At 72.3% G+C, this 112211-nt stretch carries 106 protein-coding genes and 4 pseudogenes (1 of these 110 running past the window's edge); 46 read left to right on the top strand and 64 right to left on the bottom strand.

Annotation, left to right across the window (positions count from 1 at the left end):
* Window positions 1-1877: the 5' portion of an N-6 DNA methylase gene (locus tag ABGA99_RS17980; protein WP_347582990.1), read on the bottom strand. Its footprint begins 430 nt before the window's first position; only the first 1877 of its 2307 coding nucleotides appear in the window; its start codon is at window positions 1875-1877; its stop codon lies beyond the left edge, outside the window.
* A gap of 558 nt (window positions 1878-2435) precedes the next feature.
* On the opposite strand from ABGA99_RS17980, the gene ABGA99_RS17975 reads away from it, so the two are divergent.
* Together ABGA99_RS17975 and ABGA99_RS17970 are read left to right on the top strand one after the other, a co-directional pair.
* Window positions 2436-3860 carry a DUF234 domain-containing protein gene (locus tag ABGA99_RS17975; RefSeq protein WP_347582989.1) on the top strand — a complete coding sequence of 475 codons (1425 nt, stop codon included), beginning with the start codon at window positions 2436-2438 and terminating at the stop codon, window positions 3858-3860.
* 336 nt (window positions 3861-4196) lie between these two features.
* On the top strand, window positions 4197-5972 hold the full coding sequence (locus ABGA99_RS17970; protein ID WP_347582988.1) for a serine/threonine-protein kinase: 1776 nt from the start codon (window positions 4197-4199) through the stop codon (window positions 5970-5972).
* A gap of 313 nt (window positions 5973-6285) precedes the next feature.
* Here the strand turns inward: ABGA99_RS17970 and ABGA99_RS17965 are convergent, their stop codons facing one another.
* The 13 genes from ABGA99_RS17965 to ABGA99_RS17905 all read right to left on the bottom strand — a co-directional run bounded on the left by ABGA99_RS17965 (window position 6286) and on the right by ABGA99_RS17905 (window position 21780).
* Entirely contained in the window at window positions 6286-6582 is a 297-nt protein-coding gene (locus tag ABGA99_RS17965; RefSeq protein WP_347578180.1) for an Imm53 family immunity protein, read from the bottom strand.
* On the bottom strand, window positions 6569-10993 hold the full coding sequence (locus ABGA99_RS17960) for a DUF6531 domain-containing protein (RefSeq protein WP_347578179.1): 4425 nt from the start codon (window positions 10991-10993) through the stop codon (window positions 6569-6571). Before ABGA99_RS17960 ends, ABGA99_RS17965 begins: the two co-directional genes overlap by 14 nt.
* A 200-nt stretch (window positions 10994-11193) precedes the next feature.
* The gene (locus tag ABGA99_RS17955) at window positions 11194-11613 is read right to left on the bottom strand and encodes a TIGR03668 family PPOX class F420-dependent oxidoreductase (protein ID WP_347578178.1); all 420 of its coding nucleotides are present in this window, start codon (window positions 11611-11613) and stop codon (window positions 11194-11196) included.
* Window positions 11614-11884: 271 nt separating this feature from the next.
* Window positions 11885-12394, bottom strand: coding sequence for a hypothetical protein (locus ABGA99_RS17950; protein ID WP_347578177.1), 510 nt, complete (start codon window positions 12392-12394; stop codon window positions 11885-11887).
* A gap of 94 nt (window positions 12395-12488) precedes the next feature.
* The gene (locus ABGA99_RS17945; RefSeq protein ID WP_347578176.1) at window positions 12489-13148 is read right to left on the bottom strand and encodes a dirigent protein; all 660 of its coding nucleotides are present in this window, start codon (window positions 13146-13148) and stop codon (window positions 12489-12491) included.
* A gap of 367 nt (window positions 13149-13515) precedes the next feature.
* Window positions 13516-15975, bottom strand: a complete 2460-nt coding sequence (locus ABGA99_RS17940) for a SpoIIE family protein phosphatase (protein WP_347578175.1) — start codon at window positions 15973-15975, stop codon at window positions 13516-13518.
* 210 nt (window positions 15976-16185) lie between these two features.
* Window positions 16186-16548, bottom strand: coding sequence for a hypothetical protein (locus tag ABGA99_RS17935; RefSeq protein WP_347578174.1), 363 nt, complete (start codon window positions 16546-16548; stop codon window positions 16186-16188).
* 62 nt (window positions 16549-16610) lie between these two features.
* Complete coding sequence (locus tag ABGA99_RS17930) at window positions 16611-17444, bottom strand: DUF1206 domain-containing protein (RefSeq protein WP_347578173.1); 834 nt, start codon at window positions 17442-17444, stop codon at window positions 16611-16613.
* 240 nt (window positions 17445-17684) lie between these two features.
* The gene (locus ABGA99_RS17925) at window positions 17685-18029 is read right to left on the bottom strand and encodes a hypothetical protein (protein WP_347578172.1); all 345 of its coding nucleotides are present in this window, start codon (window positions 18027-18029) and stop codon (window positions 17685-17687) included.
* A complete protein-coding gene (locus ABGA99_RS17920) occupies window positions 18026-18604 on the bottom strand; it encodes a hypothetical protein (protein WP_347578171.1) in 579 nt (192 codons plus the stop codon). Before ABGA99_RS17920 ends, ABGA99_RS17925 begins: the two co-directional genes overlap by 4 nt.
* A 44-nt stretch (window positions 18605-18648) precedes the next feature.
* Complete coding sequence (locus ABGA99_RS17915) at window positions 18649-19302, bottom strand: DUF1707 domain-containing protein (protein WP_347578170.1); 654 nt, start codon at window positions 19300-19302, stop codon at window positions 18649-18651.
* A gap of 112 nt (window positions 19303-19414) precedes the next feature.
* Complete coding sequence (locus ABGA99_RS17910) at window positions 19415-20437, bottom strand: hemolysin family protein (protein ID WP_347578169.1); 1023 nt, start codon at window positions 20435-20437, stop codon at window positions 19415-19417.
* Window positions 20434-21780 carry a hemolysin family protein gene (locus ABGA99_RS17905; RefSeq protein WP_347578168.1) on the bottom strand — a complete coding sequence of 449 codons (1347 nt, stop codon included), beginning with the start codon at window positions 21778-21780 and terminating at the stop codon, window positions 20434-20436. Before ABGA99_RS17905 ends, ABGA99_RS17910 begins: the two co-directional genes overlap by 4 nt.
* A 317-nt stretch (window positions 21781-22097) precedes the next feature.
* Here ABGA99_RS17905 and ABGA99_RS17900 point away from each other — a divergent pair, with 317 nt between their 5' ends.
* Window positions 22098-23057, top strand: a complete 960-nt coding sequence (locus ABGA99_RS17900; RefSeq protein ID WP_347578167.1) for a sporulation protein — start codon at window positions 22098-22100, stop codon at window positions 23055-23057.
* A 233-nt stretch (window positions 23058-23290) separates the two neighbouring features.
* On the opposite strand, the gene ABGA99_RS17895 is transcribed toward ABGA99_RS17900, so the two are convergent.
* The 3 genes from ABGA99_RS17895 to ABGA99_RS17885 are packed head-to-tail and all read right to left on the bottom strand — an operon-like array spanning window position 23291 to window position 25514.
* Window positions 23291-23698, bottom strand: a complete 408-nt coding sequence (locus tag ABGA99_RS17895) for a hypothetical protein (RefSeq protein ID WP_347578166.1) — start codon at window positions 23696-23698, stop codon at window positions 23291-23293.
* Window positions 23695-24372 carry a response regulator transcription factor gene (locus ABGA99_RS17890; protein WP_347578165.1) on the bottom strand — a complete coding sequence of 226 codons (678 nt, stop codon included), beginning with the start codon at window positions 24370-24372 and terminating at the stop codon, window positions 23695-23697. Before ABGA99_RS17890 ends, ABGA99_RS17895 begins: the two co-directional genes overlap by 4 nt.
* On the bottom strand, window positions 24363-25514 hold the full coding sequence (locus ABGA99_RS17885) for a histidine kinase (RefSeq protein ID WP_347582987.1): 1152 nt from the start codon (window positions 25512-25514) through the stop codon (window positions 24363-24365). The genes ABGA99_RS17890 and ABGA99_RS17885 overlap by 10 nt, the downstream gene beginning before the upstream one ends.
* A 240-nt stretch (window positions 25515-25754) precedes the next feature.
* On the opposite strand from ABGA99_RS17885, the gene ABGA99_RS17880 reads away from it, so the two are divergent.
* A complete protein-coding gene (locus tag ABGA99_RS17880; RefSeq protein WP_347582986.1) occupies window positions 25755-26996 on the top strand; it encodes a serine hydrolase domain-containing protein in 1242 nt (413 codons plus the stop codon).
* 56 nt (window positions 26997-27052) lie between these two features.
* Here ABGA99_RS17880 and ABGA99_RS17875 read toward each other — a convergent pair whose 3' ends face one another.
* Window positions 27053-27637 (bottom strand): TerD family protein, encoded by a 585-nt coding sequence (locus tag ABGA99_RS17875; protein WP_347578162.1) that lies wholly within the window; start codon window positions 27635-27637, stop codon window positions 27053-27055.
* Between the two features lie 289 nt (window positions 27638-27926).
* On the bottom strand, window positions 27927-28622 hold the full coding sequence (locus ABGA99_RS17870; protein ID WP_347582985.1) for a BTAD domain-containing putative transcriptional regulator: 696 nt from the start codon (window positions 28620-28622) through the stop codon (window positions 27927-27929).
* Between the two features lie 96 nt (window positions 28623-28718).
* Between ABGA99_RS17870 and ABGA99_RS17865 the strand changes: the two genes are divergently transcribed.
* Window positions 28719-29246, top strand: a complete 528-nt coding sequence (locus ABGA99_RS17865; protein WP_347582984.1) for a hypothetical protein — start codon at window positions 28719-28721, stop codon at window positions 29244-29246.
* 300 nt (window positions 29247-29546) lie between these two features.
* Here the strand turns inward: ABGA99_RS17865 and ABGA99_RS17860 are convergent, their stop codons facing one another.
* Both ABGA99_RS17860 and ABGA99_RS17855 read right to left on the bottom strand, forming a co-directional pair.
* Window positions 29547-30089, bottom strand: a complete 543-nt coding sequence (locus ABGA99_RS17860; RefSeq protein WP_347582983.1) for a GNAT family N-acetyltransferase — start codon at window positions 30087-30089, stop codon at window positions 29547-29549.
* On the bottom strand, window positions 30086-31054 hold the full coding sequence (locus tag ABGA99_RS17855) for a hypothetical protein (protein WP_347582982.1): 969 nt from the start codon (window positions 31052-31054) through the stop codon (window positions 30086-30088). The genes ABGA99_RS17860 and ABGA99_RS17855 overlap by 4 nt, the downstream gene beginning before the upstream one ends.
* A 498-nt stretch (window positions 31055-31552) precedes the next feature.
* Between ABGA99_RS17855 and ABGA99_RS17850 the strand changes: the two genes are divergently transcribed.
* A complete protein-coding gene (locus ABGA99_RS17850; RefSeq protein WP_347582981.1) occupies window positions 31553-31981 on the top strand; it encodes an ATP-binding protein in 429 nt (142 codons plus the stop codon).
* Window positions 31982-32012: 31 nt separating this feature from the next.
* Here the strand turns inward: ABGA99_RS17850 and ABGA99_RS17845 are convergent, their stop codons facing one another.
* The 10 genes from ABGA99_RS17845 to ABGA99_RS17800 form a co-directional block, all read right to left on the bottom strand.
* Window positions 32013-33035, bottom strand: coding sequence for an oligopeptide/dipeptide ABC transporter ATP-binding protein (locus ABGA99_RS17845; protein WP_347582980.1), 1023 nt, complete (start codon window positions 33033-33035; stop codon window positions 32013-32015).
* A complete protein-coding gene (locus tag ABGA99_RS17840; RefSeq protein ID WP_347578158.1) occupies window positions 33032-34045 on the bottom strand; it encodes an ABC transporter ATP-binding protein in 1014 nt (337 codons plus the stop codon). Before ABGA99_RS17840 ends, ABGA99_RS17845 begins: the two co-directional genes overlap by 4 nt.
* 17 nt (window positions 34046-34062) lie before the next feature.
* Window positions 34063-34974 carry an ABC transporter permease gene (locus ABGA99_RS17835; protein ID WP_347578157.1) on the bottom strand — a complete coding sequence of 304 codons (912 nt, stop codon included), beginning with the start codon at window positions 34972-34974 and terminating at the stop codon, window positions 34063-34065.
* Window positions 34971-35900: an ABC transporter permease gene (locus ABGA99_RS17830; protein WP_347578156.1), complete on the bottom strand. Its 930-nt coding sequence runs from the start codon at window positions 35898-35900 to the stop codon at window positions 34971-34973. The genes ABGA99_RS17835 and ABGA99_RS17830 overlap by 4 nt, the downstream gene beginning before the upstream one ends.
* Window positions 35897-36985, bottom strand: a complete 1089-nt coding sequence (locus tag ABGA99_RS17825) for a LacI family DNA-binding transcriptional regulator (RefSeq protein WP_347582979.1) — start codon at window positions 36983-36985, stop codon at window positions 35897-35899. Before ABGA99_RS17825 ends, ABGA99_RS17830 begins: the two co-directional genes overlap by 4 nt.
* 19 nt (window positions 36986-37004) lie before the next feature.
* A complete protein-coding gene (locus ABGA99_RS17820) occupies window positions 37005-38537 on the bottom strand; it encodes an ABC transporter substrate-binding protein (RefSeq protein WP_347578154.1) in 1533 nt (510 codons plus the stop codon).
* 15 nt (window positions 38538-38552) lie between these two features.
* On the bottom strand, window positions 38553-38936 hold the full coding sequence (locus tag ABGA99_RS17815) for a hypothetical protein (RefSeq protein ID WP_347578153.1): 384 nt from the start codon (window positions 38934-38936) through the stop codon (window positions 38553-38555).
* A gap of 7 nt (window positions 38937-38943) precedes the next feature.
* Entirely contained in the window at window positions 38944-39879 is a 936-nt protein-coding gene (locus tag ABGA99_RS17810) for a DUF6772 family protein (protein WP_347578152.1), read from the bottom strand.
* On the bottom strand, window positions 39876-40964 hold the full coding sequence (locus ABGA99_RS17805; protein WP_347582978.1) for a hypothetical protein: 1089 nt from the start codon (window positions 40962-40964) through the stop codon (window positions 39876-39878). The genes ABGA99_RS17810 and ABGA99_RS17805 overlap by 4 nt, the downstream gene beginning before the upstream one ends.
* 216 nt (window positions 40965-41180) lie before the next feature.
* The gene (locus ABGA99_RS17800; protein WP_347582977.1) at window positions 41181-42137 is read right to left on the bottom strand and encodes a pyridoxal-phosphate dependent enzyme; all 957 of its coding nucleotides are present in this window, start codon (window positions 42135-42137) and stop codon (window positions 41181-41183) included.
* Window positions 42138-42161: 24 nt separating this feature from the next.
* On the opposite strand from ABGA99_RS17800, the gene ABGA99_RS17795 reads away from it, so the two are divergent.
* From ABGA99_RS17795 to ABGA99_RS17785, 3 genes are all read left to right on the top strand, one after another.
* Window positions 42162-42689, top strand: coding sequence for a peptide deformylase (locus ABGA99_RS17795; protein WP_347578149.1), 528 nt, complete (start codon window positions 42162-42164; stop codon window positions 42687-42689).
* Window positions 42686-43357, top strand: a complete 672-nt coding sequence (locus tag ABGA99_RS17790) for a GntR family transcriptional regulator (protein WP_347582976.1) — start codon at window positions 42686-42688, stop codon at window positions 43355-43357. The genes ABGA99_RS17795 and ABGA99_RS17790 overlap by 4 nt, the downstream gene beginning before the upstream one ends.
* A gap of 100 nt (window positions 43358-43457) precedes the next feature.
* Complete coding sequence (locus ABGA99_RS17785; RefSeq protein ID WP_347582975.1) at window positions 43458-44939, top strand: sulfatase-like hydrolase/transferase; 1482 nt, start codon at window positions 43458-43460, stop codon at window positions 44937-44939.
* A gap of 37 nt (window positions 44940-44976) precedes the next feature.
* On the opposite strand, the gene ABGA99_RS17780 is transcribed toward ABGA99_RS17785, so the two are convergent.
* The 3 genes from ABGA99_RS17780 to ABGA99_RS17770 all read right to left on the bottom strand — a co-directional run bounded on the left by ABGA99_RS17780 (window position 44977) and on the right by ABGA99_RS17770 (window position 47067).
* A complete protein-coding gene (locus ABGA99_RS17780) occupies window positions 44977-45174 on the bottom strand; it encodes a hypothetical protein (protein WP_347582974.1) in 198 nt (65 codons plus the stop codon).
* 178 nt (window positions 45175-45352) lie between these two features.
* A complete protein-coding gene (locus ABGA99_RS17775) occupies window positions 45353-46525 on the bottom strand; it encodes a hypothetical protein (RefSeq protein ID WP_347582973.1) in 1173 nt (390 codons plus the stop codon).
* A complete protein-coding gene (locus ABGA99_RS17770; protein ID WP_347582972.1) occupies window positions 46522-47067 on the bottom strand; it encodes a SigE family RNA polymerase sigma factor in 546 nt (181 codons plus the stop codon). Before ABGA99_RS17770 ends, ABGA99_RS17775 begins: the two co-directional genes overlap by 4 nt.
* A gap of 342 nt (window positions 47068-47409) precedes the next feature.
* Between ABGA99_RS17770 and ABGA99_RS17765 the strand changes: the two genes are divergently transcribed.
* Entirely contained in the window at window positions 47410-48153 is a 744-nt protein-coding gene (locus ABGA99_RS17765) for a class I SAM-dependent methyltransferase (protein WP_347582971.1), read from the top strand.
* Here the strand turns inward: ABGA99_RS17765 and ABGA99_RS17760 are convergent.
* Window positions 48102-48561, bottom strand: a pseudogene (locus tag ABGA99_RS17760) (hypothetical protein); the annotation flags it as partial. The gene ABGA99_RS17765 and the pseudogene ABGA99_RS17760 sit on opposite strands and share 52 nt — an antisense overlap.
* 77 nt (window positions 48562-48638) lie before the next feature.
* Entirely contained in the window at window positions 48639-49361 is a 723-nt protein-coding gene (locus ABGA99_RS17755) for an alpha/beta hydrolase (RefSeq protein WP_347578142.1), read from the bottom strand.
* 250 nt (window positions 49362-49611) lie between these two features.
* Between ABGA99_RS17755 and ABGA99_RS17750 the strand changes: the two genes are divergently transcribed.
* Together ABGA99_RS17750 and ABGA99_RS17745 are read left to right on the top strand one after the other, a co-directional pair.
* Window positions 49612-50355 carry a hypothetical protein gene (locus ABGA99_RS17750; protein ID WP_347578141.1) on the top strand — a complete coding sequence of 248 codons (744 nt, stop codon included), beginning with the start codon at window positions 49612-49614 and terminating at the stop codon, window positions 50353-50355.
* Window positions 50356-50787: 432 nt separating this feature from the next.
* The gene (locus ABGA99_RS17745) at window positions 50788-51534 is read left to right on the top strand and encodes a hypothetical protein (RefSeq protein WP_347582970.1); all 747 of its coding nucleotides are present in this window, start codon (window positions 50788-50790) and stop codon (window positions 51532-51534) included.
* 55 nt (window positions 51535-51589) lie between these two features.
* Here the strand turns inward: ABGA99_RS17745 and ABGA99_RS17740 are convergent, their stop codons facing one another.
* Window positions 51590-52012, bottom strand: a complete 423-nt coding sequence (locus tag ABGA99_RS17740) for a hypothetical protein (RefSeq protein ID WP_347582969.1) — start codon at window positions 52010-52012, stop codon at window positions 51590-51592.
* Window positions 52009-52242, bottom strand: coding sequence for a hypothetical protein (locus ABGA99_RS17735; protein ID WP_347582968.1), 234 nt, complete (start codon window positions 52240-52242; stop codon window positions 52009-52011). The genes ABGA99_RS17740 and ABGA99_RS17735 overlap by 4 nt, the downstream gene beginning before the upstream one ends.
* 145 nt (window positions 52243-52387) lie before the next feature.
* On the opposite strand from ABGA99_RS17735, the gene ABGA99_RS17730 reads away from it, so the two are divergent.
* The 3 genes from ABGA99_RS17730 to ABGA99_RS17720 all read left to right on the top strand — a co-directional run bounded on the left by ABGA99_RS17730 (window position 52388) and on the right by ABGA99_RS17720 (window position 54419).
* The gene (locus ABGA99_RS17730; RefSeq protein WP_347582967.1) at window positions 52388-53218 is read left to right on the top strand and encodes a helix-turn-helix transcriptional regulator; all 831 of its coding nucleotides are present in this window, start codon (window positions 52388-52390) and stop codon (window positions 53216-53218) included.
* Window positions 53215-53409 (top strand): DUF397 domain-containing protein, encoded by a 195-nt coding sequence (locus ABGA99_RS17725; protein WP_347578134.1) that lies wholly within the window; start codon window positions 53215-53217, stop codon window positions 53407-53409. The genes ABGA99_RS17730 and ABGA99_RS17725 overlap by 4 nt, the downstream gene beginning before the upstream one ends.
* Window positions 53410-53516: 107 nt before the next feature.
* Window positions 53517-54419 (top strand): TIGR03619 family F420-dependent LLM class oxidoreductase, encoded by a 903-nt coding sequence (locus ABGA99_RS17720; RefSeq protein ID WP_347582966.1) that lies wholly within the window; start codon window positions 53517-53519, stop codon window positions 54417-54419.
* A gap of 17 nt (window positions 54420-54436) precedes the next feature.
* On the opposite strand, the gene ABGA99_RS17715 is transcribed toward ABGA99_RS17720, so the two are convergent.
* Together ABGA99_RS17715 and ABGA99_RS17710 are read right to left on the bottom strand one after the other, a co-directional pair.
* Complete coding sequence (locus ABGA99_RS17715; RefSeq protein WP_347578132.1) at window positions 54437-55102, bottom strand: ribonuclease H; 666 nt, start codon at window positions 55100-55102, stop codon at window positions 54437-54439.
* A 395-nt stretch (window positions 55103-55497) separates the two neighbouring features.
* Window positions 55498-56970, bottom strand: a complete 1473-nt coding sequence (locus tag ABGA99_RS17710) for a serine hydrolase domain-containing protein (protein ID WP_347582965.1) — start codon at window positions 56968-56970, stop codon at window positions 55498-55500.
* 87 nt (window positions 56971-57057) lie between these two features.
* Here ABGA99_RS17710 and ABGA99_RS17705 point away from each other — a divergent pair, with 87 nt between their 5' ends.
* Complete coding sequence (locus ABGA99_RS17705; protein WP_347578130.1) at window positions 57058-57702, top strand: TetR/AcrR family transcriptional regulator; 645 nt, start codon at window positions 57058-57060, stop codon at window positions 57700-57702.
* A 79-nt stretch (window positions 57703-57781) separates the two neighbouring features.
* Here ABGA99_RS17705 and ABGA99_RS17700 read toward each other — a convergent pair whose 3' ends face one another.
* Window positions 57782-58243: a hypothetical protein gene (locus ABGA99_RS17700; RefSeq protein ID WP_347582964.1), complete on the bottom strand. Its 462-nt coding sequence runs from the start codon at window positions 58241-58243 to the stop codon at window positions 57782-57784.
* Between the two features lie 356 nt (window positions 58244-58599).
* Between ABGA99_RS17700 and ABGA99_RS17695 the strand changes: the two genes are divergently transcribed.
* From ABGA99_RS17695 to ABGA99_RS17660, 8 genes and pseudogenes are all read left to right on the top strand, one after another.
* On the top strand, window positions 58600-59724 hold the full coding sequence (locus ABGA99_RS17695) for a polyprenyl synthetase family protein (protein WP_347578128.1): 1125 nt from the start codon (window positions 58600-58602) through the stop codon (window positions 59722-59724).
* Window positions 59725-59759: 35 nt separating this feature from the next.
* Window positions 59760-60518: a class I SAM-dependent methyltransferase gene (locus ABGA99_RS17690; protein ID WP_347578127.1), complete on the top strand. Its 759-nt coding sequence runs from the start codon at window positions 59760-59762 to the stop codon at window positions 60516-60518.
* A gap of 11 nt (window positions 60519-60529) precedes the next feature.
* On the top strand, window positions 60530-61114 hold the full coding sequence (locus ABGA99_RS17685; RefSeq protein ID WP_347578126.1) for a hypothetical protein: 585 nt from the start codon (window positions 60530-60532) through the stop codon (window positions 61112-61114).
* Window positions 61111-62373 (top strand): FAD-dependent monooxygenase, encoded by a 1263-nt coding sequence (locus tag ABGA99_RS17680; protein WP_347582963.1) that lies wholly within the window; start codon window positions 61111-61113, stop codon window positions 62371-62373. Before ABGA99_RS17685 ends, ABGA99_RS17680 begins: the two co-directional genes overlap by 4 nt.
* A complete protein-coding gene (locus ABGA99_RS17675; RefSeq protein WP_347582962.1) occupies window positions 62370-63281 on the top strand; it encodes a UbiA family prenyltransferase in 912 nt (303 codons plus the stop codon). Before ABGA99_RS17680 ends, ABGA99_RS17675 begins: the two co-directional genes overlap by 4 nt.
* Window positions 63282-63337: 56 nt before the next feature.
* Window positions 63338-63673: a metalloregulator ArsR/SmtB family transcription factor gene (locus ABGA99_RS17670; protein ID WP_347578123.1), complete on the top strand. Its 336-nt coding sequence runs from the start codon at window positions 63338-63340 to the stop codon at window positions 63671-63673.
* Between the two features lie 2 nt (window positions 63674-63675).
* Window positions 63676-63825 (top strand): annotated as a pseudogene (locus ABGA99_RS17665) (cation transporter); the annotation flags it as partial.
* Between the two features lie 193 nt (window positions 63826-64018).
* Window positions 64019-64195, top strand: coding sequence for a hypothetical protein (locus ABGA99_RS17660; protein ID WP_347582961.1), 177 nt, complete (start codon window positions 64019-64021; stop codon window positions 64193-64195).
* 12 nt (window positions 64196-64207) lie between these two features.
* Here the strand turns inward: ABGA99_RS17660 and ABGA99_RS17655 are convergent, their stop codons facing one another.
* From ABGA99_RS17655 to ABGA99_RS17640, 4 genes are all read right to left on the bottom strand, one after another.
* Window positions 64208-65236 (bottom strand): NlpC/P60 family protein, encoded by a 1029-nt coding sequence (locus ABGA99_RS17655; RefSeq protein ID WP_347582960.1) that lies wholly within the window; start codon window positions 65234-65236, stop codon window positions 64208-64210.
* 104 nt (window positions 65237-65340) lie between these two features.
* Window positions 65341-66276: a M56 family metallopeptidase gene (locus ABGA99_RS17650; RefSeq protein ID WP_347582959.1), complete on the bottom strand. Its 936-nt coding sequence runs from the start codon at window positions 66274-66276 to the stop codon at window positions 65341-65343.
* Entirely contained in the window at window positions 66273-66659 is a 387-nt protein-coding gene (locus ABGA99_RS17645) for a BlaI/MecI/CopY family transcriptional regulator (protein ID WP_347578120.1), read from the bottom strand. The genes ABGA99_RS17650 and ABGA99_RS17645 overlap by 4 nt, the downstream gene beginning before the upstream one ends.
* A gap of 127 nt (window positions 66660-66786) precedes the next feature.
* Complete coding sequence (locus tag ABGA99_RS17640) at window positions 66787-67497, bottom strand: RICIN domain-containing protein (protein WP_347582958.1); 711 nt, start codon at window positions 67495-67497, stop codon at window positions 66787-66789.
* A 385-nt stretch (window positions 67498-67882) separates the two neighbouring features.
* Between ABGA99_RS17640 and ABGA99_RS17635 the strand changes: the two are divergent.
* A pseudogene (locus ABGA99_RS17635) lies at window positions 67883-68056 on the top strand (thioredoxin domain-containing protein); the annotation flags it as partial.
* A 116-nt stretch (window positions 68057-68172) separates the two neighbouring features.
* Here the strand turns inward: ABGA99_RS17635 and ABGA99_RS17630 are convergent.
* From ABGA99_RS17630 to ABGA99_RS17620, 3 genes are all read right to left on the bottom strand, one after another.
* Window positions 68173-68835: a DUF305 domain-containing protein gene (locus ABGA99_RS17630; protein WP_347578118.1), complete on the bottom strand. Its 663-nt coding sequence runs from the start codon at window positions 68833-68835 to the stop codon at window positions 68173-68175.
* Complete coding sequence (locus ABGA99_RS17625) at window positions 68811-69440, bottom strand: DUF3105 domain-containing protein (protein WP_347582957.1); 630 nt, start codon at window positions 69438-69440, stop codon at window positions 68811-68813. Before ABGA99_RS17625 ends, ABGA99_RS17630 begins: the two co-directional genes overlap by 25 nt.
* Before the next feature lie 169 nt (window positions 69441-69609).
* Window positions 69610-70188 carry a hypothetical protein gene (locus ABGA99_RS17620; protein WP_347578116.1) on the bottom strand — a complete coding sequence of 193 codons (579 nt, stop codon included), beginning with the start codon at window positions 70186-70188 and terminating at the stop codon, window positions 69610-69612.
* 382 nt (window positions 70189-70570) lie between these two features.
* On the opposite strand from ABGA99_RS17620, the gene ABGA99_RS17615 reads away from it, so the two are divergent.
* The 3 genes from ABGA99_RS17615 to ABGA99_RS17605 all read left to right on the top strand — a co-directional run bounded on the left by ABGA99_RS17615 (window position 70571) and on the right by ABGA99_RS17605 (window position 73358).
* Window positions 70571-71527, top strand: a complete 957-nt coding sequence (locus ABGA99_RS17615; protein WP_347583021.1) for a bile acid:sodium symporter — start codon at window positions 70571-70573, stop codon at window positions 71525-71527.
* Window positions 71528-71679: 152 nt separating this feature from the next.
* The gene (locus ABGA99_RS17610; RefSeq protein WP_326797202.1) at window positions 71680-72117 is read left to right on the top strand and encodes an NfeD family protein; all 438 of its coding nucleotides are present in this window, start codon (window positions 71680-71682) and stop codon (window positions 72115-72117) included.
* A 104-nt stretch (window positions 72118-72221) separates the two neighbouring features.
* Window positions 72222-73358: an SPFH domain-containing protein gene (locus tag ABGA99_RS17605; RefSeq protein WP_347582956.1), complete on the top strand. Its 1137-nt coding sequence runs from the start codon at window positions 72222-72224 to the stop codon at window positions 73356-73358.
* A 19-nt stretch (window positions 73359-73377) separates the two neighbouring features.
* On the opposite strand, the gene ABGA99_RS17600 is transcribed toward ABGA99_RS17605, so the two are convergent.
* From ABGA99_RS17600 to ABGA99_RS17585, 4 genes are read right to left on the bottom strand one after another with little or no spacing between them, the layout of a single operon-like run.
* Window positions 73378-74451 carry an ABC transporter ATP-binding protein gene (locus ABGA99_RS17600; protein ID WP_347578228.1) on the bottom strand — a complete coding sequence of 358 codons (1074 nt, stop codon included), beginning with the start codon at window positions 74449-74451 and terminating at the stop codon, window positions 73378-73380.
* Window positions 74452-74510: 59 nt separating this feature from the next.
* On the bottom strand, window positions 74511-75413 hold the full coding sequence (locus ABGA99_RS17595; RefSeq protein ID WP_347578114.1) for an ABC transporter permease: 903 nt from the start codon (window positions 75411-75413) through the stop codon (window positions 74511-74513).
* Window positions 75410-76222, bottom strand: a complete 813-nt coding sequence (gene modA, locus ABGA99_RS17590) for a molybdate ABC transporter substrate-binding protein (protein WP_347582955.1) — start codon at window positions 76220-76222, stop codon at window positions 75410-75412. The genes ABGA99_RS17595 and modA overlap by 4 nt, the downstream gene beginning before the upstream one ends.
* Window positions 76223-76243: 21 nt before the next feature.
* The gene (locus tag ABGA99_RS17585; protein ID WP_347578112.1) at window positions 76244-76630 is read right to left on the bottom strand and encodes a helix-turn-helix transcriptional regulator; all 387 of its coding nucleotides are present in this window, start codon (window positions 76628-76630) and stop codon (window positions 76244-76246) included.
* Window positions 76631-76927: 297 nt separating this feature from the next.
* Between ABGA99_RS17585 and ABGA99_RS17580 the strand changes: the two genes are divergently transcribed.
* Entirely contained in the window at window positions 76928-80704 is a 3777-nt protein-coding gene (locus ABGA99_RS17580; protein WP_347582954.1) for an AAA domain-containing protein, read from the top strand.
* Between the two features lie 39 nt (window positions 80705-80743).
* Here ABGA99_RS17580 and ABGA99_RS17575 read toward each other — a convergent pair whose 3' ends face one another.
* Together ABGA99_RS17575 and ABGA99_RS17570 are read right to left on the bottom strand one after the other, a co-directional pair.
* Complete coding sequence (locus tag ABGA99_RS17575; RefSeq protein WP_347578110.1) at window positions 80744-81463, bottom strand: SDR family oxidoreductase; 720 nt, start codon at window positions 81461-81463, stop codon at window positions 80744-80746.
* 10 nt (window positions 81464-81473) lie between these two features.
* The gene (locus ABGA99_RS17570) at window positions 81474-82280 is read right to left on the bottom strand and encodes a helix-turn-helix domain-containing protein (protein ID WP_347582953.1); all 807 of its coding nucleotides are present in this window, start codon (window positions 82278-82280) and stop codon (window positions 81474-81476) included.
* Between the two features lie 260 nt (window positions 82281-82540).
* Between ABGA99_RS17570 and ABGA99_RS17565 the strand changes: the two genes are divergently transcribed.
* Window positions 82541-84490: a serine/threonine-protein kinase gene (locus ABGA99_RS17565; RefSeq protein WP_347578108.1), complete on the top strand. Its 1950-nt coding sequence runs from the start codon at window positions 82541-82543 to the stop codon at window positions 84488-84490.
* Window positions 84491-84670: 180 nt separating this feature from the next.
* Here ABGA99_RS17565 and ABGA99_RS17560 read toward each other — a convergent pair whose 3' ends face one another.
* Both ABGA99_RS17560 and ABGA99_RS17555 read right to left on the bottom strand, forming a co-directional pair.
* Window positions 84671-85123 carry a hypothetical protein gene (locus ABGA99_RS17560; RefSeq protein WP_347578107.1) on the bottom strand — a complete coding sequence of 151 codons (453 nt, stop codon included), beginning with the start codon at window positions 85121-85123 and terminating at the stop codon, window positions 84671-84673.
* Between the two features lie 133 nt (window positions 85124-85256).
* A complete protein-coding gene (locus ABGA99_RS17555; protein WP_347578106.1) occupies window positions 85257-85673 on the bottom strand; it encodes an ATP-binding protein in 417 nt (138 codons plus the stop codon).
* 188 nt (window positions 85674-85861) lie between these two features.
* Between ABGA99_RS17555 and ABGA99_RS17550 the strand changes: the two genes are divergently transcribed.
* The 8 genes from ABGA99_RS17550 (at window position 85862) to ABGA99_RS17515 (ending at window position 96206) form a co-directional block, all read left to right on the top strand.
* Window positions 85862-88384: a discoidin domain-containing protein gene (locus tag ABGA99_RS17550; protein ID WP_347582952.1), complete on the top strand. Its 2523-nt coding sequence runs from the start codon at window positions 85862-85864 to the stop codon at window positions 88382-88384.
* A gap of 88 nt (window positions 88385-88472) precedes the next feature.
* On the top strand, window positions 88473-89075 hold the full coding sequence (locus ABGA99_RS17545) for a hypothetical protein (RefSeq protein ID WP_347578104.1): 603 nt from the start codon (window positions 88473-88475) through the stop codon (window positions 89073-89075).
* A 56-nt stretch (window positions 89076-89131) separates the two neighbouring features.
* A complete protein-coding gene (locus tag ABGA99_RS17540; protein WP_347578103.1) occupies window positions 89132-89575 on the top strand; it encodes a GNAT family N-acetyltransferase in 444 nt (147 codons plus the stop codon).
* Window positions 89576-90136: 561 nt separating this feature from the next.
* Window positions 90137-91726, top strand: coding sequence for an ABC transporter substrate-binding protein (locus tag ABGA99_RS17535; RefSeq protein WP_347582951.1), 1590 nt, complete (start codon window positions 90137-90139; stop codon window positions 91724-91726).
* Entirely contained in the window at window positions 91723-92667 is a 945-nt protein-coding gene (locus ABGA99_RS17530) for an ABC transporter permease (RefSeq protein WP_347578101.1), read from the top strand. The genes ABGA99_RS17535 and ABGA99_RS17530 overlap by 4 nt, the downstream gene beginning before the upstream one ends.
* Before the next feature lies 1 nt (window position 92668).
* The gene (locus ABGA99_RS17525) at window positions 92669-93562 is read left to right on the top strand and encodes an ABC transporter permease (RefSeq protein WP_347578100.1); all 894 of its coding nucleotides are present in this window, start codon (window positions 92669-92671) and stop codon (window positions 93560-93562) included.
* Between the two features lie 62 nt (window positions 93563-93624).
* Complete coding sequence (locus ABGA99_RS17520; protein ID WP_347578099.1) at window positions 93625-94458, top strand: creatininase family protein; 834 nt, start codon at window positions 93625-93627, stop codon at window positions 94456-94458.
* Complete coding sequence (locus ABGA99_RS17515) at window positions 94455-96206, top strand: ABC transporter ATP-binding protein (RefSeq protein WP_347582950.1); 1752 nt, start codon at window positions 94455-94457, stop codon at window positions 96204-96206. The genes ABGA99_RS17520 and ABGA99_RS17515 overlap by 4 nt, the downstream gene beginning before the upstream one ends.
* Before the next feature lie 23 nt (window positions 96207-96229).
* Here the strand turns inward: ABGA99_RS17515 and ABGA99_RS17510 are convergent, their stop codons facing one another.
* Window positions 96230-96907: a GntR family transcriptional regulator gene (locus ABGA99_RS17510; RefSeq protein ID WP_347578097.1), complete on the bottom strand. Its 678-nt coding sequence runs from the start codon at window positions 96905-96907 to the stop codon at window positions 96230-96232.
* Window positions 96908-96967: 60 nt separating this feature from the next.
* Here ABGA99_RS17510 and ABGA99_RS17505 point away from each other — a divergent pair, with 60 nt between their 5' ends.
* The 3 genes from ABGA99_RS17505 (at window position 96968) to ABGA99_RS17495 (ending at window position 100213) form a co-directional block, all read left to right on the top strand.
* Window positions 96968-97720 (top strand): aldolase/citrate lyase family protein, encoded by a 753-nt coding sequence (locus tag ABGA99_RS17505; protein WP_347578096.1) that lies wholly within the window; start codon window positions 96968-96970, stop codon window positions 97718-97720.
* A 185-nt stretch (window positions 97721-97905) separates the two neighbouring features.
* Window positions 97906-98697: a carbon-nitrogen hydrolase family protein gene (locus ABGA99_RS17500; RefSeq protein WP_347582949.1), complete on the top strand. Its 792-nt coding sequence runs from the start codon at window positions 97906-97908 to the stop codon at window positions 98695-98697.
* Between the two features lie 325 nt (window positions 98698-99022).
* The gene (locus tag ABGA99_RS17495; RefSeq protein WP_347578094.1) at window positions 99023-100213 is read left to right on the top strand and encodes an acyl-CoA dehydrogenase family protein; all 1191 of its coding nucleotides are present in this window, start codon (window positions 99023-99025) and stop codon (window positions 100211-100213) included.
* A 62-nt stretch (window positions 100214-100275) separates the two neighbouring features.
* On the opposite strand, the gene ABGA99_RS17490 is transcribed toward ABGA99_RS17495, so the two are convergent.
* The 6 genes from ABGA99_RS17490 to ABGA99_RS17465 all read right to left on the bottom strand — a co-directional run bounded on the left by ABGA99_RS17490 (window position 100276) and on the right by ABGA99_RS17465 (window position 106322).
* Window positions 100276-100893 (bottom strand): GAF domain-containing protein, encoded by a 618-nt coding sequence (locus tag ABGA99_RS17490; RefSeq protein ID WP_347578093.1) that lies wholly within the window; start codon window positions 100891-100893, stop codon window positions 100276-100278.
* Window positions 100890-101567: an ATP/GTP-binding protein gene (locus ABGA99_RS17485; protein WP_347578092.1), complete on the bottom strand. Its 678-nt coding sequence runs from the start codon at window positions 101565-101567 to the stop codon at window positions 100890-100892. Before ABGA99_RS17485 ends, ABGA99_RS17490 begins: the two co-directional genes overlap by 4 nt.
* Window positions 101545-101913: a DUF742 domain-containing protein gene (locus ABGA99_RS17480; protein WP_347578091.1), complete on the bottom strand. Its 369-nt coding sequence runs from the start codon at window positions 101911-101913 to the stop codon at window positions 101545-101547. Before ABGA99_RS17480 ends, ABGA99_RS17485 begins: the two co-directional genes overlap by 23 nt.
* A gap of 1 nt (window position 101914) precedes the next feature.
* The gene (locus ABGA99_RS17475; protein ID WP_347578090.1) at window positions 101915-102319 is read right to left on the bottom strand and encodes a roadblock/LC7 domain-containing protein; all 405 of its coding nucleotides are present in this window, start codon (window positions 102317-102319) and stop codon (window positions 101915-101917) included.
* A complete protein-coding gene (locus tag ABGA99_RS17470; protein ID WP_347582948.1) occupies window positions 102316-104334 on the bottom strand; it encodes an ATP-binding protein in 2019 nt (672 codons plus the stop codon). The genes ABGA99_RS17475 and ABGA99_RS17470 overlap by 4 nt, the downstream gene beginning before the upstream one ends.
* A gap of 239 nt (window positions 104335-104573) precedes the next feature.
* Window positions 104574-106322, bottom strand: coding sequence for a hypothetical protein (locus tag ABGA99_RS17465; protein ID WP_347582947.1), 1749 nt, complete (start codon window positions 106320-106322; stop codon window positions 104574-104576).
* Window positions 106323-106529: 207 nt separating this feature from the next.
* Between ABGA99_RS17465 and ABGA99_RS17460 the strand changes: the two are divergent.
* Both ABGA99_RS17460 and ABGA99_RS17455 read left to right on the top strand, forming a co-directional pair.
* Window positions 106530-106772, top strand: a pseudogene (locus ABGA99_RS17460) (helix-turn-helix domain-containing protein); the annotation flags it as partial.
* A gap of 855 nt (window positions 106773-107627) precedes the next feature.
* The gene (locus ABGA99_RS17455) at window positions 107628-109076 is read left to right on the top strand and encodes a tetratricopeptide repeat protein (RefSeq protein WP_347578227.1); all 1449 of its coding nucleotides are present in this window, start codon (window positions 107628-107630) and stop codon (window positions 109074-109076) included.
* 9 nt (window positions 109077-109085) lie between these two features.
* Here the strand turns inward: ABGA99_RS17455 and ABGA99_RS17450 are convergent, their stop codons facing one another.
* Window positions 109086-110255, bottom strand: a complete 1170-nt coding sequence (locus ABGA99_RS17450) for an FAD-dependent oxidoreductase (RefSeq protein WP_347578087.1) — start codon at window positions 110253-110255, stop codon at window positions 109086-109088.
* 213 nt (window positions 110256-110468) lie between these two features.
* On the opposite strand from ABGA99_RS17450, the gene ABGA99_RS17445 reads away from it, so the two are divergent.
* From ABGA99_RS17445 to ABGA99_RS17435, 3 genes are all read left to right on the top strand, one after another.
* Window positions 110469-110858, top strand: coding sequence for a RidA family protein (locus tag ABGA99_RS17445; RefSeq protein ID WP_347578086.1), 390 nt, complete (start codon window positions 110469-110471; stop codon window positions 110856-110858).
* Window positions 110859-110941: 83 nt separating this feature from the next.
* Complete coding sequence (locus tag ABGA99_RS17440; protein ID WP_347578085.1) at window positions 110942-111463, top strand: sigma-70 family RNA polymerase sigma factor; 522 nt, start codon at window positions 110942-110944, stop codon at window positions 111461-111463.
* Between the two features lies 1 nt (window position 111464).
* On the top strand, window positions 111465-112181 hold the full coding sequence (locus tag ABGA99_RS17435) for a hypothetical protein (RefSeq protein ID WP_347582946.1): 717 nt from the start codon (window positions 111465-111467) through the stop codon (window positions 112179-112181).
* Window positions 112182-112211 lie beyond the last annotated feature (30 nt).

Here is a 112211-nt window from a genome sequence, read left to right as displayed (position 1 = left end):
GCCGTCTCCCACGGCACGCGGTTCCGGGGATCGTCCACGATCTTCCCTGCGCCGAGATCCCGCGGGAAGACAAGCGGAACACCGGCGTCTGCCGTGCGTGTCTCTGCCGGCAGGCGGGTGTACGACGGACCGGGTTGGATCTCACACAGGTCATCGAGCACTGCCTCGTTCCAGCCGCCGGGCCCCGAACCCGTGCGGTAGCTGTACCCCGTTTCCCTCGCCCGCTGCTCCAGCAGGCGGAGCACGTCCGTCTGCTCCGCCGCCGCCGCGGCGGCTTCGTGCAACTGGGCCTGCACCGGAGCAGTGCCGTACTTCCCGCTCCCCAGGTGGTCAGCGGGGCGGAGTGAACACCCCTCGCCGGCAACAACTGCGCGGGCCACAACGACAGCCGAGAAGCCTCGCTCGGCCGCACGCGCCGCGTACTCGCCGTCCGGGTACCGCTCTCCGTCGAGCCACGGGCGGACCACAGCCGTGATCGCGTCGCGATCCGTGTCGTGCAGTACGCGCCGGCGCCGGACCTTTGTCCCCAACTCCTGGGCGTCGACAAACAGGATGCCTTCCCTCACCGGATGCTCTGCTCGTCGCAGCACCCACAGGGAAACCGGCACGGGCGTCGCGGAGAACAGATGGGATGGCACCGTGATGACGCACTCCACAGCCCCTCCACGGACAAGGGCGCCGCGGATCTCGCTCTCGGCGGTGTTTACCGAGTTGCCCGCCTTGACCGGCATGACCACCACTGCGCGACCGCCGGGTACCAGCGCGCCAAGGGCGTACTGCACCCAGGCGAAATTGTCATTGCCCTGCGGCGGTGCTCCGTAGGGCCAGTTTCCCGTCCGGCGCCCGGGGCCGGGCGCGTCGCTCATGTTGAACGGAGGGTTCGTCAGCACCACGTCCACTCCGTGCTCGTGACTCGGTGGCCATCGGTCGGACCGGGTGCTGGTCAGCTTCGGCCGTACGCCGAGGTGGAGAAGGTACAGACTCGCGACCGCTTGCAGCCGGCCGTCGAGGGTCTCCCCGTACACGGTCGCGTCTCCGGTGTGCCGGTACGCAGCCGCCAGCATCTCTCCGCCTCTCATGTAGGGGTCGAGCACCGTGGTCTTCTGCCCCGGGGTCAGAACGAGTGCCGCGGACAACGAGGCCAGGCCCACCGGGCTGCAGAACTCCGAGCTCTGCAGCCCTTCCCGGGCGCTGAACGACTCCCACACGAGCTGGAACGCGCCAACGCCTGTGCCTGCCACCGTCCGTACGGCCGAGGTGAGGTCGTCCCAGCTCCTCGGTTCCAGTTGCAGCAAGCTGCTGCGCATGTCGGTGCGGTCGCCGTTCCGGCGCAGCGTGTCCTGGGCCATGCCGCCGAGGGAACGGAGCAGCGACTGCACATCCCGGGCCCCTTGACCTGCCGACATGCAGTCCTCGATGCGGCGCCACCGCTCCGGTTCCGCATGTCGTACGTACATCACGATGAGACAGAGATTCACGAAGTCCGCCATCGTCGCCGGGCCTCGGACCCGGTCTGCGAGTCGGCCCATCAGCTGATCGACGGCGTTCCTGTCCTGGATCCCGATGCGTTGAGCGTGGCTCCCCGCGGCTTTCGGCTCCGCGGACGGCCGGTCAGCGCTGGTCCGGCGGAATCGGTCGGCATAGGTGGTTCCCGCCTGCTCCCCGTCGCGCAGCTGCGATTGCGGAATGATGCGGTTCATCAGCCACCGCGCGATCTCGGCCTCGTGGAAGAGCTCCGTGTCACCGGAGCGCACAGGTGTGGGAAAGTCCTTGTGCCGCCGGGCCCAGTTCGACACGGCCGGGCGCCTCACGCCCGCGCGCTGCGCGATCTGGGTTCGGGTGACAAGACCGGCTTGTTCATCGTGCGTCAACTGCATGGCGACTCCTCCGGGTTGGGCCTGTCGAGCTTCCGATGCGAGGACCGTATGAGGAAGCAGGCACACAAGCCAAACGCGCATTCGCAGTGCTCACTCTGCCTGCCGTGGCGGAGTGGTAGGCAACCCATCCCGCCACGACCATGGCGGAGACACAAGGGGCCTGAAAACAAGGCCCAGCAGCGTTCCCGCGACCGGACCATCCACCCAGGTTCGCCGATACATGGGTTAACAGAGTTCCGGGGCCGGCGTCCTCGCATGTCGGTTGCGTGCAGGTGCCGACCGCTCGACAGGATTGCGGTTCGCAACAGGAGTTGCCCGCTCCTCCTCCGCCGTGCCCCATCCGCGCCCTTCGGAGCGGATGACGTCCATCAAGACAGCTTCCAGAGACTTCGCGCCCACCTTCACCTCGTCGGTCCTCGCCACCCCGACACTCGGGGGGGCATACCGCGGGCCGACTCACAGACCTCAAGCGTCACGTTCTGTCGTTGCCTGTTACTTCTATTCATGAGACTATCTTGAATAGAAGTAACAAGGGCTGCATCGTGGAGGCGGACTCCCATGAACGGATTCATCGGACGCCGCACCGAACTCAGCCTTCTGGACGACCTGTTGCGTCCCGTGAAGACCGGCGGGCGCAGCGGGCGTCCGGGGCGTGCCGTGCTGATCCGGGGACGCCGCCGGGTAGGCAAGTCCCGCTTGGTGGAGGAGTTCCTGGAGCAGGCCCGGCTGCCGCATGTGTTCTTCACCGCTGTCGGAGGCTCTCGCGAGGAGGATCTGGCAGGCTTCGCCGCCGAGGTGACGGCCTCCCGGCTTCCTGACGCGCCGCGGTCCGGTGATTTCGCCGCCCCGCTGACCTGGGACGCTGCGCTGACGATGCTCGCATCCGCGCTGCCCACCGGCTCTCCCAGCGTGGTGGTCCTCGACGAGATGCCCTACCTCGTACGCGAGGACCCGACCTTCGAGGGCGCACTGCAGAAAGCGTTCGACCGGACGTTGTCGAAGCTGCCCGTCCTGCTCATCCTCATCGGCTCCGACATCACCATGATGGAACAGCTCAACACCTACAGGCGACCCTTCTACCAGCGGGGCACCGAGATGGTCGTGCCGCCGTTGAATCCGGCAGAGGTCGCCTCCATGCTCGATCTCCCGCCCGCCGACGCTTTCGACGCCTACCTGGTCTCCGGCGGGCTCCCGCTCATCCTGGAGGAATGGCCGCACGGCGCCGGGCTGTGGCAGTACCTCGAACTGGCCCTGCGCAGACCGACGTCCGCCCTGCTCGTCAGCGGCGAACGCACCCTGGCTGCCGAGTTCCCCACCGAGGCGCAGGCTCGCACAGTCCTGGGCGCCATCGGCCACGGCGAACGCACCTTCACCCTGATCGGCAGAGCCGCCGGCGGCCTCAACCCCAGTTCGGTATCCCGCTCACTGGAACTCCTCACCTCCCGCCGCATGGTCGCCGCCGAACTCCCCCTCTCCACCAAACCCAGCCGCGAGACCCGCTATCGCCTCGCCGACCCGTATCTGCGCTTCTGGCTCTCCTTCATCGGCCCCGGCATCGCGGCGGTCGAACGCGGCCGTGGTGACCGCGTCCTCGACACCATCCGCGCCAGCTGGACGTCCTGGCGGGGCAGGGCCATCGAGCCCGTCATCCGCGAAGCCTTGTGGCGGCTGGGCGCCGACGAAGGACAGCTACCCGCTGGCACCCATGCGATCGGCGGTTACTGGACCCGCACCAACGACCCGGAGATCGACATCGTCGGCGCCGAACGCTCCCCCATCGCCAAGAAGATCACCCTCGTAGGTTCAATCAAGTGGCTGGAGAACAAGCCCTTCAACGACCGCGACCTCGCCCAGCTCCTCACCCACCGCTCCCAGCTTCCCGGCGCCGACGACACCACCCCCTTGCTCGCCGTCACCCGCAGCGGCTGCACAGCCGACGTCCCCACCCTCACGCCCGAGGACCTCCATGACGCCTGGGCCTGAATCTGCGACCGGCCGTGCCACTACGTGCCAGTCGGAGCGGTAACCAACAGTCAGCAGAGGCGCCCAACGGAGGCCCGGAAGATTCAGTGCAGGGCCATGCTTTCGCCAGGTCAAACCGAGTATCTGACCCCGAGGGCTGGGGGATTCCCAAGCTCAGAGCGCGGGTTCGATTCCCGTCGCCCGCTCCAGAAGGAAGCCCCAGGTCAGCAGCCTGGGTTTCCGTGTTGTCTAGACCTCTTACCCCTGCGTGCCCGTTGCGTGCCCTATGGATCCTCGTCGTGCCCCTGCCGAGCTTCTGCTCTCCCTCGTGCACGCCGCTCTGCAAGAGTGGTGGGCGTGGAGAACTTGAGGAGCCAGGATCCCAGGCGTCTGGGCGAGTTCAGGCTGCTGGCCAGGGTGGGTAGCGGCGGCATGGGGCGGGTGTATCTGGGACGGTCGCCGGGTGGGATGAAGGTGGCGATCAAGGTGATCCGCGAGGATTTCGCGGAGGATGCCGATGTCCTGGTCCGGTTCCGGCGTGAGGTGGCGACGGTGCGGGCGGTGCGCAGCCCGTACACCGCTCGTCTCGTCGGCGCTTCCCTGGACGTGCCGCCGTATTGGCTGGCGACGGAGTTCGTGCCGGGCCCGACGCTGCTGGAGGCATCACGCGGTACGTCCCTCGAACCCGCCCTGTGCACGGGGCTGTTCGCGGCGCTGGCGGAGGCGCTGGCGGAGGTGCACGGCCATGGGGTGGTGCATCGGGACGTGAAGCCGCACAACGTCATCCTGGCCCCGGGAGGGCCGCAGTTGATCGACTTCGGTATCGCCCGGGCGGCGGAGCACACGCAGCTCACCCGCACGGGGCAGACGCCGGGTACCCCTGGTTATACCGCGCCCGAGGTGCTGCTGGGCGGCGAGACGGGTCCGGCGGCGGATGTGTTCGCGCTTGGCGCGACGATGGCCGCCGCCGCGACCGGCCGGCCGCCGTACGGCGGCGGGGAGTGGCCGGCCGTGAGCTACCGAGTGGTGCACGGCGAGATCGATGTCGGCGGGGTGGAAGCCGGGCTGGCCGAGCTCATCCGGCAGTGCGTCGCCCGGGACCCGGCGCGGCGGCCTGACCCGCTGGATATCGTCCGGCGGTGCGGCGTGACGTACGCGCTGGCGGAGTTACCGGCGTACCGGCGGCTGGTCGGGGCGGCGCCGCCGGCGCTCCCGGCGCCGCCGCGACGCCGGGGCTCGTTGAGGGCCGCTGCCGCCCTGGCCGTCGGAACGCTCGCGGTGGCGACGACGGTCTGGCTGCTGCCGTCGGGCGGTGACGGCGCGACAGCGGGCGACTCGCCGACCGAGTGTGCCACTGACTCCTCCCCGGCCGGGTCCGGCTCCGGTGGCGGTAGGGGGCGGAAGAGTCTGACGATCGGCATCATGCCCGACCAGTCGACCATGAGCTACTGCGGCCGGGACGGGGAGTACGCCGGATTCGAGGTCGACGTCGCCAGGTACCTTGCCGGCGAACTCGGCGTCGAGGTCGAGGACATCACGTGGCGGGAAGTCTCCGCCGCCGAACGTACGGACGTCCTTGTGCGCGGCGAGGTCGACTTCGTCGTCGCCCGCTATCAGATCACCGACGCAGGAAGGGAAGAGGTCGACTTCGCCGGCCCTTACCTCTCCGCCCGTCAGGACCTGCTGATGCGCGCCGACGACCGGGTCCGGGATGTGACGGACCTCAACGGCATGAAGCTGTGCTCGGTCACCGGCTCCACCTCCGCGCAGGTCGTGAAGGAGTCAGGGGCGCCGGGCGCAGACCTCACGGAGCGCGTCTCCTACACGGATTGCCTCACCGCCCTGGACAGAGAAGAGGTCGATGCCCTGACCACCGACGACTCCCTCCTCGCCGGATACGCCTCCTGGGGTGGGAATTCCAGTGACTACCGGCTGGCCGGACTGGAACTCAGCGCCGAGCACTTCTACGGCGTCGGGGTACCCGAGGGCGAGACGGAGTTGCGCGACGGCATCGACAAGGCGGTCGAACAGATGATCGCGGACGGCTCGTGGGCGATGTCCGCCGCAAGATTCCTTGAGGGCGTGGCCAACTACGACGCCGAGCCGCCCGAGCAGGCCGCGACGACCGGCTGACGCGGCACGAAGAGGCTCCAGAACAGGCGTTCATCTCATTCTCTTGCCCCGCCGGGCAGAGGCCGACGTCCGCGAAAAAGGGACAACAGAAACGCGTCCCCGCAACTCGGAGGCGAACGACGCCGCACGCACGTCGCCGTCGGGGATCCCGCTGCCGATGTGACCTCGGTCCGCCAGGCTCGTCAGGCCCACGGCTTCCGCCGCCCTCGCCCATGACCTGGGGCAGATATCGCGTGACCGACTGGCGTACCCACGGGTGAAGACGGCTGACACAGGAGGGATGAAACCCTGGCAACGCGCGAGGCCGTGGCGCTCAGGCCGTGAGGAACTCCAGTGCCGCGCGAACGGCTCTTTCCAGGTCCGTGGGGCCGCATGCGACCCGCAGGATGCGGCCGTCCGCGGATCTGTGCAGCCACGATCCGTCGGTGTCCTCCTCCAATTCAGGGGCGAGGGTGACGCCGTCCTTGCTCGTGCCGGGCAGATCGACCTGGATGAGCCATCCGGGGTTGTCCAAGGTCTCGATCTTCACCCCGAACTCGTGCTCCCAGTCGCCGTCGCACTGGTCTGCATACCAGGCGCCCAGTGCGCGGAGCAGATCACGGGTTTCCACCGGGGGTTATCTCCCAGGGTTCGGCCGGCCGGGCAGAGCCGTTCGGCAGGTTGATGTGAGGCGTGGGGATGACCTGCCCCGTCGTCTTGTCGAAGTGCGGCTGGCCCTGCATATCGGCACGTTTCACCATCTCCCACGGGGCCGGGTTCTTGGGATTGGACTGGGGGGCCCACTCTGCGTAGTGAACCACGCGCCCGGTTGAGGCGTCGCGTCGGAACGTCGTGTGTGGTCCGGTCGCGTTGGGGTCCGGTCGCAGTCCCTTCTTCCGGCCCTTCCCTCCATTGCCGGCCGGCGGGCTGTGCGCTGCGAGACCCAGTGGGTCGGTCCAGGTGGTCGGGTTGTGGGGATAGGTGTACGGGTTGGGGGCGGGGGTCAGGCCCAGCGGGTCAAGGGTGGCGTAGCGGCCGGTGGCCGGGTCGTAGTGGCGGAGCACGTTGTAGTGCCAGCCGGTTTCGGCGTCCGCGTACTGGCCGGGGAAGCGCAGGGGCATCTCGCAGGTGTCCTCGCTCGTCACGAGGGGCAGTCCCCAGAGCGTGGACCTCTGCCGCCACGCCGTCGCGCCGTCCTCGTCGACGAGTTCGGTGGGTGTGCCGACGAGGTCGGTGACGATGGCGTAGAACTCGCGGTCGATCTCGTCCTGGCCCGGAGTGTGCCGGGTCTGGGTGAGCGGCTGCAGTGCGCGGTGGTTCCAGGTCAGGGTGACCGGATCCGCGGACTCGCCGACCCTGGTGGCCTGTTCGACGAGCGTGGATCCGTCCCAGGTGAAGTCGGTGCGTTCCGCTGCCGCACCGGTGGTGTCGAGGCGCTCCTTGGCCACGCGGCGGCCGAAGCCGTCGTAGCGGTAGCGCCAGGTGGTGCCGTCGGGGGTGACGACGTGGGTGAGGCGGCTGTCGGCGTCCCAGGTGTAGTGCCACGTCTCGGGCTTCTTCGACAGCCGGCGGCGCTGCCGCAGCACGATGCGGCCGGCGGCGTCGTACTCGTAGCGGACGCGTCCGGCGCGGGTGAGGAGGGTGCCCTGGAATTCGCGGTCGCCCGCGGCGTCCGCCCCGGGCGGGTCGCCGGCTGCCGGCCAGTGGGCTTCGGTCTGGTTGCCGGTGGCGTCGTAGGTGTAGATCTCCTGGCCAGTGGCACCGACGGTATCGGTGGCGGCCAGCACCCGGCCCAGGGCGTCGAGATCGTACGTCCGGACGCCGGCGAGGCTGTCGTCGAGCGCGGTGAGGTGGCCGTCGGCGCGGTAGCGATAGTGACGTACGGCGGCCGCCGGGGCCATGGGCCCGTCGACCGTCTGGCGGGTGAGGCGGCCTGCCGGGTCCCACTGCTGGGTGTAGGTCAGCCGGTCTCCGACCCTGCGCGCGGTCTCGCGTCCGAGGGGGTCGTGGTCGAAGGTGAGGGTGCGCCCGTCGGTGGTGAGTGTGGCTGTGAGGCCGTCGGGAGTGTAGGTCCACTCGCTGTGATGCCCGGAGGGTGTGGTGCGGGTCAGCTGTCGGTCGGCGGCATCGTAGGTGAAAGTGAGCGTGCGGCCGTTGGTGGTCTCGGTGAGGAGGTTGCCCAGCGGGTCGTAGGTGCGGGCGAGATCGACGCCGGGGGTGATGGCGCGGGTCACCCGGCCCAGCGCGTCGTGCTCGTAGCGGCTGATGCCCTGCTCCGAGGTTGTTGCCGTCAACCGTCCCATGAGGTCGTAGTCATGGGAAAGCCGCTGCCCCACGGCGTTGGTGCGGGTGCTTATCTGGTCGGCGGCGTCGTAGGTGTAGCGGGTGACGCGGCCGTCGAAGTCGGATTCCGACACCAGACGGCCCGCTTCGTCGTAGTCGTAATCCCAGGTGCGGCCGGCCGGATCGGTGACCCGGAGGAGGTTGAGCTCGGTGTCACGGGTGTAGCGGTAGGTGGCGCCGTCCGGGTAGGTGGTGGAGGTCATCTGGTCGAAGGCGCCGTACGTGTACGCGGTGGTGGCCCCGCCGGCTTCGCGCCGGGCGAGGAGGTTGCCCTCCGGGTCCCACTCGAACGTCTCCGCACCGCCGAGCGGATCGGTGCGCTCCTGCAGGCGTCCCTCCACCGACCACCGGCTGCGGGTACATGCGCCGAGCGGATCGGTCAGGGTGACCGGTCGGCCGAAGGCGTCCCGCGTGAGGGTGGTCGTCTCCCCGACGGGGTCGGTGACGGCGATCGGCAGGCCGGCAGCGTCGCACCGGACCCGGGTCTGCCCGCCGGCGGCGTCGGTGACCGAGGTCAGCCCTCCGCGCTCGTCGTAGCCGAACCGGCTGCGACGGCCCGCGGGATCGAGGCTGGTGACACGATTGCCGCGGGCATCGTAGGCGAACTCCCAGCGGGAGCCGTCCGCTTCCACCAGCTCCACCGGCAGGCGCAGCTCGTTGTAGACGGCCTGCTTGCGGCTGCCGTCCGGGAGCACCAGGGTGGCCAGGTCTCCTGTGGCGTCGTACGCGTAGCGTGTGGGGCGGCCGAGGGGGTCGATGTAGGCGCTGAGCCGCTCGTCGAGGTCGTACTCGTGCCGGATGGTACGGCCGTGGGCGTCGGTCTGCGCGACGAGCTGGAAGCGGTCGTTGAACTCGAAGACGGTGCTGTGGCCGCGGGAGTCGGTCGCCGTGGTGCGCAGGTGCTCCGGTTCGTAGCGGTAGGAGTACTCCAGGGCCCGGTCCGTTCCCGTGGAGAACACACAGCGGCCGGCCTCGTCGTACTCGTAGCGGTACGAGGTCCCGTTGCGATCCTCCCAGCGGGTCAGCCTCGCCTCCTCGTCGTAGGAGAAGAGCAGGGGCAGTCCGGAGGAGTTGAAGACCTTCTCCACCAGGCCGTTGTCGTCGTAGTCGCAGGCGAGCAACACCGGTTTCGCAGGGTCGGACAGCAGCCTCAGGGAGGTCACGCGCCCCTCGTAGACGGCGACACCGATGCGGTAGCCGCCGGAGTGCGCGAGCTCTCGGAGCTCGCCGTCGTCGCGGTAGCGGAAGTCGACGCGGTTGCCGTTGCGGTCGACGATGGCGGATATCGGCAGCTCGGCCCCTGACCGGCCTGGCACCGGGGCGAAGAGGAGCGCCCGCCCGCTCTCGGGCTGTTCGACGACGAGCGGGGTGCCCGGCCGACCGTCCCACGTCAGTCCCCAGCGCGGACCTGCGACGGGGAAGACGGCGGTCTCCCCGTCCGCGAGAGGTGTCGGGTAGACGAGGGCCATGCCGTCGGTGGTGACGAGGTGCACCGCATCGTCGGTGAGAGTGAGCCGCTGATCCAGCGTGGATGCCCACGAGCTGCCGAAAGAGCGACCGCCGGTGTACGTGGTGATGTGGTGGCGCTCGACGACCAGCGGCAGCACCCCGGGCAGCTCGATGTCGGTGGCCGACAGGGTCATTTCACCGGTGGCGACATCCACCGGGTCGCCGCAGCCGTTGCGCTTGAACATCTGCACGGCCTGCTTGCGGAACGTCTTGCCCAGGCCCTTCACGCCCGCCGACATGGCCTTCAGGCCACCCTTGGCGAGCGCCTTGAGGCCGCCGGCCATCTTGCCGAGCTTGGCGAGGGAGGTGATGCCCTTCATGCCTGGAATGCACTCCAGCGCGGCAAAGGCGACATCCCACAAGGAGGCTTGGCCGTTCATGTACTTCACGAGGGTGTCGGCCAGGACGACGAGAGCGGCCGCGAGAACCACCCAGGCCAGCGGTCCGCCGATGATCAGGACGACGATGCCGAGGACCGCGACGATGACCTTGCAGACGCTGACGATGGTGTCCCAGTTGTCCTTGACCCAGTCGACCGCCTTCTGCCACCACTTCCGGTTCTGGATACCCGCATCGGAGGCGTCTTCCAGCGTGTCCTTCGCCTCGGACGCCGCGTCCTCGCGCATCTTCTTCGCGTCCGCCGCCATCTTCTTCGCCGCTTCGAGCCCGGATTCGGCGTTGTCGACCGCCGTCTGCGCTGAGGTCTGGGCGGACTTGGCGTCGGTGGCGTGACGGGTGGCGGCACGGACCTCGGACTCGTCGGGCTTCTCCTTGCCCTCCTTCTCGTCGTACTCCTCCGTCTTCTTCGTCGCCCGGTCGACCCACGAATTCGCCGAATCGAGGCGCCCGTTGGCAGCGGTCAGCTCGCTCTGGGCCTCCCGCCCCTTGGCCAGCGCCTTGTCGGCCAGCGACTGGGCCCGCTCCAGCTTCGGCCAGTACGCGGCCAGCGCGTCACCCGCCAGGTCGTACGACCGCTGGAGCTTCTTCAGATTCTTCGGAACCTCGTCGAACTCGTCCTGGAACGCCTTCGCCGTCTTCCCCGCCCAGCGAAGGAGCGCGTCCTCACCGGCCATGCCCTTGATCTGCCGCAACGCATCCGCCACATCATCGGCGAAATCGTGCAACTCCCGCGCCAGTTGCTTGACCCGCTCCGGATCCCCCGGCGTCGGGTCGTCATCCAGATCCAGCACATGCCAGTCCGTCGGCCGATTCCCCACCACTCCCAGCCCCCCGATACCACCAGATCAGCGGTTGTACGAGCACCGGACCAGGCTACCTTCGCCACCTTTCACACGGCAGCCGGCCGTCGCCCCTGGCCTCCGTGCCACTCGCGTGCCATACCCGGCGGGGAACACGAGACAACAGGGGTCGCTGACAGCCAACTGGCCGCTCAGCCGGTGAACGCCCATCCGGTCCAGGTCACGACGTGGATAGCGACCACCACACCCTGCGGGGGTGCTTCCTCGTACTGACGGTACTTCTGTTGCAGCAGCTCGACGGCTGACAGGCGACTGCCCTCGTCTTCCCGGATTTCAGCTCGCCCGTCAGCGCGGGCCCACCACAAGGACGCCCAGTCGTCGGCATAGTGATCAGCGATGACCGACACGGCAGGGTTCTCCGCGATGTTGCGCAGCCGGCGCAGCCCGGTCGTGCGCTTCGGCTTGCGATCGACGGCGAAGACGATCACATCCCCGTCAACGGCGAAGGTGATGGGCACCACGTGCGGCACACCCGCCCCGTCGGCTGTAGCCAGCCGCGCAACAGGGGAGCCGGCGAAGCGATCACGCGCCTCAACCGCAGAGAGGTTCATGAGCCGAAGGTACCCACCGTGCCGGAGCCGTCCAGGCAGGCAGGCTGTTGCAGCAGCCCACTTGCCCTACGCTCAGCGATCACCTGGTGGGGGGAGACCATGCGGTGCGTCGTGGTGGAGTGGCAGGACCGGGGGGTCGTGTGGCACGACCCGAGCGCGTATCTGGCGGCTCTGCCGCACATCGTCGAGGACCTTCCTGCCGGCGCGCGAGCTTTCGCCTCCGATCCTGATCACTACGACTTCTCCGCCGAGCGGTGCGAAGTTCCTCCGCTCAGCCGGGGATGATCTGCCCGTTCTCGATCTGGAAGTTCTGGGGCGGTGAGCAGCCGATCGAGGGCGTGATCAGCAGGCTGACGGCAACCGGCGCGGGCTCCGTGCTGGCGGTGGAGAACTCGCACACCGCGTGGTGGCCCGTCAGCGGGAACCAGAACCAGGCGTCCACCTCGCCGACCAGAGCGCGGTCCGATTCTCTCCAGACGCCGTCCCTGAAGGTGAAGACCTGGAGGCGCACGGATGCCGCGAGCGGATCGGTCTGCGATCTCAGTGCGGTGAGTGTGAACTTGAAGTCCCTGTCCAGGACCGACGTGGCGATCCGTCGGCGCTCCGTCGCCTGAGGCTCAGTCGGCGGTTCCTTCCCCTGACCGGTCGTCGGGCCGGTTTGCCGGTCGGCCGGCGGCGGGGTCGGCGGGCCACCGGTGGTTGCACCGGCCGTGAGGGTGGCGGCCGCGGCGGTGGCCAGGGCGACGCCCCAGCTTGTGAGTGTGCGGGAGTTCTTGATCACGACATCTCCATGGGGGGTGAGGGGTACGGGTCGCGTAGGTGCTTCTGCGCTCTCGCCACTGCGTCCCGGACGGCGTCGATACCGCCCGGCGCAGCTACTTGCCGGGGAGGGGCGGAGGCATGGGCACCGGCACCTCGGACGTGCTGTGACCGCCGCCGGGCCGAGGGTGCTGAACGTCGAAGACTTCGAAGGTGAGTTTCCAGGTCGACGGCGTCAGCAACCGCTGCGTCATCTGTCCACGGGCCGTACGGAATTCCCCGGTGCCTCCGGTGATCGCGTTGACGGCCGGGCTCGGTGCCGGAATTCCGTCTTGCTCGCCCTGGACGGTGATCTGGCCTTCCGGCAGCACTGCGGTTGACGAGCACTGTCCCGCGTTGCGTTCGAGGTCGGTGATGACGCAGAACCCGCCGAAGCGTCCGACCGGGCGTTCTCCCGGCGCCTCGGTCGACACCAGATCCCCGCTGAAGATGAACTGGTCGCCGACGCTGCGGCCCGTTGCCCCCAGATCCAGCTCTTCACCGACTTGCAGCCGGGCTTCCACGCGGATGGTGCGGCTTCTCGCCGAGGAGCCGTCATCGGGGTGCGCTGCCGCGGCCACGGCCGTCTTCTGCGGTATCGCGTCGGCCGACGCGGATCCGATGGGAGCGAACCCGGCAGAGCCGCCGAGAACCCCAACGACGAGAATGGTGAAGGGCCGACAAGCGAAGCGCATGGTTGCCTCCGTGCTGGTGGGAATGAACAGAGTCGGGGCCACCCAGGCTTCGTTCGGACGGCGACGCGTGGGGTCGGGCTCACAAAGGCAAGGAAGCCGAGCGGATGTGGGACCGCAGGCGTACGGGAAGGCCCGCGACATTATCGGGAGAGTTCGCCATGTCACTCAGGTGGTGACGAATTTGCTCCGCATTCATTCATGACGGACCCTCCGTCTAGCGGAAACGCTAATCGAGGTGACGGCGACGTGCTCCTCGGAAGGCCGAGCTTGGGGCCATTGGGGTGCATGCGTGCCATGCCGATGGGGCGGGAACAAAGGGGAACGTGAGTCCCGCGAGACCAGGCCCCGGTGGTCGGCGCAGATGAGCTGTCTTCGTCGTCGAGAGATCCGCGCGACTACCGGATCGTCGTCAGCCGGAAGGGCTCGCAGCGCCACGGGGGAGGAGTTGTTCGGCCCAGATGGTCTTGCCGTCCGCCGTGTAGCGGGTTCCCCAGCCCTGGGCGAACTGGGCCACCAGGAAGAGCCCGCGTCCGCCTTCGTCGTCGACTTGGGCCTGGCGCATGCGGGGGGAGGTGTTGCTGCCGTCGGAGACTTCGAGTATCAGGTTCACGTCGCGGATGAGGCGCAGGTCGACCGGGCCGGAGGCGTGGCGGATGGCGTTGGTCACCAACTCGCTGACGATCAGTCCGGCGGTGAAGGCGAGGTCTTCCAGATGCCAGGCCGCCAGTTGCTCCGTGGTGAGGGACCGGGCCTGGCCGACCGCGGTGAGTTCGCAGGGCAGGTGCCAGGTCACGACGTTCTCTTCCTTGATGGACCGTGGGCGTGCGACGAGGAAGGCGACGTCGTCACGGGGACGGTCCGGGAGCAGCAGGCGCTCCATGACCTCGCAGATCTCTTCCAGCGGGCGGTCGGGGTACGCCAGCGCGAAGGCCAGCCGTGTGAAGCCGAGATCGATGTCGCGGTCGGCGGAGGAGGTGATGAGGCCGTCCGTGTAGAAGGCGAGGACGCTCTCGTCCGGGATCTTGAGGTGCGTGCATTCGAAGGGCAGGCCGCCCAGTCCGAGTGGGGGTCCTGCCGGGATGTCCAGGAATTCGACGGCCTTGTCGGGGTGGGCGATGGCAGGTGGGGGATGTCCCGCGCGGGTGATGTCCGCGGTCCGGGAGACGGGGTCGTACACGCAGTAGAGGCACGTGGCCCCGATCACGCCGGGGATGTGGCGGTCCGCGGTCTCCGCATCGTCGAGGTGGGCGACCAGGTCGTCGAGGTGGGAGACCAGTTCGTCGGGCGGCATGTCGAGTGCGGCGAGGGTCTGGACGGCGGTGCGCAGGCGTCCCATGGTGGCTGCCGCGTTCATTCCATGGCCGACGACATCGCCCACGACCAGCCCGATGCGTGCACCGGAAAGGGGCAGCACGTCGAACCAGTCCCCGCCGACGCCCGCGTGGGTGTCGGCCGGCAGGTAGCGGTAGGCGACTTCCACGCCGGTGGGGGCGGGCAGGTCCTTGGGGAGGAGGTGGCGCTGGAGGGACAGGGCGGCGCGGTGTTCGCGGCCGAAGCGCCGGGCGTTGTCGATGCAGACGGCCGCGTGGGCGGCGAGTTCCTCGACGAGGAGCAGGTCGTCGGCGTCGAAGGCTTCGGGGTTCTTCCAGCGCACCAGGGTGGCCACCCCCATGGTGACGCCGCGGGCGCGCAGGGGCACCACCAGGTGGGAGTGGATGCCGACTTCCCGCAGTTTGTCCGAACGCGCCGCGTCCTGGGACAGCCACGGGGTCGACAGATCCACGGTGGGATCCAGCACGGGACGGCCCGTGGCGACGCAACGGTGCTGGGGCGAGGTCTCGGAGTAGGTGACCTGTGTCCCCAGCGGCGACACGGATTCCGGAAGGTCCGCGCGGATGGACTGCTGAGCGCGTCGGATCAGTTCGGCGGAACCGGTGGTCAGGACCGGATCAGGCTCCTGGCCGTGGATGATGGCGGCAGAGAGGTCGACGGCGACGAAGTCGGCGACCTGCGGCACCAGCACCTCGGCGAGTTCTTGGGCGGTACGTTCGAGATCCAGCGTGCTGCCGATGCGGATACCGGCCTCGCTCAGCAAGGTGAGGTGCCGTCGTACCTGGTAGTAACTGGTGACATCGAGTACCGCTTGGCCCATCCCCAGGGTGTGGCCGGCGAGGTCCTGAAGCCTGAAGGACGAGCGGGAGCGGACGTGCGGCAGATGGGTGGAGGAAGCGGCCGGGGGCTCGGCATGGGAGACGGCGACCTGCGGCTCACCCGTCTCCAGTACCTCCTTCGCGCGGGCTTCCGTCACCGGACCTGCCTCTTCGGGAACGGTGTCGCCAAGGGCGCGGCCAAGCTGTTGCCGTGCGGGAACACCCTCCATGCGTTCCAGGGCGGGGTTGACCATGACGAGCCTCAGTTGCGGGTCCACCACGGCCAGCCCGAACGGAGACTCGGTGAACAGTCCGCGCAGGATCGCGTGCTCGCGCTCCCGCGCCTGTGCGGTGGCGAGGTCCGTGGCCACGATGAGCCAGCTCGCCCGGCGGTGGACCCCCAGCGGGCAGACCTGCGCCCTCGTCTGAAGGCGGCTGCCGTCGTGGCGGTACGCCGTGAAGGTGCCCGTCCATCCTCTTCCGGCCCGGTTCCGTTCGGCGATCTCCCAGCGCGCGTCCCACGGGATCGCCAGGAACTCCGTGACAGGCTGTGCGACGGCGTCCGGCGTAGCGTAGCCGAGCAGCGCCTCGGCGCCCTCGTTCCAGTGCTGAACCAGGCCCTCCGGGCCCACCACGATCGCGGCATCGGTGATGTCGAACCGATAGCCTTCGGTCTCCCCGCCAGACGCTCGCGGCCTGTCGGCTTGCGGTGATCCCACACCTCAATGGTGCATCCGTTCGGCAGAGCGCACCACGTCGGCGGCAACGCGTCCGGCGTAGGGGACGGACGGTTACCGGACCGGTGGCAAGGTGTCGCCGGGGACGGGTGCCGCTCTCTGAGCCGGGGAAGCACGGGTGATCACGCCTCGGTGGACCGTATCCGGCCGCCTGGCACGGGGAAGACGGCCGGCCGCAGGCTCGGCCGCCTGTCACAGGCGCGGCTGGGTCAGGGACCAGCCGGAGACCGCGGACATCGGGCCGCGCCACAGGGACGTTTGCGCGCTTTCCGTGCCGTGGTGGTAGGTGACGTCACGGAGGTGGAGATAGGGCTCCCTCGTCGGATCGGGGTCGTCGGCGTCGGTGGGCACCACGGCCAGCGCGGTGTTGAGGAACGCGGCGACCGCGGGGTCGGACCCGTGGATCTGGTCCAGCCACGCCTCACGCCAGGCGCGGTGACTGATCATGTGCCCGTGCAGGACGCCACCGCCCAGGTGCAGGGTCACCGCGATGCTTGCCTGGGGGTCGTCCGACTCGTCGAGCAGGGAGTTGAGTGCCTGAAGGTATACGTCCATCGCCGGCATCCTTGCTGTCGTCTCCTGGTCGGTACGTTGCACGGTCGTCCTCACGGTCCACCTCAGACCCGGCGCCAGCGGGCACAGGCGAAGGAGAAGAGGGCGAAGAGCACCAGGCCCGCGGCAACGACGACCAGCAGCGACGGCCCCGCCGTGGTGTCCGCGAAGGACTTCAACGCCGCGTCGATGCCCTTGGCCTCCTTCGGGTCGAACTGCAGCGCGGCCCGGGTGATGAACACGCCGATGGCGCCCACGACCAGGCCGCGTGCCATGCCGCCCGTGACTCCGGCCACGTCGACGAGGCGCCCGGTGGTCCGGGACATCTGGGACGTGCGAAGGTGCTTGCGGTACGAGCGCAGCGCGGCGCGCGCCGCAAGCACCGCGCCCGCCACCGCGATACCCACGCCCGCGACGCCCGCCATCCACTCGCCACCGGGCTGTTCGAGCGCCCGGGCGGTGATGTCCCGGCTCTGGCGATCGCTCGACGTGTTGTCCTTCTCACCGGCCGCGAAGGCGAGCACGGAGTAGGCGACGAAGCCGTAGAAGACCGACCGCGCACCGGACAGCGCGCGTTTCGACGCCTTGTGCCCGCCGGGCCCGGCAGCCCCGAACACGGCCTCGGACAGCCGCCACACCGCCATGCCCACCAAGGCCGCGCCCAGCGTGTACAGCAGGAGCCCGCCGAGCGGCTGCGCCGCGATCTCACCGACGGCGCCGCTGCGGTCGGCCTCCCTCTTCCCCTCGCCGAAAGCCACTCGGACGGCGAGGACACCGATCAGCAGGTAGAGCACGCCGCGGCCGATGAGCCCGGCCCGTGCGCCCCACTCCACCGCCTGACTTCCCGCCGCCCTGCGCATCGTCCTGCGGGTCCGCGCTGTCGGGCTTGCCGCCTGCATCGTCGACCTCCTCCTCGGTCCGCCTGCGACTGCCCGGGAACGACCGGAGGAAACGCAGGCCGCAGACGCCCCGGTCCCCGTTGCGGGCACCGGCGGTCGCAGGCCAGAGGCGTCACGACCGGTTCGGCCAGTGGATTCACCCACGTCATCGGTACCCGGTGACGCCGACCCCCTGGGCCGCCTGCCTCCCCATGGGTGCGTAGGCGGAGCACGGCCTCATCCCCCGCGGCCTCGGCGGGGTCAGGAGGTGCACAGTGCCGTCGTTCGTACGTGGCCGCCGAGGTTCTCGTCGTCCGTGCCCAGGAAGGCGTCCGGGGAGCCGGGGAGGCATTCGACGGCCTCGATCTTGTAGCCCGGGAACGTTCCCCGCACGGTCGGGAGTGCCGCGAGGATGAGGCGGACGCGGCCGGTCGACGTGATCGTCACGCGGCCCGCGTTGCTCACCGCGGAGCCGAAGGGGCCGTCGTCGCCGTCGTCTGCCGCCGAACTCGCGAGGATGCGACCCGAATCGGTGACCGAGATGTCGGAGATATGGCGGGTGCCGTCGTCGGTCGGGTACGTCGCGCGATAGTCCCGGCGGGTCACCGTGCCGAACTGCGGCTGTCCCCAGGAGGCGAGGTCAGGGGCGCCGCGTGGACCGTGGCGGGGCGGTCAGGACCGGCTCCGCGGTCTGCCCGGAGGGCGGCGAGGTGGCCGTTCCGGGTGACGAGCGCGAAGCTCTCGTAGTCGTCGCCCTCGCCGATGGCCGGCAACGGGGCGTAGTCGACGACCGTCGCCGTGGAGTCGGTGACCTTCAGGCGGTAGACGATGCCGCGGCCGGCGAGTGCCAGGTACTCCCCCGGCACGCGGGGAATGGCCTCGATGGCCTCCAGGTCGACGGGCTCCGGTCCGTCCCAGGTGAGCGGGGTGACGTCGGCGGATGCCTCGCCGTGGGTGATCCGGGACAGACGCTGCCGGCCGGACCGCTTGTTGTCGTGCACGACCAGCACGCGCACCCCGGCTTCGGTACGGCCCTCGTACGCGGCGCCGCTGACGCCGCTGTGGGCGTCGGCGCCGACCTTCCGCCAGGCGTCGTCCGCGCCGGCCGGGGCGGTGCCGGTCGCCGTCAGGAGCGCGGCCGCCGCGGTGAGCCAGGCCAGACACTGCATCGGGAGTTTCACCGGAGGGCTCGCTTTCGGAGCGCAACACCCGGCTCACGGAAGCACTACCTGCGCAGCAGCCACTGCCCGAACGTCCGCCGCCGCGGCCGTACCACGACGCGGCCGTGGGCCTTCTGCCCGAACAGCTCCACCCGCAGCGTCACCGGCACCCCGGGATCCGCCGGCGGCTGGCGGAAGACGACCTTGCTGTGCACCAACTGCAGGCCGTCGGTGTCGACCACGACGCCCGGCCCGGTGACCAGCGTCAGGTTCTTGCCCATCATGGCCACGTCGATCCGCAGGGTGTCCTGCGTGATCACCGCGTCGGTGAAGTCGAGCGTCACCTCGCAGTACGTCACCGCGAGTTCCAGCCTGCGCGGTACCACCCAGCGGCCCACGCGCTCGATCGCGCCGCTGTGGATCTGCTCGATCCGGACCACGTCCTTCACCTCTGCCCCCGCCGTCCCGGCCGTGGCCGAGACGGGCGGCAGATCGGCGGTGAGCGCGGCCAGTTCGCTGCGGGTACGCGCCGAGAGTGCGGCCTCGACGCGCTGGTCCAGCTCGTCCGCGGTCAGCAGGCCGTCCCCGGCCGCGATCCGCAGCACGTCCACCACCCGGTCCCGGTCGGCGTGCGAGGCGCGCAGCTCGGGCGGCGACCCCGGCGAACCGGGCGAGCCGGGGGCGGAGTGCTTCCCGGTGGGCGAGATCTCTCCCGACATGTTTCCGTCCTGGTCCGTCCTGGTCCCGTCGAACGTGCGCGCGCGACGCGGGCATCGGCGCGACCACCAGACTAGCGCTATATCGCGACACACATCCGGCCCGGCCCCGCACTCACGCCGGTTGCGCGAGGAGGAGGCGGGCGAGGATGTCGTCGAGGGTGAGCAGGCCGGTCAGGTCGCCGGTGTCGTCGCGGACGAGGGCGAGGGGCGCGCGGTGGCGGCGCATGCGGGTCAGCGCGGTGGCGACGGTGTCGGAGACGGCGAGTTCGGGTACGGGGCGGGCCAGCTCCGCCGCGGTGACGGCGCGGTCCTCGTCCCGGGCGACGAGGGCGGTGCGGGCGTGGACGACGCCCAGGACGCCGCCGGCGGCGTCGCGGACGAGCAGGCGGGTGCGGCCGGCGGAGTTCGCCGTCGCCAGGATGGCCCCGGGGTCGGCGCCGGCGTCGACGTGGACGATCCGGGCGGCCGGTGTCTGGAGGTCCCCGACCGGGGTGTCCGGCTCGGTCAGCGAGCGGGTGAGGAGCCGGGAGTCGGCGGAGTCGATGAGGCCGAGACGCTCGGACTCGGCGACCAGGTGGGTGAGTTGCTCACGGTTGTGGACGGAGGTCAGCTCCTCGCGCGGCGTGACGCGGCAGAGCCGCACCAGCCCGTTGCTGACCTTGTTGAGCACCCAGAGGGGCGGCCGTACGACCATGACCACGCCGCGGAACGCCGGGGCGAGCAGCATCGCGGAGGTCTCGGGGTGGGCGATGGCCCAGGACTTGGGGGCCATCTCGCCGACGACCATGTGCAGGAACACCACGATGATCATCGCGAGGGCGAAGGCGATGCCGTAGCTCAGGCCGCCGGGCAGGCCCAGGTCCTCCAGCAGCGGGTCGACGGCGTGGGAGATCGCGGGCTTGGAGATCGAGCCGAGGCCGAGGGTGCAGACGGTGATGCCGAGCTGGGCCCCGGCCAGCATCAGCGACAGCTCGCGCATCCCGGCGAGCGCGGACCCGGCCCCACGCCGCCCGTCGGCGACGGCCTGCTCCACCCGGTGCCGCTTGGCGGCCACGAGCGCGAACTCGGCGGCGACGAAGAATCCGCTGCCGATCAGCAGCAGCACGGTCACGAGAAGGGCGACGGGCAGGCTCATGCGTCCGCCCCCCGCGCCCCGTCGGCGGCGGGTTCCGCCGGCCGGTGTTCCAGTCGTACGCGCTCGGGCACATGCCGTTTCAGAGCCAGCACCTCCCACTCGGCCCGGCCCCCGTCCGGCAGGTCCACGGTGACGCGGTCGCCGACGTCGGGGAAGCGCCCGAGGCGGTCGACGATCAGGCCCGCGGCCGTGTCGTAGTCCGCCTCCCCGGGCAGGGCGACACCCGTGGCCTGCTCGATCTCGTCCAGCCGGCGGCCCGCCTCGACGAACCAGCCGGTGCCGTCCGCGACGGCCACGGGGGTCCGGTCGTCGGACTCGTCCACGATCTCCCCCACGAGTTCCTCCGCGATGTCCTCGAAGGTGGCGATCCCGGCCAGACCGCCGTGCTCGTCCAGCACCACGGCGAACTCCTCGTGCCGCTCCTGCATACGGGCCACCGCGTCCGGCAGCGGCAGGGTCTCCGGCAGCAGCAGCGCGCGCCGGGCCGCCTGCCCGGCCGTCGTCCGGTCGAGGCGGTCGGCCGGCAGCGCCATCAGCTCGTCGACGCCGAGGACGCCGACGACGTCGTCGCGGTGGTCTCCGATGACGGGGTACGCGGAGTGGCCGCGGGTGGCGATCAGCCGGACCGCCTCGCGCGCCGGCGAGTGGGCCGTCACGTACGCCACGTCGGCCGCGGGCACCATGGCCGCCGCCAGCGTGCGCTCCGAGAAGCCCAGCGCGTGGTCCAGCAGCTCGGCGTGCTCGCGCGGCAGGTGCCCGTGCTCGTGGGACTCGCCGATCAGATGGCTCAGCTCCTCCAGGGACGCGCCGTGGTGCAACTCCTCGACGGGCTCGATGCCGACCCGGCGCAGCAGCCGGTTCGCCGCGCCGTCGAAGATCCGTACGATCGGCTGCGCCACCTTCAGATACGCCAGCGTGGAGGCGCCCAGCGCCTTGGCGAGCCGGTTGGGGACGGCGAGCGCCAGGTTCTTCGGGGCCAGCTCGCCGATGACCATCTGGAGCACGGTGGCCAGGACGAACGCCAGGGCCACGGAGATCCCCGGCACGGCACCGTCCGGCACGCCGAGGCCGCTCAGCACCGGATCCAGCAGCTCGGACATGGCCGGTTCGGCGAGAAAGCCGACGACCAGGCCGGTGACGGTGATGCCCAGTTGAGCCCCGGACAGCATGAACGACAGCCGCCCCAGCACCGCGACCGCCCGGACGGCGCGCTTGTCGCCGGCCTCCGCCTCCCGGGTCAGCGCCAGCCGGTCGGCGGCGACGTAGGCGAACTCCTGGGCCACGAAGTAGCCCGTGCCGACGGTGAGGACGACCACCGCGGCAAGGGCGAACCAGGCGCTCACCGGGCACCGCCCGGGGCGGTCCGGTCGGTGGACGACGTGCTTCTCAGCGGTCGCTTCCCGGGGACGTGCGGGTGGGACGGGAAGCCGCCGGAGGGGCCGGAATCGGGAGGTTCGCCCATTGCGGGACCGCTGCTCCTTCGTGGTCGTCGCCGGTCGTCGTGCGCCGTACGTCGTCGCCGGTTGTCGCGTGTCGTCGAATCGAGTGGATCTGGCCGAATGCCGGTGTCGCGGACACCAGAGTAAAGGGATAGTAAATCCGAGCGGCGATCCCCTCGCCGCCACCCCATCCGGACAGACGACGAAGGAGACGACACCGCATGGTGTTCAAGCGACTGCTCGGCGCGATCGGCGTGGGCGCGCCCGGCGTGGACACGGTCCTGGAGAGCGGCCCGGTGCTGCCCGGCGGCACCCTGGGCGGCCGGGTGCTGCTGCGCGGCGGCAGCGCCGCGGCCGACATCGAGCAGATCACTCTGGAGCTCGTCGCCCGCGTCGAGGCCGAGGGCGAGCACGGCGAGCACGAGGGAACCGTGTCCTTCGGCCGCTTCCCCGTCGGCGGTTCCTTCCGCCTCGGCGAGGAGGAGGAACACGAAGTCCCGTTCTCCCTCGTCCTGCCGTGGGAGACCCCGATCACCGAGTTGCACGGCCAGTCCCTCGGCCTGCCCCTGGGCGTGCGTACGGAACTGGCCGTCGCCGGCGCCAGGGACGCCGGCGACCTCGACCCGCTGGCGGTCCGCCCGCTGGCGGTCCAGGAAGCGGTCCTGGAGGCTTTCGGACAACTCGGCTTCGCCTTCACCTCCGCCGACCTCGAACTCGGCCACATCCCCGGCACCGGCCAGCAGCTCCCCTTCTACCAGGAGATCGAGCTGGCTCCCGGCCCGCAGTTCGCGCACGCCATGCGGGAGGTGGAGGTCACCTTCCTGGCCTCGCCCGGCGGCATGGAGGTCGTCCTCGAAGCGGACAAGCGCGGCGGGATGTTCTCCCCGGGCCAGGACGCGCTCGCCCTTTTCCGGGTCAGCCACCACGACGCCGGGCACGTCGACTGGACCGCCGAGGTGGACTCCTGGGTCAAGCAGCTGGCGGAGCGCCGCGGGTCCCTGCCGGGCTCGTACGGCCACGGGGGACATCACCACGAAGAGGACCACGGCCGCCGCGGCCCGGGGATGGGCACGGTCGCCGTCGCGGCGGCCGGCGGCCTCGCGGCCGGCGTCGTGGGCGGGATGGTCGCCGCGGAGGTCGTCGACGAGATCGGCGACGCCTTCGAGGACGAAGAGGAGTGAACGGGCCCCCGCCGCCGTGACCCGGCGGCGGGGAGGCAACCCCCGGGCCGCCGGCCCGGGGGTCGTCGGTGCGTCAGGCCGTCAGTTGCCGCTGGAGGGTTTCGCCGTCGTGGACGGCCGACATGTGCAGGAACTTTCCGTCGCGGATCCGGTAGATGCCGTATTCGACGATCTCGACCGGCTTGCCGGTGGGGGCGGCTCCCAGCCATTCCTTGGTGGGGTACCGGTGTTGATCAGCCGTTGGCGGCGCCCGGCCAGTTGCTCAGCGCGAGGTCGGCGACGTCCTGCAGTTCGGCGCGGGTGGCGCCGCCGGCGGCCTGGACGGCGATGCCGTTGCCGACGGTCATGAGGGAGCGGGCCAGCCGCTCCACGTCCGTATCCGGCGGGAGGTCGCCTTCGGCCACGGCCCGCCGGAACCGGTCGCGCGGCCGGGCGCGGCCCTCCTCCCGCCGGGCGAGCAGGGCGTCGTGGGCCGGCCGCCCGCCGGCGCCGGTGGCCAGTGCGCCCATGGCGCCTTCCAGGTCGGCCAGGCTGGAACCCTCGTAGCCGTGCTCCCAGAAGTACAGCATCGCCCGTTCCAGCGCCTCGTCGGCGTCGAAGCCCCGGAGCCGGCCGGCGGGGGACTTCTTCTGCTGAGTCACGTTTCGAGCGTAGCCCGCTCCCCTTCCAGCGCCCTCTGGCGGCGCAGGTGGGCCAGGACGGCGCGGACGCGGCGGTGGCCGCTGTCGCCGGGGGACAGGCCGAGTTTGAGGAAGACGTTGCCGATGTGCTTGTGCACGGCGTTGTCGGTGATGACGAGCCGCCGGGCGATGGTCGCGTTGTCGTGCCCCTCGGCCATCAGCGCGAGAACCTCGCGCTCTCGTGCCGTGAGGGCGTCGACGGGGTCGCCGCGCGCGGCGAGGAGCTGGGCGATGACCTCGGGGTCCATGGCGGTGCCGCCGCCGGCCACCCGGCGCAGCGCGTCGGTGAACTCCGCGACGCGGCTGACCCGGTCCTTGAGGAGGTACCCGATGCCGCCCCGGGTGTCGGCGAGGAGGCGGCCCGCGTAGTCCTGCTCGACGTATTGCGACAGGACCAGGACGGGCAGCGCGGGGTGGTCGCGGCGGGCCCGTACCGCCGCCCGGATGCCCTCGTCGCGGAAGGCCGGGGGCAGCCGTACGTCCACGATGGTGACGTCCGGGCGGTGGGTTTCGACGGCGGCGAGGAAGCCGCGGGCGTCGGCCGCGGTCGCGACGACCTCGAAGCCCTGGGAGTTGAGCAGGAGTTCCAGTCCCGACGCCAGCAGGACGTTGTCCTCGGCGATCACTACGCGCACGGCAGCTCCACGGTGACGACGGTCGGTCCGCCCGGCGGGCTGCTGATCCCCAGGGAGCCGTCCAGGGCGGCGGCACGGCGGCGCATGCCGTCCAGTCCCGACCCCCGGGCGGCGTCCGCTCCGCCGGTCCCGTCGTCGGCGATCTCCGTACGCAGCAGCGCGCCGTCGCGGGTGACGCGCACCGACGCGCGGGCGGCGCCGCTGTGCCGGGCGACGTTCGCCAGCGCCTCGGTGACGGCGAAGTAGGCGACCGCCTCGACCGCCGCCGGGACCTCGCCGAGCGGTCCGACGTCGACGCGGGTCGGCACCCCGGCCCTGGTGGCCAGGGTCCTGAGCGCGCCGGGAAGCCCCTGGTCGGCCAGCACGGGCGGGTAGACGGTGCGGATGACGGAGCGCAGTTCGGTCATCGCGTCCTCGGTCTCGGCGTGGGCCTGCCGCACCAGGACGGCGGCCCCGGCGGGGTCGGCGGCGAAGCGCTCCCCCGCCACGGCGAGCCGCATCGCGATGGCGACGAGCCGCGCCTGGGTGCCGTCGTGCAGGTCCCGTTCGATCCGGCGGAGTTCCGCGCCGTGCGCCTGGAGTACGTCCGTACGGGTCCGGGTGAGCTCGGTGACGCGCTCGACCAGGTGCTCCGCGGGCGAGGGTGCCAGGACCGCGAGGCAGCAGCGGGCGTGCGCACGGGCGAGCGGCGGGAGGGCGACGGCGGCCAGGGCCGCCAGGCAGACGAGGTTCACCGTGCCGCGCGGCAACGCGGTGCCCCAGTCGGTGAGGTGCACGCTCATCACGGGCAGCCACGGCGGTGAGGGAAAGGCCCACCACAGCACGGTGATCACGGGGGTGAGGAACAGGCCGCCGAGGAGGAGCAGGGCGAGGCCACCCGCCGGCAGGCCCGTGCCCACCTGGATCACGAGCCCTCCGAGGTTGCGGACGGCGGTGCGGGCGTACGGCTCGACCGGCTGCCCCAGCAGCGCCCCGGCGCGGCGGCGATGCCGCTCGGCCCAGCGCTGTGCGGGCGACGGAACGCAGAGCAGCGGGGCCGCGGCGAGGGTCGCCGCCGCGGTGACGAGGGTGGCGAGCAGGTAGCGGCCGGCGCGCCATGCGGCGGTGCACCGCGCGCGGGCGGCGCGGAGGACGGCGGTCACGCTGAACGCGCCGGGCGCGGCAGGTGCGCCGGGCCCTGCGGGCGCGCCGGGCCCTGCGGGCGCGCCGGGCCCTGCGGGCGCGTGTGTCGCTTGCCCGATGTCGTACGGGGAAACCGTGGGAGACCGCACGCGAATCACCGTAGGTACCGGGCGGCCCCGCAAGCACTACAGGTAGCCGTACCTTTCCTCCGGCAGTCCGGGGTAGCGACCCGCGACCCGCCGCCCTCCTAGCGTGCGGACATGGAATCCACACACCCCACGGCACCACCGCACCACCCGCCGACCCGGCCGCGCCGCCGCATCGGCAGACGATGGCCGGCGGCCGCCGCGGCCGTCCTCGTCACCGCCTGCGCGGCCGTCGCCGTCCACCTGCCCGCCGACGCACACGAAACGGCCGAGCCCGGCTACGGGCGCGACGATCTGCGCCGGGACACCGACGCCCTCCGGGCGCTGGGAGTCACCGGCGTCCAGGCCCGGGTGACCGCGGGACCCGGCCGGGATCTGGTCGCCACCAGCGGCGTCGCCGACGTGGAGACGCACCGTCCGGTGCCCCGTAACGGCTACTTCCGGATGGCCAGCACCGGCAAGGCGCTCGTCGCCACCGTGGTCCTGCAACTGGTCGACGAGGGCAGGCTGGCGCTCGACGACACGGTGGCCTCCCGGCTGCCCGGCCTGGTGTCCGGCAACGGCAACGACGGCCGCCTGATCACCGTCCGCCACCTCCTCCAGCACACCGGCGGCCTCCACGACGACCTCCCCGGCTTCGCCACCCCGCAGGAGTACGACGAGCACCGGTACGACACCTACACCCCGCGGGAGGTCGTCGCGCGCGCGATGAAGCACCGCCCGGACTTCGCGCCCGGCACCGGGTGGGGCTACTCCAACACCGGCTACGTGCTGCTCGACCTGATCATCGAGAAGGTCACGGGCCGCCCGTGGCACGAGGAGGTCGAGGCCCGGGTCCTGGAACCGCTCGGCATGGACCGCACCTACCTCCCGGGCGCCACACCCACCCCGCGCAAGCCGCACGCCCGCGCCTACCAGGTCTTCCCCTCCGGCGAACGTGTCGACGTCACGCAGGTGCTCGTCCCCGACCCCGGCGGCTACGTGTCCACCACCGCGGACGTCAACCGCTTCTTCCGGGGCCTGCTCGGGGGCGAGTTGCTGCCGCGGGCACGCCTGGCCGAGATGCGGGAGACCGTCCCGGTCAGCGAGGAGATGCAGGAGTTCTGGCCGGGCGGACGCTACGGCCTCGGCCTGGTCGGCAGGCCCCTGTCCTGCGGCGGCAGCTACTGGGGCCACGGGGGCGGCGAAGCCGGGTACATCACCGTGAACGGCGCCACCGACGAGGGCGGCCGGGCCGTCACCGTCTCCATGTCCACCGCGCTGGGCGGCTCACCCGACACCATGCTCCGTCAGGAGCGGGTCGCGGGCGAACTCGTCGACCGTGCGCTGTGCGGCACGGGTGGCGGGGGGAAGTAGCGTCCGCCCAGGGGGGCGGCGTCCCGGGCGAACGCTTCTTCGCTGCCTGTCTCTTGTTACCTGCCTGCGGCGAAGCGCATCAGCGAGTGCTCGTTGCCCTGCTTGATCTTGCCCGTCTCGTTGATCACCTGAAGCCGCCAGGAGGCGCCGGCGCGGGAGGCCTTGGCCACGGCGCAGCCGTTGTCCGTGGTGAGCAGGCTGGGCCAGATGTCGGCGACCTGCTGCGAACTGCCGCCCGAGGCGTCGTACACCTTGAAGCTGATGTTCCGGGCCTTCTGGAAGCTGCTGCCCTTCTTGTAGGCGGCGGCGATGAAGACGATGGCGGTGATCTGGTCCGGCATCTTGGAGAACTCGACGGTGACCACCTCGTCGTCGCCGTCGCCCTTGCCGGTCTGGTTGTCGCCGCTGTGCACGACCGCGCCGTTGCCCATCGGGTCCAGCGAATCGAGGCCGGCCAGCCGGACCGGGTCGGATCCCGCCATGGCGATGGCGATCAGGTCGAGGTCGGTGCCCTTGGTCTGGCGCAGCTTGCCCATGATGCCGCCGCTGCTCCCGACCGTGGGGTCCCAGGAGACCCCTATCGACAGGTGGGTAACCCCGGCCAGGTCTGCCGGTTCGTCATCCTTTGTAAGCGTGATCATTCCCGATCCCTTGGTGGTGAGACGGTGCAATCCGGCGCGGCTCCGGCGTGCCACGTGGGCCTCCGGTGACAGCCGCTCCGTATGGGAACATACCGTGCCGGGCCGGACGTCAGGGAGGTACGGCGCCCCGTTCGATCACACAGGGCTGCGCTGCCGGCCGTTGGTCTCCCACGCGCCGGGGCAGCCTCGTGACCTTGAGAACCCCACCGTGTCCACCCTGTCCCCCGGGACGGCCCACCCTCCCGCCGCCGGAACGACGGAAGGTCCGGCCCCGCCGGTGGTGGGGGTTTCAGGCGAGGCAGCCTGTGGTTTCGCGGGTGGTGCGGTAGACGTCGAGGGCTTCGGCCTGGCGGCCGGCGCGGTAGAGGGCGGTCATCAGGGCCGCGACGAGCCGTTCACGCAGGGGGTAGCGGGCGACGAGGGGCCGGAGTTCGGCGGCGAGCGAGCCGCCGGCGTCGCGGCGCCCGTCGAGGCCGGTGTGCAGCCGGTCCTCGGCGCGCTGCTCCAGGGCGCCGAGCCGGAGTTCGGCCAGCTCCCCGCCGAGCCGGGCGCGGAGTTCGGAGTCCGCGAGCCCGTCGAGGAGTTCCCCGCGCCACAGGCGCAGCGCCTCCTCCGTACGGCGCAGCCGCTCCTCGGGGTCGCGCAACGCGGCGGCGGCCCGGGCCCGTTCGGCGAAGTCGGCGGCGTCGGTCCGCCACCCGCCCGGCTCGGCGGCGTACCCGTCGCCGCGGGTCACGATCCGCACCCCGTACGGCCGGAGCGCCACCCGCAGCCGGCTGACGTAGGTATGCAGCGTGCCCCGCCCCCGGCCCTCGTCCCCGCCGCCGTCCCACAGCAGCTCCGCCAACCGCCCGGCGCCCACCGCCCGCCCCGGCGCGAGCAGCAGCACCGCGAGCAGCAGCCGCTCCTGGCGCCGCCGGCTCAGCGAGACGGGGGCGCCGTCGCGTACCGCCTCGAAGGGCCCGAGCAGGCGGAACTCCGACACGGGTGCAGCGTACGCCGGTTGTGGTGAGCCGATGGTCAGCGGACCGGACCAGGCTCGGAGGACGAGCACGCGCCCGATCCGAAGGAGCCGGTACCCATGCGCCGTTACGCAGCAACCACCGCCGCAGCTCTCTGCCTGACCGCCACCCTCGCCGCCCCCGCGGCGTCGGCCACCGGCGACGGCGGGGACGACGGCGGCTGGCGCCCGGTCGACTACCCCCCGGTGAACTACCCCGCGGGCGAGCGTTGCGACTTCCCCTTCCGCACGGAACCCCTCCTCGACGAGACCATGGTCAAAACCGTCGCCACCTACCCCGACGGCTCCCCGAAGACGGAGCTGTACAAGGGCGCCCTCGTCGTCCGCGTCACCAACCTCACCACCGGCGCCACCTACGACGCGGACGCGGGCGGCCGCTCGATCGTCCGGTACGCCCCGGACGGCGGCCACACCTACTACGCCAGCGGCCCGTTCCTCGTGGGCTTCTTGGAGGACCAGGGGAACCTGCCGCGCGGCGAGTACCTGATCGACGGCGTGTACACCTTCGAGTTCGACGCGGCCGGCCAGCGGACGGTGACGTGGGTGGGCGAGAAGAAACTGACCGACGTCTGCGACCAGATCGACTGACGGGACTGCTCGACGGGCCCGGCCAACCGCCGCCGGGTCATGCCTGAGTGGCGTCGTCGAGGATCTCTGGCGAGGCCTTCCAGAGTGACGGAGGGCTCGCGACCCTCGGCCATGGAGGCTGCGGCCAGTTGGGAGAGCCAGGCGTCCTCGGCGCGCTCCTCAAGAGGTTTGAGACGTTGGTACCCGTCCACGTCGAGAATCACGGTCGGCTCGCTCATGCAGCCAATGTGCCAGATGTACGTCTCAACAACGGCGAACTGAGGAAGCAGGCCCTCCAGCTCGTCCGTTGAGCTTCTGGTCTCAGCGCAGTCGGAGGACCATGACGTCGTAGCGCGGTGAGTCCGGGAACGGCTGCGACTGTCCGACCTTCTGGTACCCCCAGCGCTCGTAGAGCGAACGCACCTTCGGGTGGGCGGTCTCCACGGTGAGCGAGGCGCGGTCTTCCGGGCGCTGGTACATCAGCTCGTCGTGAATGCTGCGGGCAACCTGGGTTCCACGCCAAGGGGTACGCACCATGATCTCGCAGAGGCCGAAGACGGCGCGGCGGCCGTAGTCGTGGACATCGAGGCTGACCGGATCGATCACCGCCTCCCACTCCTCAGGGCTGTCCGGTCGGCCGTACGCGTAGCCGACGGCGTCGCCGTCGACCTCTCCGACGACGCAGGCCCAGCCGGGCGTGGACGTGTGGCGGTTGAGGCGGCGTTCGAATCTGTCGACGGAGAAGAAGGGGTCCGCGGCGGCCTCGGCGGCGTAGACCTCGGCATACACCTCGATCAGCGTGCCGCGAATCTCGGGCAGTTGGCCACGGTTGTAGGTACTCAGGGTGAGCACCTCGTCTGTCATGCTTTGACCTGTCGGTAGCGTTCCCTGAACTCGGCGGTCATGGGGCAAGACCTTCCCTGGCTGAGGGTTCGGCCGAACTGGTGCAGGTGGGCGGTCCAGCGAGGGCTGCGCACCCTGGGAAGCAGATCGAGGGCCCGGTGCCCGGCAGCCAGCGCCTCCTCAGGTTCGCCGGCAGCCAGGGCATTGCGCGCCAGGCTCACGTGTGTGGCGAACGCGTTGCGCCGGAACTCGCCGGCCCCCATAAGCGTCTGCGCCTCGCGGTCGGCCTGCAGCGCGTCGGTGAAGTCGCCTAGGTTGTAATGGCACAGGGCGGCCTGACCGGTCAGCTCTGCGGGCCCGCAGAAGGCCAGCCACGGCGGCGGTTGCGGCGAAGCGCGGTCGAGTTCCTGCTCTGCGCGGTGGAGCGACTGCCCGCAACGTCCGCGCTGGCCGACGATGGAGTGCCCCAGGGCGACCCGGGTGTGGAGCAGGGCGGACAGCCGGGGCTCGCGGCGGCCTCTGGTGGTGTCCAGCGCCACGCGGGCGATGGCCACAGCCTCAGAGCCGTGCCCGAGGTCGACGGCCTGCCGGGACATGCAGGACCAGACACGGGCCTCCAGATCGGAGGACTTGGCCAGACGCGCGTACTGCAGGGCGCCGCGCCAGTGGCGGCGGGCCCGCTCGTGCTGCTGGGAGTCATAAGCGAGCCAGCCAGCCTGAGCGCACATCTCCCCGAGCGCCTGATGCAGCGCCGTCTGCACACGGCTGCCGTAGCTGCAATGCCGCATGGCGTGCTCGATGTGCTCGACGTAGCGGCCCGCTACTCCGGCCAGCTCCGCGCTGCCGTGGCGGTCGTCCAGTTGCACCAACCGGCCCTCGGCGCCGCGGATGCGCGCGACGTCGCTCATGTCGATGCGGCCGGCCCCGGGCAGAACGGGGAGCGCCACGAGGGTCCCGGCGCTGAGAACGAATCTGCGGCGACGCACTGGCAGTTCCTCGTCAACGGGTGCTGGTGGTCGCAGAGTACGCCCGCGTGGTGCCGATTGGGGAGGCTGGCGGAAGCCAAGTTCCGCCGCGTGCCGGCCGAGGACTGCTTCCAGCGGTAGCCGTGTGGGATCGCGGGGCCACGCGACCTCGCCGGTCAGCAGGCGGCGCACCTGGCGATCACTGCATCTGCCCGGTGAGCCTTATAGCTTCTCGTGTGCCTCGTTCACGGCTTCTGCCAGGTCATCTTGGGTGTAGCCACTCTTTTCGATGGCCTGCTGAAGAGCCTGGTTCGGGTGTAAAGGCATCAGCATCAACTCCTGCGACCCGCGCCACAGTAGTCGTCCGATTACTGAATGTGGAGAGAATCGTCCGCCTGGGGTGAAGTAACCGGCCCGGAATCGTCCTTCGCGTCGACGACCCCGGCGCGGGACCGTATTCACATGGCGTGCTGCAAGTCCCGGTCCGCACGCACCGCGAGGCGATAGTTGGTGTCGTGCATGACGACCGATCAGAACAGAATGGCGCACCCTTCGGTCACGAAGTGGCAGTGGCGGCGGCATCCCCGATGTGTGGGGCTGGCACGGGCCCAATTGCGAAAAGCGTTGGCCACGTGGGGGCTGACCGCGATCGAAGAGCCGGCTTCGCTGGTGGTCTCGGAGCTGATGACAAACGCCGTTGTGCACGCCCGTATGCCGCCGGGACGGGAGATCCTGACGCGCTTCGTCCGGCAGGACGGCGGAGTGCTTATCGAGGTACACGATGCCTCCGACCTGTGGCCGGAGCAGAGGGTACCCGATGAGTGCGGCGGCTACGGGTTGCACCTGGTCGAGAAGCTGGCGGCCCGGTGGGGAGTCACCGAGCGCAACGGGATCGGCAAGAAGGTGTGGGCCGTGGTGGTCGACACCAGCACCGCCCCATCGGAGTGAGGCCATCGAGAAAGCGGCGGCCCGTGCGCCCTCACCGCGCTGCCGCCTCCTCTCCCGCGAACTCCCCGGCGAAGTGACACGCCGCCGGGTGGTCGCCTCCCTCACGTACGCGGAGTTCCGGGGGGTCCGACGCGCAGATGTCCGACGCCAGGGGGCAGCGGGTGCGGAAGCGGCAGCCCGTGGGGGGCGAGGAGGGGGACGGGACCTCGCCGGTGAGGGGGAGGGTCGTGGTGGTGCCCGGGCGGTCGTGGACCGAAGGGGCCGCGGCGAGGAGGGCCTGGGTGTAGGGGTGCTGGGGGGTCTCGAAGACCTGGGCGGCGGTGCCGCGTTCGACGATCGTGCCCAGGTACATCACCGCCACCTCGTCCGCGATGTGCCGGACCACGTCGAGGTCGTGGGAGATGAAGAGGTACGCGATCCCCAGCTTCCGCTGAAGATCCGCCAGCAGGTTGAGGATCTGGGCGCGTACGGAGACGTCCAGGGCGGAGACCGCCTCGTCGCAGACGATGAGCTTCGGCCGCAGTGCCAGCGCGCGCGCGATGCTCACCCGCTGGCACTGGCCCCCCGACAGCTCGTGCAGGCGGCGCGACGCGTAGGACTCGTCCAGTCCCACCTGGGTCAGCAGCTGCGCGACCTCCGTCGCGTGGTCGGCGGGCGGCACCACGTCCTTGTGGATGTGCCAGCCCTCCGCGACGATCTCCGCCACCCGCATCCGCGGGTTCAGCGAGGTGTACGGGTCCTGGAAGACCATCTGCAGGTCGTTCGCCACCCGCCGGCGCTCCCGGCGCCCGGCCGTCGCCAGGTCCAGGCCCGCGAAGGAGACCGAGCCGGCGAACGGCTCCAGCAGGCCCACCACCGAGCGGGCCAGCGTCGACTTGCCGCAGCCGGACTCGCCCACGATGCAGACCGTCCGGCCGGGCCGTACCGTCAGGTCGACGCCCGCGACCGCGTCGACGCGGCGGCGGCCGAGGCCGGCGCGGCCCGGGACCGTGTAGCCGGCGTGCAGGCCCTGGATGTCGAGCAGTGCGTCCGGGGTCGGCTGGCTGGTGCTCATGACGCGGCCTCCACGTCCGTTGCCTGGGCTTGGACCTTGTCGCTGTGGTGGCACGCCGCACGGTGCCCGGTCCCCACGGCCGTGAGGTGCGGGTCCTCCGTGGCGCACACCTTCGTCGCGTACGGGCAGCGCGGGGCGAAGGCGCAGCCGCCCGGGAGGGTTCCGGGTGCCGGCGGCTGGCCCTCGATCGGCACCAGCCGGCCCGGCCGCGCCGGGTCCGGGACCGCGTCCAGCAGGCCGCGGGTGTACGGGTGTGCCGGCGCCGTGTAGACGTCGTCGAGCGCGCCCGTCTCGACGATCCGGCCCGCGTACATCACCGCCACGTCCTGCGCGACGCGGGCCACCACGCCCAGGTCGTGCGAGACGAGCAACATCGCCATCCCCGCATCCGTCTGCCGGGCGGCGAGCAGCCGCAGGATCTGGGCCTGCACGGTGACGTCGAGCGCCGTCGTGGGCTCGTCCGCGAGCAGCACCGCCGGGTCCAGGGTGAGGGCCATGGCGATGACCGCCCGCTGCCGCATCCCGCCCGAGAACTCGTGCGGGTACGCGCCGTACTTGGCCTCCGCGTCGGGGATGCCGACGGTCCGCATCAGCTCCACCGCCCGCTCGCGGGCCGCGCGGCGTGACGTGCCGCGGCGGCGCAGCGTCTCGGCGATCTGCCAGCCCACGGTGAACGACGGGTTCAGCGCCGCCATCGGGTCCTGGAAGACCATCGCGACCTTCGCGCCCCGCAGTTGCCGCCACTGCGCGTCGGTGAACCCGGCGGTGTCCCGGCCCTCGATCTCGACCGTCCCCGCGCTCACCCGCGCGCCCGGCGGCAGCAGGCCCATCAGGGCCAGCGACGTCAGCGACTTGCCGCTGCCCGACTCCCCGACCAGGGCGGTGACCCGGCCGGGTACGAGGTCGAGGTCGACCCCGCGGACGACCGGCCGCGCACCGTCGCGGCCGAACCCTATGTGGACGTCCCGCAGCCGTGCGGCCGGGGCCGTATCGACGGCCGTAGCAGACACCTTGCGCTCCTCTCTGCTCATATCTGGGACCGCGGATCCGACACGTCGCGGAAGCCGTCGCCGATCACGCCCACCGCCGTGACGACCAGCGCCAGCGCCGCCGCCGGCATCGTGGAGATCCACCACGCCGAGCCCAGGTAGTCGCGCCCCACGGAGACGGTGGCGCCCCACGACGAGGTGTCGACCGGTACGCCGAGGCCGAGGAAGCTCAGCGACGCCTCCGCGACCATCACCAGGCCCACCTGCACCGTCGCCGCGACCAGCAGCGGCTGCCAGACGGACGGCAGCACATGGCGGATCATGATGCGTACGTGTCCCGCCCCCAGCACCCGGGCCGAGTCGACGAACCCGAGCCGGCGCGTCGCCATCGCCGACGCGCGGGCGACGCGGGCGAAGATCACCCACCTCGTGATCGCCAGCGTGATGACGATGTTGGTGACGCTCGGGCCGAGGACCCCGGCCAGCAGGATCGCCAGGAGGATGGAGGGGAAGGCGAGCTGGATGTCGCCGATGCGGGAGGCGATGGTGTCCGGCCAGCCGCCGAAGTAGCCCGAGACCAGCCCGACGACGAGACCGACCGCGCCGCCGACCAGGATGGTCGCGCAGGCGACCAGCAGCGAGATGCGGGAGCCGGCCAGCAGGTTGGCGAGCAGGTCGCGGCCCATCTGGTCGGTGCCCAGCCAGGCGATGTCGCCGGCGTCGGTGCGCTCCCCCGGTGACAGCAGCCGGTTCGGCAGGTCGGTGGCCACGGGGTCGTACGGGCGCAGCAGCGGCCCGACGACGGCGGCGAGGACGAAGAGCGCCAGTATCCCGCCGCCTATCCACACCCGCAGCGGCACCCGCCGCGCGGCGTCGCCGAGGGCTTTGCCCGTGCGGGGTTCTTCCGCCGCGGGCGCCGGAGCGGGCGCGGCCGTGGTCGTGCTGCTCATGCGTCCTCCGGAGTGAGGCGGGGGTCGATGACGAAGTAGACGACGTCCACGAGCAGGTTCAGGACGATGTACGCCAGCGTGATCGTGAGGATCGCGGCCTCCACGACCGCGTAGTCGCGGTTCGTGATCGCGTCGACCATCAGCGAGCCGATGCCCGGCCAGGAGAAGACGACCTCGATGATGACCGCGTTGGCGATGAAGTTGCCCATGAGCAGCCCGAGGACGGTCACGACCGGGATCGCGATGTTGCGGCCCACGTGCACGTACTGGATCGTCCCCTCGCCCACGCCCTTCGCGCGGGCCGTACGGGCGTAGTCCTTGCCGCCCTCCTCCAGCGCGCTGCTGCGCACCAGCCGCGCGAGCCAGCCGATGAACGGCAGCGACAGCGTGACGGCCGGCAGCAGCACCGCGGCCGGTGAGCCGTCGACGGTCGCGGGCAGCCAGTCCAGTTGGCGGGCGAAGATGAGGATCAGGACGATGCCGAGCCAGAACGACGGGACGGCCTGGCCGGCAAGCGAGCCGGTGGAGACCACCAGGTCGAGCAGCTTGCCGGGGCGGCGGGCGCAGAGCATGCCCAGCGGGATCCCGACGGCGACGGTCAGCAGGAGCGCGGCGAGCGACAGGCTCAGGGTTGCGGGGAAGCGGTCCAGGGTGTTGCTGAGGGCGGAGCCGCCGAGGCGCCAGGAGTCGCCGAGGTCGCCGCGGACGACGCCGGCGAGATGGTCGACGTACTGCCGCCACAGCGGGTCGTCGAGGCCGAAGTCGGCCCGTACGCTCTCCAGTTGCCCGGCGGAGGCGTCGGGGCCCACGATCAGCTTGGCGGGGTCGCCCGGCACGACGCGCACGATGAGGAACACCAGCGTCAGCGCGCCGAAGGCCACGACGACGGCCTGCGCGAGGCGTTTGGCGAGGAACGCGCCCATCATTGCTCACCTCTTCTTCGAAAGTGGTCCGCGGAGGCGCGTACGACGAGTTCGGGGGCCAGGAGCGTATGGATCGGATCCGCGTCCTGCGCGGCGGAGTCCGGCCCGGACTGCACCCGCTCCAGCAGCCGGTCGACGCCGGCGCGGCCCACGTCGGGCGCGGGCAGCCGGACCGTGGTCAGGGCGGGGTCGAGGTACGCGGAGAACGGGTGGTCGCCGTGGCCGACGACGCCGATGTCCGTGCCGACCCGCAGCCCCCGCTCGCTGAACGCCCGGTACAGGCCCAGTGCGTGGTAGTCGTTGCCCGCCAGGACCACGGCGCCGGGCCCGGCCCGCCGGGCCAGCTCCGCGCCGACGGCGTACGCCACCCCGGGGTCGAAGGGCCCCGAGACCGGCACCCCCTGCGGCGCGGCCGCCGGATCCACGCGCACCACCGCGTCGTCCGGAGCCGCGATCCCGCGGGCCGCCAGCGTCTCGCGGAAGCCCCGGATACGTTCCGAGACCGGCGAGATCTCCAGGTCCTCCTCGACGAGGTACAGCTCGGTCGCCCCGCCGTCCAGCACGTGTTCCGTCGCCGCGCGCGCACCGGCGTAGTAGTCGACGCCCACGACGTCGCAGTCCAGCTCCGGCAGGTGCCGGTTGAGCAGCACCACGGGCGTACCGGACTTGCGCAGCCGGCTCCAGTGCTCCGCGCCGTGCTGCACGGGTATGGCGAGCACCCCGTCGACGCCCCAGCGCATCAGCTCCTCGGCGGCGCGGCGCTCGTTCTCGGCGGAGTCCTCGGTGACCATCAGCATCAGCGAGTAGCCGCGTTCGCGCCCGCGCTCCTCGATCGCGGAGATGAGGCGGGCGTAGAAGGGGTTGGCCGGGTTGGTGATGACGAGCCCGAGGGTCATGGCGTTGCGCAGCACGAGGGAGCGGGCCATGGTGTTGGGCACGTAACCGAGGCGTTCCGCCTCCTCCTTGACGCGCTCGCGGGTCTCGGGACTGACCGCGTCCTTGTCGGCGAGCGCCCGGGAGACGGTGTTGACCGACAGGTCGAGCGACAGGGCGATGTCGCGCAGCGTGGGTCGTCGGCGTGGGGTCATGGGATCCTCCGGCGCGGGGTCATCGGCGCCCCACCACGGCGAGGTCGGGCTGGTTGTTCGGGGCGGGGGTGAAGCCTGTCAGCTCCTTCGCGCGCCCGTACCCGGTGACGAGGGTGACGGGGAAGAGACCGACGGCGTCCGACCATATGGTCCCGCAGGCGTCGCCGTAGAGCGCATCGCGCTCGGGGCCCTCCGGCGCACCCGCGGCCCGGGTGAGGACGGCGTCGAGTTCCTTGTTGGCGTAGCCGAGGCGGTTCGCCTCCGAGGTGTAGAGACGGCCGATGGTGAAGGCGGCGTCGCCGGTGGTGACGGTGTTCGTCTGGAGGTTCATGTCCCAGTCGAGGCTGTTCAGCCGCTCCAGCCACATCGCCTTCTCGATGCTCTGCGGCTCGACGGTGACGCCGACGTCGGCCCACGCCGAGATCAGTGCCTGCGCCAGCTCCCGCGAGAGCGGCCCGGTGGCGTCGAACCACATCATCGAGGTGGAGAACCCCCGCCCGAGCCCGGCCCGCGCCAGCAGCCGGCGCGCCTCGTCCGGGTCGTACGACCAGGGCCGCTGCGGCGCGAAGCCGGCGACGGTCTCGGGTATCGGCGCGCGCATCTGCTTGCCGCCGCGGCCGAAGAGGGAGTCCACGATCTGCGGCACGTTCACGGCCTGGCACAGCGCGCGGCGGACGTCGGGGTCGCTGAACGGCTTGCGGGAGCAGTTGAACCAGTTGAAGTAGTACGTCCAGGAGGGCACCGACTCGACGGTGACGCCGGACACCCCGGTGACCTCGGGCAGTTGGTCCGGCGGGACCGGCCAGAGCAGGTCGACGTCGCCGTTGCGGAGGGCGGTGATCGCCGTCGAGGTCTCCGCGATGTACGGCATGGAGACCGCCGGCAGCTCCGCCAGGCCGCCCCAGTAGTCGTCGAACCGCGCCAGCTCGACGGAGGTCGACGGGGTGAAGTCGGTGACCCGGAACGGACCGGAGCCCACAGGGCTCCGCTTCTGCTCCGGGTCCGCGACCAGCCGCGCCGGGACGATGAACAGGAGGGTGAGGTTGACCGGGAGCGAGCCGAGCGGCCCGTCGGTGGTGAACACCACCGTGTGGTCGTCGGGCGCCTCGACGCCCGTGACCGTCGCCCACAGCGGGGTCTGCGCGGACGCGACCTGCTGCGTGTGCTTCAGGCACGCGACCACGTCGCGGGCGGTGACCTCACTGCCGTCGTGGTAGACGACGCCGCGGCGGAGCGTGAAGACCCATGTGGTGTCGCCCTCCCGCCGCCAGTCGGTCGCCAGCCCCGGCGCCAGCTTCTCGCCCTCGCGCCGTACGAGGGTGTCGAAGACCAGCCGCTTGACGATCAGCGACGCCTCGTCGACGGCGGTCGCGGCGTTGTACGGGTCCAGGTCGGTGACCGGCTGCCCGAACGCCGCACGCAGCGCACCGCGGGGCGCGGCACTGCCGACGCCGCAGCCGGACAGCAGCACCGCCGTGGCGCCGAGTCCCGCCAGGGCCAGGAAGTCCCGCCGCGCGGGACCCCGGCCACTCGCTCTGCTCGCCCCGGTCATCTCACCACCTCCAGGTCAGGACTTGAGTGCCAGGTAGATCAGGACCTTGACGGACGAGGGCGCGCCGCCGGGGTCCGCCGCTTCCGTCGCCGGCTCGTCGACGACCGTGCCGCGCAGCCGCAGCCAGCCGCCGAAGCCCTCGGCGGGCCAGCTGTGCAGCGGCCCGTCGTCGGGGTCGACGGACTGCTCCGTACCGCGGTCGAGGTCGCACCAGTGCAGGCCGTCCGGCGATATCTGGGTGCGTACGAGCATCCGCGGGGCGCGCCCGGAGGCGTCGAGGACGCGCACGAACCAGCGGGCCTCACGGGCCCAGGCGGCCTCGTACGGCTCGGTGGTGAACTCGCCCGTCAGCGTGGCGTTGCGCTCGATGACGGCGGTGAAGGACTGTCGCATGGTCATGTCGCACTCACCAGTCCACCGAGATCAGCACGGAGTCGAGGTACAGGAAGTTCCGCACGTCGGTGTGGGTGCGGACGGAGACGTAGAAGTTGAGCAGGTTCTGCAGCGACCCGTACTCCTCGTCGTACGGCGGGACGGGCACGTCGGACATGTCGTGGACGACGTCGTTGACCTGGAGCTCGACGTTGCTGCGGGTGCTGGTGTCGATGACCCAGCGCAGGTAGTGCCAGTTGACCTTGGTGGGGACCTCGTTGAAGCAGAGGTCCTGCCGCTCGCCGAACTGCTGCCAGTCGGCGGGGTCGGGGGCGGTGAAGTCCGCGGTCCTGGGGAGCTTGACCTTGCCCTCGAAGTGCTCGCGGGGGGTCGGCTCGGGAACCGTGGGGTACATCCAGCGGTGCGTCACCTCGTGGTCCAGAGCGGTGTTCTGGTACCGCACGACGTTGTGGTAGCGCACGCCGTCGCAGATGTCGGTCGCGACGGTGAGCGCGCCGAACTGCTGCTCCGACGGGTGGTTGTTGGCGTCCCACTTGCCGCCGCCGGCGGCGGTCGCGGCGCCGTTCTCCGCCGAGGCGGCCTCCGCCTTGTACGCGAAGTACGTCTCGAACTGCACCCGGCCGCGGCCGGACATCGTCAGCCGCCGGATCGCCACGCCGGTGTGTCCGGTGAGCGGCCGGGTGGCGACCTTCAGGGCGTACGTGCCGGACATGGCCCCGTGCGTGCCGACGTCGAAGAAGTTGCAGGAGCTGAGCTGCGGCGGCCGGAAGTCCGACATGTGCGCGTCGACGGTGTCGAGATCACCGTGCTGGTCGTGGTTGCCGATCAGCTCGATCCACCCGTGCGTCCCGGTGTTGAAGTCGTCGTGGACGAGGATGCGGCGCAGTGGGTTGAACTTCGCCAGCTTCGGGTCGAGCAGGCGCGGATCGGGGTGTGGTGCGGTCGTCACCGGTTTCCTTTCATGAGGCGGACGGTGGCGTAGGAGAGGTTGTGGTCGGAGCGCAGGAGCTCGGCCTGCGGTCCTTCGGTCTCGGTCGTCTGCGGGATCTGCACCCACTCGCTGACCTCGGTCCCCTTCGGGACGAAGAGGTGGTCGATCTTCTCGCCGAGGGGCAGCGGGATCTTGCCGCCGTTGTACGAGGCGTACTCGTCGCCCGTGACGCGTTCGGCGACCGCGAGCGTGTCGGTGAAGCCGACGTCGGAGAAGGCGTCGATGGCGCTGGCGCCCTCGGCGGTGGAGCCGGAGTTCATGTCGCCGGCGAAGACGATGGGCAGGTTGCGCGTGTGCTTGTTGCGGAGGGTCAGCTCCTCGGCGGTGCGCCTGGCGTCGGCGTAGCGGACCTCGTCCCAGTTCTTGGTCCAGCCGTTGGGGTCGGTGGCGCCGTTCTTGCGGTACTCCAGGTGCATGTCGACGACGACGAAGCGGGCGCCGGACTTCTTCTCGCGCAGCACGTTCCAGGTCATGGTCTTGCCGTAGATCTCGGTGGAGTCCGGCAGCCAGAGCAGGTCGTGGGGCAGTTCCCGGCCGCGCTTGTCGAGGTGGGAGTAGCGCGAGGCGTCGTAGTACGTGTAGCGGCCCGCGCCGGACTTGAGCGGGTAGCCCTTCTCCGGGTGCCGGGCGCCGGCGTAGTCGGCGGGCGCCTCGGCGTAGCCGTGCTCCTTGAGGGCGGCGGTCAGCGGCGCCCGGAAGGACTCGACGTCGACGGCGGGCTGGGTGGGTGTCGCGTTGTTGCCGATCTCCTGCGTGGCGACGACGCCGAGCCCGGCGGCGTCGATGTCCGCGGCGACGTCCGCGGCCCGGCCCTCGGCCCAGGGCCGCAGCTTGGTGGCGCAGTCGCGTCCGATGACGCGCTCGCACTCGGCCTTGGTCGGCAGACATCCGTGTCCGCAGACGTTGTACGTGCCGACCCGGACCTCCACGGTCCGGGCGGACGCGCCGGGCCGGCCGTCCTGCCCCTGGCCGTCCTGATCTGAGGCCGCGGCGACCGGCCCGCCGAGCAGCGCGAGGGCTATCGCGACGCCGGGGACCACCACGGGGGATATTGCACGCAATCTTGGACGCATCTCGGCTCCAGCCTCGACATGAACGTTAACGTGATCGTTGCGACACGGACACTACGCATGACATGGCCGGAAGTAAACGGTCCGGACGCGACTACTTCGCGAGGGCAGGGCGGCAAGGCGACGCCCCCGGCCTCGGGTCGCGGAGGCGCGGGGGCGGCGGGCGGGGCGCGGCGGAGGCCGCCCGGATCAGTCGGCCGGGGTGCCCGACTCCGCGAGTTCGGCGAGGAGTTCGGGGGAGAAGTTGCTGCCGGTCACGATGGTCGCCAGGGGGCCGGTCGCGAAGCGGTGGTGGAGCGCCGCGGCCACGCCGAGGGCGGCGGCGGGTTCCAGGATCAGGCCCATGGTGTCCCGCACCGCGCGCAGTGCCTCGCGGATCTGGTCGTCGTCGACGAGCACGACGTCGTCCACGAGGCCGCGCATCCTCTCGACGGCCGCGGGCACGGGCACCCGGACGGCGACCCCGTCGGCGATCGTCCGGGCCTCGGGGGTGGGGACCGGCGCGTTCCGGCGCCAGCTTTCGGCCATCGCGGGCGCACCCGCCGCGCAGACCCCCACGATGCTGGTATGGGGCGCGCGGGCCTTGGCCCAGCAGGCCACCCCGCCGATCAGGGCCCCGTTGCCGACGGGTACGAGCAGGGTGCCGGACAGCGGTGCGAGTTCCACGGCGATGGTGCCGGCGCCCTCGGAGATGCGCGGCTCCTCGCCGTCCTCGACGAAGAGTCGGTCCCGGGCACCCTCCGCGCAGGCCCGCGCCGCGTCCTTCGCGGCGTCGAAGTCGTCGCCGGCCGGGACCACTTCGGCGCCGAGCTCGCGCATCCGGGCGACCTTGACGGGGTTCGCGCTCCGGGCGCAGTACACCGTGACCGCGATGCCGCGCGCCCGGCCCGCGTAGGCGACGGCCTGGCCGAAGTTGCCCGCCGACGCGCAGACCACCTGCTGTCCTTCGGTCATCCCGTGCATGAAGTAGTCCGCGCCGCGGCCCTTGAAGGACCGGATCGGGTTGAACGTCTCCAGCTTGAGCGCCAGGTCCCGGCCCACCCGGCGGGCCAGGGCGGCGTCCTCGACGTACGGGCTGTCGCGGAAGACGGGATCGATGAGGCCGGCCGCTTCCTCGATGTTCTCCACCTTCAAGGGCTTCACCATCTGCGTATCGTATACGATACGCAGATGGCCGTACGATCGACGCTCCAACTCGGCGACCCCGCACTGCGCGTGCCCGCCGCCGACGTCGCGGAGCCGGGCTCGCCCCAGACCGCAGAGACCGCCGCCGACCTCGCGGACACGCTGGCCGACTGGGTGGCGCGCACCGGCTACGGCCGCGGCATCGCCGCGCCGCAGATCGGCGTACCCAGCCGCGTCATCCACCTGCACCTGGACCGACCCTGGACGCTGGTCAATCCCCGGATCGTGGGACGATCCGAGGAGACATGGGAGCCGTGGGACGCCTGTCTGAGCTTCTCCCTGCAGTTCTTCTGCAAGGTCGGCAGGGCGAGGTGGGTGGACGTGGTCTACCGGTCCCCGGACGGCGGGCGGCACAGCCTGCGCGCGGACGGCGACCTCGGCGAACTGCTCCAGCACGAAATCGACCACCTGGACGGCATCATGGCCGTCGACCGGATGACCTCGCCCAGCACCCTGTGCATGCGCTCGGAGTTCGAGCACCGCCACCGCGACGAAAGCCCGTACCAGCAATGACCACGTACCCCGCCGGCACCGACGAGCCCATCGCCCGGGCAGAGCCGCTCCGCGAAGCCGTCTACCTCCGCATCGTCGCCCTCGTCTCCTCGGGCGCGTACGCCCCCGGCGCCCCCCTCACCGAGGCCGGCCTCAGCCGCACCCTCCAGGTCTCCCGCACCCCGGTGCGCGAAGCCCTCCTCCGCCTCCAGGCCGAGGGCGTCCTCCAGTCCGCCCTGGCCCGCGGCTTCACCGTCCGCCCCCTCGTCCGCCGCGACGCCGCCGAGCTGTACCCCGTGCTGGCCTCCCTCGAAGCCCTCGCCACCCGCACGATCACGTCGCTCGACCCCGCCACGACCGAGCGGCTGCGCACCACGCTCGACGCACTCGAAGAGTGCACCGACCCGGTACGCCGCTGGCAGCTCGACACCGAATGGCACACGACGATCGCCGCCGCGGCGGGCAACCGCCACCTGCTGGGGATGCTCACCCAACTGCGCACGAACCTGTCCCGCTACGAACTCACCTACATGCGCGAGGTGACGCACCGCGCGGAGGTCGACCACGAACACCGCACGGTCCTGGCGGCCCTCGCCGACGGCGATTTCGCCCGCGCGGCGCACCGGTTGGAACGCCACTGGCACGACGGCATGCACACCATCCTCGACTGGCTCGAAGGACCGGATTAAATCGTCCGGTCATTGACGGGGTCCGGCGGGCGTTCGCATGGTGCCGGTAGCACTCCTCCTTCTCCTTCTCCGTACCGCGCACCGGAAAGGAACGGACACCGTGACCTGCCCCACCGCGCCCAACATCGTGTTCGTGACGGCCGATCAGTTCCGCGCCGACTTCACCGCGGGCGAGGGGTTCGCGCTGGACACCATGCCCTTCCTCGACTCCCTCGCCGCCGGCGGCATGCGCTTCCGGCGGGCGTATACGACCGCGCCCGCGTGTGTCCCCGCGCGTACCAGCGTGCTGACGGGGCGATGGCCCAGCGCGCACCGGGTGCGGCAGAACTCCACGCCGCAGGGGGTGGTGCGGGGGGACGATCTGCTCGACGTGCTCGGCGGCGCCGGGTACCAGCTCTTCTACGCCGGAAAGACGCACATGTACCGGGGGCGGAAGGAGTTCTTCGACGCGTTCTCCGGTCCCTACGGGCACGAGAGCGGGCCCGACGAGACCGCCGAGCAGCAGGACTTCGCGCGCTGGATGCGGTCCATCGACCACGGACCGACGACGGAGGCGACGCCGTTTCCGGTGGAGTTGCAGTTCGCGCACCGGATCGTCTCCGACGCCATCGGGCAGATCTCCGCCCGCGATCCCGGCAAGCCGTTCTTCTCCTGGGTCTCCATGCCCGAACCGCACAACCCGTACCAGGCGCCGGAGCCGTACTTCTCGCTGTTCGGCGAGGACGAGGTGCCGGCGCGGACGTGCGGGCCCGAGGCCGCCGAGCGCAAGGGCGGGGCGTACAGGTGGCTGCGGGAGCTGGTGGAGGAGAAGCGGCCCGGGTACGACACGCTCTGGCGGCGGTATCGCGCCACGTACTGCGGGATGCTGCGGCTCATCGACGACCAACTGCGCCGCCTCGTCGACCATCTGAAGGCACAGGACGTCTGGCGCGACACGCTGCTGGTCTTCTTCGCCGACCACGGCGACTACGTCGGCGACTACGGCCTCCAGCGCAAGGGCGCCGGGATGCCGGAGGTGCTGGCGCGGATCCCGATGGTCGTCCACGGCTGCGGCGTCGGGGCGCGTGACAACCGGCGCGACTTCGTCTCCCTCGCCGACCTGCTGCCGACCGTCTGCGAGGCGGTGGGCCGGCCGCTCCCCCGCGGGGTCCAGGGCCGCAGCCTGTGGCCGATGCTCACGGGGGCCGACTACCCGGCCGCGGAGTTCGCCGACATCGTCACCGAGCGGGGCTACGGCGGGCTGCCGTATCCGGACGACGCGCGGCCGGAGCTGCACTTCCCGTACGAGGGGACGAGGTACGACGAGCTGAACAGCGTGACACAGAGCGGGTCTTCGCGGATGCTGCGGCACGACCGCTACAAGATCTACCAGCACGTGGACGGGGAGGCGGAGCTGTACGACGTCGCCGCCGACCCGATGGAGCTGCACGACCGCTGGAACGACCCGCGGCTGCACCACGTCCGGGCCGACCTGACCCAGCGCCTGCACCGCTGGTCCCTCCGCCTCACCGACGACCTCCCCGCCGGCGCCTACGACCCCCTGCTCCCCCCGCACAACTGGCACCGCCCGGACGACGACTGACCGCGGACGGCGCGCGCGGGCACGTCGTTCCGGCCGGCTAGCTGCCCCACGCCATGTTGGCCACGGCCACGCACAGGACGAGGACGGCCCCCACGCCCTGGGCGGCCTTGGCCCAGCCGGGTACCCGGTCGCCCCGGCGGGTCGCCGAACGGTTCGCGGTGAGGGCCGTCAGGAGCAGGACGACCGCGACGGGGCCGAACACCAGGGACAGCCAGTCGACTTGAACGGGGGTCACGGGAGGTCTCCTTGTGCCACCGGGGGACGGACTGCCCATCGTGGGTGAGACTGCCGGGGACCGGTCCCGGGCTGTCGTCCTCCCCCGGGCCGGGTGGCACGCCGCCCCCCTGGTGACTCACCATCCGGGCGGGCGTTGCTCCGGGTGTGAAGAACAGCGGCCGGCGCCGTGCCCGGGTTCAGCGGCGGGTGATCAGCGGTTCCCAGTCCTGGGGGCTGTCCTCGTACCGGGGGCCCGTGAGGGGGACCCTGTTACGCCCCGCAGGGTCGGTCAGGACCAGCCGCTCACCCATGCCCTGCGTGCACGTCCGATCCGGCGCGCAGTCCCAGCGCACCAGGCGCCCGCTGTCGGCCCACGCGAGTGTCATGCTCCCGCTCGATCCACGGACCGTGCGGTGGGTCCGTGTCTCCTTCACGGTCGCCGTCCAGCCGTCGCCCACCGTGTAGTAACGGCCGTCCGGGGACAGGCCGGCGCGCGCCTGGTCCAGGCCCTCGTACGGAGGCGCCTTCTCCTGCGCCCGGCCTTCCAGGTCGTACCAGGTCACGACGGCGTCGCCGCCCGGCGCTCCCAGCACCCTCAGCAACGTGCCGTCCCGGCTCCACCGCACGTCCATACGGCCGACCCCGACGGACCTGCCGTCCATGGAGGCGCCCATCGGACGGTATTCCTTCTGACCCGAGTCGACGTCGACCACGTAGTATCCGGTCCTCGCATGGGACGTATACCTATCGGCGTCACCGGTCTCGACATCCGGGTATCCGCGGTACACGGTCACCACCAGCCGCTTCCCGTCCGGCGACCACTGCACCCCGCCCGCCTCCTGCTGCAGCGGAATCCACTTCGTCACCTTCCCGGTGTCCAGATCGAGGATCCCGACCCGGGACGCAGGCAGTGTCTGCTCCAGCACGGCCGCCCGCCGCATCCCGGGGGCGACGTCCAGCCAGCCCCAACGCGTCCTCTCGTACTGCTGCGTCCCCGGGTCGTACAGGTACCAGGTGTACGTCGTCCGGTCGACCCCGTCCTGCTCCGTGGTGCGCCGGTCCGCCTGGTACGCGGACACCGCGACGTCCCCGGCCGCGACCAGATGGCGCGGCGGGGACTCACGCGGGTATGCGGACACGTCGATCGCCCGCCCCGGCTCCAGGCGGCCCGCCCGGTCGATCTCCGCCAGCACCGGCACCGCCACTCCGCCCACCAGCAGCGCGAAGGCGGCTGCCGCCACCGTCACCGCGGTCGCCCGGCGCCGGCGGCGCCGCAGCAAAGCCCGGCCCGCCAGATCGGGGGTGGGTGGTGGCGGTGTCTCGTCGGCCCACTCGCGCAGGGTGTCCTGCAACAGCCGGTCAGCGTTCATTCCCACACCTCCGAGGGTGAGTTGCCGAATTCGGGGCCGCGGGGCGCCGCACCGGGGTCCAGCTCCGGCACGAGCTTGCGCAGTTTGGCCAGTGCCCGGTGCGTCGTGCTGCGGACTGTGCCCACCGAGCAGCCGAGCAGTTCGGCCACCTCCCTTTCGGGGGAGTCCTCGAAGTAGCGCAGCACCAGCACGGCGCGCTGGTGAGCCGTCAGCCTGGCCAGCGCCCGGCGAATCTGGATCCTCACCTCGGCGGCGTCGGCGGGGTCCTCGCGCCCGACATCGGGGAGTTCGGCCACCGTGGTCTCGCGGCGCGTGCGCAGCAGCCGCCACAGGCTCACCTGCTGCCGGTAGAGCACCTGCCGCAGATACGCCTCGGGACTCTCCAGCCTGCCCCAGCGCGCCGCCGCCTTCGCCAGCGCGGTCTGCAGCAGGTCCTCGGCGGCGTGGACGTCGCCGCCGGTCAAGAGGGTCGCCGTGCGCATCAGCGCGGGCGAGCGCGCCGCGACGAATGCGCGGAAGCGGCGCTCTTCCTCCTCAGTCATGGTTCCCCGTGTTCGGTTGTCCTCGGCTCCTGGTCGTCTGTCACCTCCTTGGACGTGAGCAGGCCCGCTCCGCTATGGCGGTTCCGTCAAAAAAGTTCGAGCCCGGGCGGTCTTCCGCGACCACGCCGTCGACCGCGACCGGGTCCGAGATCGCGGGATCGTGCCGGCCCTCGCCGGCGCGGGACACGCCACGGCACCGGACTGGGCACCTACGGGTGGGTGAACGAAAGAAGCTCGGGTGGGGCCGAGCCGATATTCAGGAAAGGTTCCCCAAACTCGCCTGCTGCCTGATCACTCACCGCCAACTCAGCCCGTTGTCCGAGCCGTTGTAAGCTCGCGCGAATGACGTCCGGGGCGAACGAGACCGCCATCGACCAGTGGAACACCTCCACCACACGCGAAGCGATGGAAACGACGGCGCAAGAGGGGGACTTCGCCAAACGGCACCTGGTCAATCCCACCCTGCTGCGGATGCTGGGCGATGTGCGTGGCCGGCGGCTGCTGGACGCCGGTTGCGGGAACGGGTACGTCAGCCGCATCCTCGCCGGGCACGGGGCGCAGGTGGTGGGGGTCGAACCGACGGACGTGATGTGCGCCTTCGCCCGCGAGAGAGAAGTCGAACTGCGGCAGGGAATCACCTACGTCCAGGCAGACCTGACCCGGCTGCCCGACCTGGGCGCCCCCTTCGATGCCGTGGTGTGCAGCATGGTCCTGATGGCGATCCCCGACTGGAAGCCCGCGATGCGCGCCTGTGTGGAAGCGGTGCGCCCGGGCGGCCTGTTCGTCTTCGCCCTGGTTCACCCTGCCTTCGAGCAGTTGCTGAGCACCTGGCAGAAGCACGGCGAATACCGCCTGCAGCGGTATCTGGAGGAGTACGAGATCGTCGGGGCCGTCGCGTCCGATTTCCACCGCCCCCTCTCGGCATACCTCAACGAACTCGCCTCTCTCGGCTGCCGCCTGCGTGAGGTCGCGGAGCCGGGGCTCGACTCCGCCGTAGCGGCAGAGGTCCGGTCCGCTCTGCCGGAGATCGACGGCTACGTCCGCCTGCCGAACTTCCTGTTCGTCTCAGCCGAGGTGCCCGCCTGAGCGGTTACGGAACACCCCTTCTTCAGAAGGCCCCGGAAGCCGGCCGGGGGTCTGCCGGTGACCCGTTGGACGGTGTCGGTGACGCGGTCCTCTGCCCTTGGGCGATGGCACGGTCCATGTCGGCCGGCATGGTGGCGAACTCCGACGGGAGTTCCCCCGTGAGGCGATCGCGCATCCGCTCGTAGGACAGCCGGCGGTGGACCACGGAGTCGACGAAGCCGACCCGGCCGTTTCGGTGGCGGTCCAGATGGCGCCGTCGCCACGGATGCTGCGGGCGTGTGTGTGCGTACCGGTGAAGTTCTGCATGAACCACGAGGGCCGTAGTACCGCCCACTGTGCGAAGAGGCCGGGCAGGGCCTGGTGCACCGTTCCCGCCGCCGGGCCCCCTGCGGGGATGGCCGAAAAGCTGCCGCCGCCGCGCGAGGTGGCGCGCGGCGGCGGCGATCGGGGCCCCGTGGTCGGCCGCGGGGCGGGTGTCCGGGGCGTCAGCGGATCGACCGGGCCGCCTCCTCGATGAGGTCCGCCACCGCGTCCGGCTGCGACACCGTCACCGCGTGGCTCGCGTCGAGCGTCACCGTCCGCGCCTTCGCGCGGTCCGCCATGGAGCGCTGGGCGGCGACGGGGATGTTCTTGTCCTCCGTGGTGAGCAGGGCCCAGGACGGTACGGTCCGCCAGGCCACCGCGCCCGCGGCCTCTTCGAGGGCCGCGCTGGTGATGGGGCGCTGGGAGGCGGCCATCTGCTGCGCCGTGGCGGACGGCACATCGGCGGCGAACTGGCCGTGGAACTTGTCCTGGTCGATGGAGAGGTCCGTGACGGCGCTGCCGTCGGGCAGCGCGGTGGGCACTGCCTTCAGCGTCTCGCCGAGCGTGCTGCCGGGGAACTTTCCGGCCAGCTCCGCCGCGCTCTCACCCTCGTCGGGCAGGAAGGCGGCGACGTACACGAGCGCCTTCACGTTCTCGATTCCGGCGGCCGCCTCGGTGATCACGGAGCCGCCGTAGGAGTGGCCGGCGAGGACGACGGGGCCCTCGATGCCGTCGAGTACGTCCCGGAGGTAGGCGGCGTCGCTGCGCAGGCCGCGCAGCGGGTTGGCGGTGGCGAGGACCGGGTACCCCGCGCGCTTCAGCTTGTCCACCACCCCGTGCCAGCTCGACCCGTCGGCGAAGGCGCCGTGGACGAGGACGACGGTCGGCTGCTTGCGGTTCGGCATCGGGAGCCTCCGTGGCTGGTTTCGTATGCCGCCGGGATGCCCCGGCGACATCCATAAAACTAGCGCACGATTACCTTGGACGCAAGTGAGTTGTGCGCGAGCTGCACGGGCAGGGGCGCACCCGCGCTCCGCGTGCGCTGGAACGTTTTGGCTGTCCGTTCCTCCGCATGTAACGTGTGCGCCTCCTCCGGCCCGGCCTCCGGTCAACTCGCGGGAGGCGCACAGCAGTCGAGAGTGAGCGAAGGTCGAGATGAAGTACGTCATACGTGGGCACCGGGTCGCCGTCGCGGCGGCCGGGGCGGCGGCGCTGCTCGCGCTGACCGCCTGCGGCAGCGACGACGAGGGTGGCGGCGGAGCGAGCGGCGGTCCGGCGCAGACGGACGCCGTCGAGGCGATGCGCGCCGCCACGTCCGTGCACGCGGTCGGCGAGATGGTCGTCGTCGCCGACCCCGCCCAGATCGACGTGCGGTTGGACGACAAGGGCAACTGCGTCGGCAGCGCCACCACCGACGACGGTGCCGTCGAGTTCGTCATGCAGGGCGACAAGGCGTGGATGAAGCCGGACGCCGCCTACCTGGAGTCCGAGTACATGTACGACGCCGCGGTCATCGAAGAGGTCGAGGGCTCGTATCTGGAAGAGACCAGGTCCGACGTCCAGTCGGCCCTCACGGACCTGTGCAGGATGGACACGTACGCCGAACAGACGGACAGCGTCGTCTCCTTCAGCCCCGGCATGACGCAGAAGGAGAAGACGAAGCACAAGGGCGTGGCGGTCGTGCCCTACGTGAACGAGGACCCCTCGACCAGCGACGGCGCCAGCATGAAGATCGCCGCCGAGGGCAAGCCGTACCCGGTGACCCTCACCGACCCGGAGGGGGCGGAGGTCGACCTGGCGTTCTCGGCGTTCGGCGAGCCGGTCAAGCCGAAGGCCCCGGCCGCGGACTCGGTACTGACGGAGGATCAGGTCTCGGACATCCGGTTCGAGACGATGTAGCCGGCGGCTTCTCGTCGCCCGAGGGGGGAGACGGCGGCGGTACGGGTCGGGGGGCTCGTACCACCGCCGTCGGCCGTTTCCGGCCGGGGGCCGTGATCTCGTCGCGGAGCACTGCTCCGGTTACGCGACCTGGAGGACGAGGAGTCGCGGCAGGCCATGGAGCCGTACGCGGCCCACCACGAACTCCGGCTCGCCGACCGCCGCCAGGCCCTCGCCGTACTGGACGAGACGCTGCCGCTGTCGGCGACACTTCTGACGGGGACAGCCCGCGGGAGGCGCTGCTCGCCGCGGCCGCCGTGTTCAGAGCCCACATGCGCGCGTTGCAGGCCGACTGAGCGCCCGAGTCTTCTGCTTGGCAGGTACCCCAGGCAATTAGTGCGACTTCATGGTGGAAGATGGGGCGCCCCCCAACTTCGCATCCCAGGAGTGGTCATGAGGGCCTTCGCCCATGAAATCCGCAGATCCCGCCACAGAACCGCCGGTTGCGTCGTCGCCGCCGTCTTAGCGGTCGCCCTGGCCGGCTGTGGCACCCGAAGCAGCGCCGAGGAAATGCTCATCGACGAGGCACTGGACGCGACCTTCGAGTCGGACACGCTCACGACGACGAAGCGGATGCTGGCGGACGAGACGGCGATGTTGCGCACAGGCGTTGTCGACGGCACCACCGTGTGCGACATGCGGATCAAAATGGGCGATGCCCGCGTGGAAATGATGGTGACCGACTCCGGGGTCTATGCGCGCAGAAACGAAGTGGTGCTCTGGCGGGAAGCAGCCAGAGCGGACTACTTCCCGCCGAAGCTGGTCGAGATGATGGACGACCGCTGGGTGGAATTCGACCAGGCCAGGGCCCGCCTGGCGCGCAGGGCCATGTGTGATCGGACGGAGCAGCGGACGGGCCTTGAAGAGACGTTCCTCGCCCCGGAGAACCGCGGCGACGGGAAGGAACGGCCCGCGACCCTGAACGGCCGCCCCACCACCAAGATCACCTTCACGGGGGGAGAGAAGCGGGTGGACGTCCACGTCGCCGCCGAGGGCCCGCCGTACCTGCTGAAGATCATCGAACACGGCGGCGTGGCCTGGACGTTCAGCGACTTCGACACCCCGTACCGGACGAGCGCGCCCGCGAACGCGATCCACGAGGACGAACTCCCCGAACAGTTCATGGCCGCCCTGCAGTGACGCCGTCCACCGCGGCCGGGCCGGGCGAGTAGGCCCGGGCGGGCACCCGCCCCGTTCACAGATAGAGCTGCGCATCGCAGTCCCGGCAGTACGTCTTACCGCCGCGCTTCCCTGTGCGCAGGTGCGCGCAGCCCTCCTGGCGGCGCTGGGGTACGGCCGTGAGCTGCCGGGGTTCCGCGGGCTGGTGGGCGGGAAGGGTGAGCGTCGCGTAGCGGGCGGCGCGGTGGCCGCGGCGGTCGCGGCCGTGGGCCTGCATCCGCACCATGTGGTCCAGCTCCGCGATACACGCCCCGCAGGCGTACATCTCACCCCCCGCCCCGGGCGTGACCACCGACCCGACCCACAGTACGGCCACGCCCTCGCGCCGGCAGAAGAGCCAGCACACCCCCGGCACCCACGCGTTACCGTCTCCACCCCGCGCCACCGCGGGCCACCCGCCCCGCCACGGACGCTCCACGGCGGGCACGAACGGGGTCACCGCGCGGTCTCCCGCGGACGGAGGACGGCGGCGAGGGCGCGGGCGGTGGCGATGTTGCACCGCCCGAGGTCGATCAGCCCCAGCGGCGCGGACCCGGTACACGAAACGGGGTCGAGCCCCAGCGACGGCAGCACCACCCCCACCGCCTTGAGCGCGTCCCGCAGTTCGTCACACGCCTGCCCGGCCTCCCGCACCCTGTCGGGCGCCTGGTCCCGATGCGTCGTCGCCATGTCCGTCGCTCCTCGCCTTGCTTCCGGCCCGTCCCTCTTCCGGGGCGGGTCCTCACGTTCTGTGCTCCCAGCATCACCGTCCGGACGTACTCTCAACAGGCCAAACTGCTTTCCAAGGAGCCTGGAAAGAGGGTGAATTGAACGCATGACCGAGGCATTACCCGAACTCGGCGGTGAGCCCGGGAACGGTCTGGAGTGGTTCGGGCGCGAGTTGGCGGCGGCGCTCGCCCACAAGGGCGCCAACCAGCGCCAACTGGCCGACGCGACGGGCTACAAGGAGCCCTACGTGTCCAAGGTGAAGAGCGGCAAGGCACGGGCGTCGATGCACTTCGCCAAGGGGTGTGACCGGTTCTTCGAAACGTCCGGCTACTTCGCCCGCCTGCTGGTCCGGGTGAGCGAGCGCGGGCATCCCGGCTGGTTCGTGCCGTACATCAACCTTGAGAAGCAGGCCAGTCGGATTGAGAACTACTCCAACGCCCTGATCATGGGCATGTTGCAGACAGCTGGCTACGCGGAGGCCACGTTCCGGGCCACGCACCCGCGCGAGGCCGACGACCAGATCAGGGCCAGGGTCGACGCGAGGATGGCCCGCCGCGAGATCATGGAGCGTGACGCGCCGCCGCTGCTGTGGGCGATCTTGCAGGAATCCACGCTGCGCACAGAGGTCGGCGGCCGGGCCGTCATGGCCGACCAGCTCCGGCACCTCGCCTCCGACGCAGGAAACCCCCACATCACCCTTCAAGTTCTGCGCTTCAACGCGGGCGCCCCCGCGGCGTCCCTGCCGTTTATCCTGCTAACACCAGACGACGGGGCAACAGTCGTGTACTCGGAGAGCAGGGGACAGGGACACGTGACGGACTCCGCTGCGGCGGTGGACAGCGCGCGCACGACGTACGACCGTCTGCGGGCTTCGGCACGCGACCCTGACGAGTCACTGGCTCTGATTCGAGAGATCGCGGAGGAGTACGCCACATGAGCAGCACGCGGTGGGTCAAAAGCACGTACAGCGGCGGCGAAGGCGGCGAGTGCATCGAGTGGGCGCCGGAACACGCCCGTGTCACCGGGGAGGTCCTCGTTCGTGACAGCAAGGACCCCCACGGTCCCCACCTCACCCTCACCCGTGACGGGTTCGCCGCGCTCGTGGAGTTCGCCAAGCGGCACGGCTGAGTCGGGTGCGATCACCGCCCCCCTAGGCTGACTGTCGCTCGAACACGACCACGCCGGGGCGCCGCCGCACCGTGCCGCCCTGGCGGCAACCTCAGGTGAAGGGCGCCATGAAGATAGGTTTCGCACTCCCCCAGTTCCACCGGCAGGCTTTCGGTATCGCCCAGACCTCCGCGTTCGCCTCGGCGATCGAGGAGGCCGGCGGTGCCAGCCTCTGGGTGGGGGATCGCAATCTGGCCGCGGTGAACCCCCTTGTGGGGTACGGCGGGCGGGGGAAGACGATTCCGGAGGAGTTGAATCCCGCCGCCGATCCGTTCGTGCTGCTGGGGGTCGCGGCGTCCGCGACGAGCCGGGTGCTGCTGGGCTCGCACGTACTGATCGCCCCGCTGTACCCGCCCGTCCAGCTCGCCCGGTCGTTGACGACGATCGACCTGATCAGCGGTGGCCGGCTGCTTCCCGGGTTCGGGGTCGGCTGGTCGCCGGAGGAGTACCAGGCGGCCGGGCTGAACTTCACCCGCCGCGGTGCGCGGATGGACGAGTTGCTGGACGCGCTCGACGCCATCTGGACCACCGACCCGGCACAGTACGAGGGCGACCAGCTCTACGTGCCCGAGCACCACTCGCCGCTGAAGCCCGCGCGGGGGCCGCGGCCGCCGTTCTACCTGGGCGCGCTGTCCGAGCGCGCCATGCGCCGGGTCGCCCGCCGTGGTGACGGCTGGCTGCCGGTGGTCATCACCCCGAGCTTCGTCGACGTGGAGAGCCTCCTCGCCCAGCGCGCGCTGCTGGACGAGCTGGCCCGGGAGGCGGGTCGCGATCCCGGTGTCATCGACACGGTCCTGCGGGTGAACATCGAGGCGGGCACGAGTACGGAGAAGGTCGCCGACACCGTCAGGGAGGTCCACGAGCGGACCGGGATCGACCACTTCATGATCGACTCGATGTACGACGTGGAGACCGTCGAGGGCTCGACGGACCATGCCCGGCGGGTCCTCGAACTCGTCGCGAAGGGCTGAGCCCGCGCCGAGGCGCGTTATGCCTTGGCGCACTCCACGTGGCCCCAGCCGGTGCCGTTCTTGGCGATCGTCGTGCCCGCCGCGTAGGACCGGCCGCAGTGGCAGCGGCCCGGGTACCTGGCCTTCAGCGTTCCGCCGCCCGCCTTGGCGGAACGCCGCTTCGGGGCGGCGGACGAGACCCGCGCCGGGGCGTCCTCCGCCGTCGGGAGCGGGGAGCCGTGGACGGTGCCGGCGGGGTTCTGGGTACGGGCGGACTCGGCGGCGGCCGCGTCCGCGGCGGCGTTGTAGGGGTCGCCGTCGACCTGGTGCGCGCGGACGTGGACGAGGCGGACGTCACGGCCCGTGAGGCGGTCGTCGATGCTGCGTACCAGTTCCTGATTGGCGACCGGCTTGCCCGCGGAGGTCTTCCAGCCCCGCCGCCGCCAGCCAGGCAGCCAGTCGGTGACGGCCTGCATCGCGTACGTGGAGTCCATCCGCACTTCCAGCGGGACGGCCGGGTCCGTGGATTCCAGCAGCCGCAGCAGGGCGGTCAGTTCGGCGATGTTGTTGGTCGCCTTGCCCAGCGGGCCCGCCTCCCAGCGCGCGACCGCGCCGTCCGGACCCGCCACCACCCACGCCCACGCGGCCGGCCCCGGGTTCGGACTCGCGGCGCCGTCGCACGCGGCGATGATCACGTCAGCCATGCGGCCGATTCTTCCATCCCGGCACGGGGCGGCTCCCCGGGGTCCGGAGCGTTCCCGGCCCGCGCCGCGGGCTGCGTCCCCGCCGCGGGGCGCCGTTCAGCTGATGACCGCCGTGACGCACACGGGAGGTCGGTGTCGTGCTGGATGACGCCCCACGAGGAGGGTGCGGTCCTTGAGCCGCCTGACCTGGTGGTGGATGGAGTCGAGCCCGCCCGTCGGGTCTGCCCTGGAAGGCTCCGGATGATCGTCCAGCGCCTCCCCCTCGTCGTAGAGGGCTTCAAGGGCTTCGACCTCCCGCCCCCGAAGTCGCCTGCCGAACAGCCAGATCGGTGCCGAACAACGCCTATCGATACCCACCCGTACAGGAAGTCGACAGAAACGGGTTGCCGGTTTCCTCACCGTCTGCCGCGCCTGGCCCGTCGCAGGGAGAGACAGCCGGCGGTGAGCCGGACCGCGGCCAGGGTGCAGGCGGTGAGGGCGGTGAGGGTGAGGAGCCAGCCGAGGTCGGGGGCGTAGAGGCGGATCAGGCGGAGGTCGACGCCGAAGGCGCGGGGGGCGGCGATACCGGCCAGGGCGGCGGTGGTGAGGGCGGCCAGGGTCCAGCAGCCCGCGGTGGTCAGGATGCGGCGGCGGGTGCGGGAGGTGCGCGCCGGGCGGAGGATGCGGTAGGCGGACCAGGCGGTGGCGGCGGTGGTGAGGGTGAGTACGGCGGTGAGGAGGGCCAGGAACGCGGTGTACGGGGCGTCGCCGGGGGCCGGTCCGGGGTCGCCGCCGGCGAGGATGCGAGCGGCGCCGAAGCCCGCGGCGTTGAGGTCGGCGGCCTGGAAGTAGCCGTAGGCGTTCTGCAGGACGACGAGGGCGCGGTCGGCGTCGGGGAGCAGGACCAGCATCGCGTGGTAGCCGGGGGCGCCGCCGGTGTGCCAGACCGTGCGGGTATCGAGATCGTCGTTGCGGGTGTCGTCGCGCCAGCCGAGGCCGTAGCGCTGGGTGTCGCCGGAGTCGGCCGTGCCGCGGTGCATCTGCGCGACGGAGGCGGGGGTCAGCACCCGCGTCCCGTCGTACGTGCCGCCGTCGAGGTGGGCGGCGGCGAAGCGGGCGAGGTCCCGGACGGTGCCGCCGAGGTAGCCGTAGGCGGTGCCCGCCGGGTCGTAGTGCGTGTCGGAGGCCACCGCCTTGCCGTAGACGTAGCCGTGGCCGCGGGGTACGGCCCCGGCCTGCCGCGGTGTGGTGACCGCGCCGCGCATGTCCAGCGGGCCGAGGACGTGATCGCGGAGGTACGCCTCGTAGGAACGGCCGGTGACGGCTTCGACGAGTGCGCCGAGGAGGAGGTAGTTGGCGCTGGAGTAGCCGTGGCGCTCGCCGGGGGCGGACCGCGGCGCGGTGTCCGCGAGGTCCGCCACACCCCGGCCGTACGGGTCGTCGCGGTCCCCGAAGCGGTCGGTGACGCCGGTGTGTTCGGGTAGGCCGCTGGTCTGCTGGAGCAGGTGCCGCACGGTGATGCGGGCGGCGGCGCGGCGGTCGGCGAGGGTGAAGCGCGGCAGGTAGGTGCGTACCGGCTCGTCGAGGTCGACCGCGCCGGACTCGACGAGCGTCATGACGGCGGTCGCGGTCACGGGCTTGGCGATCGAGCCCCACAGGAACGGCGTGCGCGCGGTTACGGGTCTGCCGTCGCCGTCGTGGCCGAAGGCGCCGGTGGACTCGATGCCGCCGGGGCCGACGATCGCGTAGGCGAGGCCGGGGGTCCCGGTGGCCTGGGCGCGTTCCCGCAGGTAGGCATCGACTTGGGGGGTGGCGGTCCGGGCGTGGGCCGGGCCGGGCGCGAGGGCGGCGAGGAGGAGAAGTACCAGGGCTGCTGCGCGAGTTCGCATGATTCCGTCTCCGGGCAGGGCGGGACAAGGCGTAACCATACGGCCGTACGGTTATTGGCGTAACCATACCCTGATACGGTTATCCGCGTGCCCCGCACCGCAGACCACGCCGCCCGCCGCCGCGAGATCGCCGCGGCCGTCCGGCACCTGGTGGCCACCGCCGGCCTCGACGCGGTGACCGTCGCGGCGGTGGCGCGGAAGGCCGGCATCTCGGTCGGGCTCGTACAGCACTACTTCGCCAGCAAGGACGACCTGCTCCTCTTCGCGTACGAGCAGGTGACCGCGGCGTTCCGCGAGCGCGTGGCGGGGTGGATCACCAAGGGCACGGAGGAGCGGCAGCGGATCTCCGAGGTGGTTTTCCACAGCCTGTGGGAACAGTTGCCGCTCGACGAGGAAAGGCGCGCCGAGTACCGCGTCACGCGCGCCTTCCTGGGCCGCTCCCTCGACAACGCCGCGCTCGCCGAGGTCGCGCGGGCCACGGCCGCTGACTACCGGGCACAGCTGGCGACCGCGGTGCACAACGGCAAGGAGTGCGGCGAGGTGGCGGCGGACGTCGACGGCGAGGTGGCCGCCACGCGCATCGCGGCGCTGGTCACCGGGCTGGCCGACCAGCTCTACCAGGAGCCGGAGGGGACCGTCGGCGGGCGCCCGGCGGCCGCGGCCGGCGAGGAGTTGCTGCGGGAGTGCCTGGGCGGCGTCTTCACCGGGGAGTGCCGCCAGTACCGGGCGTAGCGCGCCCGCGGCGGCCCGGCGGTTCGAGCCGGTGGCCGGGCGGGGCGCCCGGCCACCGGTCGTGCGTACCGCGGGTTCGTCACTCGAAGACGAACGGGCCCGGGTTCTGCGGGGTCGTGGCGTCGCAGGTGGCCGTGATGCCGAGGACCGAGACCGTCAGGGACGCGGCCTCCAAGGAGTCGCCGGAGGCGACCGTGCCGTCCAGCGGGCCCGTGTCGGCCGGGGCGCCGGCCGGGATGGCCGGGTTGGAGCTGCCCGAGAACTCGACCGTGTCGGTGCCGTTCCTGGTGAGCGTGAGCGTCGAGGACGCGGAGTTCGCCCCGATCGGGATCGGGGCGGTGATGGCGTCTGTGGTGAGGGTGACGGTCGCGGCGGTGCCGTCCTGCGTGGCTTCGAGCGTCGCCTCGCCGGCGCCCCAGCTCCCGCAGTCGAACCCGATGGTGGCGGTCTGCGGCTCCACCGCCAGCGCGCTCGGCGCCGCGAGTAACAGCGCGCCGGCGACCGCGGCACCGACGCCCAGGGCGGTGCGTGCGTTCTTCATGGAGTGCCTCTTCCTGGTGGGGGGTCGGGGCAGGTGGATCACCCCGGATACCTAGGCATTGAGGCAGTTCCTCCCGGCGAGGACAAGACCGGCGACCCGATATTTTTGTCATGGGCATCGCTATTGCGCCATGTTTGTTACCGACGCGTCAGTACGGACCCGGCACCCGGTCCACCAGGGCCCGTACGCCGCACCGCCCCGGCCCTGTCGCCGCGCGCATGTCCCTCGTTCGCGCGCCCCGTACCGGGGAGCGAGCCCCCCAGTGGGGTGATCCACAGTGCCCTGGGCTTTCACGCCGTCGTTACCAGCCAAACGGGCGCCTACGCACCCTGCCCCCGGGAAGGCGGCTTGTCCTCATGCAGCGCACCGACGCCGGCCCGGCGTGCTTTCCGCTCGCCGAGTTGCGTCACGCAGTCGATGCCGGCATCGCCGCCTGGCTGGACCGCAGCGGCTCCGGCGACGACGACTCCGATCACCTGGCCACCGCGCAGCGATGGGCCCTCAGCCCGCCCGGGAAGCTGCTGCGGCCCCTCACCCTCCTCGCCGCCGCCGGTGCCGTCGGCGGCTCGTACGACGCGGTGCTGCCCGCGGCCGTGGGCATCGAACTCGCCCATGTCGCGACCCTCATTCACGACGACATCATCGACGGCGACGAGCTGCGCCGCGGCAAGGCCGCGGCGCACCGCGAGTTCGGGCTCGCGCACGGGGTGCTGGCGGCCGACTCGTTGTTCTTCGCCCTCTTCCAGCAGCTCGGCGCCTGCCGGCACGCCGGCGTGCCCGCGGGCAGCGTGCTCGACGCCGTCGAAGCCCTCGGGGCCGCCGGGCAGCAGACCGCGCGGGGCGTCGCGCTGGAGGTCGCGCTCAGCGGGAGTCTGCGCGACGTGACCGCGGGGGCGGACGGGGGCATCGCCGCGTACGTGGAGATGGTGCGGCTGAAGAGCGCGTCGCTGTTCCGCGCCGCGTGCCACGTGGGCGCGCTGCTCGGCGGCGGCAGCCCGGAGCAGGCACGGGTGCTCGCGACGTACGGGGAGGCCGTGGGGATCGCGTTCCAGATCCGGGACGACCTGCTGCCGTACGTGTCCGACGGCGATGCCGGGAACGACGGGGACGGGGACGGGGTCGGGGACGACGACGGCGAGCTGCGCGCCGGGAAGCCCGCCTGCAGCGACCTCCGCAACCGCCGCCCCGCCCTGCCCGTACTCCTCGCCCACCGCCTCGGCGGCAGCGCCGAACGGGCCGCGCTCGTCGAACTGGTCGACGGCACGACGGACGCACACGCCCGCCAGCGGCACCTCGCGCGGCTCGCCCACGACACCGGCGCGGTGCACGCGGCGCGGAGCATGGCGCGCGCGTACGTCGACCGCTGCCGTCAGGCGCTCGCGCCGGTGCCGGCGGGCGCGGACCGCGACCGGCTGGCGTGGCTGGCCGACGAGGTGGCGGGCACCGCCTACGGCCACGACCCCGGCGGCGACCGGCCGTGAACGCCCCGCCCCCCGGCCCCCCTTCCCTCCTCGCCATGCCCCGCGGCGGCCCCGCCGCGTCCCGCTGGGACCGGCTCTACGAGACCGACAGGGCCGAGTACATCGACCGCCCCGGCAATCCCGCCACCACCCGCCGCGTCCTCCGCGGGCTCGACCGGTTCCAGCGCCTCACCCTCGGCTACCGCACCTGCGCCCGCCTCACCGCCGCCGCGTTCGGCCCTGCCCCGTACCCCCGCGTCCTCGAACTCGGCGCCGGCCGCGGGCGGCTCGCGCACGACCTCCTCCGCGCCCACCCCACCGCCCGGGTCACCGCCAGCGACGTCGACCCGCGCATCGTCGAGGAGCTGCGCGCCGGGCCGCTGGGCCGGCATCCGCGGGCCCGCTGCGCGGTGGTCGACGCGACGGCGATCGACGCCCCGGCGGGCGCGTACGACGTGGCGGTGATGGCGATGTCGCTGCACCATCTGCCGCCCGCCGGGGTGGCGGCACTGCTGCGGGAGGGCACGCGGGTGGCGCGGACGCTGCTGCTCGTGGACGGGTGGCGGCACCCGCTGTGCCTGGGCGCGGTGCCGCTGATGTTCCTGACCGGCGGCCCGGCGCAGGCGCACGACGGGCTGATCAGCCTGCGCAAGGTCTACGGCGCCGCGGCCGTCCGGACGCTGGCGGGGATGTGCGGAGTGCCACTGCGGGTGCACACTCGGTTCGCACTGCCGGGGTATCTCGTCGCCACCGCCACGCGGTCGTCGTACGCCCCGGCACCTGCCGTCCCGTCCCGTCTCCGCACCCGAAAGTGAGCCGCAACGGTATGCCCACGAGGACCGAGTTCGTGCCCGCAGCCCACGACGACGACAACTTCGACACCTTCGGCACCGACACCGCCCGGTCGGCCATCGGCCGGTTCCGCAGCCCGCTGACGCGGATGCTGCTCGGCAGCGACGGCCTGACGACGACGCTCCTGGAGTCGTGGGCGGGCGCGCCGATGCGGGTCGGCGACGTGACGCTCGGGCTGGTCCGCCCCGGGCTGGCCCCGCGCGGCGTCGTCGCGCTGCTCGGTGCCGAAGGCGACGTACTCGTACGGCACTCGACGCTCACCGACACCCGGGGGCGGCTGTGGTCGTGGAACCAGGTGGTCGCGGGTCCGGGCGGCGACCCGGCGCTGCGGCGCTGCCTGACGGACGCCGCGGCGCCGCTGGGCCCCGCGCTGCGGGCGGCGGGCGCGCGGCTGGGGCGCACCGTCGTACGCGCCGGGGTCACGCCGTGGCCGCCGGAGCCGGGGGCGGCGGCGGCGTTCCGGACGTACCGGCTGTGGTGCGGGGACGACGTGCTGGCCGCGGTGCACGAGGTGTTCAACCCCGCGCACGTACCGGCGGATCTGCGGGAGACGGCGTGAGCGGCAGGGCACGGGCGGCGCGCCGGCGGGTGCGTACGCAGGTCGCCGTCGTGGGCGCGGGACCGGCCGGCCTGGTCCTGGCGAACGTCCTGTTACGCGCCGGTGTCGACGTCGCCGTCGTGGAGCGCCGCTCCCGCGCCGAGGTCGAACGCCGCGCGCGGGCGGGCCTGGTGGAGCACCGGGTCGTCGAGTACCTGCGCGCGCACGGCCTCGCCGACCGGCTGCTCGCCGAGGGCACCCGGCACGGCTGGTGCGACTTCCTGTGCACGGGCCGGCTGCTGCGCTTCGACTACGGCGCGCAGTCCGGGGGCGTACGCCACTGGGTGTACCCGCAGCAGCTCCTGGTCCGCGACCTCATCGCCGACCTCGACGCGGCGGGCCACACCCCGGAGTTCTCCCTCCCGGCGGCCCGCGTGCACGTCGACGGCGCCGGGCCCGCGCGGGTGGAGTGCGCCGGTCTCGACATCGAGTGCGACTACGTCGTCGGCTGCGACGGGCCGCACGGCATCACCCCGCAGGCGATGCCCCCGGACACCGCGCCGCAGGGCGAGCTGGACGAGCGCTACCCGTACGACTGGCTCACGCTCCTCGCGGAGGTGGACCGCGGGGTGCCGGGCGTGGTGTACGCCGTGCACGAGGACGGCTTCGCGGGCGTCATGCCGCGTACGTCCCGTATCGCCCGGCTCTACCTGGAGATTCCCGCCGGGGACGCCACCGCGCGCTGGACCGCCGCGCGCGTACACGAGCGGCTGCGCACCCGGCTGGTGGGCGCGGGCGAGGCGGTGCCGGGCCTGGGGCGCATCATCGAGACGGGCGTGCTGCGGATGCGCAGCAGCGTGCGGCAGCGGTTCCAGCACGGGCGGCTGTTCCTCGCGGGGGACGCGGCGCACGTGCTGACGCCCTCGGGGGCGAAGGGCATGAACCTCGCCGTCGCGGACGCCGCCGACCTGGCCGACGCGCTGATCCGCCGCTACCGGGACGGCGACGGGACGTACCTGTCCGGCTATACGGCCCGCCGGCTCCCCGAGGTGCTGCGGACCCGGGACCTCGCGGCCGAGTTCCTGGACCTGCTGCACCCGCAGGGCGACCACCCCGCGGACCGCGGGCGGGAGCTGGCGCGGCGGCTGGAACGGCTGCGGAATCTGGCGGAACCGGGTGCCGCGGGCGCGGCCTTCGCGCACTGGTACGTCGGCGCGGGGCCGGACCTGCCCGCCCCGCACCCATCGGAGTCGAGGGAACCCAGGGAGTCCACTCCATGAGTCTTGCGGTCCAGGCGCGGGCGTTGTACGGCTTCTCGCGCGGCAACCAGGCGCTGCTGAGCATCGCCCAGCCCCTGGTCGGCGCGCTGCTGGCCACGGACGACCCCGCGCCGGGCCGCTTGACGGCCGCCGTCTTCGCCACCGCCGCCGCGTTCTTCGCGGTCTTCGCGGCGAACGACCTCTTCGACGCCCGGCTCGACCGGCGCAGCGCGGCGATGGCCCACACCCGCGCGGCCCCGGACATCGACAGCGCCGGCGGCCGCCACCCGCTGGCGCAGGGCAGGCTGCGCTTCGCGGCGGGTCTGGCGTGGGTGCTGCTGCTGGGCGGGATCGCGCTGGCGGTGGCGGTGGCGCTGAGCTGGGTGTGTGCGGTGCTGTTCGTGTGCGCGGCGCTGCTGGAGGCGGCGTACTGCAGGCTGGCCACGGTCACGGCGTACAAGTTCCTGCTCAGCGGCGCGATGGTCGCGATCGGCGCCTGCGCGGGCTGGTTCGCCTTCTCCGGCACCGTCGACCCGCTGCGGCTGGGACTGCTGGCGGTGTGGATGGCGGCGTGGGAGATCGGCGGCCGGAACATCCCCAACGACCTCGCCGACGTCGACGAGGACACCCCGCTCGGCATCAAGACGGTCCCGATCGTCTACGGCCCCCGCGCCGCCGCCCGCCTCTCGGCGGCCCTGCTCCTGCTCACGGCGGCCACGGCCTGCGCCCTGGCGGTCACGGCGTGGCCGTTCTACGGCGCGGTGGGCCTGGCGGTGACGGCGCTCACCGCGATCCCCACCCTCGTCCTCCCCGCCGCCCACCTCCTCCGCCACCCCGAAGGCCCCACGGCCCTCACGGTCTTCAACCGCGCATCGTTCCACCCCCTGGGAGTCCTGGCGGCCTTCGTGGCGGGAGCGCTGGTGATCTGACCCGGGGCATTGGTTCACTCTTTCCTGAATTCAGGAACTTCTGTACCGTCGCCGATGTGCTGACCACCGCCACGGACATCGACGTGCTGGCCCGCTTCGGCCGTGCGCTCGCCGACCCCATCCGCTGCCGCGTCCTGCTCGCCCTGCGCGAGGCCCCCGGCTATCCCGCCGAGTTGGCCGAGGCGCTCGGCATCTCCCGGACCCGGCTCTCCAACCACCTGGCGTGCCTGCGCGACTGCGGGCTCGTCGTCGCCGTGCCCGACGGGCGGCGGGTGCGCTACGCACTCGCCGACCCCCGCCTCGGGCACGCGCTGGACGACCTGCGCGCCGCCGTCATCGCCGTGGCGGGCGAGCGGACCTGCCCGGACGCCGACGCCGAGGGGTGCTGCTGACGATGGCCGCGAGCGTCACCCTCGGTCCCGGTCCGGTCCGGGCGGCCCTGCTCACCCGCCGGATACGGCTGCTGGTCGCGGCGACGATCGCGTACAACGTCGTCGAGGCCGTCGTCGCGCTGACCGCCGGGGCCCTGGCCTCCTCCGCCGCGCACACCACCGCCGCGTGCGCCTGCTGCGCCGCCGGAAAGGGAGACCGGTCATGAACGGATGGGCGTGGGCCGCGCCGGGGTTGTACGTGGCGTGGGGTGTGGCGGCCTTCGGGGTGCGGGGGGCCGTGCAGCGGCGGCGGACCGGGGACGCCGGGTTCCGTGGGATCTCCGGGCGGCCCGGCGAGGCCGCCTGGTGGGTCCTCCCGAACGCGGTCTCCTCGCCGCCCTGATCGCGCTGGTCGTCGCGATCCAGTTGCCGGTACGGGTCGTCGAGGAGCCGTACCTCACCGCGGTCCACGGCGACGCCTACGCCGCCCACACCGCCCGCGCCGGCCGCTTCCTGCCCGGCATCGGCCGCCGGACGGCCTGACGCCTCAGGCGGTCAGGGGCGGCTGGCGGCGTAGAAGGGCATGCTGTCCACCGGGACGATTTCGACGTTCTTGCCGGTGCGGGGGGCGTGGATCGCCTTGCCGTCGCCGACGTACATGCCGTTGTGCTGCGTGTCGTTGTACCAGTAGATGATGTCGCCGGGCTGCATGCCGTCCCGGCTGACCTTGCGGCCCGCGTCGTACTGCTGCTTGACCGTACGGGGCAGCGAGATCCCCGCCGCGCTCCACGCCGCGCCCGTCAGGCCGGAGCAGTCGAAGGAGTCCGGGCCGGTGGCACCCCACTCGTAGGGCTTGCCGAGTTGGGCGTAGGCGAAGTCCAGGGCCGCCTTCGCGCGGCCGCTCGCCGGGCCGTCGTAGCTGTCCGCCGCGTCGCTCGTACCGGCCTCGGCGGCGTCGCGTTCCTCGGCGGCGTCGAGGCGGGCGCGTTCCTCCGCTGTCAGGGAGTTGAGGAGCTTGCGCGCCTGGGCCAGCTTCGCCTGGATCTCGTCCTTCTTCTCCGCCGCGGCCGTACGGAACTCCTCCGCCTCGCGGAGCTTCGCCGACGTCTCCTTGCGCTGCTGCGTCAACTCCCGCTGCTTGTCCTGCAGCACGGTGAGCGCCGACGCCTGCCGGTGGCCGACGCGGTCGACCATCTCGGCTTCCTGGAGGTACTCGTCGGGGTCGGCGGACAGGGCGAGCTGCACGCTGGGGTCGATGCCGCCGTTGCGGTACTGCTCGGCGGCGAGCGGGCCTATCCGGTCCCGTAGCCCGTTGATCTCCTTCTGCCGGCGGGCCGCCTCGTCCTGCGCCTTGTCGGCCTCCCCCTGGAGCTTCTGCTGGCGCTCGCGGGCGCTGTTGTACTCCTCGGTGGGCCCCGTGGCCTCCTCGTACAGCTTCTCCACCTCCGCGCGCACCTCCTCGACGGTGGGCTTCGGCTGGGCCTGGCCGCTCTGTGTCGACAGCAGGGTGAAGGCCCCGGCGGCGAAGGAGAGGGTCGTGATCCGGGCGCGGCCGGGGGACTTCGGGCGACGGTGCGCTCCCATGGCGGAGTTGCTCCTCATCCTCGGCGACGGCAGGGACTGAAAGGCAACTTAGTAGATTAGTAGAAGTGCGGGCAAGCGCCCCCTCGAAGCCGGGGTACGGACCCTCAGCCCAGCGCCGGAGGGCAGGCCACCAGCAGCGGGACCAGCGGCACCGTCAGCGCGACCGCCGCCACCGCGCCCCGCAGCACCGGGTGCGCGGGCCGCCGCGGGCCCAGTATCCGGCGCAGCCGCACCGGCACCGTGCCGCCGCCGACGGCGAACGCCCCGCTCGGTGCCCGGCAGGCCGCCATCTCGTACATCGCCGTGGCCAGCACCCCGCCCGGGTGCCGCCGCAGCGCGCGGTCGTCCGCGGCCATCTCCAGCAGCAGCGCCGTCTGCCGCCGTACGTGCCGGGCCAGCGGCAGCGCGCGGAACACGGCGGCGAAGCCGTCCGCCGCCGCCTGCGGCAGGTGGTGGCGGCCGGCGACGTGTGCCCGCTCGTGCTCCAGGACCGCGTCGACCTGCGCGGCCGACAGCAGCCGCAGCGCGCCCTCGCTGACGACGACGCGCGCGCGGCGGCCCGGCAGGCAGTACGCGACGGGCGTGCCGTGCGCCACGACGGTGGCGCCCAGCGCGGCCGACCGGCGGCCGACCATGTCGAGCACGGCGCGGTGCCGGGCCCGTACCCGCCGCGCCCGCAGCGCGTGGACGCCGACGCTCAGCGCCACCGTGCCGACCACGGCGGCCGGCAGCACACCCGCCAGCCGGCTCGCGACGCCCGGGTCGGGCCGCCCGGTGCCGAGGCCGAGGTCCACGCCCCGGTCCAGGCCCAGGCCGCAGGAGTGCAGGAAGCCGACGAAGCCGGCGTGCAGATGCTCGGTGGGCGTCGCCAGGTGGTACGCGGCCAGCGCCACGGAGAGCGTGAACGCCGCCGCGAGCGCGTGCCACACCGCGACCGCGAGCCGCGGCGCCCGGTGCGGCCACGCGCTGCGCAGCACCAGGCGCGGCGCGACGACGCCCAGCACGACCGCGTACCCCAGGACGGGCAGCGCCTCGCTCACCCCCGGCCCCGGCTCTCGCCCCCGCGGCCCGCGTCGCTGTCGCGCAGCGCCTTGCGCAGGGCGGCGACCTCGTCGTCGGTCATGCCCTCGACGAAGTGGGCGAGGGCCGCGGAGCGGTCCTCGCTGGCGCCGAGGGCGTCCTCCATCAGCGCGGCGGAGTACGCCTCCCGGCTGCGCACGGGGGTGTAGAGCCAGGCCCGGCCCTGTTTCGTACGGACCAGCCAGCCCTTCTGGTACAGGATGTTGGCGACGGTCATGACCGTCGTGTAGGCCAGCTCGCGGTCGTTGTTGATGTCGTCGACGATCTCGCGGACGGTGGCGGGACGGTCCCACTTCCACAGCCGGTCCATGATCTCCGCTTCGAGATCCCCCAGCCGCCGCATGATCGTTTCCCCTCCGCCGGCGATGCGCGCAGCCACATCGTAGCCAGGGGCGGACCGGCGCCGGGGGCCGGTGGTGGGCGGTGGTGGTCGGTGGCGGTCGGTGGCGGGCGGCTGCGGGCGGGAGGGTTCACCTGCGCCAGAGCTGGCCGGTGTAGTTCCCGCAGGGATTGAGCACCAGCGCGACGTAGGCGGCGGGCGGCCCGGCCGTGTCCATGCACAATCCCGTGGTCAGATTGACCAACTGGCCGGTGCCGGCATTGTGCTGCCATACCTGGCCGGTGTAGTTCCCGCACGGGTTCACCACCAGGCGTACCCCGGCGCCGGGTGGCCCGGCCGTGTCGAGGCACAGTCCGCTGGGCGGGTTCGCAAAGTGTTGGTTGTTCTGGTCGTAGGTCCAGCTCTGGCCGGTGTAGTTCGCACAGCCACGCACTTGTAGTTCGACGCCGGGTCCCTGGGGACCGTCGGTGTCGATACACAGCCCTGTGGAGATATTGGTGAACGGGCCGTTGTCCCCGGCCGACGCGGCGTCCTCCTGCGGAGCCGGATCGGGTTCGCTCTCGCCGGTCTCGCCGGTCTCCTCCTCGGGGGTGTCCTCTTCCACGGGGACGTCCTCCTCTTCCACGGGAGTGCCCTCGTCCACGGGGGCGTCCCCGCCCGCGGGGGCTCCCTCGCCGCCCCCGCCGACGGGGCCCCTGACGCCGGCCGAGTCGGCATCCCCCTTCTGCGCTTGATCGGATCCGTCCCGAATCTGATCGAAATTGGCGATCCCGAAGAACGCCAGCACGGTGATGCCCGAGGCCGCCACACCGAGCCACACCGAAAACTTGTTCTCTGCCATACCCGTTCCCCCCGCCCACACGACTGCGGACAAGCCGACGATAATGCACACGAGTTCAGGTGTCCGGCGAGTTCCCAGGCCCTCGTACGACACGGCGAATCACCTGTTCGGATATCGGGGAGAAATTCTCCGTCGTCTATTCGTTCGAGCCGAAGAAGGGGTGGACGGGCCCCGCGGAGGGTGGACCGGCGCCGGGGGCGGTCGCGGTACTGGTGAGGCTGCGACGACCATGACCGCTCGTCCGCATCTCGCGCCTGCGCCCGCGCTCGCCGCCGGGTGCGTGCCGCTGCCGCAGCTCGGCTCGGCGCTCCCCGCCGGGGCCCTGCGGGCGCAGGGCTGCCTGTGGCTCTTCGCCGTCTCGGCGGTCGCCGGGTGGGTGGTCGTCGACCGCGACCTGGCGGCCCCGCGCACGGCCGACCGGGTACGGGCCGACCAGCGCGACGGCCTCGCCCTGGACGTCCAGGGCACGCCGACGTTCTTCCTCGGCGGCGAGAAGATCTCCAACCCGCAGTCGTACGAGGACTTCGCCGCCGCCATCGACGAAGCGCTCGCGCGCTGACCTCGACCCGGGTTCGCCGTCCTGGACGAGGACGGCGAACCGGTCGGGTTCGCGGGCTTCGAGCCGTGGGACGACAGCGCGTACTGGTGAGCCGCCGACGTACCGCGTGGCTGGGGCTACGGCTTCCTGATGCCGCCGCGCTCCTCCAGCATGTCCCGCATCAGCTTGATCTCCGACTGCTGCCCGCGCAGCGTGGTCTCCGCCAGCCGCCGCACCACCCGCGTCTCCACCGCGCCCTCCGCCATCTGCGACATCTGTACGCCGCCCCGGTGGTGGGCGGTCATCAGCCGGAGATACAGCACCTCGGCGTCCTCGCCCTCCGCTTCCCGCAGTCGGCGGAGCTGGGTGTTCGTGGCCATGCCCGGCATCAGCGCCCCGTCGCGTGCCTCGAAGGGCATCTCGTGGCCCATCCAGGCCATCGGCGGCTCGCCCGACGACTTCGGCAGCTCCCACTGGTCCAGCCAGCCGAGGAGCATGCCGCGCTGGTTGGCCTGGGTGTTGACGACGTCGTAGGCGAGCCGGCGCACGTCCTCGTCGTCGGTGCGATCCCGCACGATGAGGGACATCTCCACGGCCTGCTGGTGGTGGACGACCATGTCGCGGGCGAACCCGGCGTCCGCGGAGCCGGTGTCCGGGACGGCGGGGGTGTCGTCGCCGTCCGCGCCGGTGGCGAGGACGAGGAGGAACGTACCGCAGACGAGGACGGCGGTGGCCAGCATCGCGAGCGGCCACCGCAGGGCGGGCCGCAGGAGCGTCACGCGTCCTTCCCGCCGGTGCACGCGGCACCCTGCTCGGGGGTCTGCGGACCCTGGACGTACTTGTCGAAGAACGTGCCCACCTTCGGGTCGTCCGCCTTCTTGACCGTGAGCTGCTTGCCCCAGGCGGAGAGGGTGATCGCCCCTGTCTGTTCGGCGTGCGGGCTGATCAGCGTGTACGGGGTGTTGGTGACGCGCTCGGTGAGGGTCTTGACGTCCTCTTCCTTCGCCTTGTCGCTGTACGTGACCCACACGGCGCCGTGCTCCAGGGAGTGCACGGCGTTCTCGTCGCGTACCGGCTGGTCGTAGACGTCGCCGTTGCAGTTCTGCCAGGCGGGGTCGTGGTCGCCGCCGACGGGGGGCGTCATCGTGTAGTCGACGTCCTCGGTGACGTGGTTCTGGTCGAGGTCGTCCCAGCTCTGCTCGCCCTTGAGGGGGGCGGCGGCGGCCTTCTCGTCCTCGCGGGCGCTGTCGACGATGAAGTAGCCGCCGACGGCCGTGGCGATCACGACGATGGCGGAGGCGAGATAGGTGAGCTGCTTGCTGCGCCGCTCCCGGGCGGCTTCTTTGCGGCGCAGCTCCTCGACGCGGGCACGGCGGGCGGCGGCTTGGGACTTGGCGGAACCCATGGTGCGGACCCTTCTCCCGGGGGCGCGGCGGACGCGGACGCGGATGCGGATGCGGCGTCGGCGGACACGCGGCGGGCGGTTTCGTAGGGGTGGACGGCGTACGGGGCCGGCGCACGCACCGGCGCCGCGGGGCGGCGGTCCGGTTCTGGGGCGGGCGCGGGGATCCGTCCTAGGTCCGCTGGACCTGGAGTTCGTGGAGATCGGGGGTGCCCAGGGCGCTGGGCGGGGCGGGGCTGACGCCGTGCTCGGCGACGGCGGTCGCGCAGGGCACGTACGAAAGCCCGTCACCGGGCGCCGGACAGAACCCGGGCCCGGAGAGGGGAGCGGCGGGCTCCCGCTCGGAGGCGGCGGGACAGTCGCCTGCGGGAGCGCCGGGGGCGTGGACGGAGGAGCAGTCCAGGGGGAGGGGCGCGGCGGCGGGGGCGGGAGCGTGGGGAGTGCGGGGGTCGGCGGACGGGGCGCCGGCGGGGAGGCCGTTGCCGGGTGCGGCCTCGGCCCGTAGAGCATCACCGGGCGGCACGTCGGACTGGTGACGATCGGCCGGCGAGGCGTCGAGGCGTAGGGCGTCCAGGACGTCGCTCTGGGGGGCGGCGGCGCGCAGGACGAGGCCGTGGCTCGCGGCGGGGCCGGAGCGGCCGGCGTCGGCACAGGACGCCGCACCCGCGAGGAGGCCGAGGAGGACGAGGACGTAGCCGAGCAGGCGGACGCGGCGCGTCGCGGCGTCCGGAACCCTGCGTGGCCTGGTCATCGCCGCGAATCGTAGCCCGCCCACCCACGCCGCAACAGCGCCCCGCGCCAGGAACGGCCCCCGGCGCGGCCCGCCCCGCAGCGCCACCGGCACGATGCAGACCCGCCCCCGGGTCACCCCCACATCGACCCCACGCACCCGCCCAAGGGTAGGCCGCCCCACCGACAACGACCCGCCCGCAAGCCCTCAGCCTCCGGCGGGCACCGCCCTGCCGGGCACCGCCCTGCCGGGCACGACCGAAACCGGCACCTCCTCCACCGCGAGCCCGGCCCGCCGCCACCCCAGCCCACCGCCGCCCCGCCGTTTACCGTCGGGGGAGCACCGCACGTCGATCACCCCCGAGGAGCAGACCGTGGCGCAGCCGGACAGGTTCGTCGTCGCCATGGAGCGGCATCAGGTGGCCGTCTATCTCGGTGCCCTCGTCGCCGGCGGGGTCCTCGGGTGGGTGGCGCCCGACGCCGGGCCCGGGCTGGAGCACGCCATCAACCCCGTGCTGGCCGCCCTGCTCTACGTGACGTTCCTCCAGGTGCCCGCCGCCCACCTGCTCCGTTCCCTGCGCGCCGGGCGGTTCCTCGCCGCCGCGGTCGTCGTCAACTTCGTCGTCGTACCGCTCGTCGTCGCGGCGATGTTCGCCTTCCTCCCCGACGAGCAGGCCATCCGCATGGGCGTCCTGCTCGTCCTGCTCACCCCCTGCATCGACTACGTCATCGTCTTCAGCGGTCTCGCCGGCGGCAGCAGCCGACAGCTCCTCGCCGCCACGCCCCTGCTGCTGATCGCGCAGATGGTCCTGCTGCCCGGATACCTCTACCTCTTCATGGGCTCCGACCTCGCCGACATCGTCGAGGCCGGTCCTTTCGTCGAGGCGTTCGTCGTCCTCATCGCCCTCCCGCTCGCCCTCGCCTGGCTCACCCAGGCGTGGGCCGCCCGCCGCCCCGCGGGGCAGAAGACCGCCGACGGGGCGGGCACCGCGATGGTGCCGCTGATGGCCGTGACCCTCGCGACCGTCGTCGCGTCCCAGGTGCCCAAGGTCGACGACAGCGTCGGCGACGTGGCCCGCGTGGTGCCGTTCTACGTTCTCTTCCTCGCCGTGATGGCCTTCGCCGGCCTCGGCGTCGCCCGGCTGTTCCGCCTCGACGTCCCCGCCGGCCGCGCGATCGTCTTCACCGGCGCGACCCGCAACTCCCTCGTCGTCCTCCCCCTCGCCCTCGCGCTGCCCGACCGGCTGGCCGCCGCCGCGGTGGTGGTCGTCACCCAGACCCTCGTCGAGGTCGTCGGCATGGTGATCTACGTACGCCTCGTCCCCCGGCTGCTGCCGGAGGCCGTACCCACCGAAACCTGACCCCGCTCCCGCTCCCGCGCGCCCGGGCCCCTACCCGCACCGGCGGCGGGCGAAGAGCCGACCGAATCCCGGATCACCCTGAACTCGCCTGTTCTGTCCGGCATTTCGGGAGGGTAGGTTGGAGAGCAAGTCCCCGTAGGGAGGCTGACGCGATGCCGTGGATCGTCTGGCTGCTCGCCGCCGCGGCGCTCGGTGCCGCCGAGTTCTTCACGATGACGCTCGTCTTCGGACTGCTCGCCGGCGCCGCGATGGTGGCCGCCGTGGTGGCCGGGGTGGGCGTCGGTGCGCTGGGGCAGTTCGTGGCCCTCGGGGCGGCGGCGGCAGCGGGGCTCGTCGTCGTACGTCCCGTCGCACTCAAGCACATGGCGCAGACCCCGCTGACCCGCGACGGCAGCGACGCGCTGCTCGGCAAGCGGGCCGAGGTCGTGCAGGAGGTCACCGCGACCCGGGGGCTGATCAAGCTCTCCGGCGAGGAGTGGTCGGCCCGCGCGCTGGACGAGACGGCGGTGATTCCGGTGGGGGCGCTGGTGGAGGTCATGGAGATCGAAGGCGCGACCGCCGTCGTCTATCCCCGCGAGCTTCTTCCCTGACCCCCTCCCCCTGACCCCCTCCCCCTGACCGTCTGACCCCGGGCCCCCGAGCCCGAGCCCCGAGCCCCTGATGGACCGCTGAACGCACAGCCAACGGAGGAAGTGTGGACCCGGTTGTCATCCCGATTCTCCTGGCGGCGCTGGTCGTCGTCTTTCTCGTGTCGAGCAGCGTGCGGGTCGTCCCGCAGGCGCGCCGCTACAACATCGAGCGCTTCGGCCGCTACCGGCGTACGCTCCAGCCCGGCCTGAACTTCGTCCTGCCGGTGGCGGACCGCGTCAACACCAAGCTGGACGTACGCGAGCAGGTGTACTCGTCCGATCCCCGGCCGGTGATCACCGAGGACAACCTCGTCGTCAACATCGACACGGTGCTCTACTACCAGATCACCGACCCGCGGAAGGCCGCGTACGAGGTCTCCGACTACCTCCAGGCGATCGACCAGCTCACCGTCACCACCCTGCGCAACGTCATCGGCGGCATGGACCTGGAGGAGACCCTCACCTCGCGCGAGGAGATCAACGCCCGGCTCCGCAGCGTCCTCGACGACGCCACCGGCAAGTGGGGCATCCGCGTCAACCGCGTCGAGATCAAGGCCATCGACCCGCCGCACAGCATCAAGGAGGCGATGGAGAAGCAGATGCGCGCCGAGCGCGACAAGCGCGCGGCGATTCTGCACGCCGAGGGCGAGCGGCAGGCGAAGATCCTGACCGCCGAGGGGACGAAGCAGAAGGACATCCTGGAGGCGCAAGGCGCGCAACAGGCCATGATCCTGCGGGCGGACGGCGAGGCACAGGCCGTCGAGCGCGTTTTCCAGGCCGTCCACCGCAACAACGCCGACCCCAAGATCCTGGCGTACAAGTACCTGGAGACGCTGCCGCACCTGGCGAAGAGCGACAACAACACGTTCTGGGTGATCCCCGGCGAGCTGACCGAGGCGGTACGCACCGTCACCACCGCCTTCGGCGACAAGTCGGCGCCCGGTGTGCCCCAGGCCGTAGAGGCGAACGCGGCGGCGACGGACGCGCGGCAGGCGCCCGCGGACGGGCAGCAGGCGGTGCCGGAGAAGACCGGGGCGCCGGAGCTGGCGGCGGCGCCGACGCCCGCGCTCGACGCGGTGGCGGCGGCCGTGGAGGCGGCGAAGGGGGCGGACGCGGCGGTGAGCGAGGCCAAGGCGGAGGCGGAGGCGGCGAGTTCGCCCACGCCGCCGAAGGTGAACACGCCGAAGCCGGCCGACGAGTAGCGGGGCCCGGGCCGGGGGCTCAGGCCGGGTACACGTGCGTCTGGGTCGCCTTGACGGCCGCCCAGACCTCGGCGCCCGGGTGGAGGTCGAGCTCGGCGGCCGCGGTGGTGGTCAGGTCGGCGGCCAGGGGGAGTTCGCCGGTGAGTTCGGCGCGGATCCGGTCGGCGTGGGTTTCGAGTCCCGCGACCGCGCAGCGCCAGAGGTTGCGGGCGCTGGAGCCGGTGGGGCGGTCCCGGTGCAGGGTCACGGCGCTGGGCGGGAAGGCGACGAAGGCCGGTCCGGTGAGGTCGTCGGCGGTGGTGATCGCCGGTCCGCCGTCGAGGTCGACGGTGTGGCCGCGCGCCTGCCCCCGGTAGAGGTTGAGGCCGACGAGGTGGGCGATGTAGTCGGTACGCGGGTGGCGGGCGATGTCCGTGGGGGCGCCCTGCTGCACGATGCGGCCGTCCTCGATGACCACGAGGTGGTCCGCCAGCACCATCGCGTCCAGCGGATCGTGCGTGACGAGCACGGCGACGGCCTCGAAGTCCGCGAGGTGGCGGCGGAGCTGGGCACGGACCTCCAGACGGGTCCGGGCGTCGAGCGCGGCCAGCGGTTCGTCCAGGAGCAGCAGCCGGGGGCGGGTGGCCAGGGCGCGGGCGAGGGCGACGCGCTGGGCCTGGCCGCCGGACAGCCGCCGGGGCTTGGCGGCTGCTTGCTCGGCGAGGTCCATCCGCGCGAGCCAGGCGGCGGCCTCGGCGCGGGCCTCGGCCTTGGTGGCGCCGTGGCAGCGCGGCCCGAAGGCGACGTTGTCCAAGGCGCTGAGGTGGGGGAAGAGCAGGTAGTCCTGGAAGACGACCCCGACCGGGCGGTCCTCCGGCGGCGTACGCTCCAACTCGGCGGCGTCGAGGCGCAGATGCCCGTCCATGAGCGGGACGAGGCCCGCCAGGGCGCGCAGCGCGGTGGTCTTGCCGGCGCCGTTGGGGCCGAGGAGGGCGAGGACGTCGCCCGGGCGTGCGGTGAGCGTCACGTCGAGCCGGAAGGTGCCGCGCTCGACCACGAGCCGGGCGTCGAGCCCGCTCTGTCCGTGCGGCTCCGCGCGTGGCTTTCCGCGCATCTCCCCACGGATTCCGCCGCGGATCTCTTCGCGGATCTCTTCGCGTGCCGCATCGTCGCTCATGCCGAGGTCATCCATCTGTCCCGTAGCCCCGCGAGCACCGCCACCGACACCGCCAGCAGCACCAGGCTCAGCGCGATCGCCGCCTCCGGATCGCTCTGCAGCGCGAGATAGACGGACAGCGGCATCGTCTGCGTACGCCCCGGAAAGTTGCCCGCGAACGTGATCGTGGCGCCGAACTCGCCCAGCGCCCGCGCCCACGCCAGCACCGCCCCGGCCGCGATGCCCGGCGCGACGAGCGGCAGGGTGACGCGGCGGAAGGCGGTGAAGCGGGAGGCACCGAGGGTGGTGGCGGCCTCCTCGTAGCGGGGGTCCGCGGCCCGTAGCGTGCCCTCGACGGCGATGACGAGGAACGGCATCGCCACGAACGCCTCCGCGACCACCACCCCCGCGGTCGTGAACGGCAGCGTGACCCCGAACCAGTCGTCCAGCCACCGCCCCACGACCCCGTTGCGCCCCAGCGCCATCAGCAGCGCCACGCCCCCGACCACCGGCGGCAGCACCAACGGCAGCGTCACCAGCGCCCGTACGAGCCCGCGCCCCGGGAACTCCACCCGGGCCAGCAGCCACGCCAGCGGTACCCCGATGACCAGGCTCAGCGCCGTCGCCGCCGTGGCGCACACCAGCGAGAGCCGCAGCGCCTGCCACACCTCCGTGCTGGTCAGCAGGTCCGGCATGCTGCTCCACGGGGCGCGGAGCAGCAGGGCGAGGAGCGGCAGGACCAGGAACGCGAGGCCGAGCAGCGCCGGTATCAGCAGCGGCAGCGGCGCGCCGCCGCGGCCGGGCGGGCGGGGCCGGGACCGGCGCCCGGTCCCGGCCCGGGGCCGGCGCCAGGAGCCGGAACGGGGCCCGGTCCCGGGTCCGGACCGCTCGTCCTTGTCCGCGGCGGAAGGGAACGTCACGGCTTGAGGAACCCGGCTTCGGTCAGCACCTTCTGCCCCTCGGCCGACTGCACCAGCTCGACGAACGCCTCGGCCGCGGCGGCGTTCGGCGCCTCCTTGAGCAGCGTGATCGGGTAGTCGTTGATCGCGTCGGCGGACTCGGGGAAGTCCACGCTCTCCACCGTGTCGCCCGCGGCCCGCACGTCGGTCCTGTAGACGACCGCGGCGTCGGCCTCCTTCAGCACCACCTTGTTGAGGGCGGACTTGACGTCCTCCTCGTACGACACGGGCGTGAGCTTCAGCCCGCCGGCGTCCAGTGCCTTCTGCGCGGCGGACCCGCACGGCACCGTCTCGTCGCAGAGCACGACCTTCAGATCCGAGTCGGTGAGGTCCTTCAGGGAGGCGATCCCGTCCGGGTTGCCGGGCAGGGTGGCGATCTCCAGCTGGTTGCGGACGAAGGTGGCGGGGGTGCCTTCGGCGGCGCCGGCGTCCGCGACGATCTCCATCGTCGTAGGGCTGGCGGAGGCGAAGACGTCGGCGGGGGCGCCGCCGGTGATGCTCGCGGCCAGGGCGTCGCTGCCGCCGAAGCTGAACGTCACCTTCGTACCGGGGTGGTCCCTCTCGAACTGCGCGCCGAGCTTCTCGAAGCTCTCGGTGAGGGAGGCGGCGGCGAAGACGGTGACCTCGCCGGACAGCTCGCCGGACGCGGCGTCGGGGTCGGCGCCCCCGGCGGATCCGGAATCGGAGTCGGAGCAGGCGGTGAGGGCCAGCAGGGCGGCCACGCCCGCCCCGGCCGTGAGGAGCGCGGGGCGGTTGCTGCTACGGATCATCACAGGTCCACTCCCTGAGGTCTACGCTCTCTCGACGACCACGTTGGTCGACTTGATCACTGCCACCGCCGGAACGCCCGGCGCCAGCTCCAGTTCCTCGGCCGACTCCCGGCTGACCATGGACACCACCCGGAACGGCCCGGCCTGGATCTCCACCTGCGCCGAGACGTCCCCCATGTGCACGTCGGTGACGATCCCGGCGAAGCGGTTGCGCGCGGAAGACCCCGTGGACTCCCGCTCCGCCCGGCGCATCTCCCGCGCATACGCCGCGAGCGCCGCCCCGGGGATGATCCTGTGCCCCGCCTCGTCGCGCTCGGCGGACAGCTTTCCGGCGTCGACCAGCCGCCTGACGGTGTCGGCGCTGACACCGAGCAGGGAGGCGGCGTCTCCCATCCGGTACGTGTGCATACGCCGATGATAACGCCGCACCTGCGAGGCAAAAGTCACCGGGCCCTTCGCACAAGCCAGGCGATACGAGAAATGGCCTGGCATATGCGCAACCACGGAGCCCGCTGCACACCATGGCACGGACAACCTCGGCGCGGCCCGCGCCGACCCGCACACGCCCGGTCTCCCGGGCCGGCGGCGGCAGCCGAACGGATACCGTATCCGTGGTCAGAAATCGCGAGGGGGCGGATGGTGACCGTCGACCGGTCGGAAGCAGCTCGGCAGCGTCAGGCGAGAATCCTTCGATTCTGGCGCGCCGTGGAGTACTTCAGCCCGCCGAACGTCGATGCGGTCAACCCGAAGAAGATGATGTTCGCCACCCAGGTGAGCCAGCCCCTGCCCTGGGAGCCCAGCTCCGCCATCAGCCGCGGCCGTCTCCGGGCGGGTTGTGTGTGGCAGCACACCGTGTACGCCGGCATCTTCCGCGTCGAGAAGGTGCGCGACGTCCTGTTCGAGACGTTCCGTGCGCCTGAGGGCGAGCAGGACTACGACGGGCGGGTCGGCGGCGACAGCGCTGTGCTGTGCTTCACGGTGAACCAGGAGGGCCGGCTGATCAAGGACAGCGCCACGCTGTCTTCATGCGCCTGGGCAGTGGGACAGACCCTGGACCCCGGACCGCACGACGACCGTTGGCTCACCGGCTTCGACGACGACAGCGCGCACGTGCTCAACCGCCTGCTGGAGCTCGGGGACGGGAAGGTCGGAGTCGACCGCGAGCCGGTGGCCGATGAGAACGCGGCTACCTCAGGTCTCGGCCCGGTCGCGGGGCTGCTGTCCCGGCTGGCCGGCAGCGCAGCCAAGGGCGGACTGGCCGCGGCGGCAGCCGCGGCCAGCGGCGGGCTCGGCCCTGTGGCGGGGGCGGTGGCCGCCAAGATGATCGAGCAGGTCGGCGGTGAACTGGTCGACTCCGCCGCCGGGAGACTCACCGGCAGGAGCGACGGGGACGGACCCGCCGGCGCGGAGCCGCAGAACGCCGACGCAGAGCCGCACGACGCGGAGCAGCCCGACGCCGGGGACGGAGCGGACGCGGAACAGGCAGGACCCCCGCCCGAGCTGGGCACGAAGATCCTCGACGTGTACGACCTGGCTGCCCTCACCCGCTGGGTCGCCGAACAACTCGGCGTCGCAGCGGCCCTGACACCCGACACCATCCGGGTCCAGAGCTATCAGGTCGCCGCCAAACGCGCCGATGAGGCTGTCGGCGACACCTTCCTCAACAGCTTCTACGCCGACGATCTCGACCGGGTGGCCGACAGCCTCGCAACAGGCCGGGCCGGCACCGCCCTGCAGCACTATCTGCGCGCGGAAGAGGACGTGGACGCTCTGCGCCGCTTTGACGTACGCCGGGTGCCCGAGATCACCCTGGAGGGCCTCCAGCCGTCGAACATGCCCCTGGGCCGGTGGCCAGCCGATGCCGACAAGCCGCTCGTCCTGAGCCAGCAGTTCGCGATCAACCGCATCCTGGACCGGCTCGGCGAGGACAACGACCGGGGCGTCTACGCCGTGAACGGGCCGCCGGGCACCGGCAAGACGACCATGCTCCGCGATCTCATCGCGGCCCTCGTCGTCAAACGGGCCGAACGGCTGGCGACGCTGAAACGACCGGAACTCGCCTTCGGCGAGAAATCGTTCTCGTGGCGTACGGAAGAGACCGCGGGCAAGACCCATCCGCGCACCATCCACCCCTTGGTCCCCCAACTCACCGGCTTCGAGATCGTCATCGCTTCGGCCAACAACGGGGCCGTCGAGAACGTGACCCTGGAAGTCCCCGGCGCACGTGCGCTCGGCGACTCCTGGCGGGGCCGAGCCGACTACCTCAGTGGCCCGGCGAGCCTGTTGCTCGGTGACGACGCCTGGGGCGCGATCGCCGCCCGCCTCGGACGCCGAAGCAACCGCTCCGACTTCGTCGAACGGTTCTGGTGGGGCAACCTGCCCAAGAACGCCCGCCAAAGCGGCCACGGGCCGACGGAGGATCCGCTGTCCCCGGGTCTGCACAAACTCCTGCAGTTGCAGCGCGACCACATGTCCCGCTCCGCGCGCGACGAGCGGGGTGGGAACCGCGACACCCCCGAAGCGACACCGCCGCTCGGAGATTCGACCTGGCGACAGAGCGTCCAGCGCTTCACCCTGGCCCGTGAGCGGGTCCTCAAACTCGGCGCGGAGCGCCAGGAGATCGCGGATCTGATCGGCAAGCGGGCAGGGCCGGACGCCCTCCTGCAGGACTTGCTGGCACGCGAGTCCGAGGCGCACGATTCCCTCGGGCTCCTTCAGGAGGAGCAGCGCCGTGCCGAGGCAGCCCTCCGCGCCCACGAGGACGCCTACGCCCGGGGCCAGGCCCACACATCCGCCAGGAGGGCCCAGGTGGATGCTGCCCAGGCCGCGGTATGGCAGGGAGAGGAGGCCGTCAAACAGGCGGAGGCGGTGCTCCACGCCCACGACGCACGCAAACCCGGACTCCTCAGGCGCCTCATTGCGCGCGAGCGGGTGAGGCGCTGGGAGGCCGAGCGGACACCGCTCGCGACCCTCCTGGCCCAGGCGGACGCCCGGCTGGCCGCGCTGGAGTCCACACGGGCCGCACGGCACGCCGAACTCCGCGGGGCCCAAGACCAGCGGGACGATGCGCTGGCGCAGATCCGGCGGGCCCAGGGACAGCTTGCCGTCTGCGCGTCGGCACGCGAACGGCAGCTCGCGGCGGCGGCCGATGCTGGGCACCAGGTAGTGAGCAGACGACGCGAGCAGGAAGCCGAGCGCCGCCGCGTGGTCGCGGCCAGATGGCGGTGGGGCGCTTCGGTGCCGGGATCGGAGTGGCTGGCGGATCCCGGTGATCGACGGCAGATGGAGAAGCGCGAGCTGTCCGCCCCCTGGATGGACCCCGAGTTCGCCGCGGCACGCTCCGATCTCTTCCTCGCGGCCCTGGATCTCCACCGCGCCCTGCTGACCACGAGGCCCGAACTCATGCGCAAGAACCTGCTGGCCGCGATGGAGGTCGTCAAGGGCCAGGCCCCCACGGACCTGCCGGCCGAGGCGGTGCTAGCCGCCTGGCAGATGCTCTTCCTCGTGGTCCCGGTGGTGTCGACGACCTTCGCGTCGATGAGCCGCATGTTCAGACATCTGGGCAGCGAAGCCCTCGGCTGGCTCTTCGTGGACGAAGCCGGCCAGGCCGCGCCCCAGTATGTGTCCGGCGCCCTGTGGCGCACCCGCCGCGCAGTGGTCGTCGGCGACCCACTCCAGCTCGAACCCGTGGTAACCCTGCCGTGGACCGGTCAGCGGCGCCTCGCAAGCCACTTCGGGGTGGACCGCCAGTGGGCCCCCGGAGCAGCCTCAGTCCAGACCCTCGCCGACCGACTCACGCCCTACGGGACCTGGCTGGCAGACGAGGGCGGCGAGAATATGTGGCTCGGCTCCCCGCTGCGGGTACACCGCCGCTGCGACCGCCTCATGTTCGACATCAGCAACGCGATCGCCTACGACGGCATGATGGTCTACGGCGTCTCACGCGACCAGGACGACTTCCATCCGGCCCACCGCAACGTGTGGATGGACGTCCGCTCCCTGCCGCGCGAGGAGAAGTGGAACCCCGCTGAGGGGGATGCGCTGGTACACGCCCTCGACCTGATCCGGAGCCGCATCGCCGAGATGATCCAGGACGAACCGCAGGAACCGGCGGGGGGCGATCTCGCCAAGGAGCTGGAGCGCCGATTCGACGAATCGGTCTTCGTCATCAGCCCGTTCCGCGACGTCGTCAGGGGAATCGGCAGGGTGGCACGGCAGCAACTGAGCCCCAAGCGCTACGGCACCGTCCACCAGACGCAGGGCAAGGAAGCCGACATCGTGATCCTCGTGCTCGGCACGGGCACCGACCAAGACGGTTCCCGGGACTGGGCCGCGAAAACGCCTAACCTCCTCAACGTCGCGGTCACACGCGCCCGCCGCCGCCTCATCGTCATCGGCGACTACGACACCTGGTCGCAGCACCGGTACTTCAAGGAACTGGCCCGGCACGACCAGATCCACCGATGGGCAAGGGGCCGCTGAACAGGCAGGCGCAGACCGGCTCCCGACAGCTCGGTCCGCTCAGATCAGCAGGCCGCCCGTGGCGCGGAGGTTCTGGCCGGTGATCCAGGCGGCGTCCGGGCCGGTGAGGAAGGCGACCACCGCCGCGATGTCCTCCGGGCGGCCCAGGCGTTGGAGCGCGGTCATGGCCGCGGTCCGGGTCAGGGCCTCCGGGGGGTTGGTGGCGTGGAGGAGGGCTGTTTCGGTGGCGCCGGGGGAGACGGTGTTGACCGTGATGCCGCGGGGGCCCAGTTCCCGGGCGGCGACCTGCGTGAACTGTTCCAGCACCGCCTTGCTCGCGCAGTACAGCGCGTGACCGGGGGCCGGGACCACGGTGTTGAGGGTGGAGATGTTGACGATCCGGCCGCCGTCCGGCATCAGGGCCGCCGCCTCGCGCATCGCCAGGGCGCCGAACCTCGCGTTCGCCGTCATCACCCGGTCGAACTCCGCCGCCGTCAGCTCCGTCAGCGGCATCCGGGGGTTGACGGCCGCGTTGTTGACCAGGATGTCGAGGCCGTCGCGGACCGGGGCGAAGGCGCGGGCCAGGGCGTCCGGTTGCTCCTGGTCCGCGCGGACCGCCCGGGTGCCGGGGACGTCGCGTACGACCTCCGCCGCCGCCGTCTCGTTCTCCTTGTACGTGAAGACCACCCGTGCGCCGTCGTGCGCCAGCCGGGTCACGATCGCCCGGCCGATGCCCCGCGAACCGCCCGTCACCAGCGCCGTCCTACCGTTCAGCAGCATGCGCGGGACGCTATCCGGCGGCCGGCTCGCCGTATTGAAGGTTTGCGCACAGCGCGGTGGGCGTCAGGCCCGTCAGCTCCCGTACGTCGCGGGTGAAGTGCGGCTGGTCGGCGTAGCCGCAGGTGGCGGCGATGGCCGCGAGGTCGTGCGACGGGCCGGCCAGCCGGCCGACCGCGTGCTGGAGGCGGGCGATACGGGCCACCCGGCCCGGCGACATGCCGATCTCGCGCCGGAAGACCAGCTCCAGGGAGCGGCGGCTGACGCCCAGCCGGGCCGCCAGCGTGGGGATGGGGATCCGGCGGCCCGGGCGCTGGAGCCGGTCCCACGCCGTGGCGAGGGTGGTGTCCGGGCTTCCGGCGCCCGCCCTCAGCCAGGTCCCCATCGCCTCGACCAGCACGTCGAGCCTCCCCGTCCCCGCCTCCGCCAGCCGCTCCGCCAGTTCCTCCTCCCGCTGCCGCCCCAGCACGTCCGCCAACTCCACCGTCTCGCCCACGAACTCCCGCGCCGGTACCCCCAGCAGGGCCGCCGTCCCCGCCGGGGTGAGGCCGACCGTGACGCCCTCGCGCCAGCGCTGCGTCGCGTGGATGCCGTACGCGGAACGCGCGCCGGTGACGAGACGGTCGGCGCCCGTGACGTCGATGACGAGCACCGTGGCGGTGACCGGCAGCAGCCGGTGGCGTACGGGCGTGCCGCCGCCCGCGCGGAACGCCGAGCAGCCGACGACGTACGGCGCCAGGCGGGGCGGGGGCGTGCGGACCACCGACTCGCACGGGGCAGGCTGCGCCTGCGCCGGGATGGAGTGCACGTTCACCACCACGATGATTCCTCAAGCCGCTCCACCCCGGCAGCGGCCCACACGTGTTGATCACCCGGGTGACCGATCGTGTACGCGCGGACCCTCGGCGGCCAGGGCGGAAGCTGTCATCCAGTCAGTCGTCCGATCACTTCCGGCCAGACTGCGGCTACCGATGAGGGCGACTGTTGAAAGCGCCGGTAACTCTGCGCACAGTCTCCTTACACAGAAGGTTCGATCCGGCGCGTGGCGCTGGTCGTGTCTGAAGGGTCGAGCGGGGGTAGATGTTGCGTTCCGGAGAGGAACTCGCCGACCGCTACGTCCTCAAGGAGGTCATCGGCGCGGGGCGCGGCGGCGATGTGTGGCTGGCACACGACACAGTGGTGGGTCAGGATGTCGCGCTGAAGCCGGAGCGGACGGACGGCGAGGGCGAGACAGCGGTGCGTCGGCTGTTGGGCGAGCCGCGGGCCATGGCCAAGTTCCGCGACCATCCTCACGTCGTGACCCTGTACGACGTCGTCACCGTGGCGCCGGAGGGCGACGGGGGCGACGCGGACACGTACTGGTTCGTCATGGAGTACGTGCCCGGCGGCGGCCTGGACCGGCTACCACCGGTCTCCCCCGCACAGGCGGCCCGCATCGGGGCCCAACTCGCCGACGCGCTGGTCGCCCTGCACGAAGAAGGCATCGTTCACTGCGACGTCAAGCCCGCGAACATCGGCCTCACGCGGCGCGGCGACGCGAAGTTGCTGGACTTCGGAGCGGCCTACCGGGTCGGCGGCAGCGAGACCATCACGTTCAACGGCCCCTTCAGCTACACACCGGACTACGCACCTCCTGAACTGGCCCGAGGCAGTACCCCCCGGCCGGTATCGGACGTGTTCTGCCTGGCGACCACCCTCTACGCCCTGGTCACCGGTACGCCGCCGCGTGGCAGCGAGCCAGAGGAGAGGGAGAGCAACGGCCACCAGGAGGACGCGGACTCCTGGGAGAACACCCGGAGCCTGAGGCGCTTACAGGCCGAGCAGGGCTTCGTCGAGTTGGACGCCGACGCCGTGGGGCCGCTGTACCCCGCGCTCGCCGCCATGCTCCGGCGCAACCCTCGGCAGCGCCCCGATGCCACGGAGGCCAAGCGACTGCTGGAGGACGTCGCCGCAGCTGGCCCCCGAGCCTCAAAGGACACGGCTACGGCACTCGGGGACGCTGCCGCCTCCGACACCCTCACAAAGCGCCGACGCCGGCCCCTGCTCGCAGCCGCGCTCGGTGTCGGTGCTGCTGTGATGGCTCTGGCACTCGTCTTCACCCTCGGCGGCGACGGCGAGGACGGAAAGCCCGCGTCCGAGGACGGCCAGAGCGGACAACTGGGGGCGCAGGCCCTGATCGGCAGCCCGCACACGGCGGACGTGTGTGCCCTCGCCGACACCTCCGTTCTCGACCAGTTCGCCGGCGAGGACGTCCGCAAGGATGTCGACTACGGGAACTTCGACCGCTGCGACGTGCTGGTAGGCGTCGACGATGAGACCCGGATCGACGTATCGATCCGCCTCCTTCAGAGCTCGCCGCCCCAGGGGGCCGAACCCTTCCGCACGATCGGGAGGATCAACATCGTCGAAGACGAGCCGGAGAACGATGAGTGCAGCCGGCTGCTGACCACCGGCGGCAGCACCGGGGAAACGGTGGTCCAGGTCCGCGTCAACATGGGCGAAGGCTCAGTGAACGGCGGCAACGCCACCCTGTGTACGGTCGCCGAAAGAGCCGCTGTGAGCGCGGCCGAGGTCCTCGACGCCGGTCCGATTCCCCGCCGTGCGTCGGCCTACCCGCAAACCTCGCTGGCCTGGGGGAATGCCTGCAAACTACTCGACGCCCCCGCGCTGTCCGTCGTTCCCGGCCTCAGGGCAGACGTGCCGGACGCCGCAATCGCGAACTGGGGCTGCAAGTGGTCCAGCACCATCGACGAGCTCGATGCAGAGGTGAGCTTCTTCCGGGACCAGCCCAGCTCCGCTCAGGACGGCACGGTCCTCACACTCAGTGGTTATCGCACGGTCGTCAAACCGAACGACGAAGGCGACACCTGTAGCGCGCTTGTCGAGCACCACAGGTACAAGGGCCAGGATGCCGTCACCGCCGCCGAGATGGTGCGCCTCGACGTCCACGGCGAGCGTCCCACCGAGGATCTCTGCGGGATGGCGAAGGACCTCGCGGCATCCGCCGCCGCCCGACTCCGCGCGCGATGAGGGCAGCCGGCACACCTGCGGCACCCCTGGTCGGCCAGTCACTCCGTATCGACTACAACCGCTGCTACCGCGGCTCTGCTTACCCCAGGTGCACGGAGGTGGTCCGGTAAGCGCCGGATGGCACGGGTTCCGGCCCGATCACGACAGGACGACCACGGACGGGTCCGCCACGCGAGCAACTCAGGCCGGGCATCTCGCGGTGAGAGTTATCCGGCCCTCGGTCCAGGCCGGCAGGCGCTGGGCCGGTTTCCGCAGCGACGGGCCTCGGACGTGATGCCAGTGCACTGCGATCGGCGTGTCGAAATGCACCCTGAAGGCGATCCCGAGGCCCGGCCCGGTGCCCGAGAACAATTCACCTGGTGGAATATCAGGTTCCGGTATCTCCTGGAACGGAAACACGCACAAGCCCCGACGGTCCACGACCGGCCCGGGCAGAACCGCGACCGCGCGGACTTCCTCCCACCTCAGGCGAGTAGTCGGTCCACGCCCGTACGTCTCGTGGTACTCAACCCCGTGGGGGCCGAAACGCATCGCCGGGTCATCCCTGCGGCTCGGTGCCGGTCCGCCGAAGAACACACCGATCTGGGTCACCAGCGGGTTCTTCGGCCTATAGAACAACGATTTGTCGCCCACTGCGCAACTCCTCCGCAAGCTCGGCGCCATGGGCCGTGCCGATCTTCCGACCGAGGGCGGATGACGGCGCGAGGCCCGCGCCCCAGCGTGGCAGCCGTGTGACCGAGGGGCAACCGTTCCGGCGAGCCGGCGGTTATGCCGGTGCCACCCGTGCATCGGGTGGCACGCCGGGGATCTCGAACGAGGCCCAGACGGGCTTGCCGAGGCCGTCGCGGTCGCAGGTGCCCCACTCGTCGGCGAGGGCGTCGACCAACTCCAGGCCGCGGCCGTTGGTCGTCGGTGGGCGCGGGGTGGCGCAGGTGCGGGGAGGCGCCGCTGGCGTCGTGGACTTCGATGCGGACGGCGCCGTCGTCGACGGTGACGTGGACGCGGAACGGCGGCCCCGCGGGGTGCCGTGCACCAGAGCGTTGGTCACCAGCTCGGAGACGCACACGCGGATGTCGTCGGCGCGGTCGGGACCCACGGCCGCGCCTACGCGGGCCGCGACGAAGTCACGCGCCTGACCGACCGAACGGGGACTCCGGACGAACTGGCGCGCATACGTGGTCATGGACCCCCGGGGGGTTCGCCGGCCTCGTGGAGTTCGCCAAGCGCCACGGCTGACCCGCGCCTCTCACCGACCTCCGAGTAACCGGCCCTCGCCTCACGGCGGGGACCGGCCCTGCCGCGATCTACTCCGCGGCGGTCACAGGGGTTACAGTCGGGGCCCGGTACCGCGGCTACGGGAGGCATCCCGCAATGGCGACCCCGACTCCCCTCCCCCGCAGGCGGTTTCTGCTCGCGAGCGGCGCCACCGCCGCCGGGCTGGCCTTTGTATCGCCGGGGGTCGGTGTGGCCGCCCCAGGACCCGGGCCCGAAGCCCTGCTCTACCACCGGCTCCTGCTGCGCCACACCCGGTGGGTCGAGACGCAGTGGGACGCCGCCGCCGGCCGCTACCCGCTCGCCGACTTCGGCTTCGTCAGCGTCCTCGGCAACGCCGTGCTGCTCACCCACGGCACGTACGACGCGGACCTCGCCGGCGTCGACCGGGACACGCTCGCCGACCACACCGTACGGACCATCCGGCACTTCGCCGCGACCAACTTCTGGGCCACCGGGGCGACCTGGGGCGGCGGCGGGTACGAGTGGGGCGGGCGGGTGTTCTGGGACGGGACGTTCGAGTCGTACTTCGTCGCCGCCGCCCGGCTGCTCTGGGACGCACTCGACGCCGCCACCCGCGCGCACGTCGACGCCATCGCCGTCCGCGGCGCGCAGTACGTCGCGGGCCTCGGCGCCGGCGAGGACCCGCGCAGCGGCGGGTGGTCGTCCAACGGGCTCACCGGCGGACACCGCGGCGACTCGAAGATCGAGGAGATGGGCGCGAAGTCCATGCCGCTGGCCACGGGGCTCGCGTACCACCCGGGCCATCCGGACGCCGGCGCCTGGCGGGAGTGGCTGACCCGGTGGCTGTCGAACATGACGGGACTGCCCTCCGCGGACCGCGAGAACGGCACGCTCATCGACGGCCGTCCGGTGTCCGAATGGAACACCGCGCAGAACATGTACGAGGGCCACGTCGTCGAGAACCACGGCACCTACGCGCCCATGTACCAGCAGTCCACCGGCGCGTACCCCGGGCGCAACGCCCTCCACTTCCTCATCGCCGGCGCCCCGCTGCCCGAGGTGCTCGCCAAGCAGCCCAACGCGGCCGGACTCTGGCGCACGATGACCCACCTCGGCACCGCCGCCGGGCTCTCCTCGCACCCCATGGTGGCCGACCGCTACCACCTCTACGGCCGCGACCTGCTCCCCCTGACCTGGCGCAGGATGGGCCAGGCCGACCCGTACGTCGCCCGCGCGGAGCGGATGCTCGCCGCGCATCTGGAGCCGTATCTCGCGTACCCGCCGGAGAACCGGCTGACGAAGTTCAGCGGCGAGCCGAAGTACGAGCCGGAGGCGCGCGCGGAGGTGGCGACCGCCTACCTGCTGCACGTCCGGCGCGACCGGCTGCACGGCGACGTACGGCCGGTGAGCGAGGCCCGGTACTGGGCGAACGTGGCCGGGGCGACGGACTACGGCGCCGAAGTCGGCCTGGTCGGGCACCAGTCGGCGCGGTCGCTGGCGATGGCGGTGAGCAAGGCGGGGCACGTGAAGTTCGCGTTCCTGCCCGAGCACGACGACTGGCTCTTCGACGTCACCGGCGCCGCCCCCGCGTTCCTGCCCGGCATCGGGCTCGCGGTCACCGGCCGCAGCGTCGCCCGCTACACGCGGGCCGCCGACGGCTTCGACGGCTCCGCCACGGTGCTGCGCTTCGCGCAGGGCAGCGCCGGCTACGCGACGCTGCCCACCGGCGCGGTCGTGTACGCCACGTCCGGTCTCGCCCCCGACGAGGGGCGGCTGCGGCTGCACACGCTGGCCATGCCGGGCGTACGGGGCCTCGACGGCGACCGTACGTTCCACGGCCCCGGCGGCTCCGTCACCCTGGCGCCGGACGGCGGCGACGGCGGGGTGGACGAGGTGCGCTTCCCGGCCGTCGCGGCGCGGCACGTACGGATCCTCGGCGCCCGGCCGGCGACGCAGTACGGCTACTCCCTCTGGCACGTCGAGGTCTACGCCCCCGGCTCCGGCACCGACCTGGCCCGCGGCCGTACCGCCACCGCCTCGTCGGCCGACCCCGCGTACCCGCCGCCGCACGCCACGGACGGCGACCCCCGCACCCGCTGGGCGGTGGCCCGCGCGGAGCGGCCGCGGGCGGACAGCTGGCTGGCGGTGGACCTGGGCGCGGAGCAGCGGGTGGACCGGGTGCGGCTGGGGTGGGAGGCGGCGTACGGCGCGGAGTACCGCGTGCAGGTGTCCGCCGACGGCACCGGCTGGCGCGACGTGGCGGCGGTGCCGGCGGCGCACGGCTTCGCGGGGAACTGGGTGAACGTCGACGACCGGGCCGGTTTCGTCGTACGCGGCGGGAGCGGCCCGATCCGCGTGACGGCCACCTCCGTCACCCTCTCCGCCGGCCCGCCCGCCGCGCTGGTCGCCGAGGGCTACCCGGCGCAGCGCGCGGGCCGCACCCGCGCGCTGGCAGCCGCCCCCGCGCCGACCACCGACGTGACGGGTGTGGCGGCCGCACTGGTGGACGGCCACCTCGCCGTCTTCAACCTCACCGACGCCCCCGTCCAGGCGAACGTCCATGTACCCGCCCGGCCGGACACGGCGTCCGACCGCACCGTCCGCGTCGACCTGCCCGCCGCCGCGGCGGCGATCCTGCCGCCCGCCCCCGGTGCGTGACGTCCGCTACAGCGTGACGTGCGGCAGTAGGGGAGAATCGTCCGGGGCTGACGCCAGGGGGGCGATCATGGGGACGAGGAGTGCCGGAATGCGCAGAGGTGCGGTCGCCGTGGTCGCGGTCTGCCTGGGCGCGGTCGTCGCGGCGGGGTGCGGCGAGGAGAGCGGTTCCGGATCCGGTCCCGGTACGCCGTCGAGCAGCGGCTCCCCGTCGACGCCGGAGGAGTACGCCGAGGCGACGCGGAAGGAGCACGACCGTGCGTGGCCGGACATCGCGCGGCAGTGCCGCGACGTGCGGCCGGAGCGTACGGCCGAAGCAGCCGCGGGCGACGACGGCGCCGTACCCGAGAACCCCAAGTACGGCGAGAACAACGCCTACAAGCAGACCACCGACGTGTCCCCCGACGAGCAGTGCCGCGGCGACGCCCACGCCGTACGGATCGCCGCCGCCCTCAAGGACGCCACCCCCGCCGGCCTGAAGGACGAGCGGCAGATCCGGCTCGTCCTCGAAGACCTCGGCTACGCGACGGACACCGTGACCGCGCAGCGGGCCGGCGCATCGGCCGTCGCATGGGACGTCATGGTGGCCGGCGCGGGCCCGTGCATCAGCGGCAACACCGACTGGCCCGACGAGATCGACGTGCACGGCGTGTACATGGAAGGCGGCTGCACCGAGCCCGCGGGCGGGCACTGACCAACTGCGGACGACCCCGGTTGACGCACGGGCCGTCCGCGGGGTTGGCTGCCGGTGTGTCCGATCTTCGCTTCACGCCGGCGGCCGACGACGAGGCGCTCCGGGACTGGCGCCACGTCCACAACGTGACGATCCCGACGCATCACCTGTCCCTCGACGAGGTACGGGACCGCGCGTGGCGGCACCACCTGGAGATCGCCTACCTCGGTGACGTGCTCGCCGGCTGCAGCACCGTGCGCCCGCCCGAGGACGGCACCCGCACCGCCACCGTCATCGCCCGCGTCCTGGCCGGCCACCGCGGCAAGGGCATCGGCGAGGAGCTGTACACGCGCGGGCTGTTCAAGGCGTGGGAGCTGGGCGCGGAGCAGATCGCGACGGTGGTGCCGGCGTCGAACGACGGCGGCCTGCGGTTCGCCCGCAAGCACGGCTTCGTCGAGACCGAACGCTACGTGCTGCCGGGCGAGACGGTCCCGTGGATCGACATGAAGCTGGCGCCCTAGGGTCTGCGCAGACGGCGCGGGACGCCGGCTATCCGTCCGTACGGGCCGGGTGCTCCGGTGCCCGGAGCGCTGCCGCCTGCGGGCATCGGCTGCCGCGCACCCCAGCACGCACAGCGTCCGAAGGCGGCGTCCGCGAGGTGACGGTAGAGCAGGATGACCGCGCACGCGTGGGCGACACCCACGAGCGGCGTGCTCAGGAGTCCGGCATAGGCCGCCCCGCGCGCCATCCGCCCTCGCCTGTGGTCCCGCTCCGGCTCGGCCACCGGGGCCGCCCCTCCCGCCGCCAGACGTGGCATGTCCGCACCACTGAACGTACCCACGCCCGCCCGGTAGGGGTCCCGAGCGGCCTGCCCGCCGGCCGCCGGCCGTGCACCGCCCCGGAGTTCGCCCCCTCCGTCGCGCCCGGCGCTCCCGCACCGGCCCTGACCACCGTTTCTCATCCGCAATCAAGCTCTGCAGACCCGTTGACCCTCATGTGGACCCCGTGTATACCTGCCACATGCACGGTGGATCCACCGCCGGTACGGCTCGTCCCCTGGCCCCGATGTGTGGAGATATTCAATGGCACCAATCAGCAGGCGGCACCTCCTGGCCGCCGGCGGCGGCGCGCTGGGCAGCGCGGCGCTGGCCGCATGCGGCAGCCCGGTCAACCTGCCGTCGTCCATGGAGGAGGTGACGCCCCGGCCCGGCCGCCCCAGCCGCGGCGGAGTGCTGCACTTCGGGCTCTCCACGGACCCGGCCAACCTCGATCCGCACGTCACCACCGGCGCCGCGTCGGACCTGCTGCGGCAGCTCACGTACAACGCGCTGCTGCAGTACGACGGCGACGGCGAGATCATCGGTGATCTCGCGGCCGAGTTCGGCTGGGCCGACGACACGACGTACGAGGTCAAGCTGCGCCCCGGGGTCCGCTTCCACGACGGCTCGCGGCTGACCACGAAGGACGTCGCGTTCTCGTTCCGCCGCATGAAGGACGAGAAGACCGCGGCGACCACGGGACCGCTCCTCGACCTGGTCGAGGAGGTCGAGGCCAAGGACGACACCACGGTCGTCTTCCGCCTCAAGCAGGCGGACTCCACGATCCCGTTCGTCCTCGCCAACCCCACCGCGAACATCGTCTCCCAGCGCTGGATCGAGTCCGGCGTCGACCCCAAGACGCAGGTCATGGGCACGGGACCGTTCCGGTTCGTGGAACGCATCCCCGGGGTGAGCACCACCTACGAGCGCTTCGACGAGTACTTCGAGCCCGAGCTGCCGTATCTCAACGCCATGGTCTTCCAGCCCATGAGCGACGACTACGCCCGCGTCACGGCCCTGCGCACCGCCACCGTCGACATGATCGACTACGTTCCCGCCACCCACGTCGACGTCATCAGCGAGAACCCCCGGCTGCGCTTCGCTTCGGACCGCAGCTTCGGCTTCGGCTTCGTCGGCTTCGTCACCAGCAAGCCGCCCTTCGACGACGTACGCGTCCGCAGGGCCGTCGCGATGGCGATCAACCGGGACTCGGTGCTGGAGACCGCGCTCCTCGGCCACGGCCAGCCGATCGACGGCGCCCTGATGCCGCCCGCCTTCGCCCGCTACTCCGGCTCCCTCGACAACACCATGGACTACGACCCCGAGCAGGCCCGCTTCCTGCTCAAGAAGGCCGGCCAGGAGGGGCTGACGCTGCCGGTCGTCACCACCAGCACGTACTCGGTCATCGCCCGCCCCGCCCAGGCCATGCTGCCCGGCATCCGGGAGGCCGGGGTGGACGTGCGGCTGACCCAGCAGGAGTGGCTGACCTTCCGGGCCAGCGTCGAGGCCAGGTCGTACCCCGTGCACTCCTGGGGCACCGCGCCGAAGTTCGGCGACCCCGCCTCCCTCAGCGACTTCCTCGGCAGCACCGGCACGTTCACCAAGAACACCGACTTCAAGGACGAGCGCCTCGACCGGCTCCTCGCCGAGGGCCGCCGCACCCGCGACCGCGCGCTGCGCGACGAGATCTACCGGGACGTCGAACAGCGGGCCCTGGAGCTGGTGCCGATGACCTGGACCGTACGCCGCCAGCAGGGCGAGGCGCACTACGACTACGTCAAGGGCTACCGGCACCCGCCCAAGGGCTCGTGGACCGGAGTGACGCTGCGCCGCATATGGATGGACAAGAAATGAGAAGGTTCCTCCTCACCAGATTCGCGCAGGCGGCGCTGCAGCTCTTCGCCGTCGGCAGCATCGTGTTCCTCCTGGTCCGCCTCATCCCCGGCGACCCCGCGCGCGCCGCGCTCGGCGAGGGCGCCACCGAGGAGCAGGTCGCGCAGACCCGCGAGGCGATGCACCTCAACGACTCCTTCGTCAGCCAGTACTTCGGCTTCTGGGGCCGGCTCTTCCAGGGCGACCTCGGCACCTCGCTGTTGAGCAGCCGGCCGGTGATGCAGGACCTGCCGAACCGGCTGGGCAACTCCCTGGAGCTGGTGCTCCTCTCGCTGATCATCGCGGTCACGCTGGGCGTGCTGCTCGGCCGGGTCGCGGCGACCCGCGCGGACAAGCCCGCCGACCACGCGCTGGTCGCCGGCTCGATCTTCGGGATCTCGCTGCCGGTGTTCGTCGTCGGCACGCTGCTGCTGATGGTCTTCGCGTTCCTCGTGCCGATCCTGCCGCCGCAGCGCTTCACCACGCCCTGGCAGGATCCGGTGGCCCATCTGCAGATCCTCATCCTCCCGGTGGTCACGCTGACCGCCGCCTCGTGCGCGGTCATCACGCGCATGACCCGTGCGGCGATGCTGGAGACCCTCTCCGCGGACTACGTACGCACCGCCCGGTCCAAGGGCCTCGCCGAGCAGCGGGTGATCAAGGACCACGCGCTGCGCACCGCGCTGCTGCCGGTGGCGTCCGCGACGACGGTGGAGCTGACCACGCTGATCGGCAGCACCGTGCTGGTGGAGACGATCTTCGGCTGGCCCGGGGTGAGTTCGCTGCTGATGAGCGCGGTCGGGCAGCGCGACTACCCCGTCATCCAGGCCGTCGTCCTCGCCGTCGCGGCCGTCGTCATCCTCGTCAACCTCGTCGGCGACCTGGTCGTACGAGCCCTCGACCCGCGGGCGGAGGAAGCCTGACATGCCGACCGTCGAACTCACCACTGCCCCGCCACCACCCACCGCCGCCACCCCGCCCCGCCGCGGCGGCCGGCACCTGCTGCGCAGCCTGGCCGCCAACCGGCGCACCTCCCTGGCCGGCGGCTTCCTGCTGCTGGTCTGCGCCGCCGCCCTGCTCGCCCCGGTGATCGCGCCGCACGACTACCGCGACATCGCCGGCACCCCGCTCACCCGGGGCGGCGTGCTGGGTATCGACGACTACGGTCGCGACGTCCTCTCCCGGCTGCTCATCGGGCTGCGTACATCGCTGGCCGTCGCGCTCTCCGCGGTCCTCATCGCCGGTGCCATCGGCACGACGCTCGGCCTGGTCGCCGGCTACGGCGGGCGCTGGGCGTCCGGCATCATCATGCGCGGCATCGACATCCTGCTCAGCTTCCCGCCCATCGTGCTGGCCATCGCCGTGGTCGCCGCGATGGGCCCCGAGCTGGTCAACGTCGTCATGGTCATCGGCGTGCTGTACATCCCGCGGTTCACCAGGATCGTCTACAGCCAGGTGCTGGCGATCCGCAGCGTGGAGTACGTCGAGGCCGCCGAGATCATGGGCACCGGGCGCAGCACCATCCTGCTGCGCACGATCCTGCCGAACGTCGCCGCACCGGTGATCGTGCAGCTCAGCCTGTCGGTGAGCTTCGCCATCCAGATGGAGGCGGGCCTGAGCTTCCTCGGCCTCGGCGCGCAGCCGCCGCTGCCGTCGCTCGGCACCATGGTCGGCGCCGGCCGCGACTTCCTGGAGGTCCAGCCCTCGCTGCTGATCTACCCGTCGGTGCTGATCATCCTCATCGTGCTGGCCCTCAACGTCTTCGGCGACGGCCTGCGCGACCTCCTCGACCCCCGCCGCAGCGGCACCGACTCGTGAACTCCCGTACGCACACCGCACCACCGCAGCACCCCAGCACAGCAGCGAAAGGAACCAGCCCCATGGCCGTCTCCCTGCCCGACACCCACCGTCTCGGCGAACTGTCCTGGACGCAGGTCAAGCACCTGGCGGAGCAGGACCCGGTCGTCCTGCTGCCCATCGGCGCCATCGAGCAGCACGGGCCCCACCTGCCGGTCCACGAGGACTCCATCGTCGCCGAGTGGGTCGCGGACAAGCTCGCCCGGGAGCACGGCTACTGGGTCGCGCCCGCCCTCAACTACGGCCACTCCGGCGTCTTCCGCGGCTTCGCCGGGAACCTCTCCCTCAGCCAGGAGACGCTGCGCAACGTCACGTACGAGATCCTGGAGGCCCTGGTGGCCTCCGGCTTCCGGCGCATCGTCATCGTCGACAACAACGGCGGCAACGTCGGCCCGGTGACCGGCGCCGCCATCGACGCCCGGCGCGACTTCGGCATCCTCGTCGGCCACGTCTACCCCTGGCAGCTCGGCTACGCCCTCATGCGCGACGTGTACGAGGACCCGGCCACGGCCTACGGGCACGGCGCCGAGCCGGAGCACTCGGCGATGCTGGCGATGTTCCCCGAGCAGGTGCAGAGCGAGCTGGCCGAGCCGGGCGGGCTCTCCTCGCCGGCCGGCTGGACGCCGACCAGCTACACCGAGGCCGCCATCCCCGGCCAGCCCGTACCCGGCACCGTGCTCTGGGACTTCTCCGAGATCAGCGCCACCGGCTGCACCGGCGACGTGAGCCTGGGCAGCGCCGAGACCGGCAAGGTGTGGATCGAGCGGGTGCTCGGCTTCTGCGCCGCGTATCTGGCGGAGTACGACCGCAACACCCGTACGGCAGCGGGTGCCGGGACCGCGGCGGGGCCGAAGTGACCGGCGCGGGTCAGGAGAGGGAGGGGACGGCGCCCGAGCCGGTGCTGAGCGTCGAGCGGCTGTCGGTGGACTTCCGCGTCGCCGGCGAGTGGACGCCCGCCGTACGGGACGTCAGCTTCACCGTCGGCCGCGGCGAAGTCGTCGCGCTGGTCGGCGAGTCCGGCTCCGGCAAGTCGGTCAGCTCGATGTCCGTCCTGGGCCTGGTCGCCGGCAGCGCCCGGCACCGCGGCAGTATCCGCTTCCACGACACCGAGCTGCTCGGCCTCGGCCACGAGGCGCTGCGCAGCGTCCGCGGCAAGCGGATCGCGATGATCTTCCAGGAGCCGATGACGGCGCTCAACCCCGTCTACACCGTCGGCCGGCAGATCGCGGAGGCCATCCGCTGCCACGAGAAGATCTCCGCGGCCGGCGCCCGCGCCCGCGCGATCGAGCTGCTGACGAAGGTCGGCATCCCGGAGCCCGAGCGCCGGGTCGACAGCTACCCGCACCAGCTCTCCGGCGGCCAGCGGCAGCGCGCGATGATCGCCATGGCGATCTCCGGCAACCCCGAGGTCATCATCGCCGACGAGCCGACGACCGCGCTCGACGTCACCGTGCAGGCCGAGATCCTGGAGCTGCTGCGCGGCCTGCGCCGGGACCTCGGCTCCGCGGTGCTCATCATCACGCACGACATGGGCGTGGTCGCCGACATCGCCGACCGCGTGGTGGTGATGAAGGAGGGCGAGGTCGTCGAAGAGGCGCCCGTGGGGCGGCTGTTCGCCGCGCCCGAGCACGAGTACACCCGCCGGCTGCTGGCCGCCGTGCCCAAGCCGCCTCCTCCGCGGGCTACGCCCTCTCCCCCACCGGCTACGCCCCCATTGGCGGGGGTGCCCCCATTGGCGGGCGAGGCGGAGCCCGTCGCGGCGGCCAGACCCGAGGCGGCGAAAGACACGACCCTGCGGATACGGGATCTGGAGGTCGAGTACCCCGGGCGGCTGGGCCGCAAGGGGTTCAAGGCCGTGCACGGCGTGAGCCTGACGATCGGCAAGGGCGAAGTCCTGGGCCTGGTCGGCGAGTCCGGCTCCGGGAAGTCCACCATCGGCCGGGCCGTCGTCGGGCTGTCCCGCGCGACCGGCGGGTCCGTCGAGGTCTGCGGCACCGACGTCACCGGGCTGTCGGGGCGCCGGCTGCGGGCCTTCCGGCCGACGTACTCGATGGTCTTCCAGGACCCCGGCGCCTCGCTCAACCCCCGCTGGTCGATCGGTGACTCGATCGCCGCGCCGCTGCTGGTCAACCGGCGTGCCGACCGCGCCGCAGCGCACTCCCGGGTGGCCGAGCTGCTGGAGCAGGTCGAGCTGCCCGCGCACTGGGCGAGCCGGTTCCCGCACGAGCTGTCCGGCGGCCAGCGCCAGCGCGTCGGCATCGCCCGCGCGCTGGCGCTGGAGCCGGAGCTGCTGATCGCCGACGAGCCGACGTCCGCGCTCGACGTGTCCGTCCAGGCCACCGTGCTGCGGCTGTTCCGCGATCTGCAGGACCGGCTCGGCTTCGCGTGCCTGTTCATCAGCCACGACCTCGGCGTCGTCGAACTCCTCGCGCACGAGGTCGCGGTGCTGCAGAACGGCCGGCTGGTGGAGCACGGTCCGGCGCGCGAGGTGCTGGCCCACCCCCGTACGGAGTACACCAAGCGGCTCGTCGCCGCCGCGCCCGTGCCGGACCCGGTCCAGCAGGCGGAGCGGCGCCGGCTGTGGCGCGAGATGGCGGCGGCGTGAGAACCGTGCGCTGCCGCCGCCGGTCAGTCCAGGTGCGCGACCACCGTCTGGTCGGGGTTCAGGTGGGTGCGGATCGTCCGGGCCGCGGTCTCGAACTCGTACCCGCCGAGGGCGTCGAGCAGGGCGTGGTGCTCGCGCATGATGAGCGGCAGCCGCTCGGGGCGGATCGTTATCGCCGAGACGCCGATGCGCTGGTGCCGCGGCTGGAGGCTGCGGAACAGGTCGGTCAGCACGGTGTTGCCGGTGGCCTGGACGAAGCCGAAGTGGAACCGGAAGTCGAGCTTGCCGTGCTCGGCGATCGCCTCGCGGTCGCCGGCACGGCAGCGGGCCAGCAGCTCCGTGTCCCCCATGAGGTCGAGGAGTTCGGCCTGCCCGGCGGGGATCTCCAGCCGCTTGTCGCACAGGGTGCGGAAGCCGTGGATCTCCAGCACCTGGCGCATCTCGTACGTCTCGATCATCTCGGCCACGGTGACGCGGCGGACCTGCGCGCCGCGCCGCGGCAGCAGGTCGAGGAATCCCTCGGCGGCCAGCCGGTGCAGCGCCTCGCGCACCGGCGTCCGCGACACCCCCGCGGCCTCGGAAAGGACCTTCTCCTCCAGGAACGAACCCTCCGGGTACCGCCCCAGCAGGATCGCCTCCTTGACCCACTCGTACGCCCGCGCCCGCGCCGTCACCGCACGGCCGCCCTCGTCGACTGACACGCTCCCCGCCCTCTGTAGTCCCGTGTGTATACGCAGTGTATACCTACTCGAAGGAGGCTCATGCCCCCCCGCACGACCGACCGCCGGCGCGCCTACGCCGCCTGGCTGTCCGACCCGAGTTTCGCCACCGCCGAGATCGTGGCGGCCACCGGGTACGGCGCCGTGGTGCTCGACATCGAGCACGGCGCCTTCGACCTCGCCGACCTGGAGCGGTTCATCCCGTTCCTGCGCCGGCTCGACCTCGACGTGCTCGCCAAGGTCCTCGGCCCCGAGCGCGGCCCGATCCAGCAGGCGCTGGACTTCGGCGCCACCGCCGTCGTGGTGCCGCACGTGGAGGGCGCGGCGCACGCCGCCGAGGTCTGCGCGTACGGCAAGTTCCCCCCGCTGGGCGACCGCAGCTTCGCGGGCGGCAGGACAGCGGGCTACGGCGGGTTCGACGACGACTGGATCGCCCGCCAGGACCGCGGGACCCGGGTCTACCCGATGATCGAGGACGCCGGGGCCGTCGAGGAGATCGAGAAGATCCTCGACCTGCCGGTGGTCGACGGGGTGTTCGTCGGGCCCAGCGACCTGTCGATGCGCCGCGCGCGCGGCGCGTACACCCGGAGCGAGGCGGACTTCGCGGACCTCGCCGCCATCGCGGACGCCGCCAGGGCGGCCGGCAAGCCGTGGGTACTGCCGGCCTGGTCGGCGGCGGAGAAGGCGTTCGCGCTCGCGCACGGCGCCGACCAACTGGTGCTGACCATGCAGCACGGCGCGCTGCTGGCCGGCTTCGGCGCGGCGGTCGCCGAGACCGACGCACTGGCCGGGTAGCCGGGGGCTGCGCCCCCGGACCCCCCTTCACCGGCTCCGCCGGGGCCGGTAACGAAAGGTTCCCAGGGCTACGCCCGCGGCCCCCTCCGAGGGCTACGCCCCAAGACCCCCGGGGGCTGCGCCCCCCGACCCCCTCCGAGGGCTGGGCCCCAGCCCTCCAGGACACGAAAGGCACGACACCTCCCATGCTCGCCACCGTCGCCCAGTTCGCCGCCACCACCGACAAGGCCGCCAACCTCAAGGCCGCCGCCGACCTCGTCGCCACGGCCGCCGCGCGCGGCTCCGACCTCGTCGTCCTCCCCGAGAACAGCATGTACACCAACCCCGACCCGCTGGCCGACGTCTCCGGCGCCGCCGAGGCGGTCGACGGCCCGTTCGCCACGGCGATCGCCGCGCTGGCCAAGGAGCACGGCGTCGCGATCGTCGCCGGAATGACGGAGGCGGCGGCCGGCGGGGGCAAGCCCAGCAACACCGTCCTGGCCGTGGACCGCGCCGGCGAGCAGTTCGGCGTCTACCGCAAGGTGCACCTCTACGACGCCTTCGGCTACCGCGAGTCCGACCGCATCCAGCCGCAGCCCGCCAAGGCACTGACGTTCACCCTCGACGGCCTCACCGTCGGCGTGATGACCTGCTACGACCTCCGCTTCCCCGAGATGGCCCGGTTCCTGGTCGAGGCGGGCGCCGAGGCCATCGTCGTGCCCGCCGCCTGGGTCACCGGGCCGGTCAAGGAGGACCACTGGACCACGCTGCTGCGGGCCCGGGCGATCGAGAACACCGTCTACGTCCTCGGCTGCGGCCAGACGGGGCCCGTCTCGTGCGGGCAGAGCGCCGTCATCGACCCCATGGGGCAGATCGCCGCCTCCGCCGGCGAGATGCCCGGGGTGGCGTCCGCGGTCCTGGACGCGGCGCGGGTCGCGGAGGTACGGGTGAAGAACCCGAGCCTGGCGAACCGCCGCTTCTCCGTTTCCTTCACCTGACACCTCCCCTCAACCACGTCCCTTTTCCCCCGCTTTGGGGGACGGCCCCCGGCCGGTCGGTCGCTACCGGCCGGCCGGGGGCCGTTCCGGGGGCGTTCGGCCCTGGCAGGCCGGCGAGCAAAAGGGACCGTAGCGCCCATACGAGGCGGGTGCGGAGCGCGACGACGTGCACACGGGGAGGTGAACGACCCGGAAGCGAGCGTTTGTGGGTGCTGCGGCGATGGCGATGAATCTTCACCGTGGGTGGAGGCCCCACCCGGCCTCTGTCACCACAGGCCCACGCCGACCTGCTCACCCCACCTGCACGCGAGAAGGCGAGACTCAGATGGACGGTTACTTCCTCACGGAGCGTCATATACGTCTCAGGGAGGAGGTCCGCGCCTACGCGGAGCGCGAGGTCCGCCCCCGTGTCGCCGGCATGGAGGAGTCGCGGAGCGTGCAGTTCGAGCTGTCCCGCGACATCGCCCGGCAGGGCTGGCTGGGCGTCACCGTCGAGGCCGAGTACGGCGGGATGGACATGGGGCACCTCGCCAAAACGATCGTGATCGAAGAGCTTTCGCGCGTGAGCGCCGCCATGGGGGCGATGGTGCAGGCGTCGCAGCTCGGCGTCGCGAAAATCGTGCACTTCGGCAGCGCCGTCCAGAAGAAGACCTGGCTGCCGCTGATTTCCGCCGGCGTCTGCATGCCGACCATAGCCGTCACCGAACCCACCTCCGGCAGCCACGTGCTGGGGATGTCGGCGAGCGCGCAGCGCGTCGGGGACGAGTACATCGTCAACGGCCGCAAGGTGTTCGTCGGCAACAGCCACGTCGGTGATCTCCACGGCGTCGTCGTGCGCACGGGGCCGGGCTCCAAGGGCCTCTCGGCGCTGCTCGTGGAGGCCGACCGCCCCGGCTGCACGCTGGGCCCGCACCGGCCCTCCATGGGCCTGCACGGCTTCAGCTTCGGCGAGGTGATCTTCGACAACTGCCGGGTGCCGGTGTCGAACCTGCTGGGACAGGAGGGCGACGGGCTGTCGGTCGCGTACTCCTCCAGCATCCTGTACGGCAGGCCCAACCTCACCGCCGTCGCCCTGGGCATCCACCAGGCGCTCGTGGAGGAGACCACCGCCTTCGCCGCGCGGCAGATCCGCTACGGCCGGCCGCTGGCGGAGCTGGGCACCGTCAAGCAGCGGCTGGGGGAGATGCAGTCCCGGCTGATGACGTCCCGGCTGGCCGCGTACCACGCGACGCATCTGCTGGACCGCGGGCTGCCGTGCGACGCCGAACTGCAGAACGCCAAGCTGGTCAACGTCGAGTCCGCGCTCGACTCGGCCCGTACGGCCATGGAGGTGCACGGCGCCTGCGGGCTCTACCCGGAGATGTCCGTGGAGCGGTATCTGCGCGACGCGTACCATGTGTTACCGCCGGCGGGCACCTCCGACGTGCAGCGGCTGCGGCTGGCGGAGGTGGCGCTCGGCGCGGACCACGAGCCGTGGTCGGCGCGCCTCGCGCCCCACTCCGTCCAGCCGGTCTGAGCCCGGTACGGCAGGGGGCGCCGGGCCCCCGACAGGCCCCTGCGGCTTCGCCGCGGGGGCCTTCAGCTCGCCGCCCGGCCCCGGCTGCGCTCTTCGAGGATCTCCATCAGCGAACGGGCCTGGGTCTTGATGAACTCCAGCCCCTCCTGCGCCTGCCGCCCCCACGGGCGCGGCTCGGTGTCCACCACGCACACGGTGCCGAGCGTCACGTCGGTCACCGGGTCGATGAGCGGCGCGCCCATGTAGGTGCGGATGCCGATCTGGTCGACCACCGGGTTGCCCGCGAAGCGCGGGTACGCGCACACGTCGGGCAGCACGAGCGCGGTGCGCCGGCCGACGACGTGGGGGCAGTAGCCGTGGTCGCGGTCCATGACCCGGCTGACCTCCGGCTTGCCGGGCTGCTCGGCGAGGCTGGGGTCGGCCCAGTCGGCGGGCGGCGCGTACAGGCCGGTGAAGTACTGGTGGTCGGTGATGAGGTTGACCATCGCGTACGGGGTGCCGCCCAGTTGGGCCAGCGACGCGGCGCCCTCGGCGAGGCGGGCGGCGAAGGCGTCGAACTCCGGGTCGGGGCTGTCGCCCAGGCCGAGTTCGTGCAGTCGCTGCTTGCGCCGCTCCAGCTCCTGGTCCTGCTCCCCGTCGGTCATCAGATGGCGGGCGGTGTGGTAGTCGAAGGTCGTCATGCGGGGCTCCTCGGTGGGGAGGTGGGCACGGGCTGTGCGGACTCGGACGCGGACGCTGCCCCGGTCTCGGTCCCCGGTTCCGCCGGGACCCCGGCCCTGGCCGCCAGGGACCGCGCGTGCGCGTGCTCGACCAGCCTGATCAGCAGGCTGCGCGCCGAGCTGGTGGCGCGGGCGTCGCAGCACATCACCGGGGTGTCGCTGCGCAGATGGAGCGCGGCCTTCACCTCCTCCGGGGTGTAGTGGTAGGCGTCGTCGAACTCGTTGACGCCCACCACGAAGGGCAGGCCGCGCCGCTCGAAGTACTCGACGGCCGCGAAGCAGTCCGCGAGCCGCCGGGTGTCGGCGAGGACGACGGCGCCGATGGCGCCGCTCGCGAGGTGGTCCCACATGAACCAGAACCGCTTCTGGCCCGGCGTGCCGAACAGCAGCAGCATCATGTGGTGGGCGCTGAGCGTGATGCGGCCGAAGTCCATGGCGACGGTGGTCGCGTCCTTCTCCGGCACCCCGTCCAGGCTGTCGTGGTCGACGCTCGCGGCGGTCAGGGTCTCCTCGGTCGTCAGCGGCGGAATCTCGCTCACCGCACCGACCATCGTGGTCTTGCCGACCCCGAACCCGCCGGCTATCACGATCTTCAGCGGGACGAAGGAGTCGTCAGAGATTGCGTAGTCCGACAAGGACCTTCTCCAGTAGGTATGGGTCGGTGGGGTCTGGCGGGCCCGCGGGGGCCGTCAGGATGAGCGCGCAGGTGTCGAGCAGGTCGCACAGCAGGATCTTGGTGACCGCCACCGGCAGCCCGAGCCGGCCGGCCACCTCCGCCACCGAGCGCGGACCCGCGCGGCACTCCCGCAGCGTCTCGTCGTGCTCCGGCGTCAGCGGCACCCGCGGCAGTGTCCTGGCGGCCATCACCAGCGTCTCCAGGGCCAGCCGGCGGGTCGGCGCGGTCCGCCCGCCGGTGACCGCGTACGGGCGTAACCGCGGGGCTCCGTCCTCCACCCAGGGGGCGTCGTCGTACGACGTCATGTCACCGGAGGGAGCCCGGAGCCGCGGCTGCGGTGATCCGCGCGGGCGAGGTGAGGTGCGTCGGGACGCGCTTGACCAACTGGCCCATCTCGTAGCCGATCACGCCCAGGTCCGCGTCCGGCTCGGCGAGCACCGCCAGGACGGCGCCGGGGCCGGCGGCCATCACGCAGAGCACCACGTCCTCGTGCTCGACGAGCACCTGGCGCACGCCGCGCACGGTGTCGGTGCCGATGCCGGCGCCGAGCGAGAAGAGCCCGGTGGCCACCGCGGCGAGCCGGTCGGCGCTGGCGGTGTCGAGGTCGTGGGCGTGCATCCGCACGCCGTCCGTCGAGGCGACGACGGCGCTGCGGGCGCTGGCGACCTGTTGGACGAAGTTGGCCAGAAGCCAGTCGAGGCTTTCGCTCACGAAGACGGGCCTTCCGTGGATCGGTGCTGGTGCGTGGGGGCAGGTCCCGCGTAGTCGTCGGTGGCGCGCTGATCTGCGTCCTCCGCGGCGCGGGAGCCGGCGGTGAAGCTGGCCATGAGGCCGGTGTTCAGGGGGGAGGAGGAGGGCGCCGCGCCACCGGGTGCGGCACCGGGGACGCCGGGGACGCCGGGTTCGCGGCGTAGCTCGGGCACCAGGTGGCTGCCGGAGCGCTCGGGCAGCGGGGGGCGCTGCCCGGCGGCCGGGGCCGGCGGCGTGGGGGCCGGGGCGGCGTGGCGGGGGGTGTAGCCGGCCGCGGGGTCGGTGGTGTGCGGGGTGGCGTCGGGGTGGCCGGCGGCGGGCGCCGGGTGCGCGGGGGTGCGCTCGTGGGCGGCGGTGTTCTCGTACGGGGTGGTGCTCTCGTACTCGGTGCCGTCGTACGCGGGGGTGTTGTCGTAGGCGCCGAGGATGTCGTGGCCGCCGGTGCTCTCGTGGGCCGCCGGGATCCGGTGCGCGCCGGTGGTCTCGGGGGCGCCGGTGATCCGGTGCCCGCCCGTGGCCTCGTGCGCGGCGGTGATCTGGGGCGCGCCGTTGATCTCAGGGGCGCCCGGCTGCCGTTGCCGCGCCACGCCGTTGGCGGACCCGGCGGGCAGCGACGCGGGGGCGGTGCCGGCGACGGCGGCCGGGCGGCGCTCGGCGGTGTCGGCTGCGAGGGGCGCGGACTGCGGCTGCGGTGCGGCGGCCGCAGGCTGCGGCTCGCGGGTGGCCGCGGCGGGGCGGTTGGCCTTCTCCTCCGGGTCCATCAGCAGCGCGTTGGGCAGCAGCACGGTGGCGCGGCAGCCGCCGTAGACGTTGCGCTGGAGCTGGACGGGGATGCGGTGCCGGCGCGCGAGGTGGGCGACGACGAGGAGGCCGATGCGGCCGTCCTTGATCTGCTCGTCCACGACCTGCGGCGTGGCCCTGCTCAGCAGGGTGTTCATGCGGTCCTGCGTGTCGGACTGCAGACCGAGACCGCGGTCGTCGATCTCCACGACCAGACCGGCCGCGGCCGGCTCGACGCGCAGCTCGACCTTGGTCTCCGGCGGCGAGAACCCGGCGGCGTTCTCGACGAGTTCGGCGATCAGGTGGATGACGTCGGGCGCGACGGCACCCTCCAGCACGCCGGTCATCGGCGGCACCAGCTTGACGCGCCCGTAGTCCTCGACCTCGGAGACCGCCGAGCGCAGCACGGCGTTGACCGGCATCGGCCGGCTGATGCGGCGCGGCACGGCGCCGCCGAGGATCGCCAGGCTCTCCACCTGGCGGCGGAGCCGGGTGACGAGGTGGTCGAGCTGGAAGAGGCCGTGCAGCAGGTCCGGGTCCTCGACCTGCTTCTCCAGCCCGTCCAGCTCGTCCAGGGAGCGGATGACGAGGTTCTGCAGCCGGCGGGCGAGGTTGACGAAGACCTCGATGCGGCCGCGGGACGAGACGTCCACGACGGCCTTGAGCGCGGCGTGCACGGTGGCGTGCACCAGGCGCTCCACCGTCTCGGGGGTGACGTCGGCGGCGCGGGCGGCCGGGGTCGCACCCCCGCCGGTGAGGGCGTAGCCGGCGGGGGACGACAGCGACAGCGTGTCGGGCTCGGGGCGTTCGCCGCGCTGCGCCTGGTCGACGAGGCGCAGCAACTCGCCCTGCGCGGCCTCCAGGAGCGCGGTCAGCTCCGCGTTGCGTTCCGTGCGGGCGTCTTCCTCGGCGTCGAGTGCGTCGGCGAGCGCGCCGATGCGGAGTATCGCCAGGACCGTGATGCCCACCACGGCCAGCACTCCGGCACCGATGATCATGCGGGTCTCGGCGCTCGTCGACCCGCCTATGAGCGCGCCGTACGTCGTGGCGCCGCCCACCAGCAGCGCGGCGGTCACCGGCAGCAGCGTGACCCGCCAGAGCCGGGCGCGCAGGGCGCGGCCCGCGCGGCGCCGCCGGGAGGGGAACCGGCCCTGGCGGGGGCCGTCGTTCCCGGCGGGAGCGGGGTGGTCGGACATGGGCTTCCTCGCTGGATGGGCCGTACGAGGCCAGCATCTGGCTGCGCTGTCGTACGGCGTCGTGCGGCGTTTCTTCCGGCCGTCTGCCGGGCAGTGCGCGCGCGGCGCACACACATCGGATGGTCACCGTGGTCTCAACGGCACCGTGAGCCACACCTACATTGCTCATCTACGGGTGTCGTTGCCACCGCTCCCCGGGGTCGTTTGAGGGTCGCTTCCGGGGGGTTCGAACGTCTGCGTTATCTTCGCCCGCCGCGGTGCCGGTCGGGCCGGAACTGCGTTCGGTTTCCGCCGGTCACGGCCCCGGCGAAGGCGCCGAAATCGCCGTCGGCGACGTCCCGTTCGGCCGGGTCGCCACCGCCCAGCTCGCCGACGTAGCGCAGCACGTCGTCCAGCTCCTCCAGGCCGATCAGCCGGCTGCGCGGCCGCAGCATCCCGGCGCTGCCGTAGTGCCCCAGCTCCGCGCACCGGTCGGTCAGCCAGGCCCAGTCGAGATCCAGGTGGTCGGCCAGCCGGCGCAGCCGCTCGGCCGGCGTGGCGCCGTCGGTGACGCTGTGCGCCCGCGCGTGCCGTACGGCGTCGGCGTAGGCGCGCAGCCGCGCCCAGTGGCTCGTGGTGTCGACCTGCCAGATGCCGTCCGTGCGGAGCCAGTTGGCGATGATCGCCCGCTCCCCCGGCACCAGCGCGAACCCGTCCACCTGCGCGTACTCCGGCTCCGTGACCACCCACGTGGTCAGCCCGTGCCGCTCCAGCAGCGCCAGCGTCAGGAACAGCAGCGTGCGCTCGTAGCGCTCGCTGGTCTTGACCGCGTTGTGCGGCAGGCAGAAGGCGTGCCCGTAGGGGCGGTCGGCCTCGGCGAGCACCTCGCGCAGCGCGCGCAGATACGTGTGCTTGTGCCGGAAGAACAGCCACGCGGCGGCCTCTTCGCCGAACTGCTCGCGCGCCCAGAACACCGGCGGCTCGCCGGAGTCGGCGCGCAGCTCGCTCAGGATGTGCTGGTCGCAGACGTACGAGCCGAGCCACGCGGTGCCGACGTCGGACAGCTCCGGCATCGCGGAGCGGGCCACGGCGGACCGCTCGCGGGTCAGGAAGTCGTCCAGGCCGCTGCGCTCCGCCTCCAGCACGGCGTCGTCGGCGAGGAGGCCGTCGTCGAGGTTGAGCACGGACCAGAGGATCCCGTACGTCAGGTCGTCGAGCCGGTACGCGCGCGGGATCGGCAGCACGTCCACGGGGTCGGCGGCGACGGGCTGCCGGGCGCGGACGGCGTCGAGCACGAACAGCCCCTCGCCGCGCCGCGCGCCGAGCGCGGCGAGCAGGAGCGCGCGACGGGCGGGGCGGATGAAGTCGCGCAGGTGCGGGTGGTCGTCCGGCCCGATGACGACGCTGTCCGGGCCGGCCTCCGCCTCGTACAACTGCACGGCCACGGACGTCCCGTCGAAGACGCGGTGGCCGTCGAGCTGCCAGACCCCGCCGCCGCCGGGGGCCGGCGCGGTGGGCGAGAGGAAGGACGTGGACCAGGTGACGTCGAGCGCGCGGGCGGTGGCGAGGGAGGCGTCGTCGGGCAGACGGGGCGTGGTGAACGTGCGCGTGGGCGCAGGGCCGAGGAGCGCGTCGACGTCGATGCCGAGCATGTGCTCCAGGACGGTGCCGGCATTGCCGCGGGGGATCTGCTCCCCGGCGAGCCACCGCTTGAAGGTGGTGCTGGAGATGGTGAGTCGGGCGAGCCGCGGGTCGCCGTACTCGGCGGCGGCCTTGCGTGCGGCGTGCGTGTAGTGGACCTCGAAGGTCGAGAATCTCGCCCAGCCGCGCTTGGCCAGCTCGACGCGCAGCAGCGTCGGCGGTGGCGGCACGGGGCCGGGTTCCGGCTCCTTCTGGGCGACGGGGGTATCTGCTCTGTCCCCTCGGGCATCGCCCAAGAGGCCGCCCGAGGAGTCGTCGTCCGCGGGCTGCGGGTGGTGGCCGTCGGCGGGTGGTCCCGTCGTGGTCATGTAAGCGCTACCTCGATCTGCCGGCTCAGACCGGAACTTTGCGCTCCGTAGCCTGCCGTCTGGCATGTGCCGTTCGTAAGTTCCGGGGGTGTGCAGAGCGTTCACGGTTACGGCGCGCATTAAATCGGCTGGTATTGCAGGTCGTTCGAGGGTCGCCCGAGACGGAACGCCCTGCGGGAGGGGCCGAACGGGCAATAATGCGCGACCATGACGCGAGGCAGGCCCACGACTCGGTTGACATTGACGGATCGGGAACTCCACTTCCTCGAACACCTGGTCGCACACAGCGCCACCCCGGCGGCGAGACGGCTGCACTGCCGGATCGTGCTCGCGTGCGCGGCGGGGGAGTCGAACGGGGAAGTGGCGGCCCGGTTCGGGATCACCCCGGCGACCGTGTGCCGGTGGCGCAACCGGTTCGCCCGGGAGCGGCTGGCGGCGGTGCGGGGTACCGCGGAGCGGGAGCCGGGCGGGCGGGAGCCGGGCGTACGGGAACGGGGGTCCGGGGCCCGGGAGCCGGGCGGGCGGGACCGGGGTGCTTCGGGGCGTGCGGGCCGGGAGCCGGTGGTGCGGGGGGCCGCGGGGCGGGAGCCGGGCGTACGGGACCGGGCCGGGCGGGACGCGGGCACAGGCGACCGGAAGGCGTCCCGGCGGGAGGCGAGCGGCCCGGCGACCGGCGGGCACGCGGGGGCCGGTGCTGCGAGCGGCGGGCACGCGGGCGGCGGCTCCGCGGGGATCGGGCACGCGGGCGGCGGGTACACGGGCGCCGATCCCGGCGGGGCCGGGCATGTGGTCGGACAGGTCCTGTTCCGGCGGCCCGGCGGCCCGGCGGCGGCCGGGGCCGGACCGGAGCCCGGGTCCGGGTCCCGATCCGCGACCGGCCCCGGGGCCGGGGCCGGTTCACCGTCGGTGGGCGGGGCCTCGCCCGGGGCCGGGGCGGGGCACGCAGTCGGGCGAGCCCTCTCCGGGCGCCCCGGCGCCCCGGCTGCGGGCGGCGCCGGGGGCGGGGCCGCGAACGGGCCCGAGTCCGGGGCCGGTTCCCCCTCCGCGGAGGGGTGCCCGCCTGCTGCCGGGGCGGGGCACCCGGTCAGGCAGGACCTGTCCGGGCGACCTGGGGCCCCCGACGCGAACGGGTCCGCGGGCGGGGCCTCGTCCGGTGCTGGGGCGGGGTACCCCCTCGGGTACGTCCTCTTCGGGCGCCCTGGCGGGCCCGCGGGGGGCGGGGCCGGGGGCCGGGGGCGGGGTAGGGCTTCGGGCGGGCGCACCGGGGCCGGTACCGGGACCGGACCTCCCGCCGACGGCGCATACGTGCGCGTCAACATCCGGCTGGCCGCGCTCATGCGGGAGTCGGGGCTCACCCCGACCTCCCTCGCCGGTCAGGTACGCGAGCTGGGCCGGCGCCGCGGTCTCGAACTGCGCTGCACGCACACGTACGTCAAGCGCTGGCTGCGCGGCAGCTTCGGCTCCTCCGTGCCGCCCGAGCTGATCGCCGCCGTGTTCTCCCGCCGGCTCGGCCGCAACGTCACCCCCCGCGACATCGCCGCCCCCTCCCCCACCGGCTACGCCCTCACCGGCGGGGGCACCCCCACCGGCTATGCCCTCACCGGCGGGGGTGCCTCCTCCCCCACCGGCTACGCCCTCACTGGCGGGGGTACCCCCCTCGGCCGCCGCCTCCCGCCCGACGACCTCGGGCTGAGCGGCCCGACGACGCCCCTCGGTGCCGTCCGCACCGCCGCCCAGCTCTGGGACGCCGACCCGCGCTACGCCCTGCCGCCGGTCTCCGCCACCGACCTGCGGGACTCCGTCCGCCGGTGGCGCAGCGCCGCACCGCCCGCGCCACCGCAGCGCGCCGTGGGCTCGTACCGCGTCGGACAGCCGGACATCGCGAAGATCCACGCGCTGACCGAGCATCTCGCGATGCTCGACAACCGCTACGGCGGCGGCGCCTCCCGGTCGATCGCGATGACCCATCTGCGCACCGACGTCCTGCCGATGCTCGAAGGCAGCTACACGAGCGCCGTCGGCCGCAACCTGTTCCGCGCCGCGTCCCTCGTCACCCACCACACCGCGCACCTGCTGTACGACACCGGCCGGCACGGCGCCGCCCGGCGCTATCTGCGGCTCGCGCTCGACATGGCGTACCACGGCCACGACCGCGCGTTCGCCGCCAAGATCCTCGGCACCCTCGCCCACCAGGCGGTCCACCTCGGCGACTACCGCGAGGCCCTCGAACTCTCCGAGGCCGGCCTCGCCGAACCCGGGCTGACCCCCGCGGGGCGGGCCGTGCTGCACGCGATGGCCGCCCGCGCGCACGCCCGGCTGCGCGATCCGCGCGCGACCGCCATCTCCCTCTCCCACGCCGAGAGTTCCCTGTCCGGCGGCACCCCGGCCCAGGAGCCGGTATGGCTGCGCTACTTCAGCGGCGCGGAACTGCACGACGAGATCGCGCACTGCCTGGTCGACCTGCGGCAGGCGCGCGCCGCCCGGCCGCACGCGGAGCACGGGATCGCGGCGCGCACGGACCGGTACGCGCGCAGCATCGTGTTCACGCGCGTCGTGCTGGCCACGGCATGGCTGCAGCAGCGGGAGGTCGAGCACGCCTGCCAGGTCGCGACGGGCGCGCTGCGGGCGACGGAGGGCATCCAGTCGGAGCGGGTACGGGGGTATCTCGCCGGGTTCCGGGAGCGGTTGCGGCCGTTCCGGAACGTGCCGGCGGCCCGGGACTTCTCGTACAAGGCGGCACGGATGCTGCGCTGAGGGAGCGTGTCAGCGTACGAACCGGGCGGGCCGGTACGGCGCCAGCTCCGGCGCGTCCCGGCCGGTCAGCAACTCCCGCGCCACCAGCTCCCCCAGCCGCAGGGACAGGGTCATGCCGCTGTGCGTCACGACGGAGTACAGCCCCTCGGCCTCCGCGTGCGGGCCGACGATGGAGTTGTCGTCCGGCGGCAGCGGCCGGGTGCAGACCCGGGCGTCGACGAGCCGGGCGGTGCCGGCGACGGCGGGCAGCATGTCGTGGGCGCGGGCGTGGAGTTCGCGGGCGAGCGCGGTGACGCGCGCGGCGGGCGTGTGCTGGTCCACCTCGTCGTTGAGGTCCAGGGCCTCCAGGTAGACGCGCCCGCCGGCGAGCGGGCGGGCGTGCAGGCGCGGGCTGAGCACCATGCGCGTCAGCGGCGGTCCCGCGGCGGCGCCCGGCCGGAGGTGGGCCAGCAGTGTCGGCGCCTCGGACCCCGGCGCGTCGCCGGGCACCAGCGGTACGTACGCGCCGGCCAGCGCGGCGACCGCCGGGGTCCGCCACCCGGCGCAGCACACCGCGACGTCCGCCGGCACCGTCTCGCCCCCGGCGCACCGCACGCCGCGCACCCGGCCGCCGGCGGTGTCGATCGCCACGACGCGGGCGGCCTCGCCGGTGCGGACGTGGACGCCGCGGGCGCGGGCGGTGGCGAGGAGGTGGGCGACGAACGGCCGCGGGTCGACGGCGGCCTCGTCGGGGAAGTACGCGACCCGGGCGGCGTCTTCGACACGTAACGCGGGCTCCAGCTCCCGGGCGCGCGGCACGGGGATCCACTCCGCGGCGTACCCCCAGTCGCGCAGCCGCGCGACGGTCCGGCGGAGCCGGTCGAGCCCGGCCCCGCCGGAGGCCCACCGCAGGGCGCCGCCGGGGCGGTACCACCCGTCGCCGCCGCTGTCCGCGTACGCGGCGGGGCCCGTCGCCCGTACGAGGGCGGCGTGGGCGCGCATGCCCGAGACCGCCAACTCGTGGTAGTGCCGCGGGGTCTTGGAGTGGGCGTTGATCCAGGCCATCGAGCTGGCCGTGGTCCCGGCCCCCGGCTCGCCCCCGTCCAGCAGCCACACCCGCGCGGCTCCGTCCGCCCGCCGTCCTCCGCCGGCGAGTTGCGCCGCCAGCGCCGTTCCGATCACGCCTGCACCGATCACCACAATGCGCACGATGGATTCGCCCCCGTTTCGCTCGTGCACGTCGTCGCTACCAGGCTGCCACCGAGCGGCCCGCGGCGAAGGAATGGAAGGGGACGTGTCCGGATATCACCCGTGGCGGGAAGGAAAGCAAGATTCGTGCGGAAGGTAGGTTCGAGATGCCGGAATCTGATCGACTAGCCGAGCAGTGAAGAGATCGACGAGCGGAGCACGCGCATGCAGCACATCGTCCGACCCGACGGATCCCCGCCGGTCAACGGCTACAGCCACGCGGTGACCTTCACGGGCACCATGGTCGCCGTCTCCGGCCAGGTGCCGCTGGACGGGGAGGGCCGCCCGGTGGGCGAGAACGACGCGGAGGCGCAGGTGCGCCAGGTGTTCGCGAACCTCGCGACGGCGCTGGAAGCGGCCGGTTCCGGCCTGGAGCACGTCGTGAAGCTGACGGTCTACCTGACGGACCTCGCCGACCTGCCGGCGTTCCGCCGCGTACGGGACGAGATCCAGAACCCGGCGCACCCGCCGGCCAGCTCGCTGGTGCAGGTGGCGGGGCTGGTGAGCCCGGAGTTCCGGGTGGAGGTGGACGCGCTGGCGGTGGTGCCGGGGTGAGTCGGCGGTCGGGGCGAACGTTCCGTGGCCGTACTCCGTCATAGCCCCGACGCGGTTGCAGGCGTGGCGAGGGAGGGGACGCGATGGCAGTCCGCCGCAGACCGGCGCACGGCGCGGACCCCGCGCTGTCCGCCGCCGACACGCGCCGGGTACGGGCCGTACTCGCGCTCGGCGGCGTGCCGTTCGGCGAACTCGACGACGGCGTGCAGCAGGTCCAGCTCAAGCTGCTGGAACAGCACCTCGACCCGGACCGCGCCCCTGTCCGCAACCCCGCCGCCTGGGCGGCGGCGGTCGCCTCGCGCGTAGCCGTGGACTGGCACCGCGGCCGCACCCGCGACGCGGGCCTGCGCGACCGCCTCGCCGCCCGCTGGACCCGCCCGGCGGAACACCCCGAGGACGCCCGGCTGCTGGCCCTGGCGGTGGCGGAGGGCCTGGAGGAACTGCCGCCGGGACAGCGCCAGGTGGTGGTGCTGCGCTACTACGCGGACCTGCCGGTGAAGGACATCGCGGAGGCGCTGGGCATCCCGGAGGGCACGGTCAAAAGCCGCCTGCACGGCGCGGCGGCGGTGCTGCGCACACGGCTGCGGGAGAGGGAGGTGGGGTGAGGTGCCGGGTCTGACGGAGGCGGAGGAGGCGCGGCTGCGGCGGGCGCTGGGTGTGATCGCGGCGGAGGCGGAGGGGGCACGCGAGGGGGACACGGCGGGCGAGGAGGGCGTGGCGGGCGAGGACTGGGGCTGGACCGAGCCGCCGCCGTCGCCGTCCCCGTCGCCGGGGACACGTGGGGCGCGGCGGGCACGGCGGGCGCTGGCGGTGGTGGTGAGCGCGGCGGCGGTGGTGGCGTTCTGCCTGCTCGCGTACACGACGATCAGCGGCGCGGGAACGGACCGTATGGCGAAGGACGACGCGGCGGCCGACGCCGGAGCGGACGGCAAAGGGCTGTCGCTCCTGGAGAACGCCGCGTGTACGAAACGCCTGCTGGAGGGCACGGTGGCGGACGTGGAGCAGGTCCCGCACCCGCCGGACGCGTTCCCGTGGGTGGAGGTCACGCTGACCGACGTCCGCTGGCACGTGCCCCCGTCGACGGAGACGCAGGTGACGGTGCGCCTGCCGGATCCGGTGGAGTGGAACGCGGAGAAGCCCTTCGCCCGCGGTGAACCGCTGCTGGTGGAGGACCTGGGCCGGGACGAGATCTTCTCCTTCCGAGACGGGCCGGGCACGGGGCTCGACCTGGAGACGGTCCGGGGGGAGCGGCTGCGGGCGCTGAACAAGGCGCAGGAGAAGGGCGTGCGGTGCCCGTCGTACTGGGTGAACCGGGACCGGTGAGGGCGGGGGGCCGGCGGGGGCGACGGGAGG

The sequence above is a fragment of the Streptomyces sp. B5E4 genome (genome assembly GCF_039871555.1).
Lineage (GTDB): Bacteria > Actinomycetota > Actinomycetes > Streptomycetales > Streptomycetaceae > Streptomyces.
Note: the sequence above shows the minus strand (reverse complement) of the source record. Positions and strands in the feature narration are given on the sequence as shown.

What these genes read in the sequence shown, in the direction of transcription:
- ABGA99_RS17480 (WP_347578091.1), bottom strand. Translation starts at nt 101,913, where the DNA reads ATGACGTCGTACGACGACGCCCCCTGGGTGGAGGACGGAGCCCCGCGG.
- ABGA99_RS17490 (WP_347578093.1), bottom strand. Translation starts at nt 100,893, where the DNA reads ATGACGACCTTCGACTACCACACCGCCCGCCATCTGATGACCGACGGG.
- ABGA99_RS17530 (WP_347578101.1), top strand. Translation starts at nt 91,723, where the DNA reads ATGAGAAGGTTCCTCCTCACCAGATTCGCGCAGGCGGCGCTGCAGCTC.
- ABGA99_RS17555 (WP_347578106.1), bottom strand. Translation starts at nt 85,673, where the DNA reads ATGACCACGTATGCGCGCCAGTTCGTCCGGAGTCCCCGTTCGGTCGGT.
- ABGA99_RS17910 (WP_347578169.1), bottom strand. Translation starts at nt 20,437, where the DNA reads ATGAGCCTGCCCGTCGCCCTTCTCGTGACCGTGCTGCTGCTGATCGGC.
- ABGA99_RS17845 (WP_347582980.1), bottom strand. Translation starts at nt 33,035, where the DNA reads ATGAGCACCAGCCAGCCGACCCCGGACGCACTGCTCGACATCCAGGGC.
- ABGA99_RS17755 (WP_347578142.1), bottom strand. Translation starts at nt 49,361, where the DNA reads ATGCCGAACCGCAAGCAGCCGACCGTCGTCCTCGTCCACGGCGCCTTC.
- ABGA99_RS17850 (WP_347582981.1), top strand. Translation starts at nt 31,553, where the DNA reads ATGACGACCGATCAGAACAGAATGGCGCACCCTTCGGTCACGAAGTGG.
- ABGA99_RS17875 (WP_347578162.1), bottom strand. Translation starts at nt 27,637, where the DNA reads ATGATCACGCTTACAAAGGATGACGAACCGGCAGACCTGGCCGGGGTT.
- ABGA99_RS17815 (WP_347578153.1), bottom strand. Translation starts at nt 38,936, where the DNA reads ATGACCATGCGACAGTCCTTCACCGCCGTCATCGAGCGCAACGCCACG.
- ABGA99_RS17655 (WP_347582960.1), bottom strand. Translation starts at nt 65,236, where the DNA reads ATGGGAGCGCACCGTCGCCCGAAGTCCCCCGGCCGCGCCCGGATCACG.
- ABGA99_RS17625 (WP_347582957.1), bottom strand. Translation starts at nt 69,440, where the DNA reads ATGGGTTCCGCCAAGTCCCAAGCCGCCGCCCGCCGTGCCCGCGTCGAG.
- ABGA99_RS17880 (WP_347582986.1), top strand. Translation starts at nt 25,755, where the DNA reads ATGGAATCCACACACCCCACGGCACCACCGCACCACCCGCCGACCCGG.
- ABGA99_RS17800 (WP_347582977.1), bottom strand. Translation starts at nt 42,137, where the DNA reads ATGGTGAAGCCCTTGAAGGTGGAGAACATCGAGGAAGCGGCCGGCCTC.
- ABGA99_RS17550 (WP_347582952.1), top strand. Translation starts at nt 85,862, where the DNA reads ATGGCGACCCCGACTCCCCTCCCCCGCAGGCGGTTTCTGCTCGCGAGC.
- ABGA99_RS17525 (WP_347578100.1), top strand. Translation starts at nt 92,669, where the DNA reads ATGCCGACCGTCGAACTCACCACTGCCCCGCCACCACCCACCGCCGCC.
- ABGA99_RS17520 (WP_347578099.1), top strand. Translation starts at nt 93,625, where the DNA reads ATGGCCGTCTCCCTGCCCGACACCCACCGTCTCGGCGAACTGTCCTGG.
- ABGA99_RS17865 (WP_347582984.1), top strand. Translation starts at nt 28,719, where the DNA reads ATGCGCCGTTACGCAGCAACCACCGCCGCAGCTCTCTGCCTGACCGCC.
- ABGA99_RS17790 (WP_347582976.1), top strand. Translation starts at nt 42,686, where the DNA reads ATGACCACGTACCCCGCCGGCACCGACGAGCCCATCGCCCGGGCAGAG.
- ABGA99_RS17725 (WP_347578134.1), top strand. Translation starts at nt 53,215, where the DNA reads ATGAGCAGCACGCGGTGGGTCAAAAGCACGTACAGCGGCGGCGAAGGC.
- ABGA99_RS17500 (WP_347582949.1), top strand. Translation starts at nt 97,906, where the DNA reads ATGCTCGCCACCGTCGCCCAGTTCGCCGCCACCACCGACAAGGCCGCC.
- ABGA99_RS17935 (WP_347578174.1), bottom strand. Translation starts at nt 16,548, where the DNA reads ATGGACGTATACCTTCAGGCACTCAACTCCCTGCTCGACGAGTCGGAC.
- modA (WP_347582955.1), bottom strand. Translation starts at nt 76,222, where the DNA reads ATGATCCGTAGCAGCAACCGCCCCGCGCTCCTCACGGCCGGGGCGGGC.
- ABGA99_RS17495 (WP_347578094.1), top strand. Translation starts at nt 99,023, where the DNA reads ATGGACGGTTACTTCCTCACGGAGCGTCATATACGTCTCAGGGAGGAG.
- ABGA99_RS17820 (WP_347578154.1), bottom strand. Translation starts at nt 38,537, where the DNA reads ATGACCGGGGCGAGCAGAGCGAGTGGCCGGGGTCCCGCGCGGCGGGAC.
- ABGA99_RS17565 (WP_347578108.1), top strand. Translation starts at nt 82,541, where the DNA reads ATGTTGCGTTCCGGAGAGGAACTCGCCGACCGCTACGTCCTCAAGGAG.
- ABGA99_RS17615 (WP_347583021.1), top strand. Translation starts at nt 70,571, where the DNA reads ATGGAGCGGCATCAGGTGGCCGTCTATCTCGGTGCCCTCGTCGCCGGC.
- ABGA99_RS17690 (WP_347578127.1), top strand. Translation starts at nt 59,760, where the DNA reads ATGCCCCGCGGCGGCCCCGCCGCGTCCCGCTGGGACCGGCTCTACGAG.
- ABGA99_RS17445 (WP_347578086.1), top strand. Translation starts at nt 110,469, where the DNA reads ATGCAGCACATCGTCCGACCCGACGGATCCCCGCCGGTCAACGGCTAC.
- ABGA99_RS17600 (WP_347578228.1), bottom strand. Translation starts at nt 74,451, where the DNA reads ATGCGCGGAAAGCCACGCGCGGAGCCGCACGGACAGAGCGGGCTCGAC.
- ABGA99_RS17720 (WP_347582966.1), top strand. Translation starts at nt 53,517, where the DNA reads ATGAAGATAGGTTTCGCACTCCCCCAGTTCCACCGGCAGGCTTTCGGT.
- ABGA99_RS17770 (WP_347582972.1), bottom strand. Translation starts at nt 47,067, where the DNA reads ATGACTGAGGAGGAAGAGCGCCGCTTCCGCGCATTCGTCGCGGCGCGC.
- ABGA99_RS17860 (WP_347582983.1), bottom strand. Translation starts at nt 30,089, where the DNA reads ATGACAGACGAGGTGCTCACCCTGAGTACCTACAACCGTGGCCAACTG.
- ABGA99_RS17830 (WP_347578156.1), bottom strand. Translation starts at nt 35,900, where the DNA reads ATGATGGGCGCGTTCCTCGCCAAACGCCTCGCGCAGGCCGTCGTCGTG.
- ABGA99_RS17505 (WP_347578096.1), top strand. Translation starts at nt 96,968, where the DNA reads ATGCCCCCCCGCACGACCGACCGCCGGCGCGCCTACGCCGCCTGGCTG.
- ABGA99_RS17465 (WP_347582947.1), bottom strand. Translation starts at nt 106,322, where the DNA reads ATGACCACGACGGGACCACCCGCCGACGGCCACCACCCGCAGCCCGCG.
- ABGA99_RS17795 (WP_347578149.1), top strand. Translation starts at nt 42,162, where the DNA reads ATGGCCGTACGATCGACGCTCCAACTCGGCGACCCCGCACTGCGCGTG.
- ABGA99_RS17825 (WP_347582979.1), bottom strand. Translation starts at nt 36,985, where the DNA reads ATGACCCCACGCCGACGACCCACGCTGCGCGACATCGCCCTGTCGCTC.
- ABGA99_RS17745 (WP_347582970.1), top strand. Translation starts at nt 50,788, where the DNA reads ATGAGGGCCTTCGCCCATGAAATCCGCAGATCCCGCCACAGAACCGCC.
- ABGA99_RS17955 (WP_347578178.1), bottom strand. Translation starts at nt 11,613, where the DNA reads ATGAACCTCTCTGCGGTTGAGGCGCGTGATCGCTTCGCCGGCTCCCCT.
- ABGA99_RS17835 (WP_347578157.1), bottom strand. Translation starts at nt 34,974, where the DNA reads ATGAGCAGCACGACCACGGCCGCGCCCGCTCCGGCGCCCGCGGCGGAA.
- ABGA99_RS17675 (WP_347582962.1), top strand. Translation starts at nt 62,370, where the DNA reads ATGAGTCTTGCGGTCCAGGCGCGGGCGTTGTACGGCTTCTCGCGCGGC.
- ABGA99_RS17765 (WP_347582971.1), top strand. Translation starts at nt 47,410, where the DNA reads ATGACGTCCGGGGCGAACGAGACCGCCATCGACCAGTGGAACACCTCC.
- ABGA99_RS17610 (WP_326797202.1), top strand. Translation starts at nt 71,680, where the DNA reads ATGCCGTGGATCGTCTGGCTGCTCGCCGCCGCGGCGCTCGGTGCCGCC.
- ABGA99_RS17685 (WP_347578126.1), top strand. Translation starts at nt 60,530, where the DNA reads ATGCCCACGAGGACCGAGTTCGTGCCCGCAGCCCACGACGACGACAAC.
- ABGA99_RS17750 (WP_347578141.1), top strand. Translation starts at nt 49,612, where the DNA reads ATGAAGTACGTCATACGTGGGCACCGGGTCGCCGTCGCGGCGGCCGGG.
- ABGA99_RS17730 (WP_347582967.1), top strand. Translation starts at nt 52,388, where the DNA reads ATGACCGAGGCATTACCCGAACTCGGCGGTGAGCCCGGGAACGGTCTG.
- ABGA99_RS17645 (WP_347578120.1), bottom strand. Translation starts at nt 66,659, where the DNA reads ATGCGGCGGCTGGGGGATCTCGAAGCGGAGATCATGGACCGGCTGTGG.
- ABGA99_RS17620 (WP_347578116.1), bottom strand. Translation starts at nt 70,188, where the DNA reads ATGACCAGGCCACGCAGGGTTCCGGACGCCGCGACGCGCCGCGTCCGC.
- ABGA99_RS17640 (WP_347582958.1), bottom strand. Translation starts at nt 67,497, where the DNA reads ATGGCAGAGAACAAGTTTTCGGTGTGGCTCGGTGTGGCGGCCTCGGGC.
- ABGA99_RS17575 (WP_347578110.1), bottom strand. Translation starts at nt 81,463, where the DNA reads ATGCTGCTGAACGGTAGGACGGCGCTGGTGACGGGCGGTTCGCGGGGC.
- ABGA99_RS17585 (WP_347578112.1), bottom strand. Translation starts at nt 76,630, where the DNA reads ATGCACACGTACCGGATGGGAGACGCCGCCTCCCTGCTCGGTGTCAGC.
- ABGA99_RS17930 (WP_347578173.1), bottom strand. Translation starts at nt 17,444, where the DNA reads ATGCAGGCGGCAAGCCCGACAGCGCGGACCCGCAGGACGATGCGCAGG.
- ABGA99_RS17915 (WP_347578170.1), bottom strand. Translation starts at nt 19,302, where the DNA reads ATGTCGGGAGAGATCTCGCCCACCGGGAAGCACTCCGCCCCCGGCTCG.
- ABGA99_RS17900 (WP_347578167.1), top strand. Translation starts at nt 22,098, where the DNA reads ATGGTGTTCAAGCGACTGCTCGGCGCGATCGGCGTGGGCGCGCCCGGC.
- ABGA99_RS17735 (WP_347582968.1), bottom strand. Translation starts at nt 52,242, where the DNA reads ATGGCGACGACGCATCGGGACCAGGCGCCCGACAGGGTGCGGGAGGCC.
- ABGA99_RS17470 (WP_347582948.1), bottom strand. Translation starts at nt 104,334, where the DNA reads ATGTCCGACCACCCCGCTCCCGCCGGGAACGACGGCCCCCGCCAGGGC.
- ABGA99_RS17440 (WP_347578085.1), top strand. Translation starts at nt 110,942, where the DNA reads ATGGCAGTCCGCCGCAGACCGGCGCACGGCGCGGACCCCGCGCTGTCC.
- ABGA99_RS17545 (WP_347578104.1), top strand. Translation starts at nt 88,473, where the DNA reads ATGCGCAGAGGTGCGGTCGCCGTGGTCGCGGTCTGCCTGGGCGCGGTC.
- ABGA99_RS17975 (WP_347582989.1), top strand. Translation starts at nt 2,436, where the DNA reads ATGAACGGATTCATCGGACGCCGCACCGAACTCAGCCTTCTGGACGAC.
- ABGA99_RS17700 (WP_347582964.1), bottom strand. Translation starts at nt 58,243, where the DNA reads ATGAAGAACGCACGCACCGCCCTGGGCGTCGGTGCCGCGGTCGCCGGC.
- ABGA99_RS17775 (WP_347582973.1), bottom strand. Translation starts at nt 46,525, where the DNA reads ATGAACGCTGACCGGCTGTTGCAGGACACCCTGCGCGAGTGGGCCGAC.
- ABGA99_RS17535 (WP_347582951.1), top strand. Translation starts at nt 90,137, where the DNA reads ATGGCACCAATCAGCAGGCGGCACCTCCTGGCCGCCGGCGGCGGCGCG.
- ABGA99_RS17710 (WP_347582965.1), bottom strand. Translation starts at nt 56,970, where the DNA reads ATGCGAACTCGCGCAGCAGCCCTGGTACTTCTCCTCCTCGCCGCCCTC.
- ABGA99_RS17695 (WP_347578128.1), top strand. Translation starts at nt 58,600, where the DNA reads ATGCAGCGCACCGACGCCGGCCCGGCGTGCTTTCCGCTCGCCGAGTTG.
- ABGA99_RS17715 (WP_347578132.1), bottom strand. Translation starts at nt 55,102, where the DNA reads ATGGCTGACGTGATCATCGCCGCGTGCGACGGCGCCGCGAGTCCGAAC.